The 109,212-nt window shown below is 68.4% G+C and carries 120 protein-coding genes and 3 pseudogenes (1 of these 123 only partly in view); 82 read left to right on the top strand and 41 right to left on the bottom strand.

What is annotated here, in order from left to right; genetic code table 11:
• From EHW97_RS03515 to EHW97_RS03420, 20 genes are all read left to right on the top strand, one after another.
• On the top strand, positions 1–458 hold the 3' end of the coding sequence (locus EHW97_RS03515; RefSeq protein WP_124235779.1) for a TRAP transporter substrate-binding protein. 589 nt of this gene lie to the left of the window's left edge; only the last 458 of its 1,047 coding nucleotides appear in the window; the start codon falls outside the window, past its left edge; the stop codon is at positions 456–458.
• Positions 451–1,014 (top strand): TRAP transporter small permease, encoded by a 564-nt coding sequence (locus tag EHW97_RS03510; protein WP_166367373.1) that lies wholly within the window; start codon positions 451–453, stop codon positions 1,012–1,014. Before EHW97_RS03515 ends, EHW97_RS03510 begins: the two co-directional genes overlap by 8 nt.
• Entirely contained in the window at positions 1,014–2,285 is a 1,272-nt protein-coding gene (locus EHW97_RS03505; protein WP_124235777.1) for a TRAP transporter large permease, read from the top strand. Before EHW97_RS03510 ends, EHW97_RS03505 begins: the two co-directional genes overlap by 1 nt.
• Before the next feature lie 6 nt (positions 2,286–2,291).
• Positions 2,292–3,107 (top strand): IclR family transcriptional regulator, encoded by an 816-nt coding sequence (locus tag EHW97_RS03500; protein ID WP_124235776.1) that lies wholly within the window; start codon positions 2,292–2,294, stop codon positions 3,105–3,107.
• Complete coding sequence (locus EHW97_RS03495) at positions 3,104–3,856, top strand: SDR family NAD(P)-dependent oxidoreductase (RefSeq protein ID WP_124235775.1); 753 nt, start codon at positions 3,104–3,106, stop codon at positions 3,854–3,856. The genes EHW97_RS03500 and EHW97_RS03495 overlap by 4 nt, the downstream gene beginning before the upstream one ends.
• 46 nt (positions 3,857–3,902) lie before the next feature.
• Positions 3,903–4,637, top strand: a complete 735-nt coding sequence (locus EHW97_RS03490; protein ID WP_208001855.1) for an SDR family NAD(P)-dependent oxidoreductase — start codon at positions 3,903–3,905, stop codon at positions 4,635–4,637.
• Positions 4,638–4,655: 18 nt separating this feature from the next.
• Positions 4,656–5,177: a type II 3-dehydroquinate dehydratase gene (locus EHW97_RS03485; RefSeq protein WP_124235773.1), complete on the top strand. Its 522-nt coding sequence runs from the start codon at positions 4,656–4,658 to the stop codon at positions 5,175–5,177.
• 18 nt (positions 5,178–5,195) lie between these two features.
• Positions 5,196–5,924 carry an alpha/beta fold hydrolase gene (locus EHW97_RS03480; protein WP_124235772.1) on the top strand — a complete coding sequence of 243 codons (729 nt, stop codon included), beginning with the start codon at positions 5,196–5,198 and terminating at the stop codon, positions 5,922–5,924.
• A 13-nt stretch (positions 5,925–5,937) separates the two neighbouring features.
• Entirely contained in the window at positions 5,938–6,342 is a 405-nt protein-coding gene (locus EHW97_RS03475; protein WP_124235771.1) for a Zn-ribbon domain-containing OB-fold protein, read from the top strand.
• A complete protein-coding gene (locus EHW97_RS03470) occupies positions 6,339–7,493 on the top strand; it encodes a thiolase family protein (RefSeq protein ID WP_208001854.1) in 1,155 nt (384 codons plus the stop codon). Before EHW97_RS03475 ends, EHW97_RS03470 begins: the two co-directional genes overlap by 4 nt.
• Complete coding sequence (locus EHW97_RS03465) at positions 7,490–8,749, top strand: CaiB/BaiF CoA transferase family protein (protein WP_124235770.1); 1,260 nt, start codon at positions 7,490–7,492, stop codon at positions 8,747–8,749. Before EHW97_RS03470 ends, EHW97_RS03465 begins: the two co-directional genes overlap by 4 nt.
• A gap of 2 nt (positions 8,750–8,751) precedes the next feature.
• The gene (locus EHW97_RS03460; RefSeq protein WP_124235769.1) at positions 8,752–9,513 is read left to right on the top strand and encodes an alpha/beta fold hydrolase; all 762 of its coding nucleotides are present in this window, start codon (positions 8,752–8,754) and stop codon (positions 9,511–9,513) included.
• Positions 9,514–9,554: 41 nt separating this feature from the next.
• Positions 9,555–10,271, top strand: a complete 717-nt coding sequence (locus tag EHW97_RS03455; RefSeq protein ID WP_124235768.1) for a haloacid dehalogenase-like hydrolase — start codon at positions 9,555–9,557, stop codon at positions 10,269–10,271.
• 108 nt (positions 10,272–10,379) lie between these two features.
• Positions 10,380–11,807 carry an FGGY family carbohydrate kinase gene (locus EHW97_RS03450; RefSeq protein WP_124235767.1) on the top strand — a complete coding sequence of 476 codons (1,428 nt, stop codon included), beginning with the start codon at positions 10,380–10,382 and terminating at the stop codon, positions 11,805–11,807.
• On the top strand, positions 11,804–13,186 hold the full coding sequence (locus EHW97_RS03445; RefSeq protein WP_124235766.1) for an NAD(P)/FAD-dependent oxidoreductase: 1,383 nt from the start codon (positions 11,804–11,806) through the stop codon (positions 13,184–13,186). The genes EHW97_RS03450 and EHW97_RS03445 overlap by 4 nt, the downstream gene beginning before the upstream one ends.
• Positions 13,183–14,424, top strand: coding sequence for an NAD(P)/FAD-dependent oxidoreductase (locus EHW97_RS03440; protein WP_124235765.1), 1,242 nt, complete (start codon positions 13,183–13,185; stop codon positions 14,422–14,424). The genes EHW97_RS03445 and EHW97_RS03440 overlap by 4 nt, the downstream gene beginning before the upstream one ends.
• Before the next feature lie 51 nt (positions 14,425–14,475).
• Positions 14,476–15,993: an amino acid permease gene (locus EHW97_RS03435; protein WP_124235764.1), complete on the top strand. Its 1,518-nt coding sequence runs from the start codon at positions 14,476–14,478 to the stop codon at positions 15,991–15,993.
• A gap of 170 nt (positions 15,994–16,163) precedes the next feature.
• Positions 16,164–16,910 (top strand): DeoR/GlpR family DNA-binding transcription regulator, encoded by a 747-nt coding sequence (locus tag EHW97_RS03430; RefSeq protein WP_166367372.1) that lies wholly within the window; start codon positions 16,164–16,166, stop codon positions 16,908–16,910.
• 139 nt (positions 16,911–17,049) lie between these two features.
• On the top strand, positions 17,050–18,045 hold the full coding sequence (locus EHW97_RS03425; protein WP_124235762.1) for an ATP-binding cassette domain-containing protein: 996 nt from the start codon (positions 17,050–17,052) through the stop codon (positions 18,043–18,045).
• Complete coding sequence (locus EHW97_RS03420; RefSeq protein ID WP_124235761.1) at positions 18,042–18,884, top strand: ABC transporter permease; 843 nt, start codon at positions 18,042–18,044, stop codon at positions 18,882–18,884. The genes EHW97_RS03425 and EHW97_RS03420 overlap by 4 nt, the downstream gene beginning before the upstream one ends.
• Positions 18,885–19,095: 211 nt before the next feature.
• On the opposite strand, the gene EHW97_RS03415 is transcribed toward EHW97_RS03420, so the two are convergent.
• Positions 19,096–22,197, bottom strand: coding sequence for an ATP-binding protein (locus EHW97_RS03415; protein WP_166367371.1), 3,102 nt, complete (start codon positions 22,195–22,197; stop codon positions 19,096–19,098).
• Positions 22,198–22,316: 119 nt separating this feature from the next.
• Here EHW97_RS03415 and EHW97_RS03410 point away from each other — a divergent pair, with 119 nt between their 5' ends.
• A complete protein-coding gene (locus tag EHW97_RS03410; protein WP_124235759.1) occupies positions 22,317–22,748 on the top strand; it encodes an organic hydroperoxide resistance protein in 432 nt (143 codons plus the stop codon).
• A gap of 14 nt (positions 22,749–22,762) precedes the next feature.
• On the opposite strand, the gene EHW97_RS03405 is transcribed toward EHW97_RS03410, so the two are convergent.
• Positions 22,763–23,437, bottom strand: coding sequence for a GntR family transcriptional regulator (locus EHW97_RS03405; RefSeq protein ID WP_208001853.1), 675 nt, complete (start codon positions 23,435–23,437; stop codon positions 22,763–22,765).
• A gap of 134 nt (positions 23,438–23,571) precedes the next feature.
• On the opposite strand from EHW97_RS03405, the gene EHW97_RS03400 reads away from it, so the two are divergent.
• From EHW97_RS03400 to EHW97_RS03380, 5 genes are read left to right on the top strand one after another with little or no spacing between them, the layout of a single operon-like run.
• Positions 23,572–24,324, top strand: coding sequence for an HpcH/HpaI aldolase family protein (locus EHW97_RS03400; protein WP_208001852.1), 753 nt, complete (start codon positions 23,572–23,574; stop codon positions 24,322–24,324).
• The gene (locus EHW97_RS03395; protein ID WP_124235757.1) at positions 24,324–25,124 is read left to right on the top strand and encodes a carbon-nitrogen hydrolase family protein; all 801 of its coding nucleotides are present in this window, start codon (positions 24,324–24,326) and stop codon (positions 25,122–25,124) included. Before EHW97_RS03400 ends, EHW97_RS03395 begins: the two co-directional genes overlap by 1 nt.
• 2 nt (positions 25,125–25,126) lie before the next feature.
• Positions 25,127–26,209, top strand: coding sequence for a C4-dicarboxylate TRAP transporter substrate-binding protein (locus EHW97_RS03390; protein WP_124235756.1), 1,083 nt, complete (start codon positions 25,127–25,129; stop codon positions 26,207–26,209).
• Entirely contained in the window at positions 26,209–26,784 is a 576-nt protein-coding gene (locus EHW97_RS03385) for a TRAP transporter small permease subunit (RefSeq protein WP_124235755.1), read from the top strand. The genes EHW97_RS03390 and EHW97_RS03385 overlap by 1 nt, the downstream gene beginning before the upstream one ends.
• Entirely contained in the window at positions 26,774–28,147 is a 1,374-nt protein-coding gene (locus tag EHW97_RS03380) for a TRAP transporter large permease (RefSeq protein WP_124235754.1), read from the top strand. Before EHW97_RS03385 ends, EHW97_RS03380 begins: the two co-directional genes overlap by 11 nt.
• A gap of 76 nt (positions 28,148–28,223) precedes the next feature.
• Here the strand turns inward: EHW97_RS03380 and EHW97_RS03375 are convergent, their stop codons facing one another.
• Together EHW97_RS03375 and EHW97_RS03370 are read right to left on the bottom strand one after the other, a co-directional pair.
• On the bottom strand, positions 28,224–28,907 hold the full coding sequence (locus EHW97_RS03375; protein WP_124235753.1) for an HAD family hydrolase: 684 nt from the start codon (positions 28,905–28,907) through the stop codon (positions 28,224–28,226).
• A complete protein-coding gene (locus EHW97_RS03370) occupies positions 28,904–29,743 on the bottom strand; it encodes a class II fructose-bisphosphate aldolase (protein ID WP_243696287.1) in 840 nt (279 codons plus the stop codon). Before EHW97_RS03370 ends, EHW97_RS03375 begins: the two co-directional genes overlap by 4 nt.
• 75 nt (positions 29,744–29,818) lie before the next feature.
• Between EHW97_RS03370 and EHW97_RS03365 the strand changes: the two genes are divergently transcribed.
• Genes EHW97_RS03365 through EHW97_RS03350 form a run of 4 tightly spaced genes read left to right on the top strand, consistent with a single transcriptional unit; the run spans position 29,819 to position 33,522 of the window.
• Positions 29,819–30,595, top strand: coding sequence for a DeoR/GlpR family DNA-binding transcription regulator (locus tag EHW97_RS03365; RefSeq protein ID WP_208001851.1), 777 nt, complete (start codon positions 29,819–29,821; stop codon positions 30,593–30,595).
• Positions 30,592–31,575 carry a 1-phosphofructokinase family hexose kinase gene (locus EHW97_RS03360; protein WP_124235752.1) on the top strand — a complete coding sequence of 328 codons (984 nt, stop codon included), beginning with the start codon at positions 30,592–30,594 and terminating at the stop codon, positions 31,573–31,575. Before EHW97_RS03365 ends, EHW97_RS03360 begins: the two co-directional genes overlap by 4 nt.
• A gap of 13 nt (positions 31,576–31,588) precedes the next feature.
• Positions 31,589–33,061, top strand: coding sequence for a PTS fructose transporter subunit IIC (locus EHW97_RS03355; protein WP_124235751.1), 1,473 nt, complete (start codon positions 31,589–31,591; stop codon positions 33,059–33,061).
• Positions 33,062–33,084: 23 nt separating this feature from the next.
• Entirely contained in the window at positions 33,085–33,522 is a 438-nt protein-coding gene (locus tag EHW97_RS03350; RefSeq protein WP_124235750.1) for a PTS sugar transporter subunit IIA, read from the top strand.
• Positions 33,523–33,560: 38 nt separating this feature from the next.
• Here the strand turns inward: EHW97_RS03350 and EHW97_RS03345 are convergent, their stop codons facing one another.
• Both EHW97_RS03345 and EHW97_RS03340 read right to left on the bottom strand, forming a co-directional pair.
• Complete coding sequence (locus EHW97_RS03345) at positions 33,561–35,177, bottom strand: SulP family inorganic anion transporter (RefSeq protein WP_124235749.1); 1,617 nt, start codon at positions 35,175–35,177, stop codon at positions 33,561–33,563.
• Positions 35,174–35,530 (bottom strand): ArsR/SmtB family transcription factor, encoded by a 357-nt coding sequence (locus tag EHW97_RS03340; protein ID WP_243696286.1) that lies wholly within the window; start codon positions 35,528–35,530, stop codon positions 35,174–35,176. The genes EHW97_RS03345 and EHW97_RS03340 overlap by 4 nt, the downstream gene beginning before the upstream one ends.
• 112 nt (positions 35,531–35,642) lie before the next feature.
• Between EHW97_RS03340 and EHW97_RS03335 the strand changes: the two genes are divergently transcribed.
• The gene (locus EHW97_RS03335; protein ID WP_208001850.1) at positions 35,643–36,581 is read left to right on the top strand and encodes an NADP-dependent oxidoreductase; all 939 of its coding nucleotides are present in this window, start codon (positions 35,643–35,645) and stop codon (positions 36,579–36,581) included.
• A 137-nt stretch (positions 36,582–36,718) separates the two neighbouring features.
• Here the strand turns inward: EHW97_RS03335 and EHW97_RS03330 are convergent, their stop codons facing one another.
• The gene (locus tag EHW97_RS03330; protein WP_124235747.1) at positions 36,719–37,717 is read right to left on the bottom strand and encodes a patatin-like phospholipase family protein; all 999 of its coding nucleotides are present in this window, start codon (positions 37,715–37,717) and stop codon (positions 36,719–36,721) included.
• 193 nt (positions 37,718–37,910) lie between these two features.
• Here EHW97_RS03330 and EHW97_RS03325 point away from each other — a divergent pair, with 193 nt between their 5' ends.
• Genes EHW97_RS03325 through EHW97_RS03310 form a run of 4 tightly spaced genes read left to right on the top strand, consistent with a single transcriptional unit; the run spans position 37,911 to position 41,719 of the window.
• Complete coding sequence (locus EHW97_RS03325) at positions 37,911–38,846, top strand: pseudouridine-5'-phosphate glycosidase (RefSeq protein ID WP_124235746.1); 936 nt, start codon at positions 37,911–37,913, stop codon at positions 38,844–38,846.
• Between the two features lie 30 nt (positions 38,847–38,876).
• Positions 38,877–40,283, top strand: a complete 1,407-nt coding sequence (locus EHW97_RS03320; protein ID WP_124235745.1) for a PTS transporter subunit EIIC — start codon at positions 38,877–38,879, stop codon at positions 40,281–40,283.
• Positions 40,284–40,313: 30 nt separating this feature from the next.
• On the top strand, positions 40,314–41,261 hold the full coding sequence (locus EHW97_RS03315) for an eIF2B alpha/beta/delta subunit family protein (RefSeq protein ID WP_124235744.1): 948 nt from the start codon (positions 40,314–40,316) through the stop codon (positions 41,259–41,261).
• On the top strand, positions 41,258–41,719 hold the full coding sequence (locus EHW97_RS03310; RefSeq protein WP_279432298.1) for a PTS sugar transporter subunit IIA: 462 nt from the start codon (positions 41,258–41,260) through the stop codon (positions 41,717–41,719). The genes EHW97_RS03315 and EHW97_RS03310 overlap by 4 nt, the downstream gene beginning before the upstream one ends.
• 11 nt (positions 41,720–41,730) lie before the next feature.
• Here EHW97_RS03310 and EHW97_RS03305 read toward each other — a convergent pair whose 3' ends face one another.
• The gene (locus EHW97_RS03305; protein WP_166367369.1) at positions 41,731–42,612 is read right to left on the bottom strand and encodes a LysR family transcriptional regulator; all 882 of its coding nucleotides are present in this window, start codon (positions 42,610–42,612) and stop codon (positions 41,731–41,733) included.
• A 76-nt stretch (positions 42,613–42,688) separates the two neighbouring features.
• Entirely contained in the window at positions 42,689–43,465 is a 777-nt protein-coding gene (locus EHW97_RS03300) for an IclR family transcriptional regulator (protein WP_124235741.1), read from the bottom strand.
• Positions 43,466–43,576: 111 nt separating this feature from the next.
• Here EHW97_RS03300 and EHW97_RS03295 point away from each other — a divergent pair, with 111 nt between their 5' ends.
• From EHW97_RS03295 to EHW97_RS03250, 10 genes are read left to right on the top strand one after another with little or no spacing between them, the layout of a single operon-like run.
• On the top strand, positions 43,577–44,386 hold the full coding sequence (locus tag EHW97_RS03295; protein ID WP_166367368.1) for an alpha/beta fold hydrolase: 810 nt from the start codon (positions 43,577–43,579) through the stop codon (positions 44,384–44,386).
• Positions 44,383–46,335, top strand: coding sequence for a flavin-containing monooxygenase (locus tag EHW97_RS03290; RefSeq protein ID WP_124235739.1), 1,953 nt, complete (start codon positions 44,383–44,385; stop codon positions 46,333–46,335). Before EHW97_RS03295 ends, EHW97_RS03290 begins: the two co-directional genes overlap by 4 nt.
• A 10-nt stretch (positions 46,336–46,345) precedes the next feature.
• The gene (locus EHW97_RS03285; protein ID WP_124235738.1) at positions 46,346–46,549 is read left to right on the top strand and encodes a tautomerase family protein; all 204 of its coding nucleotides are present in this window, start codon (positions 46,346–46,348) and stop codon (positions 46,547–46,549) included.
• A complete protein-coding gene (locus EHW97_RS03280) occupies positions 46,546–47,430 on the top strand; it encodes an ABC transporter ATP-binding protein (protein ID WP_243696285.1) in 885 nt (294 codons plus the stop codon). Before EHW97_RS03285 ends, EHW97_RS03280 begins: the two co-directional genes overlap by 4 nt.
• Positions 47,423–48,211, top strand: a complete 789-nt coding sequence (locus EHW97_RS03275; protein ID WP_124235737.1) for an SDR family NAD(P)-dependent oxidoreductase — start codon at positions 47,423–47,425, stop codon at positions 48,209–48,211. Before EHW97_RS03280 ends, EHW97_RS03275 begins: the two co-directional genes overlap by 8 nt.
• A complete protein-coding gene (locus EHW97_RS03270; RefSeq protein WP_124235736.1) occupies positions 48,168–49,265 on the top strand; it encodes an ABC transporter substrate-binding protein in 1,098 nt (365 codons plus the stop codon). Before EHW97_RS03275 ends, EHW97_RS03270 begins: the two co-directional genes overlap by 44 nt.
• The gene (locus tag EHW97_RS03265) at positions 49,250–50,080 is read left to right on the top strand and encodes an ABC transporter permease (RefSeq protein WP_124235735.1); all 831 of its coding nucleotides are present in this window, start codon (positions 49,250–49,252) and stop codon (positions 50,078–50,080) included. Before EHW97_RS03270 ends, EHW97_RS03265 begins: the two co-directional genes overlap by 16 nt.
• Complete coding sequence (locus EHW97_RS03260) at positions 50,077–50,856, top strand: ABC transporter permease (RefSeq protein ID WP_124235883.1); 780 nt, start codon at positions 50,077–50,079, stop codon at positions 50,854–50,856. Before EHW97_RS03265 ends, EHW97_RS03260 begins: the two co-directional genes overlap by 4 nt.
• A gap of 38 nt (positions 50,857–50,894) precedes the next feature.
• Positions 50,895–51,725: an alpha/beta fold hydrolase gene (locus EHW97_RS03255; RefSeq protein WP_124235734.1), complete on the top strand. Its 831-nt coding sequence runs from the start codon at positions 50,895–50,897 to the stop codon at positions 51,723–51,725.
• A gap of 3 nt (positions 51,726–51,728) precedes the next feature.
• Entirely contained in the window at positions 51,729–52,910 is a 1,182-nt protein-coding gene (locus EHW97_RS03250) for a glycerate kinase (RefSeq protein WP_124235733.1), read from the top strand.
• On the opposite strand, the gene EHW97_RS03245 is transcribed toward EHW97_RS03250, so the two are convergent.
• Together EHW97_RS03245 and EHW97_RS03235 are read right to left on the bottom strand one after the other, a co-directional pair.
• The gene (locus EHW97_RS03245) at positions 52,895–53,110 is read right to left on the bottom strand and encodes a hypothetical protein (protein WP_208001849.1); all 216 of its coding nucleotides are present in this window, start codon (positions 53,108–53,110) and stop codon (positions 52,895–52,897) included. The genes EHW97_RS03250 and EHW97_RS03245 overlap by 16 nt on opposite strands.
• 89 nt (positions 53,111–53,199) lie before the next feature.
• Positions 53,200–53,538 (bottom strand): annotated as a pseudogene (locus tag EHW97_RS03235) (transposase); the annotation flags it as partial.
• Positions 53,539–53,800: 262 nt separating this feature from the next.
• On the opposite strand from EHW97_RS03235, the gene EHW97_RS15930 reads away from it, so the two are divergent.
• The 6 genes and pseudogenes from EHW97_RS15930 (at position 53,801) to EHW97_RS03210 (ending at position 56,809) form a co-directional block, all read left to right on the top strand.
• Positions 53,801–54,217 (top strand): IS5 family transposase, encoded by a 417-nt coding sequence (locus EHW97_RS15930; protein ID WP_424922777.1) that lies wholly within the window; start codon positions 53,801–53,803, stop codon positions 54,215–54,217.
• Positions 54,132–54,701, top strand: coding sequence for an IS5 family transposase (locus EHW97_RS03230; protein WP_378079935.1), 570 nt, complete (start codon positions 54,132–54,134; stop codon positions 54,699–54,701). Before EHW97_RS15930 ends, EHW97_RS03230 begins: the two co-directional genes overlap by 86 nt.
• A 132-nt stretch (positions 54,702–54,833) precedes the next feature.
• A pseudogene (locus tag EHW97_RS03225) lies at positions 54,834–55,226 on the top strand (leucine zipper domain-containing protein); the annotation flags it as partial.
• A 71-nt stretch (positions 55,227–55,297) separates the two neighbouring features.
• Entirely contained in the window at positions 55,298–55,591 is a 294-nt protein-coding gene (locus tag EHW97_RS03220; protein WP_124235732.1) for a transposase, read from the top strand.
• Complete coding sequence (locus EHW97_RS03215; protein WP_124235731.1) at positions 55,588–55,815, top strand: hypothetical protein; 228 nt, start codon at positions 55,588–55,590, stop codon at positions 55,813–55,815. The genes EHW97_RS03220 and EHW97_RS03215 overlap by 4 nt, the downstream gene beginning before the upstream one ends.
• On the top strand, positions 55,799–56,809 hold the full coding sequence (locus tag EHW97_RS03210; protein WP_243696284.1) for an IS30 family transposase: 1,011 nt from the start codon (positions 55,799–55,801) through the stop codon (positions 56,807–56,809). Before EHW97_RS03215 ends, EHW97_RS03210 begins: the two co-directional genes overlap by 17 nt.
• Before the next feature lie 45 nt (positions 56,810–56,854).
• Here the strand turns inward: EHW97_RS03210 and EHW97_RS03205 are convergent, their stop codons facing one another.
• Together EHW97_RS03205 and EHW97_RS03200 are read right to left on the bottom strand one after the other, a co-directional pair.
• Complete coding sequence (locus tag EHW97_RS03205; RefSeq protein ID WP_243696283.1) at positions 56,855–57,202, bottom strand: histone-like nucleoid-structuring protein Lsr2; 348 nt, start codon at positions 57,200–57,202, stop codon at positions 56,855–56,857.
• 43 nt (positions 57,203–57,245) lie between these two features.
• Entirely contained in the window at positions 57,246–58,019 is a 774-nt protein-coding gene (locus EHW97_RS03200) for a DeoR/GlpR family DNA-binding transcription regulator (RefSeq protein ID WP_124235728.1), read from the bottom strand.
• Between the two features lie 143 nt (positions 58,020–58,162).
• Here EHW97_RS03200 and EHW97_RS03195 point away from each other — a divergent pair, with 143 nt between their 5' ends.
• From EHW97_RS03195 to EHW97_RS03170, 7 genes are read left to right on the top strand one after another with little or no spacing between them, the layout of a single operon-like run.
• Entirely contained in the window at positions 58,163–59,188 is a 1,026-nt protein-coding gene (locus tag EHW97_RS03195) for an alcohol dehydrogenase catalytic domain-containing protein (RefSeq protein ID WP_124235727.1), read from the top strand.
• Positions 59,185–59,652 (top strand): PTS sugar transporter subunit IIA, encoded by a 468-nt coding sequence (locus tag EHW97_RS03190; RefSeq protein WP_124235726.1) that lies wholly within the window; start codon positions 59,185–59,187, stop codon positions 59,650–59,652. Before EHW97_RS03195 ends, EHW97_RS03190 begins: the two co-directional genes overlap by 4 nt.
• A 27-nt stretch (positions 59,653–59,679) precedes the next feature.
• Positions 59,680–59,970 carry a PTS sugar transporter subunit IIB gene (locus EHW97_RS03185; protein ID WP_121795626.1) on the top strand — a complete coding sequence of 97 codons (291 nt, stop codon included), beginning with the start codon at positions 59,680–59,682 and terminating at the stop codon, positions 59,968–59,970.
• Between the two features lie 10 nt (positions 59,971–59,980).
• The gene (locus tag EHW97_RS03180; protein WP_124235725.1) at positions 59,981–61,354 is read left to right on the top strand and encodes a PTS galactitol transporter subunit IIC; all 1,374 of its coding nucleotides are present in this window, start codon (positions 59,981–59,983) and stop codon (positions 61,352–61,354) included.
• Positions 61,355–61,358: 4 nt separating this feature from the next.
• Positions 61,359–61,532, top strand: a complete 174-nt coding sequence (locus tag EHW97_RS15240) for a hypothetical protein (RefSeq protein WP_166367367.1) — start codon at positions 61,359–61,361, stop codon at positions 61,530–61,532.
• Positions 61,533–62,339, top strand: a complete 807-nt coding sequence (rhaD, locus tag EHW97_RS03175; RefSeq protein WP_124235724.1) for a rhamnulose-1-phosphate aldolase — start codon at positions 61,533–61,535, stop codon at positions 62,337–62,339. It abuts the gene before it with no gap.
• A gap of 21 nt (positions 62,340–62,360) precedes the next feature.
• Positions 62,361–64,010 carry a dihydroxyacetone kinase subunit DhaK gene (locus tag EHW97_RS03170; RefSeq protein WP_208001848.1) on the top strand — a complete coding sequence of 550 codons (1,650 nt, stop codon included), beginning with the start codon at positions 62,361–62,363 and terminating at the stop codon, positions 64,008–64,010.
• Positions 64,011–64,094: 84 nt separating this feature from the next.
• Here the strand turns inward: EHW97_RS03170 and EHW97_RS03165 are convergent, their stop codons facing one another.
• Positions 64,095–64,811, bottom strand: a complete 717-nt coding sequence (locus EHW97_RS03165; RefSeq protein WP_121795535.1) for a MerR family transcriptional regulator — start codon at positions 64,809–64,811, stop codon at positions 64,095–64,097.
• Between the two features lie 122 nt (positions 64,812–64,933).
• Here EHW97_RS03165 and EHW97_RS03160 point away from each other — a divergent pair, with 122 nt between their 5' ends.
• Both EHW97_RS03160 and EHW97_RS03155 read left to right on the top strand, forming a co-directional pair.
• Positions 64,934–66,148: an acetyl-CoA C-acetyltransferase gene (locus EHW97_RS03160; RefSeq protein WP_124235723.1), complete on the top strand. Its 1,215-nt coding sequence runs from the start codon at positions 64,934–64,936 to the stop codon at positions 66,146–66,148.
• Between the two features lie 30 nt (positions 66,149–66,178).
• Positions 66,179–68,359, top strand: coding sequence for a 3-hydroxyacyl-CoA dehydrogenase NAD-binding domain-containing protein (locus EHW97_RS03155; RefSeq protein WP_124235722.1), 2,181 nt, complete (start codon positions 66,179–66,181; stop codon positions 68,357–68,359).
• Between the two features lie 62 nt (positions 68,360–68,421).
• Here EHW97_RS03155 and EHW97_RS03150 read toward each other — a convergent pair whose 3' ends face one another.
• Genes EHW97_RS03150 through EHW97_RS03140 form a run of 3 tightly spaced genes read right to left on the bottom strand, consistent with a single transcriptional unit; the run spans position 68,422 to position 71,655 of the window.
• The gene (locus EHW97_RS03150) at positions 68,422–70,062 is read right to left on the bottom strand and encodes an AMP-binding protein (RefSeq protein ID WP_124235721.1); all 1,641 of its coding nucleotides are present in this window, start codon (positions 70,060–70,062) and stop codon (positions 68,422–68,424) included.
• A 4-nt stretch (positions 70,063–70,066) separates the two neighbouring features.
• A complete protein-coding gene (locus EHW97_RS03145) occupies positions 70,067–71,071 on the bottom strand; it encodes an aldo/keto reductase family protein (protein ID WP_124235720.1) in 1,005 nt (334 codons plus the stop codon).
• 59 nt (positions 71,072–71,130) lie between these two features.
• A complete protein-coding gene (locus tag EHW97_RS03140) occupies positions 71,131–71,655 on the bottom strand; it encodes a hypothetical protein (RefSeq protein WP_124235719.1) in 525 nt (174 codons plus the stop codon).
• Between the two features lie 163 nt (positions 71,656–71,818).
• On the opposite strand from EHW97_RS03140, the gene EHW97_RS03135 reads away from it, so the two are divergent.
• Positions 71,819–72,691, top strand: a complete 873-nt coding sequence (locus EHW97_RS03135) for an aldose 1-epimerase family protein (protein WP_166367366.1) — start codon at positions 71,819–71,821, stop codon at positions 72,689–72,691.
• On the opposite strand, the gene EHW97_RS03130 is transcribed toward EHW97_RS03135, so the two are convergent.
• Positions 72,678–74,156, bottom strand: coding sequence for an SDR family oxidoreductase (locus EHW97_RS03130; RefSeq protein ID WP_124235717.1), 1,479 nt, complete (start codon positions 74,154–74,156; stop codon positions 72,678–72,680). The two genes, EHW97_RS03135 and EHW97_RS03130, sit on opposite strands and share 14 nt — an antisense overlap.
• Before the next feature lie 14 nt (positions 74,157–74,170).
• Positions 74,171–75,097: a cation diffusion facilitator family transporter gene (locus EHW97_RS03125; protein WP_243696282.1), complete on the bottom strand. Its 927-nt coding sequence runs from the start codon at positions 75,095–75,097 to the stop codon at positions 74,171–74,173.
• Positions 75,098–75,122: 25 nt separating this feature from the next.
• On the opposite strand from EHW97_RS03125, the gene EHW97_RS03120 reads away from it, so the two are divergent.
• Positions 75,123–75,548, top strand: coding sequence for an OsmC family protein (locus EHW97_RS03120; RefSeq protein ID WP_124235715.1), 426 nt, complete (start codon positions 75,123–75,125; stop codon positions 75,546–75,548).
• Between the two features lie 184 nt (positions 75,549–75,732).
• On the opposite strand, the gene EHW97_RS03115 is transcribed toward EHW97_RS03120, so the two are convergent.
• Entirely contained in the window at positions 75,733–76,596 is an 864-nt protein-coding gene (locus EHW97_RS03115) for an SDR family oxidoreductase (protein WP_124235714.1), read from the bottom strand.
• Positions 76,597–76,694: 98 nt separating this feature from the next.
• Here EHW97_RS03115 and EHW97_RS03110 point away from each other — a divergent pair, with 98 nt between their 5' ends.
• The 3 genes from EHW97_RS03110 to EHW97_RS03100 are packed head-to-tail and all read left to right on the top strand — an operon-like array spanning position 76,695 to position 79,025.
• A complete protein-coding gene (locus EHW97_RS03110) occupies positions 76,695–77,360 on the top strand; it encodes a nitroreductase (RefSeq protein ID WP_124235713.1) in 666 nt (221 codons plus the stop codon).
• A 55-nt stretch (positions 77,361–77,415) separates the two neighbouring features.
• A complete protein-coding gene (locus EHW97_RS03105; RefSeq protein ID WP_208001847.1) occupies positions 77,416–78,279 on the top strand; it encodes an alpha/beta fold hydrolase in 864 nt (287 codons plus the stop codon).
• On the top strand, positions 78,276–79,025 hold the full coding sequence (locus EHW97_RS03100) for an enoyl-CoA hydratase-related protein (RefSeq protein WP_124235711.1): 750 nt from the start codon (positions 78,276–78,278) through the stop codon (positions 79,023–79,025). The genes EHW97_RS03105 and EHW97_RS03100 overlap by 4 nt, the downstream gene beginning before the upstream one ends.
• A gap of 242 nt (positions 79,026–79,267) precedes the next feature.
• Here the strand turns inward: EHW97_RS03100 and EHW97_RS03095 are convergent, their stop codons facing one another.
• Positions 79,268–80,686, bottom strand: a complete 1,419-nt coding sequence (locus EHW97_RS03095; protein WP_124235710.1) for a hypothetical protein — start codon at positions 80,684–80,686, stop codon at positions 79,268–79,270.
• 61 nt (positions 80,687–80,747) lie between these two features.
• Here EHW97_RS03095 and EHW97_RS03090 point away from each other — a divergent pair, with 61 nt between their 5' ends.
• The 3 genes from EHW97_RS03090 (at position 80,748) to EHW97_RS03080 (ending at position 82,780) form a co-directional block, all read left to right on the top strand.
• A complete protein-coding gene (locus EHW97_RS03090) occupies positions 80,748–81,389 on the top strand; it encodes a histidine phosphatase family protein (RefSeq protein WP_124235709.1) in 642 nt (213 codons plus the stop codon).
• A gap of 8 nt (positions 81,390–81,397) precedes the next feature.
• Positions 81,398–82,156, top strand: a complete 759-nt coding sequence (locus EHW97_RS03085; protein ID WP_124235708.1) for an SDR family oxidoreductase — start codon at positions 81,398–81,400, stop codon at positions 82,154–82,156.
• Positions 82,157–82,261: 105 nt separating this feature from the next.
• Entirely contained in the window at positions 82,262–82,780 is a 519-nt protein-coding gene (locus EHW97_RS03080; protein ID WP_124235707.1) for a Dps family protein, read from the top strand.
• A gap of 54 nt (positions 82,781–82,834) precedes the next feature.
• Here the strand turns inward: EHW97_RS03080 and EHW97_RS03075 are convergent, their stop codons facing one another.
• The 7 genes from EHW97_RS03075 to EHW97_RS03045 form a co-directional block, all read right to left on the bottom strand.
• A complete protein-coding gene (locus EHW97_RS03075; protein WP_124235706.1) occupies positions 82,835–83,110 on the bottom strand; it encodes a DUF7218 family protein in 276 nt (91 codons plus the stop codon).
• Complete coding sequence (locus tag EHW97_RS03070) at positions 83,110–83,997, bottom strand: SDR family oxidoreductase (RefSeq protein ID WP_208001846.1); 888 nt, start codon at positions 83,995–83,997, stop codon at positions 83,110–83,112. Before EHW97_RS03070 ends, EHW97_RS03075 begins: the two co-directional genes overlap by 1 nt.
• A gap of 79 nt (positions 83,998–84,076) precedes the next feature.
• On the bottom strand, positions 84,077–85,081 hold the full coding sequence (locus EHW97_RS03065; RefSeq protein ID WP_124235705.1) for an NADP-dependent oxidoreductase: 1,005 nt from the start codon (positions 85,079–85,081) through the stop codon (positions 84,077–84,079).
• Positions 85,082–85,097: 16 nt separating this feature from the next.
• The gene (gene ykgO / locus EHW97_RS03060) at positions 85,098–85,220 is read right to left on the bottom strand and encodes a type B 50S ribosomal protein L36 (protein ID WP_023645249.1); all 123 of its coding nucleotides are present in this window, start codon (positions 85,218–85,220) and stop codon (positions 85,098–85,100) included.
• Positions 85,217–85,393: a 50S ribosomal protein L32 gene (gene rpmF / locus EHW97_RS03055; protein ID WP_124235704.1), complete on the bottom strand. Its 177-nt coding sequence runs from the start codon at positions 85,391–85,393 to the stop codon at positions 85,217–85,219. Before rpmF ends, ykgO begins: the two co-directional genes overlap by 4 nt.
• Positions 85,394–85,410: 17 nt before the next feature.
• On the bottom strand, positions 85,411–86,475 hold the full coding sequence (locus tag EHW97_RS03050; RefSeq protein WP_124235703.1) for a GTP-binding protein: 1,065 nt from the start codon (positions 86,473–86,475) through the stop codon (positions 85,411–85,413).
• On the bottom strand, positions 86,472–86,717 hold the full coding sequence (locus EHW97_RS03045; RefSeq protein ID WP_124235702.1) for a type B 50S ribosomal protein L31: 246 nt from the start codon (positions 86,715–86,717) through the stop codon (positions 86,472–86,474). The genes EHW97_RS03050 and EHW97_RS03045 overlap by 4 nt, the downstream gene beginning before the upstream one ends.
• A gap of 67 nt (positions 86,718–86,784) precedes the next feature.
• On the opposite strand from EHW97_RS03045, the gene rpmB reads away from it, so the two are divergent.
• From rpmB to rpsN, 3 genes are read left to right on the top strand one after another with little or no spacing between them, the layout of a single operon-like run.
• The gene (rpmB, locus tag EHW97_RS03040; protein ID WP_124235701.1) at positions 86,785–87,021 is read left to right on the top strand and encodes a 50S ribosomal protein L28; all 237 of its coding nucleotides are present in this window, start codon (positions 86,785–86,787) and stop codon (positions 87,019–87,021) included.
• Complete coding sequence (gene rpmG / locus EHW97_RS03035; protein WP_124235700.1) at positions 87,018–87,188, top strand: 50S ribosomal protein L33; 171 nt, start codon at positions 87,018–87,020, stop codon at positions 87,186–87,188. Before rpmB ends, rpmG begins: the two co-directional genes overlap by 4 nt.
• Before the next feature lies 1 nt (position 87,189).
• Complete coding sequence (gene rpsN, locus EHW97_RS03030) at positions 87,190–87,495, top strand: 30S ribosomal protein S14 (RefSeq protein ID WP_124235699.1); 306 nt, start codon at positions 87,190–87,192, stop codon at positions 87,493–87,495.
• Positions 87,496–87,501: 6 nt separating this feature from the next.
• Here rpsN and EHW97_RS03025 read toward each other — a convergent pair whose 3' ends face one another.
• A complete protein-coding gene (locus EHW97_RS03025; protein ID WP_124235698.1) occupies positions 87,502–88,044 on the bottom strand; it encodes a TetR/AcrR family transcriptional regulator in 543 nt (180 codons plus the stop codon).
• 66 nt (positions 88,045–88,110) lie between these two features.
• On the opposite strand from EHW97_RS03025, the pseudogene EHW97_RS03020 reads away from it, so the two are divergent.
• A pseudogene (locus tag EHW97_RS03020) lies at positions 88,111–89,328 on the top strand (ABC transporter transmembrane domain-containing protein); the annotation flags it as partial.
• A 115-nt stretch (positions 89,329–89,443) separates the two neighbouring features.
• Complete coding sequence (locus EHW97_RS15855; protein ID WP_279432295.1) at positions 89,444–89,839, top strand: ATP-binding cassette domain-containing protein; 396 nt, start codon at positions 89,444–89,446, stop codon at positions 89,837–89,839.
• Between the two features lie 216 nt (positions 89,840–90,055).
• Here the strand turns inward: EHW97_RS15855 and metX are convergent, their stop codons facing one another.
• The 7 genes from metX to EHW97_RS02985 form a co-directional block, all read right to left on the bottom strand.
• The gene (gene metX / locus EHW97_RS03015) at positions 90,056–91,036 is read right to left on the bottom strand and encodes a homoserine O-acetyltransferase MetX (protein WP_243696281.1); all 981 of its coding nucleotides are present in this window, start codon (positions 91,034–91,036) and stop codon (positions 90,056–90,058) included.
• Positions 91,033–92,322 (bottom strand): bifunctional o-acetylhomoserine/o-acetylserine sulfhydrylase, encoded by a 1,290-nt coding sequence (locus EHW97_RS03010; protein WP_124235696.1) that lies wholly within the window; start codon positions 92,320–92,322, stop codon positions 91,033–91,035. Before EHW97_RS03010 ends, metX begins: the two co-directional genes overlap by 4 nt.
• An 85-nt stretch (positions 92,323–92,407) precedes the next feature.
• Positions 92,408–93,199: a putative hydro-lyase gene (locus EHW97_RS03005; RefSeq protein ID WP_124235695.1), complete on the bottom strand. Its 792-nt coding sequence runs from the start codon at positions 93,197–93,199 to the stop codon at positions 92,408–92,410.
• The gene (locus EHW97_RS03000; protein WP_124235694.1) at positions 93,196–94,092 is read right to left on the bottom strand and encodes a 5-oxoprolinase subunit C family protein; all 897 of its coding nucleotides are present in this window, start codon (positions 94,090–94,092) and stop codon (positions 93,196–93,198) included. The genes EHW97_RS03005 and EHW97_RS03000 overlap by 4 nt, the downstream gene beginning before the upstream one ends.
• Complete coding sequence (gene pxpB / locus EHW97_RS02995; protein WP_124235693.1) at positions 94,089–94,700, bottom strand: 5-oxoprolinase subunit PxpB; 612 nt, start codon at positions 94,698–94,700, stop codon at positions 94,089–94,091. Before pxpB ends, EHW97_RS03000 begins: the two co-directional genes overlap by 4 nt.
• On the bottom strand, positions 94,697–95,452 hold the full coding sequence (locus EHW97_RS02990; RefSeq protein WP_124235692.1) for a LamB/YcsF family protein: 756 nt from the start codon (positions 95,450–95,452) through the stop codon (positions 94,697–94,699). Before EHW97_RS02990 ends, pxpB begins: the two co-directional genes overlap by 4 nt.
• Before the next feature lie 4 nt (positions 95,453–95,456).
• Positions 95,457–96,674 carry an NRAMP family divalent metal transporter gene (locus EHW97_RS02985; RefSeq protein ID WP_124235691.1) on the bottom strand — a complete coding sequence of 406 codons (1,218 nt, stop codon included), beginning with the start codon at positions 96,672–96,674 and terminating at the stop codon, positions 95,457–95,459.
• Between the two features lie 461 nt (positions 96,675–97,135).
• Between EHW97_RS02985 and EHW97_RS02980 the strand changes: the two genes are divergently transcribed.
• Positions 97,136–97,837: a GntR family transcriptional regulator gene (locus tag EHW97_RS02980; RefSeq protein ID WP_124235690.1), complete on the top strand. Its 702-nt coding sequence runs from the start codon at positions 97,136–97,138 to the stop codon at positions 97,835–97,837.
• Here the strand turns inward: EHW97_RS02980 and EHW97_RS02975 are convergent.
• Entirely contained in the window at positions 97,827–99,164 is a 1,338-nt protein-coding gene (locus EHW97_RS02975; protein WP_243696280.1) for an ATP-dependent 6-phosphofructokinase, read from the bottom strand. The two genes, EHW97_RS02980 and EHW97_RS02975, sit on opposite strands and share 11 nt — an antisense overlap.
• 106 nt (positions 99,165–99,270) lie before the next feature.
• Here EHW97_RS02975 and EHW97_RS02970 point away from each other — a divergent pair, with 106 nt between their 5' ends.
• Positions 99,271–100,353 (top strand): alpha/beta hydrolase fold domain-containing protein, encoded by a 1,083-nt coding sequence (locus EHW97_RS02970; protein ID WP_124235688.1) that lies wholly within the window; start codon positions 99,271–99,273, stop codon positions 100,351–100,353.
• A gap of 13 nt (positions 100,354–100,366) precedes the next feature.
• Here the strand turns inward: EHW97_RS02970 and EHW97_RS02965 are convergent, their stop codons facing one another.
• Positions 100,367–101,338, bottom strand: coding sequence for an IS481 family transposase (locus tag EHW97_RS02965; protein WP_124235687.1), 972 nt, complete (start codon positions 101,336–101,338; stop codon positions 100,367–100,369).
• Between the two features lie 311 nt (positions 101,339–101,649).
• On the opposite strand from EHW97_RS02965, the gene EHW97_RS02960 reads away from it, so the two are divergent.
• The 6 genes from EHW97_RS02960 (at position 101,650) to EHW97_RS02935 (ending at position 106,508) form a co-directional block, all read left to right on the top strand.
• On the top strand, positions 101,650–102,261 hold the full coding sequence (locus EHW97_RS02960; RefSeq protein WP_243696279.1) for a TetR/AcrR family transcriptional regulator: 612 nt from the start codon (positions 101,650–101,652) through the stop codon (positions 102,259–102,261).
• A gap of 1 nt (position 102,262) precedes the next feature.
• Complete coding sequence (locus EHW97_RS02955) at positions 102,263–103,057, top strand: TIGR03084 family metal-binding protein (RefSeq protein ID WP_124235686.1); 795 nt, start codon at positions 102,263–102,265, stop codon at positions 103,055–103,057.
• 323 nt (positions 103,058–103,380) lie between these two features.
• Positions 103,381–104,277 carry a metal ABC transporter substrate-binding protein gene (locus EHW97_RS02950; protein ID WP_124235685.1) on the top strand — a complete coding sequence of 299 codons (897 nt, stop codon included), beginning with the start codon at positions 103,381–103,383 and terminating at the stop codon, positions 104,275–104,277.
• Complete coding sequence (locus tag EHW97_RS02945) at positions 104,274–104,999, top strand: metal ABC transporter ATP-binding protein (protein ID WP_124235684.1); 726 nt, start codon at positions 104,274–104,276, stop codon at positions 104,997–104,999. Before EHW97_RS02950 ends, EHW97_RS02945 begins: the two co-directional genes overlap by 4 nt.
• Positions 104,996–105,838: a metal ABC transporter permease gene (locus EHW97_RS02940; RefSeq protein WP_124235683.1), complete on the top strand. Its 843-nt coding sequence runs from the start codon at positions 104,996–104,998 to the stop codon at positions 105,836–105,838. The genes EHW97_RS02945 and EHW97_RS02940 overlap by 4 nt, the downstream gene beginning before the upstream one ends.
• Positions 105,839–105,842: 4 nt before the next feature.
• Entirely contained in the window at positions 105,843–106,508 is a 666-nt protein-coding gene (locus EHW97_RS02935; protein WP_243696278.1) for a metal-dependent transcriptional regulator, read from the top strand.
• Here EHW97_RS02935 and EHW97_RS02930 read toward each other — a convergent pair.
• The 3 genes from EHW97_RS02930 to EHW97_RS02920 are packed head-to-tail and all read right to left on the bottom strand — an operon-like array spanning position 106,505 to position 107,862.
• A complete protein-coding gene (locus EHW97_RS02930) occupies positions 106,505–107,008 on the bottom strand; it encodes a 3-keto-5-aminohexanoate cleavage protein (protein WP_208001845.1) in 504 nt (167 codons plus the stop codon). The two genes, EHW97_RS02935 and EHW97_RS02930, sit on opposite strands and share 4 nt — an antisense overlap.
• A gap of 10 nt (positions 107,009–107,018) precedes the next feature.
• Entirely contained in the window at positions 107,019–107,222 is a 204-nt protein-coding gene (locus tag EHW97_RS02925) for a 3-keto-5-aminohexanoate cleavage protein (protein ID WP_124235681.1), read from the bottom strand.
• Positions 107,223–107,277: 55 nt separating this feature from the next.
• On the bottom strand, positions 107,278–107,862 hold the full coding sequence (locus tag EHW97_RS02920) for a helix-turn-helix domain-containing protein (RefSeq protein WP_124235680.1): 585 nt from the start codon (positions 107,860–107,862) through the stop codon (positions 107,278–107,280).
• 82 nt (positions 107,863–107,944) lie between these two features.
• On the opposite strand from EHW97_RS02920, the gene EHW97_RS02915 reads away from it, so the two are divergent.
• Positions 107,945–108,904 carry an NAD(P)/FAD-dependent oxidoreductase gene (locus tag EHW97_RS02915; RefSeq protein ID WP_124235679.1) on the top strand — a complete coding sequence of 320 codons (960 nt, stop codon included), beginning with the start codon at positions 107,945–107,947 and terminating at the stop codon, positions 108,902–108,904.
• The last annotated feature ends 308 nt before the right edge of the window (positions 108,905–109,212 follow it).

Below are 109,212 nucleotides of genomic sequence, written 5' to 3'. Positions count from 1 at the left end.
CCAAGCCCGTCGCCATTCCCTTCCCCGAGCTCTACACCGCGCTTCAGCAGGGAACGGTCGATGGTCAGGACAACGGTGTCGTGCTGACGTACAACTCGCGCTTCCAGGAGGTGCAGAAGCACCTCACACTCACCCGGCACGCCTATGGCATGGGGAACATCTCCTGCAACACCGGCGTCTGGGAGTCCCTCTCCGAGGAGGATCGGGAGGCGCTCAGCGAGGTGATCGACGAGATCACCGCTGACGCTACGCAGGAAGTCCGGGACTCGGTCGCCGAACGGCTCAACGAGCTCAAGGAGGATGGCGTGCAGGTCGTCGAGCTGAGCGACACGCAGCGCGCCGCGTTCGCCGCGATCAAGGACGAGGTGTGGGCGAGCCAGGAGTCGGTCTTCGGTGCGGACACGCTCGACCAGCTGCGCAAGGAGTCGCAGGCCGCCACGGAGGCCACAGGTGAGTGACCAGGCAGGGGCACCCGTCCCCGTACTGGACAGCGGGCTGGCGGTGTTCGACCGCGCCTTGCGTGTGCTGCTGACAGTGGCTTTCGCCGCGATTCTGGTCGTCACGCTCGCACAGGTGGCTGGTCGCAACGGCCTTCTCGGCACGTTCACCGGTGCGGACGAGATCGCTCGCTACCTCATGATCGTGACCACGTTCCTGGCAATTCCGGTGTTGATCCGAGCGCGGCTCCATATCGCGGTCGACGCGCTGGCCCACTATCTGCCGACTGGGCGAGTGCAGGTCTGGCTCCACCGGCTGATCTATGCGATCGAGGCGGCGTTCTACCTCCTCTTCGCGAACTTCACGGTGCTGGTCATCGGTAACTACCAGCGGACGGGGCAGAAGTCGGCGGAGCTCGCGATCCCGCTCAGTTGGCCCATGCTCGCGATGGTCGTCGGAGCCATCCTCGGGGCCGTCGTGAGCCTGGCGTACCTGCTGCGGACGTTCCTTCGCAGCGCTGACTACACGACCAAGCACGGCGCGGGTTTCCCGGGCGCAGAGGGAGTTGAGCACTGATGCCGATTGCAGCACTCGCCGTCGTTGCACTCATCGTCGTCGGCGTGGCCGTCGCGGTGGCCTTCGGGATCGGTGCGCTGATCTTCTTCATCCTGCTCGGCAGCAACCCGGGTCAGGTGTCGTCGGTTGCGTTTCGCACGCTCGACTCGTTCACCTACCTCGCGATCCCGTTCTTCCTGTTGGCCGGCGCAATCATGCAGTCCGGAGGCGTCTCGAAGCGTCTCATCGAGTTCGTCGGATTGATCGCAGGACGCTTCAAGGGTGGGCTCGGCGCCACGATGGTCGGCGCGTGCGCGTTGTTCGGTTCCATTTCAGGATCGTCGGTAGCGACAGTTTCCGCGATCGGACGGATCATGTCCAAGGACATGGCCGATCGCGGCTACCCCAAGCAGTACGTCGGTTCGTTGATCGCGGTGTCCGGCATCATCGGCATCCTCATCCCGCCGAGCGTTCCGATCATCGTGTACGCGGTCGCGGCCGGAATTTCGATCTCGGACATGTTCCTCGCGGGAGCCGTGGTGGGCATCCTGCTGACCATCGTGCTCGTGACCTACAACCTGCTGTGGGCACGCGGACGCGAGCTCGACGATCTCGGCGCCCGGTTGAGCACCGAGCAGCGCCGCAGCACGTCGCGACGGATCAGCGGTGCGATTCCGGCTCTGGTGATGCCGATCATCATCCTCGGCGGCATTTACTCGGGAGCGTTCACGCCGACCGAGTCCGGAGCGATCGCCTGTGCCTACGGTCTCCTCGTTGGACTGCTGATCTATCGCGAACTGAAACCGTCAGCAGTCGGCGGAACCATCCTCAACGGTCTGCTCGCGACCGCACCCATCCTGCTGATCATCGCGATGGGCGGGGCGTTCGCTCGAGCCGTCGTGATCTCCGGTGTGCCGCAGACGCTCGCCGACACCATCGCCGGGTGGGCGATCCCCGCTTGGGGGCTTCTCATCGTGCTGAACCTGCTGCTGTTCTTCATCGGCATGTTCATCGAGGAGAACACGGCGATCGTGATCCTCGTGCCTTTGTTGCTGCCGCTCACGACGGCGTACGGAATCGATCCGGTGCAGTTCGGCATCATCATGGTTCTCAACCTGGGAATGGGTCTTGCCACACCTCCGTTCGCGCCGAACCTGTTCGTGGCTGCCAGCGCGACCGAGACCCCGTTCCACACGCTGGTCCTCCCGGCGTTGCGCCTGCTCATTGTCGGCGTTCTTCCCGTGCTCGTGGTCGTGAACGTCTTCCCTGTCCTCACAACCTTCATGAGGTGATCGCACATGACTGACGAACGAGGAGCTCGCTCCGCAGGGGACGGGACGGTGGCACGGGCAATGCGTCTGCTCGCGGCCGTGGTGGACGCCGAGGGACCGGTCAGCGTCAACGCGCTGGCCGACGTGTCCTCGCTGCCGGCGTCGACCACTCACCGTCTGCTCGGCCTTCTGGTCGATACCGGGATGGTGACCCACGATCCGCAGCTGCGGTCGTACAGCGTCGGCCCGGAGACCTACCGGCTCGCCGCGCGCACACTGCAGACCGTCGATCTCCCCGGCATCATTCAGCCGGTGCTCGACCGGCTGGCAGGGGAGTTCGGTGAGACCGTGATCTTCGGTCTGTATTCGCCGGCGACATCGACGCTGTCGTTCGCCGGCCGCGCTGACGGTGATCACGTGCTGCAGTACCGGATCGAGCTCAACACGCCGACCCCAGTGCTCTGGGGCGCCTCGGGGAAGGCGGTCGCCGCCTTCCTGCCGGACGACGAGCTCAAAGCGGCCTACGAGAGGGAGTCCGCAGGATCGGGCGGCGGTCGTTCAGTCGGCGGCGCTGAACTGCCGAGTCTGGAGCGGCTGAGCGACGACCTCACGATCATCCGCGAGCAGGGCTACGTCGAGTCGCAGGGCGAGAAGCTCCCCGGCGCCCGAGGGATCGCAGTGCCCGTGATCGGACCCCGCGGGGTGGTGGGTTCCCTCACGCTGACCCATCCGCAGAACCGCGCTCCCGCCGGTGACACCGAGAGCATCGTTGTCGCGATGCAGGCTGGCGCCGGCGACATCGCTCGGTATTTCGGTGCGCCCGACAGGCAGGAGAAGAAATGATCGGCCATGACGGCCGTGTCGTACTGGTGACCGGCGGTGCAGCTGGAATCGGGCACGCCTGTGCGGTGACCTTCGCCGCCGCCGGAGCCCGCGTGCACGTGCTCGATCGCGACGACCCGCGTGAGCCCGTGACCGACGTGACCTATCACCGGGCGGACTTACGGGACCAGGCCAGCGTCGATGCGGTGGTGGGACGTATCGAGGCGACCGACGGTCACCTCGACGTTCTCGTCAACAACGCGGGGGTGAGCTTCGTCGGCGACATCGAGGACGGCAGCGAGGAGCAGTGGCACGCGCTGTGGGACCTCAACGTGCTCGGCTACGTCAGGGCCACTCGCGCCGCGTTGCCCCTGCTGCGCCGATCCGCTGCCGCGTCCATCATCAACATGTCGTCGTGCACGGCCGCCTCCGGCTTCCGCCAACGCGCGTTGTATTCAGCGACCAAGGGCGCCATCGAGTCGATGACGCGGTCCATGGCCGCCGATCTGGTGGCCGAGGACATCTGCGTCAACGCCGTCAACCCGGGCACCGTGGATACACCCTTCATGGCCGAACTCGCCGCGCGGGCCGACGATCCCGAGCAGCGGCGGCGTGAGTTCGACGAGCGCCAGCCCACCGGCCGCATGGTCCGCCCGGACGAAGTCGCCCTGGCGGCCCTCTACCTGGCGCACCCCGCGATGCGATCGAGCATCGGGACGGTCGTCACCGTCGACGGCGGAATCGCCGCACTTCATCTGACTCGAGCTTGAGTCGACAACGAAAGGGAATTCGAGAGTGGAACCAACGAGCAGGGTCGTGCTGGTCACCGGCAGCGGTCAGGGCATCGGTCGCAAGTTCGCGCAGGCGTTCGCCGAGCAGGGCGACCGCGTCGTCGTCGCCGACATCAACGCCGAGGCCGCCGAACGAGTGGCTGAGGAGATCCGCGCGTCCGGCGGCCAGGCGATCGGCGTCGCCGCCGACGTCAGCGACAAGGCCGGCGTCGACGCGATGGTGCAGCGTGCCGTCGACGAGTTCGGCACCGTGCACGTCCTGGTGAACAACGCCGCGATGTTCTCGTCGCTGACGATGAAGCCGTTCGAGGAACTGACGGTGGAGGAATGGGACAGCATCTTCGCGGTCAATGCGCGGGGAGTGTTCCTCTGCTGCCAGGCGGTCGCCCCGCACATGAAGGCGCAGCGCTTCGGACGAATCGTCAACATCTCGTCGAGCGTCGTGGTGACCGGTCGCGCGAACTACGCGCACTACGTCGCCTCGAAGGGTGCCGTGCAGGCGTTCAACAAGTCGCTCGCCACCGAGCTGGGCTCCTTCGACGTGACAGCCAACGTGGTGAGCCCGCACGGCATCGTCACCGAGGTGCCGCGCGACACCATCACCGAGGACCAGTGGGACTCGATCATCGCGGGTCACGCCATCAAGCGGAAGGGCACGCCCGAGGACGTCGTCGCAGCCGTGCGCTTCTTCGCCTCGAACGAGGCCGGCTACATCACCGGGCAGTCGCTGCTCGTCGATGCCGGCCTTCGCTACACCTGAGAACGAAAGGACCATTCCATGACCTCACGAACGGTGGAACGCCGCGGAGATCGTCGGCACCGCATCGCACTCATCGACGGCCCGAACATGTCGAGCCTCGGGCGCCGCAGCAAGCAGGTCTACGGCGAGATCAACTCGCTGGCCGACCTGCAGCGCTACGTCGTCGAGTACGGCGAGGCGCTCGGCGTGGAGATCGAGACCTTCGATTCGAACCACGAGGGCTACATCCTCGAGTACATCCACGAGTCGGCGGACCGCGTCGATGCGTACATCATCAACCCGGCCGGTCTCACCACGAAGGGCGAAGGCGTCCGCCACGCGCTGGAGGACACCGGGCTTCCGACGGTCGAGGTGCATTTCTCCAACATTCAGGCGGCAGCCGGGTCCTCCCGTGGCCTCGGGGGCGGGAGCATCTCCTCGAGCTTCACGCACACGGCGACCGGGATGTGCATGGGCTTGCGCCAGTACAGCTACGTGGGCGCGTTGACGGCTCTCGTGCATGCCTTGGACGACCAGGGCTTCCTGGCACCCGACGCCTGAGCGGTCGGGAGTCTGATCGTGTCTCGTCACCCCGTGGTCGCGCTGCACTCGTTGTTCTTCGACGGGTCGATGTTCGATGACATCGCCGTGCTGACCGGGCGTGCGATCATCGCGCCCGATCATCGCGGACAGGGGGCGCGCAGCGCCGAAGCTCCAGGAGACGTGGACGCCCTCGCGGACGATGTGTGCGCGCTGGTGCAGGACCTGGAGGAGCCCGTTCACCTCGTGGGGTCCTCCATGGGGGCCTACGTCGCGATGGTCGCGGCCGCCCGGTTGGGCGACCGCGTCCGCACCTGCACCCTCTCGGCAGCGACGGCGGACGCCGAACGACGCCCGGAGGTGTTCGCGGCCCTGGTCGCTCAGCTGCGTGATCCGGGACCCGCCGCGCGCGTCGACCTGCTCGCGCAGACCATGTTCGGCTCCGCCTTCCTCGAGACCGATGGGGACCGGTGCCGGCACTGGCGAGAGCGGTTCGCCCGCCTCGAGCCGAGCGTCGCGGATGCGGCGGAGCTCGTGTTCGAACGGCGCGATCTCTGGGACGACGTCCGCATGATCAGCGCCCCGTTACGCCTTCTCGCCGGTGGGCTCGACCGGGCGAAGTCGCCCGCCGACATGCAGCGCATCAGCGACGAGGTCGGATGCCCGCCACCGCTGGTGCTCAGCCGCTCAGGACACACACCCTTCGTCGAACAACCACGCGAGGTGGCCGAGGCACTCGCGTCGTTCTGGGCGACTCACGAAGAATGAAAGGAACGTATTGATGACCGACCAGGAGTCCGTCCTGCAGCCGGTACCCGACACCGCTGCCGACGACCGACCTGTCGTGACGGAGAACGGCGGCCTGCGCGGTGGGCGCTGCCAGTCGTGCGGGGCGGGCAGCTTCCCGCGGGCGTATATCTGCCCCAGCTGCAACAGCACCGAGATCCACGACGCGGAGCTGCCAGGCGAGGGAAGCCTGTACACGTGGACGACCGTCCACATCTCGCCGACCTTCGCGACGCCCTACACCCTCGGCTACATCGACCTGAGCGACGGCTTGCGCCTCCTGGCTCAGGTGCTCGCACCCCAGGAGCAGCTTCGCTGCGACCTGCCGGTGCGCCTCGCGACCAGTGACCAGAGCCCGACCGGCTGGGGCTTCGTGCCCGTGGAAGGAGCCACCGCGTGATTCAGGACAACGCCGCCTCGGTGATCGGCGGAGCCATGATCAAGATGGGCAAGCACCGTGAGTCCTCGTACTCCGGTTTGGCGGCTCCCGCTGCGCTCGGAGCACTGCGCGACGCCGGCATCACGAAGGACGAGGTGGGTGCGGTGTTCTGCGGCCACGCGTTCGGCGGCATGCTCACCGGGCAGCGCATCGTCAAGGAGCTGGGCATCGGAGACGTGCCCGTCACGAACGTCGACAACGCGTGCTCTGGCGGCGCCACGGCAGTGCACCTGGCGGTCCGGGCCATCGAGGACGGTCACTGCGACATCGCCCTCGTGATCGGCGTCGACAAGCTCACCCAGTTCGGTGGCGGCACTCTCCCGCTGGTGCAGGAGGACCCCGAGGTCCAGAACGGCATCGTCATGCCGGCCGTGTACGCCATGCGCGCGCGGCGCTTCCTGCACGAGCGCGACGCGACGGTGGAGGATCTGGCGGCGGTGAGCGTGAAGGCTCGTCGGCACGGCGCCGCGAATCCTTACGCGCAGTTCCAGTCGGAGGTCACGGTCGAGCAGGTGCTCGACTCGCGGCCCATCGCCGACCCGTTGACGCTCATGCAGTGCTGCCCCACGGGCGATGGTGCGGCGGCGGTCGTGCTGATGTCCGAGCGTGAGCGCAAGCGGCGCGGTGCCCAGGGCATGCGCGCTGCGGCGTCGGTGCTGCACTCCGGTCAGTTCGAGGCTGGATTCCGGGACATGCTGCGGCCGGAGATCTCGTACCACTCGGCACGCGACGCCTACGAGGCTGCGGGCTTCGGACCCGAGGACCTCGACGTCGTCGAGTTGCACGACGCCTTCACCATCGCCGAGCTCGTCTACTACGAGGCCCTGGGCTTGTGCGAACCCGGGGAGTCGGTCGGGCTGCTGCGCGACGGGCGGACCGCTTACGGGGGCGACGTCGTGGTGAACCCCTCGGGCGGACTGCTGTCGAAGGGCCACCCGGTGGGGGCCAGCGGCGTGGCGCAGGTCGTCGAAGCACTGTGGCACCTCACCGATCGAGCGGGTGCGCGTCAGGTCGAGAACGCCCAGCGCGCGTTGACGCACGTCACCGGCGGTGGCATCGCCGGCCTGGATCACGGTGCCTGCACGATCCACCTGTTCGAGAGGACGGCATGACCGAGGACCTCCTGACCCCTCCGCTCGACGGCATCCGGGTCGTCGACCTGACGACCTTCCTGTCAGGGCCGTTCGGCACTCAGATGCTGGTCGACCTGGGTGCGGAGGTCATCAAGGTCGAGCCACTGGCGGGAGACTCCAGCCGGTCGATACCGCCGCATTTCGTCGGCGAGGACAGCGCCTACTTCCTCGCGAACAACCGGTCGAAGCGCTCGGTCGCGATCGATCTGAAGGACCCCGACGGGCTCGACGCCGTCCGCAAGCTCATCGCCGCAGCCGATGTCGTGGTGGAGAACTTCCGGCCCGGGGTGTGCGAGCGGCTCGGCCTGAGCCCGCGGGAGCTGCGTGCCCAGCGTCCCGACCTCATCTGGGTGTCGATCAGCGGCTTCGGTCAGGTCGGTCCGTGGAAGGACAAGCCGGCCTACGACATGATCGTCCAAGCCTTGTCCGGCGTCATGAGCCTCACCGGCGAGCCCGAGCCGGGCCGCCCCGCGGTTCGGCTCGGCATTCCTGCCGGTGACCTCGTCGCGGGGATGTTCGCCGCCTTCGGCACGCTGGCCGCCTACATCCGGCGTCTGCGGACCGGCAAGGGCGCGCAGCTGGACGTCTCCATGCTCGACAGCCAGCTGGTGATGACGAGTTACCAGGCGGTGTACGCGATGCTCAGCGGTGTCACGCCGGGCCCGCAGGGTGCGCGTCATGACTCGATCCCCACGTACCGGTCGTTCCGCGGCGGCGACGATCGCGAGTTCGTCGTCACCGCGAACACCGAGCGGATGTGGCAGGGGCTGTGTCGGGTCATCGGTCGACCCGAGCTCATCGACGACGAGCGCTTCGCCACCCCCGGCGGGCGCCTGGCGCATCGCGACGAACTCTGGCCCGTCCTGGAAGCAGCCTTCACCCAGAAGGACGCCGCCACCTGGGTGCAACTCTTGGAACAGGAGCGCGTCCCCTGTGCTCTGATCAAGACCGTCACCGAGGCGCTGGACGACGCTCGCGAGAGCGGTCACCAGATGGTGGTCGAACTCACCGACGACGAGGGACACGCGGTCGAGGTGGTGGGAAACCCGGTGCGGCTGATCGGGGAACAGGGCTACGAGCCGCAGGAGTACGCCTACCCTCCGAAGCTGGGCGAACACTCCCGGGACCTGCTGCGCGAGGTGGGCGTCACGGAGGCCGCGATCACCGCCATGGAGGAGCGCGGGGTGCTCGGCGTGCGTCCTCCGCACCCCGAACCGGTCGTCCGCGCGGAGTGACGATGGCCAAACGAATTCGGCTCGGGGGTATCGAGACCGACGCGCTCGTCTGGGGGCCGGAGAACGGCGTGCCGGTGATTCTCGCGCATTCGGCCGGACTCGACGCCCGATCCATGTCGACCTTCGCGGTCGCGGCGGCGGCGCGAGGTTATCGGGCATACGGAATCGACCTGCGCGGCCATGGGCGTTCTGGGGCCAGGCCGGCGCAAGTCACCCTGCGCGGGATGGCCGATGACCTTGTCGAGGCGGTCGAGTTCTTCGGGCTCGACCGCCCCCGTCTCCTGGGAATCTCGATGGGAGGAGTGGTCGCCGGCCTCGCCGCGGCAGTTGCGCCGTCGCGGTGGCGCGACCTTGCCGTCGTGTGCTCACCCGACCGGGGCTATCCGGTCTTCGAGCAGCGGGCGGTGGCAGGCAGTGAGGGCATGGCAATGCTGGCACGGGACACGATCGAGCGGTGGTTCACCGCGTCCGAGGTTGCGGAACGCCCGTCGTACGTCATCGAGGCGGAAGCGACCGTGCGAGCGATGCACCCTCTTCGCTGGGACGCCACCTGGCGTGATTTCAGCCGATTCGGGGGTTGGGTCCGACCGGAGGGGCTGCCGGTCCGGTGCTTCGCCGGCGCGCTCGACGTCTCGACGCCGCCTGACGTCATGCAACGTATCGTCGACGTGGTGGGGGGCCGCCTGACCGTGATCGCTGACGCCCCGCACCAGTTGCTGTACGCACATGCGCATACCGTCCTTGATGCCTGGGACGAACGCTGAGGCGCTCTCCGTACTCTCAACCTCGGGCTCACCGAGGGTCCATGACTGAGATGGAGGCCGGCCACGTGAACGACGCAGCTCAGCTCGACGGTTCGTCCTCACGGCGAGTGGTCTTCGACTTCGACGGAGTCTTCACCGCGGTGGATTCCACGGCCGCCTGGCTGACGCCGCGGTTGCGCGCTCGCCCGCTCCGCCTGCTGCGCTGCGCCCCGTGGCTCGTCGGTTTCGCGGTTTCCGGGAGGCATCCGCGCGTGCGGACGTGGTTCACTCGCCGGCTCATGGACGGTGTCTTCGCGGGGGAGCGGCCGGAACGGCTGGTCGCCGAACTGCGTCGGTTCGGGTCGGTCGTGGCGCTCGACGAGGCGTTCACGGTTCCCGACGCGGTGGATCGCGTCCGTGCTCACCTTCGCGACGGGGACGAGGTCGCCATCGTCTCGGCGGGGCTCGAACCTCTGCTCGCCGGCTGGTGTGAGGCGCTCGGCCTGGAGGTGACCGTCTGCTCCTCGGCGTTGCGTGTCAAGGGTCGGTCGCTGATCCTCGCCGACCATTGCTTCGCGCAGCGGAAGGTCGAACGGCTTGCCGAACTCGGGTGGTCACGCTGGGACCGCGTCTACACCGACTCCGCTCACGACGTTCCGCTCATCGCCCTCGCGGCGGAGACGGTGCTGGTGAACCCGTCCGCTCACACCCTGCGAGAAGCGCAGGCGGTCAGCGCGTCCGTCCGCTCCGTGACCTGGGGTGTGCGCGCGAGGGCTTGACAGTAACGGTCACCACATTCCACAATTTCGGGCATCAACGGCTAAGTTCAGGCAGAACCGGTCAATGTCGGTTCAGGGCGCCGCGGCCGTGCACGAAAAGGAGCGCAGGTGGCCATCCTCGCCATCGACCAGGGAACGTCGGGCACCAAGGCCGTCGTCGTCGACGATGACGGCATCGTCGCGGTGGCCGAACGCGAGCTGCGACCGCGGTATCTGTCCGGCGGTGGTGTGGAGCAGGACCCGCAGGAGCTGCTGCAGTCGGTCCTCGACAGCGGTCGCGAGGCCGCCACGAGCGCGGGCCGCCGGCTGACCGCGGTCGCCCTGGCGAACCAGGGTGAGACGGTGCTCGCGTGGGACCCCGCTACCGGGGAGCCGTTGACCACCGCACTGTCGTGGCAGGACCGCCGCGCCGAGAGCATCTGTGCGGAGCTCGCCGGTCACGCCGAGGAGATCCGCTCCCGCACCGCTTTGCAGCTCGACCCCTACTTCTCCGCGCCGAAGATGGCGTGGCTGCGACGGAACCTGACCCGAGACGGCGTCGTCACCACGACGGACACCTGGCTCGTGCACCAGCTCACCGGCGAGTTCGTGACCGACACGTCGACGGCGAGCCGGTCGCTGCTGCTCGACATCGACGAGGTCGCGTGGGACGAGCGGCTGCTCGAGCTGTTCGGGCTGCCCGGTGAACGGTTGCCGCGGCTCGTCACCAGCGACGAGGTCGTGGGCACCACGACGGCCTTCGGCGACGAGGTGCCGGTGGCCGGGCTCATCGTCGACCAGCAGGCTGCGTTGCTCGCCGAGGGATGCCTCGACCGGGGGACCGCCAAGTGCACCTACGGCACGGGCGCGTTCCTGCTCGTCAACCTGGGCGATCACGCGCCACGGTTCGACAACGGCCTCACCACCTCCATCGCCTGGACCTTGCGTGGGCGCACCAGCTACTGCGCGGACGGTCAGGTGTACACCGCCGCCTCCGCAGTGCGCTGGCTGTGCGACCTCGGGTTGATCGAATCGGCTGCAGAACTCGACTCCGTCGCGGCGGATTCCTCCGACGGTGTCGTGTGCGCTCCCTCGTTCGCCGGGCTCGCCGCGCCGTGGTGGCGCCCGGATGCACGAGCGTTCCTCAGCGGCATGAGCCTGTCGACCGGACGTCCGCAGATCGTGCGGGCCGTCCTCGAGGGAATCAGCGCGCAAGTCGCCGAGCTCGCGGCCCTGACCGACGAGGAACTGGGTGCCCCCCTCGTCCGCCTCCGGGTGGACGGCGGGCTGACGCGCAGCCGCGTGCTCATGCAGAGCCAGGCCGACCTGCTGCAGACCCCGATCGACATCTACGGCTCCGAGCATGCAACCGCGCTGGGTGCGGCGGCCGCGGCCCGGCTCGCTCTCGACCCCGCCCTCGACGTGGCCGACGCGCCGCTGCCGTGGACGCCCGCTCACACCTTCACGCCGACGTGGTCGGAGACCGAGAGCGCCCGATTCCGCCGTCGATGGCGCGCCGCCGTCGACGCCGACCTGACCCGAGGGGACCACGCATGACGACCTACGACATCACGATCATCGGTGCGGGAGTCGTCGGCACGGCGATCGCCCGCGCGCTCAGCCGCCGCGACCTCTCGGTCGCGCTCGTCGACAGTGCCGACGACGTCGGCGAGGGCACGAGCAAGGCCAACACGGCGATCCTGCACACCGGATTCGACGCCAAGCCCGGCACGCTCGAGTCGCGTCTGGTCAGCCGCGGTTACGCCCTGCTCAGCGACTACGCGGCGCAGACCGGCATCCCGCTCGAGCGCACCGGAGCGGTCCTCGTGGCCTGGACCGAGGAGGAACTGGGCAACCTGCCGGGTCTTCGCGATAGGGCGATCGAGAACGGTTACGACAGGTGCGAGCTGTTGACCGCCGAGGAGGTGTACACGGCAGTTCCGTCCCTCGGCCCGGGTGCCCTGGGTGGTCTCGCCGTCCCCGACGAGTCGATCATCTGCCCCTGGACACCCTCCATCGCCTACGCGACGGAAGCGGTCGAGAACGGGGCCGCGTTGCTGCTCGGCCGGGAAGTCTGCGGCATCGAGGTCGGGCCCGAGGAGACGGTCGTGCGTACGACCGCGGGTGACGTGCACACCCGCTGGCTGATCAACGCGGCCGGCCTCGGTGCCGACGTCCTCGATCGAGAGCTGGGCTACGACCGTTTCACGGTGACGCCACGCCGGGGCGAGCTGCTCGTCTTCGACAAGCTGGCCAGCAGCATGCTCGACAAGATCGTGCTGCCCGTGCCGTCGAAGCTCGGCAAGGGCGTCCTGGTGAGCCCCACCGTGTACGGCAACATCATGCTCGGTCCCACGGCCCAGGACCTCGACGACAAGACCGCGACCCAGACCTCGGAGAGCGGTTTCGAGTTCCTGCTCAGCAAGGGCGAACGGCTGATGCCGCAGCTCTTCGACGAAGAGGTCACGACGGCGTACGCAGGGCTCCGAGCGGCGGTCGACCACGGCGACTACCTCATCGATGCCGATGCGGCCCAGCGGTACGTGCTCGTCGGAGGTATCCGCTCCACGGGCCTCACCTCGTCCATGGCGATCGCGGAACATGTCGAGGACCTGCTGCGCGACGCCGGTGTCGCCCTCGAGCCGCGCGCGCAGGTGGCCGAGCCGCCGCGGATGCCGATGATCGGCGAGCGTTTCACCCGGCCTTATCAGCGCGAGGATCTCATCGCCGCCGACCCCGAGTACGGCCGCATCGTGTGTTTCTGCGAGCGCGTCACGGCCGGCGAGATCCGCGACGCCCTGACGTCGACGGTCCCGGCCGTGGACCGCGGCGGCGTGAGCCGCCGTACCCGCGCCACCAACGGCCGGTGCCAGGCCTTCTACTGCGGCGCCGCGGTCGACAGCTGCATCGCTGCGGCACGAGAGGAGTCCCGATGACCACCACGATCTCCGCGGACGTCGCCATCATCGGCGGGGGACCGGCCGGACTCACGGCGGCCGCCGACCTCGCGTCGCGAACCCGCGCCCGCGTCGTCGTGCTCGAGCGCGAGCAGGAGGCCGGCGGCATCCCTCGGCACTCCGACCACCTGGGCTACGGGATCCGCGACAAGCGCCGGTTCACCACCGGCCCGCGCTATGCGCGCCGACTCGTCGATGAAGCGCTGGCGGCGGGCGCCGACCTCCGCACCGAGACCATGGTGACCTCCTGGGACGGGACGGACATGCTCGTGACGAGCCCCGAAGGTCGGGCCCGCGTCGAGGCCACGGCGATCGTCCTCGCGACAGGGGCGCGTGAGCGTCCTCGTCCGGCGCGGATGATCCCGGGATCGCGGCCGGCCGGCGTTCTGACGACGGGGGAGCTGCAGAACACGGTCCACCTGCATCACCGCACCGTCGGGAGCCGGGCCGTCGTGGTCGGCGGCGAGCTCGTGTCGTGGTCGGCGGTGATGACTCTCAAGGAGGCGGGCTGCCGGACGGAGGCGCTGGTCACCAGTCATGCCGCCCCCGAGTCGTACGCGGTGTTCAACCTCGGCGGCCGGGTGATGTTCCGGCCGCGACTCGTCACCGGCCACCGCGTGGTCCAGGTTCTCGGCCGACGGCGTGTGGAAGGCGTCGAGGTGGAGGACATCGCGACCGGGCGCCGCGAGGTGCTCCCTTGCGACACCGTCGTGTTCACCGGCGACTGGATTCCCGATCACGAGCTTGCCCGCTCTGCTGGGATCGCACTGGATCGGGGAACGCGCGGACCGCTCGTCGACCCGCTCGGCCGGACTGGCCGCGAAGGGGTGTTCGCGGCGGGCAATCTCGTGCACCCGGTCGACACCGCCGACGTCGCGGCCCTCGGAGGGCAGCACGTCGCCCGTTCGGTCGCACGCTTCCTCGACGGGGAGCCGATGCCGCACGTCGCGCCCCTTCGCGTCGTCGGCGACGCGCCGTTCGCCTGGGTCACCCCTGGCCTGTTCCACCCGCGGCTGCCCGCTCCCGCGCGCAGCCGACTCGAGACCTGGGTCACCGAGTTCGTCCGCGTCCCGCGGGTGACGGTCCGCCAGGACGGTCGTGTTCTCACGCGCCGCGCCCTTCCATGGCCCGCCTCACCCGGGCGGGTGTTCCGCGTCCCGTGGAACGTCCTCGACGGTGCCGATCCGAACGGCGGCCCGATCCACCTCAGCTTGTGACCGGTCCCTGAGCGTCCGGCCTCCCTCCCCACCCTTCTGAAAGAGGATCTGATGAACCAGCACGACAGCCGGCGTGACGCCGGCGGCGGGTCGACCGCCCATTACCAGCAGTCGCTGGCGAAGGACCTGAGTCCCTTCACGCTGTTCGCGGTGGCCTTCGGCTTCGTGTCGATCGCGACCGGCATCTTCACCGCCTACGGGTCGGTGCTCAACTCCTCGGGCCCGCTCGGCATCTGGACCTGGCCGATCGTCGTGATCGGACAGCTCGCGGTCGCGCTCGTCTTCGGCGCTCTCGCCGCGCGGGTGCCCATCACGGGGTACGCCTACCAGTGGGTCTCGCGTCTCGCGAACCCGGTGCTCGGCTGGATTCTGGGGTGGATCTCCTTCACCTTCCTCGCGGTGGTGGTCGTCGCCGTCGACTACACGATCGCCTCGACCATCCTGCCGGTGCTGCTGGGCTACGAAGGAACCGCCGCGAACGCCTGGGTCATCACGGCGGTCGTGATGCTCCTGCAGGCGCTGCTCGTCGCCACGTCGACGCGCGCCACGCAGCGGGTGAACAACGGCGCGGTCACGATCCAGCTCGTCGGCATGATCGGTCTGGTCGTCCTGCTGTTCGGTGTCGGGTTCGCGACCGGCGACTTCGACGCCTCGAACCTCTTCAGCCGTGGCGACGTGCCCGCGGAGGGGTACTTCGCGTTCGGTGGCGCCAGCGAGGCCAGCCCGTGGGCGATGGGCTTCCTGCTCGGTGCCTTCACCATCGTCGGTTTCGAGTCGGCGGCCAACCTCGCCGAGGAGACGAAGAACCCCGCCTACGTCGTGCCCCGCGCGATGTACCGTGCGGTGATCACGCTCGGCATCCTCGGCATGCTCTTCCTCATCGCGGTCACCGGACTGAGCGGTGACCCGGCGGCCCTGGCCGGCTCGGCGACGCCGATCGCCGACGTCATCACGAACGTTCTCGGCTCGTTCCTGGGCAAGGCGATGCTCGTGCTCGTGGTGATCTCGATCTTCTCGTGCGGATTGGTCATCACGCTCAGCGGTTCGCGGCTCATCTGGGCCATGTCGCGCGACGAGCGGTTCCCGGGCTGGCAGGCGTTCCACAAGATCTCGCCGGCGCGCGGCACTCCGATGAATGCCACGTTCATGATGTTCGTCGTCAGCCAGGCCGTTCTCGGCGTCTTCGCCTTCTCCACCGACGCCCTGTTCGCGCTGTTCTCGGCGGCGACGCTCCTGCCGGCGATCATCTACGCCGCCACGGTCGCGCTCTACATCGTCAAGCGCCGCAACCTGCCGCCCACGCGCGGGTTCACCCTCGGGCGTTGGGAGATCCCGGTGCTCGTCGTCGCCGTCGTGTGGCTGGTGTGGGAGTTGCTGATCTTCCGCGATGCGTCCTTCCGGGCGTCGTGGAACTACGTCGCCGTCATGGTGGCGATCGGCGCGGTGTACTTCGTCTACCTGCTCGCCCGCAAGGGCGTCAGCGGTCTGACGATGCCCGACATGGAGTCGATCGACGCCACGCTCGACGCCGAACCCGAGACGGGCGAGCACGCGCGCCACAGTCGCTGACGCGTCGTCCTCGGCTGGCCCGGCGATCGCACCGGTCGCCGGGCCAGCCGGCTCTCGTCGTCGCGACGGGTGCCGGGAAACGGACGATACGATCGAGCCGCTGAGGGTGAGAGCGGCGAGTCTGGGAGGTGGGCGTGGCGCATTCGGCGATTCCGGCCGAGCGGTGGAGCGTGATCGAACAGGAGCTGGCGGCGCACGAATACGTGCGCACGATCGACCTGGTCGAACGTCTCGACGTCTCGGTGGAGACGGTGCGCCGCGACCTTGCCGTGATGGAGTCCCGCGGCGCGCTGGTCAGGGTCCGCGGCGGCGCGGTGGCCGCGGGGCACAAGACCCGCGTGGAGAGCTCGTACTCGGAGCGCTCCGAGTCGAGTCAGCAGGAGAAGGCGGCCATCGGTCGGGCCGCGGCTGCGCTGGTCCCCGACGACTCGACCATCGTCATCGACGTCGGGACGACCGCCCTGCACGTCGTCCGTTCGATGAGCCCGAGTTTCCAAGGTCTCCTCGTGACCAACTCGCTGCCCGCCGCCACCCTCGCCAGCGAGCGGCTCTCGTGCGGGGTCGTGGTGCTCGGAGGCCGCGTGCGCCGGGGTGACCTGGCCGTCGCGGGAATGCGATCGCACGAGTTCCTTCGGGACTTCCGCCCCGACCTCGCGTTTCTCGGTTCCGGGGGCATCTCCACGAGCGCAGGATTGACCGACTTCGACTACGACGAGGTGCAGTTGCGTCGCGTCATCATCGACGTCACGGCCCGCGCCTGGGTGCTCGCGGACTCCTCGAAGTTCGGGACCGTGGCGCCCTTCCGTGTCACCGGTTTCGACGACCTCGCCGGAGTGGTCACCGATCAACAGCCGCCCGGGGAACTGGCGGACACGATCGCGGACGCCGGGGCCGAGGTCGTGGTCGGAACGCGCTGACCCTCCCGCGCTCATCACGGCCCGGTCGCCTCGGCGGCCGGGCCGTGTCGCGGTCTCGCGGTCTCGCGGGCCGCGATCTAGCGGAACTCGCACTCTTCTAGCGCCTCACAGGTGACAGTGTGAACGAGAGGAGAGAACGGTGACCGAAGCGGCCATCGAAGTCCGCGGACTCGTCAAGAGGTTCGGCGAGAACGTGGCGGTCGACGGGATCGACCTGACGGTGCCGGCAGGAACGGTCTACGGCGTGCTGGGACCGAACGGCGCGGGCAAGACGACGACGGTCAAGATGCTGGCGACGCTCTTGAAACCCGACGGGGGAGAGGCGCGCGTCTTCGGCCGCGATGTCGTGCGTGAGGCCGACGACGTGCGCGGCCTCGTGAGCATGACCGGCCAGTACGCGTCCGTCGACGAGGACCTCACCGGCACGGAGAACCTCGTGCTGCTGGCGCGCCTGCTCGGCTACTCCAAGAAGGCTGCCGCGGCACGGTCCGAGCTCTTCCTGGAGACGCTGGGACTGACCGCCGCGGCGGATCGCCAGGTGAAGAACTACTCCGGCGGCATGCGACGTCGGCTCGACATCGCGGCAAGCCTGCTGTCGGTGCCGAAGCTGCTGTTCCTCGACGAGCCCACCACGGGTCTCGATCCCCGCAGCCGCAATCAGGTGTGGGAGATCGTCCGGGCGATCGTCGACCAGGGCACCACGGTCCTGCTCACGACGCAGTACCTTGACGAGGCCGACCAGCTGGCATCGCGCATCGCCGTGATCGACGAGGGGCGCGTGATCGCCGAGGGGACCAAGGGCGAACTGAAGGCCTCGATCGGCGGCGGCAGCGTGCACGTGCGGCTCCGCGACTCGAGCCGTCGCGAGGAAGCGGCAACGCTGCTGGCCGAGACACTCGGCGCCGACGTGCAGCGCGACGCCGACCCGGTCGCCCTCACCGCTCGCCTCCGGGAGACGCGGACCGCCGGCGACGACGCAGTGACCGAACTCGCCGCGCATCAGACCGGCGTCGCCCTCGGCGAACTCGCACGGGCCGGCATCATCGTGGACTCCTTCTCGATGGGACAGCCCAGTCTCGACGAGGTGTTCCTCGCCCTCACCAACCGTCCTGCCGTTTCCGAGGAGGTCGCATGACCACGCAGTCCACCACCAGTCCTGAGCTCAGCGCCCCGCGCACGGACGAGCTCGCGAAGGTCTTCATCACCGAGCGACCGCCGCGCCCGTCGGCGTGGTCCGCCTCGGCGACGTTCGGCTGGCGCGCGCTGCTGAAGATCAAGCACGTCCCGGAGCAGTTGTTCGACGTGACGCTCTTCCCGATCATGATGACCCTGATGTTCACGTACCTCTTCGGCGGTGCGCTGGCCGGTTCGCCGACTGATTACCTCCAGTTCTTCCTGCCGGGGATTCTGGTCGTGAGCATCGTGATGATCACGATGTACACCGGCTTGTCGGTCAACACCGACATCGAGAAGGGCGTCTTCGACCGGTTCAGGACGCTGCCGATCTGGCGGCCTGCGCCCATGGTCGGCTATCTGCTCGGCGACGGATTCCGGTACGCGATCGCGTCCACGGTCATCATCGTCATGGGGCTCATCCTCGGGTTCCGTCCCGCGGGAGGTGTCACGGGCGTGCTCGCCGGTGTCGCCGTGCTGCTGGCGTTCTGCTTCGCGTTGTCGTGGGTCTGGACGATGTTCGGGCTGCTGCTGCGCTCGGACAAGTCGGTCATGGGCGTCAGCATGATGGTCGTGATGCCGCTGTCGTTCCTGTCCAGCGCTTACGTCGATCCCGCGACCATGCCGAACTGGCTCGAGGCGCTCGTCGCGGTCAACCCGATCACCTTCGCCGTCGACAGCGTGCGAGGACTGATGTCTGGGGAGTGGCCGGGTACCGACCTGCTGTGGCTGTCGATCCTCAGCGTCGCGCTCGTCGCGATCTTCGGCACCGCCACTATGCGCCTCTACAACCGCAAGTAACCCAGGTTGTAGGTGGTCGAGTAGGCCCGAGGAACGAGGGCCGCATCGAGACCAGTCGAGGCGACGTGGTCTCGATGCGTCGGTCGCTGAGCGACCTCCTACTCGACCACCTATGCCCGGCTGTAGGCGGTCGAGTAGCTCCGAGGGACTCGATACGTCGGTCGCTGAGCGACCTCCTACTCGACCACCTATGCCGGTGGTCCAACTCGGGTCAGTGGAGGCGCCAGGTGACGGGGTCGGAGGGGCGGTAGGAGCAGAACGTGCCCGTGTTGACAGAGGCACGGAGGTGCTCGCCGAGGGCGGGATGGACCCCCTCGATCTTGCGCAGCGCGTCCCGGATGCGGGCGGTGACCGTCTTGCGGGCCCGCTCGGTCTCGTCACCGAGACGCCGCGATCGGCCGCCGAGACGCGTGGCCGCGCGGAGCTCGTCGATGAGCGCCTCCCGTTCCGCCAGGAGCGCGTCGCGCCGCTCCACGTCACCAGCGAGTCCGGCTGCATCGAGCAACTCATCCAGCTGCGTCAGCCGGGCGCGGTACTGCTGTCGGGCCGTGTCGTCGAGCACGGCGTCCCCACCGAAGCGCATCGCGGCGTCGGCCTGCGGATCGCGGTGGGGGTTGAGCAAGGTGGTGCTCGCGATCTCCGACCCGGGCGCCGCGATCAGCGTGTGCAGGTCGCCCAGTCCCTTGGCGTGCGGCAACGTCACCGAGTGCCCGTCCCAGGTGAGCTGCCACGTCGCACCCTGGCGGCAGAACGCGTTGCCGTCGAGCCGGCTCGCTGGAGCAGCGGAGGACGAGCCCTCGACGAGCGCCTTGGTCCGTCGTTCGAGGCCGGGGACGTCGAGCTCGGCGAGAAGGGGCATGAGCGTCTCGCGAACGGTCGCCCGTCGAGGATCGTCCGCCGGCAGCGCCTCGATGAGCGCGAGCTGCGCCGTCGCCGCCCAGTACGGCGACGACAGATGCTCCGCCTGGCGGGTCGCCCGCTCGAGGAACCCGACGGCTCGATCCTGCTCGCCTGCGGCGGCGTCGAGCAGACCGAGGTAGAGGTCGATCGGGCCACCCAGGTCCATGCCGTACAGGTCCACCGACCACGTGCCGCTCCACTGCGCCATCCGCTCTCGTGCCCGCGCGAGGAGTTCACCGTGGCCGGTTCCCGCCGCAACGAGCGCCAGCACGCGATCGTAGAGAATCCGCGGGACCCCTTCGTCGTTCTCGTCCACCCGCTCGAGCAGCACGGCGGCGTCGCGGTGACGCCCTTCCTCGGCCGCTTGGGCCGCGCTCAGGACGTCGTAGTCGAAGGCGCTGTCGGCGAGCAGGCTGAGCGCGTGGCGGGCTTGGTCGAAGTCCCCGCGTCGAAGGTGCAGCACCCAGTGCAGATAGCGGAGTGCCCAACCGAAGGCGTGCTCCTGCGGAAGCACCTCCTCGGCCCGCGCGGACCGTTCCCAGGCCTCGTCGAACCGGCCGCGGAACCCGGCGATGAGCGCACCGTCGATGTGCTCGCTCGCCGCGAAGATCGGTGTCTGATACCGAGCTGCCAGCGCGGCGAAGGCGCGGTACTGCTCGAGGTAGCCGGGGTCGTTCTGTTCCAGCATCGTGACCCAGAGGAGCGAGGCAGCGAACTGCTCCGTGGTGCGGTCGCCGTGGCGTCGCGCGACCGTCTGCAGTTCCGCGACGACGCGTTGGCGTTCGGCTGCCTTGCCGGCGCGCCACAGCACCGCGTGGTGCACCGACAGCATCGTGCTGAGCGACTCGTAGTCCGCGTCGGCACGAGCGATCTCAGCCAGGTGCTCGACGACCGCCCGGTACAACTCGTCGTCCGCATCGGGCAGGGGTGACGGCAGCAATGACGCGGCACTCGACCGAAGGAGAGCTCGGACGCGGTCGCGATCGACCTCGGAGTACGAGTGGAGTCCGAGGGCGACCCGCGCTGCAGTGACCGTGGAATGACGTGTCGCCTCGTCGAGCACCTCGGTCATGAGCGCGAGCGCGTCGGCGCGGGGCGACCGGTTGAGGGTCGCGGCGAAGTGCATCTCGCCGGCGAGGTCGAGCCGGATGAGGGTGCGTCGCTCCGGATCGGAGGTCAACGCGGCCGCTCGCCGGTAGAAGTCGATGGACGCGCGCAGATCCAGATGGGAGTTGGCGTCGCGTCCCGCGGCGATGAGCAGGTCGACGGTGCGCTCGGAGTCGATCAGGTCGCCCGCGCGCAGGGCATGGTCGGCCGCCTGCCCCGGAAGCACCGCCTGCGGATGGTCGTCGAGCGCGTTGACGACGGCTGCATGCAGCCGAGCTTCGGTGGCTGAGTCGAGATCGGTCAGCACGGTCTCGCGGACGAGGTCGTGCACGAACTCGTAGGTGCTCTCGTTCGTGGTCCGCAGGAGTCGTGCGGCGAGCGCTGCCGCGAGCGCGCTCGAGCAGTCGTCGACGGAAAGACCGGCGACGGCAGCGAGGACGCGGAGCGTCGTGGGGTTCTCGACGACCGCCGCAGTCTGCAGCACCGCCAGCGCCTGGGGCGGTAGCGGACGCAGCCGGCTGCGCACGGCGTCGGTCACTCCCGGTGTGAGCGCCTGCTCGCCGTGGCCGCTCGCCCACAGCCGCGCCGTCTGCTCGACGAAGAAGGGGTTGCCGCCGGACCGGTGATGCAGACGCTGGACGAACGAGGCGGGTGGCCGTTGCCCGGTAACGCGCTGCACGAGCGCGCCGACGGCCTCCAGCTCGAGCCCGGCGAGCTGGATGCTGCCGGCTTGGGGCATGAGAGCTGACAGTGCGCGGTGCGCCTCGCGACCCGGATCGATCTCGGTGTCGCGGTAGGTGCCGATGACGAGGATGCGCTCGAACCACGTGTGGCGGGACAGGAACTCGAGGAGCTGGACCGAGGTGACGTCGGCCCAGTGCAGATCCTCGATGACGACGACGAGTGGATGGCGATGGGAGATGGTGGCGAGCAAGGTGGCTACGGCGTCGAAGAACGTGAACTCGACGCCGCCGCGGTCGTCGAAAGCGGCCAGTTCGGTGGGATCGAGACCGACCTCCGCGGAGAGGGCGTCGAACTCGGTGGGGCCGAGTGCGCGCTGCAACGCGCGGAAGGCCTGGATCCAGGGCCACAGCATGGGCGTGCCCTGGGAACTGCTGCAGGTGCCGACTGCGGCCAGCGCTCCGAGCGAACGAGCATGTTCGATGGACGCGCCGATGAGAGTCGTCTTCCCGATTCCGGCCTCACCGCTGACCATCACCAGGCCGCCGTGGCTGGCGACCGTGCGCGACACATCGTCGCGCAGGCGTGCGATCCAGTCGTCACGACCGAAGATGGCGGTGGTCATCGAGTGCGAGTGTCTCACGGCACGTTGACAATCCGACCCGCCGTGAGCGGATCTGCGCGTGCCGAGGGCGCGTCCGCGTGCTTCGATCGGAGGGACAGTCCATCGACGAGAGGTTTCCCGTGCCCGAGAAGATCGTCTACACCGCATCCGTCACGTCCACCGGCGACGGCCGCAACGGCCACGTTCGCAGCACCGACGGCCTGATCGACACCGACGTCCGCACGCCGCAGGAGATGGGCGGCGAGGGCGGCGCCACCAACCCCGAGCAGCTGTTCGCCGCCGGCTACGCGGCCTGCTTCCACTCGGCGCTCAAGGCGACCAGCAAGCAGCACGGCGTGGAGATCGTGGACTCGGCAGTGACCGCCGATGTCGGCATCGGCCCCAAGGAGGGCGGCGGCTTCGAGCTCGCGGTCACACTGAACGTGGAGCTCGGCGGCGGCATCTCCGAGGAGGACGCCCAGCGCGCCGTCAAGGCGGCGCACGAGGTGTGCCCCTACTCCGACGCGACTCGCGGCAACATCGAGGTCACCCTCAACGTCGACGTGGCGTGATCGACCGCGCGCGCTCAGTGCGAGAAGGCGCGCATCAGTTCGGGGACGGCCGTGAGGTGCTGGTTGAGCACCTGCACGGCCGTTGCCGCGTCGTGCGCTTCCAGCGCTGCGACGATCTCGCGGTGCTCGCGCTCGATCGTCTCGCGGCGGTGGGGTCCCTCGGTGATCGTGCGGACCGCAAGCCGGATGTGGCGCGGCCGCAACGCTTGATACAGGTCCGCCAGGACGCGGTTGGCGCCGTGCTCGACGAGCGACTGGTGAAACCGCTGATCGAGGCGGGCGAACGTGAACCAGTCCTGGGCGGCGCCGGCTTCTTCCATGTCTGCGAGCGTCTGCTCCACCCCGGCGGGCGCGCCGCGCCGCTGGCGGCAGATCTTGGTCAACGCGGCCGACTCGATGACCAGACGCGTCTCGTAGATCTCCTGCATCTCGGTGGCGGTGATGACCCTGACCTGGGCTCCGCGGCGAGGCACGAGATCGACGTATCGCTCGGCGTGCAGGCGGCGGAGGGCTTCACGCACGGGCGTGCGGGAGGTGCCCACGCTGCGTGCCAGGCCCGACTCGTCGAGGAACTGCCCCTCGGCGTACGTGCCGACGAGGATCGCCTCGCTGATCGTGCGGTAGGCGATCGTGCTGGCCGACGGGGAGTCCTGAGCATCCCCGGCAGGCTCGTCGGCGGGCATTGACATGGCCCCACCGTACCCCTAGAGTCGCCCCAACCCGTGTCCTAGGTCACGGTGCACTGCGTGTGCAGTGTGTATACAACGTGCACACCACAAGTATTTCTGCTGCGTTACGAACGAGAAACAGGAGCATGATCCGCGTGTCCAACGCCCCCCGCCATGCCGTGTGGCTGTCCGAGCCGTCCAGCGCGGCCATCGAGATGGCCAGCCTCGCCGGTTACGACACCGTCGTCCTCGACGTCGAGCACGGCACCTTCGACCTCGGTGCCCTCGACTGGGTGCTGCCGCTGATCCGCGCCCGCAAGATGGACGCCATCGTCAAGGTCCTCGGCCCCGAGCGCGGCCCGATCCAGCAGGCTCTCGACCTCGGCGCCAGCGCCGTCGCGATCCCGCACGTGGAGTCCGCCGCGCACGCCGCCGAGGTCACCGCCTTCGCGAAGTTCCCGCCGCTCGGTCTGCGGTCCTTCGCCGGCGGCCGGACCTCGCACTACCGCGGCTTCACCGACGCCTGGGTCACCGAGCAGGACAGCACGACGCGCTGCTTCCCCATGATCGAGGACGCCTCCGCGTTCGACGAGATCGAGGAGATCGTCGCACTGCCCACGGTCGACGGCGTGTTCATCGGCCCTTCGGACCTGTCGCTGCTGCGGGGGCGCGGCGCCTACAGCATCTCCGACGCCGACCTCGACGACTTGCGGACGATCGCCCGCGCCGCTCGTGCGGCGGGCAAGCCGTGGATCCTGCCGGCGTGGAGCGACGCCGAGAAGCGGCTCGCGGTCCAGGAAGGGGCGGACACGATCATCGGCGTCATGCAGTACGGCGCGATGCTGAACGGCTTCACCGCGGCGCTCGAGACCATGCGCGCCATCGAGAACGAGGAAGGGAAGGCCTGATGAGCGTCAACGTCGCTGCCGCCCAGTTCGCCCCGACGGCGGACAAGGAGGCGAACCTCGCCGAGATCGAGCGTCTCGTGCGCGCGGCCCGTGAGCAGGGCGCGCGCCTCGTGGTACTGCCCGAGTACGCGATCTTCACCGTCGACGCGATGGACGACCGGTTCGTCGAGGCGGCCGAGCCCCTCGACGGTCCCTCCGTGCGTCGACTCGCCGCGCTCTCGGTGGAACTCGACATCACGATCGTCGCGGGCATCAACGAGGCGGCCGAGGACGGTCGCATCCACAACACCCTCGTCGGCATCCAGGCCGGCGAGGTCCGCGCGGTCTACCGCAAGGTGCACCTGTACGACGCGTTCGGCTACCGCGAATCCGACCGCGTCATCGCGAGCGACCCCGTGGCACCGCAGCTGCTCGAGGTCGACGGCTTCACCGTCGGCATGCAGACCTGCTACGACCTGCGCTTCCCCGAGACGTCCCGCACGCTGGTCGATGCCGGTGCCGATGTCATCGCGCTTCCGGCCGAGTGGGTGCCCGGGCCGCTCAAGGAGTTCCACTGGACGACGTTGCTGCGTGCTCGCGCGATCGAGAACACGGTGTATGTCGTCGCGGCCGACCAGTGCGCGCCGACCGGTGCCGGTAACAGCGTCGTGCTCGACCCCATGGGCAACACGCTCGCCGGGGTGGGCGAGGCTGAGGGCATCGCCGTCGCGGCGCTGGACCCCGAGCGTCTCGCCAAGGTCCGGACCATCAACCCCGCACTCACCCTGCGTCGCTATCGCGTGACGCCCCGAGAGGAGTGACGATGCAGCTCAAGCGCGCCGGCACGGCGTTCGGCGTCGTTGCCGTCATGGCCGCGTCCCTCGCCGCCTGCGGCGGTGGGAGCGGTGAGGGCGAGTACGTCCTGCACTACTCGACCTACTCCAACGCCACGTCCGACCAGTCCAAGACGGTCCAGCGCTGGGCCGAGGACGTGGAACGTCTCACCGACGGCGAGGTGACCGTGCGGTTCCACTACTCCGAGAGCCTGGTCAGCGCCGACGAGTCGGTGTCCGCGACGCTCGACGGCCGCGTCGATCTCGCCCAGGTCGGCTCGCTCTACGCGGCCTCCGACCTGTCGATGTACACGGCGTCGGAGTTGCCGTTCGAGTCCACCAACCCCGAGGCGCACCTGCGCACCCTCAGCCGGTTGTACGAGGAGAACGAGACCTACCGCGAGGACTTCGACCGACAGGGCGTCCGGCTGCTGTTCCCCCTGCCGATCGGGAACGCGGTGCTCGGCTCGACCAAGCCCGTGCACAGCGTCGACGACCTCAAGGGCACCAGCGTCCGCGCCGGTGGACTGCTCTCGCAGGTCATGGTCGCGGCCAGCGTGAACCCGGTCGCGATGACCGCGACGGACGTCTACGAGTCCATGGAACGCGGCATCGTCGACGGCTACACGTCGCTCGGCATGTCGAACCTGCCGACGTTCGGTCTGTCCCACTCCACGCCGTACGCCGTCGATCCCGGCGTGGGCGCCTACGCCTCGTCGATCGTGGTCATCAACGAGGAGCTGTTCCAGGAGATGCCGGAGGAGTACCAGGACGCCCTGACCGAGGCGTCGGTGAACGCCATCGACTACGGCCTGGAAGAGCTCGACGAGCTCGGCATGCTCGCGTGCGAGCAGCTGCGCGAGTCCGGGACCGAGTTCTCGGCACTCCCCGAGGACGAGGTCGAGGAGCTGCGCGACAAGGCCGGGATCGCCGAGGAGTGGGTGAAGCGGTACGAGGAGCGCGATTACGATGCGCAATCCGTCCTCGACGATTACCGCGCGATCCTCGCCGAGGAGCACGAGGCGTCCGACTACGTCGACGCGCTGCCGCGCTGCATGCAGGAGGGCCAGTGATGAGTCAGGTGCCATTCCCGCGTCCGATCAGGGCGCTGTCCTCCGCGCTGAGCATCATCGCCGGCCTGGTGCTGTTCGGGCTCTGCGCCTTGACTGTCGCCGACGTGGTGAGCCGTAACCTGCGCGATCAGTCGATCCTGGGTGCGGTCGAGATCTCGGCCCTGCTGCTGGTCGCCGTGGCGTTCTTCGGGCTCGCCGCGGCGGAGATCGACGGCCGTCACGTGTCGGTCAGCCTCGTCGAGGAACGTCTGGGCCGCCGCGCCCGGATGACGCTGAGCCTCGTCCGCACGGTGCTGCTGGCGGTGCTCGGCGTGCTGCTGGTGATCGGCATGATCGGCGTCTTCGACAGCGCGTTCGAGCGGGGCGAGACGACCAACGACATCCTCCGCCTGCCCACGTGGCCGGCGAAGCTGTCCGTCCTGCTGTCCTTCGGTCTGTTCTTCATCCTCGCGGTGTGGAAGCAGATCCTGACGTTCCTCGCGCTGCGTGCCGGTGAGGACGTCCCCGCGAACGACGTCGCGGTACTCGTCGACCAGGCCGAGCCTGCTGCTTCCGGAGGTTCCCGTGACCGCTGAATCCGTTCTGATCCTCACGCTGGTCCTGGCCCTGTTCCTGGGGCTGCTGGCGATCCGTCTGCACGTGGGTCTGTCCCTCATGCTCGCCGGATTCATCGGCGTCGTCCTCATGCGAGGGACCGGGGCTGCCATGGGGACCGCCGCCAACCAGCCGTACTCGTCGGCGGCCGACTACTCGCTCACGATCATCCCGCTGTTCATCGTGATGGGCGTCTTGGCGGTCAACGCCGGCCTCGCTCAGGCGGGCTTCGACTTCGCCTCGCGGGTCTTCCGCAAGCTGCCCGGAGGCAGCGCGCTGGCCTCGCTCGCCGGGTCGGGTCTGTTCGCGGCGGTCACCGGGTCGAGCGTCGCGACCGTGGCGACGATGGCGCGGGTGTCGACCGACGCCATCGTCAAGGCCGGTCTCGGCCTGCGCCTCGCCGCCGGCGTGGTGTGCGCGGGCGGCACGCTCGGCGTGCTGATCCCGCCGTCGATCGTGCTCGTGCTCTACGGCGTGGTGGCCGAGGAGAGCATCGGACAGCTCCTCCTCGGCGGTATCGGGCCGGGCCTGCTGACGATCCTCGCCTACGCGGCGACGGCGATGATCATCGTCTCGGTGCGCCGACGCCGGATCGCGCGCCGTGAGGCGGCCGCGGACGCGGCCGGAGTCGAAGCAGGCAGCGGCGGCACGGCCACCGCGGTCCGCACGGAGGAGGCCACGAAGCTGGACATCAGCGGAGTGCTGTTCCTCGCCGTGATCTTCGGGGTGTCGATCGGCACCATCTATCTCGGCGTGGCGACCCCGACCGAGGCCGCCTCGTTCGGCGCGATGGCCGCGCTGATCATCATGCTGCTGCGGGTCCGCCCGCCGCAGTGGGCGGCCCAGCTGAAGGACTCGATCACCGAGGCCGTGGGCCTGACCGCGATGACCTTCCTGCTCATGGTCGGCGCCGGCGTGTTCACGTACTTCCTGGCGCTGTCGGGAGCGAGTGCGGCGCTCGTCGACGCGGTCGTCGGTGCGGAGCTGCAGCCGTACGTCGTGCTCGTGCTGTGCCTGCTGCTGCTGTTGCCGCTCGGCATGTTCCTCGACGGCATCTCGATGATCCTCATCGCCGCTCCGCTGCTGCACCCGATCCTCACCGGGTACGGCTTCGACGGGATCTGGCTCGGCATCGTGATCGTCAAGGTGGCGGAGATGGCCCTCATCACCCCGCCCGTCGGGATGAACGCCTTCGTCTACTCCGGCGCGGTTCCCGAGGCCGGGCTCGGCAAGGTGTTCCGCGGTATCGGCCCGTTCATCCTCGCCGACATCGCGGTGGTGGCCATCCTCATCGCCGTCCCGGGCATCGTGACGTTCCTTCCGGAGCTGTCCGGCGCCGGGTGAATCGAGTGACGAGGAAGGGGCGGGGACACATCGTGTCCCCGCCCCTTCTACGTCTGTGGCCTGCCGCCGGTGTGCCTCAGGACCGCCAGAGATCGAGGTGTTCGCCCGCACGCAGTGCCTCGAGCGTGCCGACGGTGACGTCGGCGAGAGACCTCGCGAAGCTCACCCCGGGCCGACCGGCGACGGACCGGTAGATCTCGTCGTTCGGTGGCACCGCGAGAACGGGGACGCCGGCCGCGACTCCTGCGGCGACGCCGGTGGGCGAGTCCTCCACCACGACGACGTCGTCCGGGGTCAGTCCGAGACGCTCCGCTGCGGTGAGGAAGACCTCCGGATCGGGCTTGCCCTTGCGGAGCTCGTCGCCGCTGACGACGGCGCTGATGACTCCGGCGGGAGCGGCGTCGCGCACGAGGTGCGCGAGCCGGCCGTAGCTCTGGGTGCCGAGCGCGGCCGGGAGTTCCTCTTTGCCGAGCGACTGCAGCAGTTCGTAGGCCCCGGGCATCCACGGAACCGACTGCCGGTAGATCGCGGCGAGTTCGTCGATCATCCGGTCGATCGCCTCGTCCACCGTGAGGTCGAGCCCCCGGTCGACGATCGCTTGCGTGGTCTCGCGCAGGGGACGGCCGAAGAACGAGAAGGCGTCCTCCTGGGTCCACGGGACACCGCCGCTGGCCGCGACGGACGTCTCGACCTTGGCCCACAGGGGCTCGGAGTCGATGAGGGTGCCGTCGAGATCGAAGATCACGCCGCGCAGACTCATCGGCCGCTCACCACCTCGAGGTAGTGACGGCACGTCTGCGCCATCGCCTCGCGCCCCGGAGCGAGGTAGCGCCGTGGATCGACGCCGTCGTTCTCGTCCAGCCAGCTGCGCACCGCGCCGGTGAAGGCGATGTTGAGTGCAGTGCCGATGTTGATCTTGCGCATGCCGGCGCGGGCGGCCTCGGCGAGGGTGTCGTCGGGAACCCCGGACGACCCGTGCAGCACGAGCGGAACGTCGACGCGCTCGGCGATGGCGCGGATGAGCTCGATGTCGAGCGTGGCCGACCGGGTGGTCATCGCGTGTGAGGACCCCACCGCGACGGCGAGCGAGTCGACTCCGGTGCTCGCGACGAACTCCGCGGCCTCCTGGGGATCGGTGCGGACGCCGGGGGCGTGGGCGCCGTCCTTGCCGCCGATCTCGCCGAGCTCGGCCTCGACCCACACACCCTGCTCGGCGCCCCACGTGGCGACGCGGCGGGTGGCCGCGACGTTGGCGGCGTACTCCTGCGTCGCTCCGTCGAACATGACCGAGGAGAAGCCGAGCTCACGGGTGCGGAGGGCGAGGTCGACGTCGGTGATGTGGTCGAGGTGCAGCACGATCCGCGCGGTCGAGGAGTTCGCGACGGCGGCCATCGCCGCCGCGATGCCCTCAGGACGGCCATGGAAGCCGATCGCGTTCTGCGAGAGCTGCATGATGACCGGCTGATCGGCCTGCTCGGCGGCGGTGGCGATGGCTTCGGCGTGCTCGATCGTGATCGCGTTGAACGCGGCGACGGCACCGCCGGACTCGCGTAGCTCGTCGAACAGGTCTGAGGCGCTCATCAGCATGCCTCCCATCGTGGCAGGAAATCCAACATTGCACAAGCAAACCCACGTGTCTACAATCAAAGCCACACGAGATGAGGAGGCGGGATGAGCACGGAGAGCACGCCGATGCTGGCGGCCGAACGGCAGCAGCGATTGCTGGAAGAGCTGCGCACCTTCGGTCGGATCAGCGCCGCCGGCGCCGCCGAGATGCTCGGCACCTCGACCGAGACGATCCGCAAGGACCTCATCCTGTTGGAAAACCGTGGACTTCTTCGTCGCGTCCACGGGGGAGCGCTGCACGTCGCGCCGATGACCTTCGAGTCCGACGTCACCACCCGCAGTGAGAACGCCGAGGAGAAGGAGCGCATCGCCGTCGCCGCCCTCGAGCACCTCCCCGACGGCGGCGCGGTCGTCATCGATGCAGGCTCCACCACGCAGGCCTTCGTCGACCGCTTCCCCAACCGACCGCTGCGCGTCTACACGAACGCGCTGGCGATCGCGAGCACGCTCGCCTCGCGCTCGCAGGTGAAGGTCTCGACCTTCGGCGGCCAAGTGCGACCGGTGACCACGGCTCAAGTCGGCCCCATGGCGCTGCGGGCCATCGAGCGGATGGACTTCGACATCGCCTTCGTCGGCACGAACGCGATCTCGGTGGAACGTGGCCTCGCGACCCCGGACGAGGACGAGGCGGCGATGAAAGCCGCGCTCATCGAGCACGCCGAACGCACCGTCCTCCTCGCCGACCACACCAAGTTCGCCCAGCGCTCCTTGGTGACGTACGCGCAGGTCACCGACGTGGACCTCATCATCACCGGAACGGAACTCGACGCCACGCATCGTGCCGAACTGGCTGAACTGGACGTGGAAGTGGAGTTCGCATGATCGTCACCGTCACCCCCTCACCCGCGATCGACTGGACCGTCGCGGTCGACTCGTTCGACTTCGACGCGGTCAATCGGGCGACCAAGTCCACTCGTGAGGCATCGGGCAAGGGCGTCAACGTGTCCTGGGCTCTGCATCGTGCGGGAGTTCCGACGACCACGGTCTTCCCCGGCGGCGGGCAGACCGGCCGGTTCATGGACGAGGCGTTCGAGGCCGCCGGCCTGCCGTACGTGCGCGTCGAGACAGGCCGCGAGGTCCGCACGAACATCACTCTGATCACGCCGGGGCACTCGACGAAGATCAACGAGCCCGGGGTGGATCTCGACGACGAGCAGTTCGAAGAGTTCGCCGCGCGCGTGCTCGACGTCGGACGCGACGCGAAGGTCGTGCTGATCTGCGGAAGCCTGCCGCCCTCGATGGGGCCGGAGCGCCTGCGCGCTCTCGTCGAGCGGCTTCGCGAGCACGTGGACGTGATCGTCGACAGCTCCGGTGAGGCGCTCGCGACGGCACTCCAGGCGCGCCCGGCGCTCATCAAGCCGAACGTCCACGAATTGGCCGAACTGGTGCAGCGTGACATCCGCACGTTCGGTGACGTCATCGAGGGCGCGCACGCGGCGATCGACCGCGGGGCCGGTGCCGTGCTCGCGAGCCTCGGTGCCGACGGCGCGATGTACGTCAGCGCCGAACGCTCCGTGGTGGCCACGAGTTCGAACATCCCGTTCGTCAACTCCGTGGGCGCCGGGGACGCCTTGCTCTCGGGGTTCGTCGCCGTCGACGGCGACCCCGCCGAACGGCTGCGCAACGCCGTTCTGTGGGCCTCCAGCGCGGTGGCCCACGACTCCACGCTGTTCCCGATTCGTCCCGAGTTCGCTACTCGGATCACGGTGGCGGACGTCGTCGACCGTGACCTCCCGCTGGAGGAGTCGTCGGCTCCGCTGGCCTCCACCCGGCCGTCCATGTCCCTCGCGGACGGCACCTAAGAAAGGAATGACCATGGCTGGCGAGTTCATCGTCGCAGCGACGGGGTGCCCCACGGGAGTGGCGCACACGTACATGGCGGAAGCGGCCCTCAAGAAGGCCGCTGAGAAGCGCGGTATCGAGATCCGCGTCGAGACCCACGGACAGGTGGGTCTCGAGAACGGCCTCACGCCCGAGGAGATCGAGCGTGCCGACGGCGTCATCGTCGCGGCCGACAAGGAAGTGCAGATTCAGCGCTTCGCCGGCAAGCCGGTCGTCGAGGTGGGCGTCAAGGAAGGCATCCACCACGCCGACGACCTGATCGACCGCGTGCTGGCGAAGGCGCAGAGCCGTGAGCGGGCGGGGGCCGCCGCGGCGCAGGACGTCACCGAGGACGAGAACGACTTCCTCAACGTCCAGGCGATCGACGAGACGCAGGGCACCGGCTGGCGCAAGACCGGCCGCGCGATCTACAAGCACCTCATGAACGGCGTCTCGTACATGCTGCCGTTCGTGGTCGGTGGCGGCGTGCTCATCGCCGTCTCGTTCCTGTTCGGCATCTACTCGGCGGACCCGAGCTCGGAGGAGTACAACGAGTTCGCCCACATGCTGAACGAGGTCGGCGGCACCGGCCTCGGCCTGATGGTGCCCGTGCTGTCGGCGTTCATCGCCTACTCCATCTCGTCGCGTCCGGGTCTGACCGTCGGCCTGATCACCGGTCTGCTCGCCTCGAACATGGGCACCGGCTTCCTCGGCGGCATCGTCACCGGCTTCCTCGCCGGCTACGGCATGCTGCTGCTGGGCAAGCTCTTCGAGAAGATGCCGAAGTCGCTCGTCGGCCTCAAGGCGATCTTCCTGATGCCGGTGCTCGGCACGCTCATCTTCGGCGGCATCACGTACGTGATCTCCTCGCCGATGTCGAGCATCTCCAGCTCGCTGGAGGAGTTCCTCACCGGCTTCCAGAACGCCAACCCGATCGTGCTCGGACTCATCCTCGGCATCATGTGCGCCTTCGACATGGGCGGCCCGGTCAACAAGGCCGCCTACGTCACCGGCGTGGCGCTGCTCGGTGAGGGCAACCTCGAGTTCATGGCCGCCGTGTCGGCCGCGTGCATCGCGCCGCCGATGATCACCGCCATCGCCGTCACGCTGTTCCCGAAGGGCTTCGAGCCCGGTGAGCGTCGCGCCGGCTACGTGAACTACGCGCTCGGCGCCACCCACATCACCGAGGGCGCGATCCCGTTCGCGGCGCGCAACCCGCTCGTCGTCATCCCGATCCTCATGCTGGGCAGCTCGATCGCCGCGATCCTCACGCTGCTGTGGGGCGTCACCTCCCCGGCCCCGCACGGCGGCTTCCTCGTGCTGCCGATCGTGGGCAACCCGTTCGGCTGGATCGCCGCGATCGCCATCGGTTCGCTCGTGGCCGGTGTCGTGTACGGCGCGTACCGGGTATCCCGAGTGAAGAAGGCCGCGACCGCGACCGCGGCCGCTCCCGTCCCCGTGGCGTGATTGCGAGGACTGAAGGAGCAATCATGGAGATCTTCACCCAGGAGAACGTCCGTTTCGGCGGAGCGCCGGCGACGAAGGACGAGGCGCTGAGCTCGATCGCGGAGTTCGCCGTGGAGCTCGGGTACGCGGCCGACGTCGACGGCGTGGTGGCCGGGCTCAAGGCGCGCGAGGAGGAGATGTCGACCGCGCTGATGGACGGCATCGCCATCCCGCACACCAAGCACGCCGCGGTCGAGCAGGCCGCGCTGCTGGTGCGACGCTTCGACCAGCCCGTCGACTGGTCTGGCCAGGAGGTGACGGTCACGCTCGTGATGCTGGTGCCCGAGGCGGAGGCCGGGACGACGCATCTGACCCTGCTCGCTCAAGTCTCGCGCGCCTTGATCGACGAGGAACTGCGCCGCATCCTCGCGACCGGGAGCCGCGACGAGGTCCACTCAGCACTGAACGCCAAGCTGGGCTGAGTTCGCGTCGTCGGGTGCCCTGCCCCGTTCGCTCGTGGTCAGAGCACCCGACGACGCACGTGCGAGCGGGCGTGCTCGATCGCCGTCGCGAGATCGTCGACCGCGTGGGCCCGGTCGCGCAACGCATCAAGCACGCCGATCCCCGATGCCAGGCTGCGGTGGCGTTCCTGCAGGCCCTTGACGATAACCGTCACGCCACGGCGCTCGAGCGTGGTGATGAGCTCGGCGAGCCGCCGTGCGCCCGTGGTGTCGAGCATCGTCAGGTGCGACATGCGCAGGATCACCACGTCGATGTCGCGGGCGGCCGCGATCTGGTCGGCGAGCTTGTCGGCGGCACCGAAAAACGCTGAACCGTCGAGCCGGAACAGAGCGATGCGTTCGTCGCCGGGCTCGGGATCCCCGGGCAGGGGTTCGCGCTCGGCGCGCGTCGTCGAGGCCAGCGAACGCAGCACGAGCACGGCCGCGATCGCGATGCCGATCTGGATGGCCACGATGAGGTCGAAGACCACGGTGACGATCGCGGTGATGGCGAAGACGAGCAGGCCCGAGCGGCTCACCCGGGCGAGCATGATCGCGGCCTCGCGGTCCACCATCCGGGCGCAGACCACCAGCAGCACCCCGGCGAGCGCGGCGAGCGGGATCCTGCCCACCAGACCCGATGCAGTGGTGACGATCAGCAGCAGGACGAGGGCGTGCACGGCGGCGGCAAGGCGGCTGCGGGCTCCGGCGGTGACGTTGACGGCGGTACGCGCGATCGCGCCGGTCGCGGGCATCCCGCCGAACAGCCCCGAGCCGATCGACGCGATGCCCTGGCCGACGAGCTCTCGGTCGGGGTTGAGCTCGCCGGTGTCGGCGAGGCCGGCGGCGACCTTGGCCGAGAGCAGTGACTCGATCGCCGCGAGGAGCGCCACCGCGACGGCCGGCCCGAGGAGTTCGCGAAGAGTCGCAGCGTCGATCTCCGGTAGCGACGGCAGCGGCAGAGTGCCGGGCAGCGCCCCGATGCGGGGCGCTGCGAGGTCGGCGAACTCGGTCAGCAGCGTGACCGCCGCGATGGCGATCAGCGAAGCGGGCAGCCGGGGGGCGCGCCACTGGATCAGGACCATCACGGCGGCCACGAGTCCGGCGACGAGCAGGGTGATGGAGGCCTGATCCCACGTGGAGCGCTCCACGGCGTTCCAGGCGACGTTCAACGTCGTCGTGCCCTCCAGGTCGTGGACGCCGAGCAGGGCGGGTACCTGCTGGAGTGCGATGACGATGGCGATCCCGAAGGTGAAGCCCTCGATGACCGGCCAGGGGACCATGGCGATGAACCGGCCGAGGCGCAGGATCCCGCCGGCGACCACGAGGAGTCCGCCGAGGATGGCGACCACGGTCACCGCGCCCGTCCCATGGCTCGCGACCACCGGCGCGAGCACGACGACCATCGCCCCGGTCGGTCCCGACACCTGGACGTTCGATCCGCCGAAGACGGCCGCGAGGAAGCCGGCGACGATCGCGGTGACCAGGCCGGCCGCCGGGCCTAGACCGGCGGAGGCGCCGAAGGCCAGGGCAAGCGGCAGCGCGACGATGCCGACGGTGACGCCCGCGACGATGTCGGTCTTCCACGAGTGGCGGACCGGGCGCAGGTCGGTGAGTGAGGGCAGCAGGCTCCTCATGCGCGGAGCGCCGGCAGCTCGGTCAGCTCATCGCGCTGGCGCTGCGTCGCGTCGATGGTGTCGTGGAGGAACTCGCGGGCGACCAGCAGCAGGTCGACGATTCGCGGGTGCGCGGGACGGTAGAGCACGCTGCTGCCGGCTCGTCGGGAAGTGACGACGCGATGGCGCCGCAGGACCGAGAGATGCTGCGACAGGTGGGAGGCCTCCAGGTCGGTCGCGGTGAGCAGTTCGCTGACCGCGACCTCCCCCGCGGGCTCGGCGGTGAGCAGCTCGAGGACCCGGATGCGGACGGGGTGCGCGAGCGCTTTGAACAGGTTGGCCTTGATCTCGTACAGCGGGGCGTGTCTGTCCACGGAAGTCCTCGACGAAGATGATGGATTGAGCAATTCATCATATCGGGTCATGAGGTCGACGAGTTCTGCGGGAATCGGGAATGCGGTGGCGACCTCGCGCGCTGTGACGAATATGCGTGCTGCGTTCTATGACTCTTACGGTGATATCGATGACGTGCTGCGGGTCGGGGAGCTGCCCGATCCGAGGGTGGGACCTGGCGAGGCGTTGATCGAGGTCCGTGCCGCTGCGATCAATCCGGTCGACTGGAAGGTGATCGCCGGCGGATTGGACGCCCTGATGGAGGTCCGGTTCCCCGTCGTCCCCGGTTGGGATGTCGCGGGGGTGGTGCGGGCGGTGGGGCCGGACACCCCCGAGGTGGCGGTGGGCGACCACGTGCTGGCCTACGCGCGCAAGGACTGGGTGCAGGCGGGGACGTTTGCCGAGTTCGTCTCCGTCCCGGTCCGTGCCATCGCCCGCAAGCCCGCCGAGATGAGCTGGGAGGAGGCCGCGGCGCTGCCGCTCGCCGGTCAGACTGCGGCGCGGACGCTTCGCGAGCGGCTCGCCGTGGCCGACGGGGACATCGTGCTCGTGCACAATGCCGCGGGCGGTGTCGGCCGCATGGGTGTGCAGCTGGCGCGGATCCTGGGTGCGCGGACGGTGATCGGCACCGCCTCACAGCGTCACCACGATCGGCTGCGCGAATTCGGGGTGACTCCCGTCGTGTACGGCGATGGTCTCGCCGATCGGGTCCGCGAGATCGCTCCCGAGGGCGTGGACGTCGTCGCGGACTTCGTCGGCGGCGTGTACGACGCAAGTCAGGCGGTCCTCGCCGAGGAAGGACGCTATGCCTCGATCGCCGAGCACGACGTTCCCCGTATCGAGGACGCGATCGTCTGGGTGCGTCCCGACGGAGCCCAGCTGCAATGGCTCGCCGACCTCGCTGGTGAAGGCCGGCTTCAGATCGACATCGTCCGCGTCTTCGACGGACTCGAGGAAGCCGGTGCCGCGCTGCGCGCCAACCAGGAAGGCCACGGCGGCGGCAAGGTCGTCCTCCGCGTCAGCGAAGACTGACCGCATCAACCCGGCGCGGCCGCGTGGCGGCGACAGTTTCACACGAGACCGTCGAAAACCTGTCGTGATGACAGGAAGCTTCCTGTCATCACGACCAGATTCGAGCGGTCTCGTGGGAAACCGGCAGCGCCCCGAGGTTAGGCGGGCTCGGGCTCGTCCAGCTGCAGGGCGCGCTGCTGTGCCTCGAACTGATCGAGTGCTTCCGCCGCCAGGGAGCGGCCCAGATCGATCATGGCCTCGGCGCGATGGAAGTCGAGGGTCTTGCAGGCGTCGACCGGGACGTCGATGACGATGTCGGCAGGCAGACCTGCCATGCGGTATCGCGCGAGCGCGCTTTGAATGGTCTCGAATGACAGCGCGGTGACGTCGACCTTGCGCAACCCGGGTGGCAGCGCGTCGGTCGGCGACGACGGGTGGGGGTCGACGGCCACCTCGTCGCCGAGGTCGTGCTGTTCGTCATCGACCGGGTCGGAGTCTCGGCCGGTGAGCGCCGCGAGGGTGCGCACCAGTCGCTCACGCCACGCGACGCTTCGGTCAGGGGCGGAGGACGTGTGCACCGGCGAGGTGAGCTCGCGGCGGTGTCGGGGGGCCAGCAACGAGACCGCGAGCGTGAGGTCAGCCGGGACAGCGGTGGTGGGTTCCAGCGGGACGGGGTTGGTCAGCCCGCCGTCGACGAGGAGTCGGCCGTTGATCATCACCGGCGAGAACAGGCCCGGGATCGCGATCGATGCGCGGACCGCGGCCTGCAGCGGCCCCTGCTGGAACCAGACCTCCCGGCGAGACCCGAGGTCGGTGGCCACGGCGGTGAACGGGATGGGCAGGTCCTCGATGGCGGCCCCCTCGAAGAACTCCGCCATCCTCGCGAAGAGTCGCTCCGCGGCGATGGCACCGGGGCCGGAGATCCGCAGGTCGAACAGCCGCAGCACGTCGCGTTGTCGCAGTCCGCGCGCCCACTCGGCGAAGTCGTCGATGCGGCCCGCCGCGGTGAGGCCGCCGACGAGCGCACCCATCGAGGTGCCCGCGATGGTGACGATCTCATAGCCGCGCTCGCGCAACTCCTCGATGACGCCGATGTGGGCGTAACCGCGAGCCCCACCCGATCCCAGCGACAGCGCGACACGACGTCCTTCGCTCATACGTTTCAGGCTAACGCCGCGACGGAAGGAGTCAGGATGCGCGCCCGTCTCGCTCGTGGCTCAGGCGTGCTTTGCGCCGAGCGGTCCGCTTCGCCTCATAGCCGAAGGCTATGGACGATGCGAATTGACCATTATACGAGGCTGATTGGACTTCTTAGGATCAGGGGAACCGTACGTCAGAAGGGAATCCCACGTGGTCGTCACTCCGGTCTCCTCGCCGATTCGCATCGCTGACGAGGTGCGTTCTGCCGTCGCCGAGAATCGTCCTGTCCTCGCGCTGGAGTCGACGATCTTCACCCACGGCCTGCCCCGGCCGACGAATCTGGAGACGGCCCGCCAGGCCGAGGAGAACGTCCGCGCGCGGGGAGTGGTGCCCGCGACGATCGGGGTCGTCGACGGTGTGCCGACGGTCGGGCTCAGCGATGAGGAGATCGAGCGTCTCTCCTTGTCCGACGACGTCGTGAAGGCAAGTGTCCGAGAGCTGGTCACGACCGCGTGCGCGAAGCAGGACGCGGGCACGACGATCGCCGCCACGGCGCTGTTGGCGCAGCGGGCCGGCATCAAGGTCTTCTCCACCGGTGGGCTCGGCGGCGTGCACCACGGCGCCTCCACGACCTTCGACGAGTCGGCCGACATTCTGGCGCTGGCCACGACGCCGATCGTGCTGGTCAGCTCGGGCGCCAAGGCCATCTTGGACATCGGGGCCACCTTGGAACGCTTCGAGACCTACAGTGTGCCCATCGTCGGCTACCGGACGGACCGGTATCCGGGCTTCTACGTGCAGGATTCGGGATTCGCGGTGCCGGCGCGCGTCGAGACGGCCGACGAGGTGGCGCAGATGTTCGACTTCGCCTGCGCACTCGAACTGCCCTCGGCGATCTTGGTCGGCAATCCCATCCCGGAGCACCAGCAGATGGACACGGCGATCCTCGACGAGGTCATCCACCGGGCCTGGAAGGCCGCGGAGGAGGCCGGTGTCCGGGGGCAGGGCACGACACCCTTCCTCCTCGATTACATTCAGCGCCACACGGGGGGCGAGAGCCTGCGCGCCAATATCGCGCTCTATCACAACAATGTCGCGCTCGGCTGCGAGGTGGCCGGCGCAATCAGTTCACTCAACCGGGTCTGAAAGGACCCTCAGCCCCCGAGGTGATGTGACATGACGACGAGCCCGTCGAATCAGGCCGCGGCGATCATCGACGCTGCCGGCGGCCCGGAGAACATCCGCGCGGCCACCAACTGCATGACCCGCGTGCGGATCCGCTTCGTGGACGAGTCCAAGGTCGATGTCGATGCGCTCAAGCAGGTGCCGGGCGTGATGACCGTTGTCAAGGTTGGCGACCAGTACCAACTCGTGATGGGCGGCGTGGTGGACAAGGTGCGCGCCGATATCGCTGCGCTGACCGCGGGCTCAGCCGGCGACCGGCAGCCCGGCGACGACGGTTCATCCGATCGCCGAGCGCAAGGCAACCCCTTCTCGCGGCTGATCGGCGTCTTCGCCGAGATCGTCTCTCCGGTGATTCCCGCCCTACTGGCATCGGCCTTCGTCAAGATCATCGCGGTGGTCTGCACGGAGATCTTCGGGGTGTCCGAGAGCAACTCGACGGTCACGATCCTGCATCTCATCGCCGACTCCCTCTACTACTTCTTCCCCGCCATCGTCGGATGGTCGGCTGCCCGCAAGTTCGGCGCGGACATCGCGATCGGCCTCATGATCATCGGGCTGCTGATGAACCCGGGGCTGGCGGCATTGTTCATCGACGGTGGTGCACCGTCGTTCCTGGGGATCGAGCTGACGGAGGTCGACTACTGGGGCAGTGTGCTGCCGGCGATCCTGTCGATGTGGGTGCTGGCGCACCTGGAGCGGTTCCTCAGGAGCGTCGTCCCCGCTGTCGCGCGCAGCATCGTGGTGCCGTTCGTCTCGTTGCTGGTCGTGGCGCCCTTGGCGTTGCTGGTTCTCGGTCCGCTCGGCGCCTGGGGCGGCCGGGCGCTGGTGGACGTGTTCCAGGGGCTGTACGACTTCAGCCCGATCCTGGCCGGTGCCCTCATCGGCGGCACGTGGCAGGTGCTGATCATCTTCGGCATGCACATCGTCCTGCTGGCGATCGTGACGGTGCCGAACATCGCGACGTTCGGCCGCGATCAGGTCATCATGACCCATGCCGCGAGCCTTTTCTGCCAGATCGCCGCAGGGCTGGCGGTCGCGGCGCGGGCCAAGGATCCGGAGATCAAGCGCACAGCGTTCACGCTCAGCATCACCAGTCTGCTGGCGGGCAACGTCATCGAGCCCGTCATGTACGGCGTCAACATCAAGTACCGCAGGCCGTTCTACTTCGTTCTCGTCGGCGGTGCCATCGGCGGCGCGATCACCGGTGCCGCCGTCGCCGGAACGACCGCACCGGTCGCGTTCAGTCTCTACAGCATCCCCGCGTACATGGGCGCCGGGTTCGGCGGGCTGGTCGTCGGCACGATCGTCGGCTCGGCGGTCACCTTCGCGTTGACGTACTTCGTCGGATTCGACGAATCGCTCAAGGACAGCCCGTCCGGCGACCGCGCCGCAGCCTAGTCGTCTGATCTTCGAGGAAAGAGAGCATTGATGAGTCTGCCCGACATCGAGTTCACGTCGGCCGATCATGTCATCGCCGAGATTCGCGATATGAACGTGAAGGGGGGCAGCCCGTTCGGCCGGGCTGCGGCATGGGCGCATCGCTGGGTCGCCCGGGAGGCGGGACCGGCCTCGTTGGAGGCACTGCGCCGCCGCAGCGCCGACGTCGCCGCGCAGATGGCCGAGCTGAAGCCGACGATGGCGACCATCGCCAACGTCAACACCCTGGCGGCCGAGTGTCTGGACGACGCTGCCGATCTCGAACCGGCCCGGGCGGCGCTCGAGGCACTGACCGCGCGGATCCTCGATCACTCCTACGCCGCCGTCGACTCGGTCGCGCAGGTGGCGGCCGAGCTGATCCCCGAAGGTGGCACCGTGCTCATGCACAGCTACTCCAGCACCCTGGTCGACTCCTACCGGGTCGCGGTGCAGACCGGTCGACGGTTCGGCGTCGTGTGCACCGAGTCGCGGCCGCTGCGCGAGTCGCTGAACGCGGTTCGTCTGTTGCGGGAGATGGGCTGCGAGGACGTCCGGTTCGTGACCGACGCCGCGATGGCCGAGTCGGTCCGGCGCGCCGATGTCGTCTTCCTGGGGGCCGACAGTCTCAGCGTGGACGGCTCTGTCGCCAACAAGATCGGCTCGTTCACGGTGGCTCTCGTGGCCCGTCACTACGGCGTGCCGGTCTACGTGCTGAGCGAGTTGCTGAAGTACGACGCGCGCACGGCGGCGGGAGCGAGCATCGAGCTTGAGATGCGCGAGCCCGAGGAGGTGCTGCGCGCCGACGATCCGGTCTTCGTGCCCGGTATGACGGTCGTGAACCAGTTCTTCGATCTCACCCCGCCCGAACTCGTCCGGGGCATCGTGACCGAACGAGGAGTGATTCCGCCGTACCTGGTCTCCAGTCACTGGGATGCGCTGCGGCGGGAGCTCCTGCCGTGAGTGCGCTGGTCCTTCATGCGCCGTGTGAAGGGCGCTGCGTGCCGGTCTCGGAGGTGCCCGATCCGGTGTTCGCGGAGGGCACGCTCGGTCCGGGGTTCGCGGTGGTCCCGACGAACGGCTGTGTCGTCGCCCCGATGGACGGCACGATCACGCACATCATGCCGTCGCGGCACGGCCTCATCCTCTCCGGCCGCGACGGCGTCGGGGTGCTGATCCATTGCGGTATCGACACGGTCCAGCTCGACGGCCGGCACTTGGAGGCGTTCGTCGAGGCGGGGCAGCAGGTCGACGTGGGCACGCCGCTGGTGCTCATGGATCTCGACGCGATCGCGGCGGAAGGCTATCGCACCGACGTCATCGTGGTGGTGAGCGAGATGGGTGAGATGGGCGGTCTCGAACTGCTTGAGACCGGTGATGTCGAGGCCGGCGAGGTGGTGGCGCGGTTACGACGGCCGTGAATCGGGCGGGTTCACAGCGAGGCGATCAGTTCCATGAGCTCAGCGTAGGAGCGGAGGGCGAGGCCGGAGCGTGCCACGGCCTGCAGGGGAACCGTGGCCTCGGGCGTGAGCGGGTTCGCGGAGATCGAGTCCGGCAGGAACAGGCCGAAGTCCTCGGGCACAATCGCGAAGGCCGTGCCTTCCTCCAGCAGGTAGTAGTGGGTGCCGGCGATGCGCGTCGTGCTGAGGTGAGGGGCGTGCTGCATGCCCCGGTCTCGGCAGATGCTCATGATGGTGTCGAAGTACACCGGGTCGCTTCGGCGCTCCCAGATCAGCAGTGACATGTCGGTCAGCATGCTGAGGTCGACCGGGCCGTGCCCGTGGGGCAGGACGTCGGTGGACGTGACGACGACCATGCGGTCCTCGCGCAGGGTCGTGACGTGGGCACCGCCGACGGGCTGCAGGCAGTGACCGATCCCGATGTCGGCGTCGCCGTGGGCCACGGTGTCGACCACGGCGCCGGTGTTGACCTCGACGATCACGGGGTTCCATCGTGGTTCGTGGTCGACACGACGGAGGATCGCGGGGGCGAGCCGGTTCGCGACCGACGGGGACACGGCGATGCGAATCTGCGCGCCGGTCTCCGGTTCTGCTTCGGCGCGGGCCTGGCGTTCGAATTCGACGATCGCGCCAAGAGCCTCCTGGGCGTGGGGCAGCAGGCGCTCACCCTGGGGTGTCAGGCGGGTGCCGTTCGGTCCTCGCGTGAAGAGGCTGAACGTCAGCTGCTTCTCGAAGCGGCGCAGTTCCTTGCTGAGGGTCGGTTGAGCGATGTCCAGGCGGTTGGCAGCGCGCGAGAAGTGGAGGTCCTCACCGAGCCCGACCAGGATCTCCAACTGACGCCTGGTTGTCCGCATGAGCTGATGATAGGGCGTGCGCATGCGCCGAGGGCGGATTCTGGTTCACAGGGCCGAGGGATCGGCGCCACGGTGGTCACCCGTGAGGCGAGGCCGCTTTGTCGAGAAGCCGGCTCGCCTCACTCGCGGCGTCGCTCACCAGGACGCCCAGCGAGTCCAGGTCCATCGTCGCGAGCCGGTAGACGGGCGCGCAGACTGATATCCCGGCAACGAGCTGGCTGTTGTGGTCGACGACGGCCGCGCCGACTCCGCCCACGTCCGGCCTGTATCCCCCGAGGTTGACGGCGTAACCGCGTTCGCGAACCGTCTCGAGCTTCCGCCGCAGCTCCTCCGGGTTGGTCGTCGACGCCGGCGTATAGCGCTTCAACGGCGTGGACAGGAACCAGGCCAGTTGCTCGGCGGGGAGATGCGACAGTTGCGCAAGTCCCGGAGACACGCAGTGTGCGGGCGAGCGGGCGCCGATGACCGCCGCCGAGCGGACGGGCAGTTGCGACACGATCTGCTCCACGTAGACGACGTACCGGCCGTCGAGCCGGGTCAGGTGGATGGTCTCGCCGGTCGTGTCGTGCAGCGCGTCGAGGATGGGCCGAAGGTCGCCGATCAGGTGTTGCTGAGGTGCTTTCCACATCGCCAGCCCGAGGACGCCGGGGCCTAGCCGGTACGTGCGATCGGCGGAACGCACGACCCAATCGCGCGCGACCAGAGTCTGCAGCATCCGTGATGCGGTCGCTTTTCCAATCTCCATCCGGTCGGCGATCTGGGAGAGATTCAGGGGGCCTGACGTGCCCAGCATCTCCAGCATCGTGACCGCGCGATTGACCGTCGCAAGAGTCTCGCCAGATTCACGCGCCATGAGCTGACCGTAGTTCCTTGTCGCGATTCGTGGTACATACCGGAACTACTTTTTCCGATTTACGGAACATTTTCCCCATGCGATGACCTGATGTGTCTAACATCACTCGCCATGCGCTCCGATCCCAAACGTGGTCCGCGAAAAACCCATTCCTGGCCGCTTGTGCTGTTGCACAGTCTCGGCACCGACCACCGCATGTGGCAGGACCAGGTGAGGGAACTGTCTTCCCAGCGGGAGGTCATCACGCCGGACAGTCTCGGTCACGGAGGGCGGCCGGAAGTGGTTGAGGTCACCGTGCAGGACTGGGTCGCCGATCTGCACTCGGTGGTCGAGTCCCTTCCTGGCCCGGTGCATCTGGCTGGCGTCTCACTCGGCGGTATTCAGGCGTTGGCCTACGCTGCGAGCCATCCACAGAACGTTGCCTCTCTCGTCGTGGCTGACAGCTTCGCTCGCCTGCCTCCCAGCACGGCTGCCGAGAAGATCGCGAACATCGCGGCAGATATCGACGCTGTAGGGATGGCGGCCTACGCTGAGCGCTATCTCGACCAGACGCTGCTGACGTCCGAAGGAGGCGCACGGCGGGGTGTGTTAGCCGATGCCATCGCCGGCGTCACCCCGGCGACGTACAAGGCGAGCGCCCGCGCGTGTTTCGGCGTCGACATTCTCGAGCTCCTGCCGGGCATCGTTGCGCCGACCCTGGTACTCGTAGGCGAGTTGGATCAGAAGACGCCGATCGCCCTGTCTGAGCAGATCGCCGAACTTGTTCCCGATAGCCGTCTCGCCCAGGTGAGCGGCGCCGGCCACCTGGCCAACATCGACGCGCCGGAGCACTTCACCACCATGCTCACCGCTTTTCTCGCGGAGGCGGAGGCGCAGGCCTTCGCTTCACATCCGACTATCACCGTTACGGAGACACGATGACCTCAACAGGGGCCGGTACGGTCCAGCTGCATACCGTTGATGAGAAGGGCGAACAGATCGAGGCCGCCGTCGCGCAGGCAGAACTGGCACCGTTGCTGGCGGCGCTCGCCCACGCGCTGGGTGATGACAGTTTTCTAGCGGACGACCTTCGCCCGCCACTGCGGCCGGCCGAGGCCGAGATCTTCCCACAAGGCGGGATGTCCGCTGAACAGCAGGAGCGTGCACGCGCCAAGGCCGTCGAAGGCGTCCACCGGCTGATGTCGGGCGAACGTGCAACGCGAACTGTTCCGATGGAGCCTTTGGTCGAGTTCCTCACGGGGGGAGCGGCGCCGGAGTATCTGCCATTGCTGCGTCGTGAACTCGGCCTCGATGGTGACGTCGGCGCTCCCGGTTGGCGCAAGCCAGAGGTCGCCCCTGACGTCGACTTCGAGGTGGTCGTGATCGGCGCTGGAATGTCCGGACTTGCCGCGGCACACCGACTGGCGCAGGCCGAAGTTCCGTTCACCGTCTTGGAGAAGAACGCGGAAGTCGGCGGCACGTGGCTCGAGAACGTCTACCCGGGGTGTCGCCTCGACACCAACAACTTCGCCTACTCCTACTCGTTCGCCCAGAAGGCGGACTGGCCTCACCAGTTCTCCGCCCAGGCCGACATCGCGAGGTACTTCGAAGACGTCGCCACTCGGCTGGATCTGCGCCGGCATATCAAGTTCAGGACCACGGTGGTTTCGCTGCGCTACGACGAGTCGGCTGCCGTATGGAGGATCACTGCCGAAGACTCCGAAGGCAACCGCCTCGACTACGCGGCGAACGCGGTCGTGACCGCGGTGGGCCAGCTCAATCAACCTCAGCTCCCTGACATTCCCGGTATCGACTCTTTTGAGGGAACGGCGTTTCACTCAGCTCGGTGGGATCCGTCACTGGATCTGACGGGCAAAAGGGTGGCCGTCATCGGCACGGGCGCGAGCGCCTATCAGATCGTTCCTGCCATCGCACCAACCGTGGCTGAACTCGCCGTCTACCAGCGCAGCGCACCCTGGATGCTCCCCACCCCGAGCTATCACGAGCCGGTCCCGACAGGAATGAGATGGTTGTTCGACGTCGTGCCCGAGTATCCCCGGTGGTTCCGGTTCTGGCAGTTCTGGCTGGCAACGGAGGGCCGTCTCTCGCTGGTGACCGTCGATCCGGAGTGGGACGAGCCGGGCACGGTGTCCGCGGCCAACAAACTGCTCCGTGATCAACTGGTCGCCCGGCTCGAGGAACAGTATGCCGACCGACCGGATCTGCTCGCCAAGGTCGTCCCGGACTATCCGCCCGGCGGCAAACGCATGCTGCGCGACAACGGAGTCTGGGCCGAGGCGTTGCATCGAGACAATGTCGACCTTGTCACCGATCCGATCACCCGGATCACGCCAACCGGCATCGAGACCGCATCCGGTGAGCGGGAGTTCGACGTCATCGTGTACGCCACGGGCTTTCGGGCCTCAGACTTCCTCATGCCGATGGAGGTCACCGGCAAGGACGGCCGAGACCTGCACAGGGATTGGGACGGGAACGCGGGGGCGTACAAGGGGGTCTCCGTTCCGGGATTCCCGAACCTGTTTTTGGTGTTCGGTCCGAACACCAATCTTGTCGTGACCGGCAGCGCGATCTTCATGACCGAATGCTCCGTCGAGTACATCATGGAATGCCTGCGGTTCAGTCTCACCGAGGGCGGCCGGCCGATCGATGTCAAGCAGGGCGCGTACGAGGCCTATTGCCGCGACATGGACAGGGGCAACGCGCTCCGCGCCTGGGGTGTGCCCGGCGTGCGCAGCTGGTACAAGAACCGCTACGGCAAGGTGACCCAGAACTGGCCTTGGCCCCTGCTCCGCTTCTACGAGCTGTCTACGACGTTCGATCGCGACGCCTACGACGTCGTCGCACCCAGGCCCACCGCCCAGAAGAAATGAGTGTTCCATCATGCCGTTGATCGAAGTGCGTCACGCGAACAGTTACGACCCCACGCAACGTGAGCGCATCATTGCTGCCCTTACCGCCGCCTACAGCGAAGCCAGCGGTGCGCCGGCGGAGAAGGTGTGGGTCATCCTTGACGAGGTCCAGCGTGACAGCTGGGGTGCCGGCGGGGCCAGCCTGCAGGCGCGAGACGCCGGGGGCACGAAGTGAGCACGACCGCAAACCCGGAACTTGGCATCGCCGTGCCCGGCGGACTTCCTGAGCCGTCTGCCCGACTCCTGCTCGATGTCTGCGGACTCGCGAAGACTTACGGCACCGGGGCAGAAGCAACCCAGGCCATCGCCGACATCAGCTTCGGAGTACGCGAAGGTGAGCTGGTGTGTATCGTCGGTCCCTCGGGCTGCGGCAAGACCACGTTGCTGCGCAGCATGTCAGGTCTCCTCACCCCGACGTCCGGCACCGTTTCCCTGCTCGGCGATCCGGTCACAGCACCCCCGGCGACGATGGCGTTGGTGTTCCAGGACTACAGCCGCTCGCTTTACCCCTGGATGAAGGTCGCAAAGAACGTCGAATTCCCACTGCGTCGCATGAGACTCGGCTCCCAAGAGAGGCGTGAGCGTGTGATCGGCGCCCTCGAGTCGGTCGGGCTCGCCGGGTTCGCTGACAAGTATCCGTGGCAGCTCTCCGGCGGCATGCAGCAGCGGGTGGCCATAGCGCGGGCCTTGGCCTACCGGCCGGAGATCCTCCTGATGGATGAGCCGTTCGCCTCCGTCGACGCCCAGACCCGTGCTGAGCTGGAGGATCTCGTCCTCGATCTGAGGCACCAGTACGGAGTCACTGTCGTGTTCGTCACCCACGACATCGACGAGTCCGTCTATCTCGCTGACCGGGTCGTCATCTTGTCATCGCGCCCGACCGTGGTGAAGGAGGTGTTGGACATCGATCTGCCGCGCCCGCGGCATCAGGTTCACACCAAGGAGCTGCCCGAGTTCGCCCGGCTCCGCTCGTATGTGTTCGAGGAGATCATGAACAGCAAGGCGCCCGACGCCGACAACGCAGCCGCGGGTGAAGCGGAGGCCGAGCATGGTTGACCGAACTGCGGTGCCGGACTATCTGCGAATGCTCGATCTGTCCGGCAAGGTCCATCTGGTCGTCGGGGCAGGTCAAGGTATCGGCCGTCAGGCCGCCCACGCCCTCGCGCAAGCAGGTTCCTTCGTGGTGTGCCTCGACAACGACTCCGAACGTGCCCAGGCGGTAGCGACGGAACTCGACGGTCTGGCGCTGACCGCGGACGTCCTCGACGAGGAGGAACTCATCGGTGCCGTCGACGCGGCCGCGAGCGAACACGGTCGCCTCGACGGAGTCGTCGACATCGTCGGTATGGCCCGGTTCCGGCAGCTCACCGAGGCGAGCGAGGAAGACTGGCAGTTCCAGTTCGATATCGTTCTCAAACACGCGCGCTGGCTCGTCAAGCACAGTAGTGCGCAGCTGAGTCGTACCGCCGGAACTCTGACGTACGTGAGCTCCATCGCCGGCTTGAGCGGCGCACAGGGAAACGGCGTGTACGCCGCCGCCAAAGCGGCCCTCATCAGCCTGGTGCAGACCGCGGCGGTCGAGCTGGCGCCGAGCGGCGTCAGGGTCAACTCCGTGGCACCGAGTGTCGTTCTGACTCCGAGGATGCGTGAGATCCTCGACCCGCCGAGGCTTCAACGATTCGTCGACAACACGCCCATCGGACGATTGTCCGAACCGGCTGACATCGCGGCGGTGCTGCTCTTCCTCGCCTCGCCGATGGCCTCCTACATCACCGGCCAGACCCTCGTCGTCGATGGAGGCGTCCAGGCTCGCCTGCCCTACCCCGACTTCGTCTGAGATCGGCTGCTCTCGCGGCCGAAATCGTCCCCCTCACCTACTGGAAAAGAAGGCAATGATGCCCCATCTCTCAGCAACCCGCCGCCGGCTCGCCATCGGCGCCAGCTTCACCGCCGTCGTGCTCACCCTTGCCGCCTGTGGCGGGGGAGGCCAAGCTGACACTGACGCGGACGGAAACACCGTCATCAAGCTCGGCATGTTCCCTGTCGCCGACGTCGCCCCCATCTATCTGGGAATCGAGGAGGGTTTCTTCGACGACGAAGGGCTGTCGTTGGATGTGCAGCTGGCCGACAGCGGCGCAGCCGTGACGGCTTCGGTCGTCGCGGGCGACAGCGACATCGGATTCTCCAACCCCATGTCCCTGGTCCTGGCACAGTCTCAGGACCTCCCGATCCGTGTGGTTGCCCCGGGAACCACGGGTGGAGCTACCGCCGAAGAAGCCTGGTCCGGGGTGATCGTCGCTGCAGACAGCCCGATCCAGGGCGCCGCTGATCTGGCCGGTAAGACGGTCGCAGTCAACAGTCTCAAGAACATCCTTGAGGTCACCTTGCGCACCGCATTGGAGAACGAGGGGGTCGATCCCAGCTCGGTGCAGCTCATCGAGATGCCGTTTCCCGACATGCCCGCCGCGATCGAGAACGGCCAGGCGGACGCGGCGTTCGCGGTCGAGCCGTACATCACGCAAGCCGTCAGCGCGGGCGTGGCTCGCGTGGTGATGACCCCATACGAGTCCGTCGCTCCAGAATTCCCGACCTCGCTCTACTTCTCGACCAGTCAGTTCATCGACGGACATCAGCAGATCGTCGAGAAGTTCCAGCGAGCTCTCGAGGCTTCCGTGGCCTATGCCAAGGAACACCCCGAAGAGGCGCGCGACATCGTGACCGAGTTCACTGAGATCGACCCAGGGGTGGTCTCCGCCATGCGGATGCCGGTCTTCGCCGACACCATCGACGAGGAGAAGATCGAACTCTACATGCAGATGGGCGTCACCTGGGGGCTGATCGAGGAAGCCGGTGACGTCGAGGAGTTCCTCGCCGGATGGTCGGCATCGTGAGTACCGCCGCCCGGGCCTCGGCTCAGGGGGACTTCTCGATTCCCCCGTGGCTTCTCCCGCTCCTCCAGCGTCTCGCTGGCGTCGCCGGGATCCTCGCGCTCCTGGAGCTGATCACGCGAACGGGCATCGTCAACCCCCGGTACTTCCCGCCGATGTCGACGGTGTTCGCGCGTCTGGCGGAGGAGGCGGTATCGGCTCGGCTGTGGAGCGACGTGCTTCTCACCTTGCAGGGATGGGCGGCCGGACTCGGTATCGCCACCCTCGTCGGCGTGCTGCTCGGCATGGTGGCGGGGCTCTGGGACCCGGTGTTTCACGGGCTGCGTCCGATCGTTGAGTTCCTCAGACCCGTGCCCTCAGTGGCACTGATCCCCTTGGCGATCTTGATGTTCGGCGCCGGCATGGAAAGCAAGATCTTCATGGCCGCCTTCGCCGCCACGTGGCCGATCCTCATCCAGTCCATGTATGGCGTACGCGACCTGGATCCGGTGCAGATGGAGACCGCGCGTTCCTATCGGATCCCTGGTCCGATGCGGTTTCGCAGGGTACTCCTGCCGAGCGCATTGCCGTACATCGCTACCGGAATGCGGGTCTCCTCGGCGACGGCGCTGGCCCTGGCCGTCAGTACCGAGCTGATCATCGGTGCACCGGGGCTCGGCCAGACCATCAATATCGCCCGAGCATCGGGGGCGCCCGATCTGATGTATGCGCTGATCGTCGTCGCTGGTCTGCTCGGCTGGCTGCTCAACATCGTCTTCGTGCGGGTCGAGGGCAGCCTCCTGCGTTGGCATCCGACCTACCGCGAGGTGGCTCAATGAACACCACCAGAAGCCGGGCACTGTACCTGGCCATCGAGGTCACCGTTCCTGCTGTGGTGATCGCCGTGATCTGGTGGCGCAGCTTGACCACCAGCACGTTCTACTTTCCGCCGCTTCCACACATCCTGGAGACCTTCCAGAATGTGTGGCTCTTCGACCGGGTCGGGAGCGATCTGGTCCCCAGCCTGGTCCGTCTGGGTGCGGGGCTGGCCATCGGCATCAGCGCGGGCATCGTGGTCGGTTTCGTGCTCGGGCGCAGCCCTGTGCTGTCGCGAGCCACCGCGCCACTGATCGAGTTCTGCCGGGCGATCCCGGCGCCGGCGGTCGTCCCGCCGTTGATCCTGATGCTGGGGATCGGAGACACATCGAAGATTGCGCTGATCGCCTTCGGCTCGGTGTGGCCGGTCCTCCTCAATACGGTCGACGGGATCCGCGGGATCGACCCTCTGCTGATGGAAACGAGTCGAGCCTTTTCGGTTCGTCGCGCCGACACCCTCGCTCGCGTGGTGCTGCCGGCCGCCGCGCCTCAGATCTTCGCTGGTATCCGCACTTCGCTGTCGCTGGGCATCATCCTCATGGTCATCAGTGAGATGGTGGGCAGCACGAACGGTCTCGGGTATTTCGTGATCGAGTCTCAGCGTTCGTTCGCCATGACTGACATGTGGGCGGGAATCGTGCTGCTCGGGCTGCTCGGCTACGGGCTGAACGCCGCGTTCGGGCTGGTCGAACGCCGAGCCCTCGCCTGGCACCGAGGTGCCCGCCAGCGAGCATCCTGACCCACTCAACACCGCTTCATCACCAAGGAGAAACACCTATGCCCACCCTCGTTCCGCATGACCTGACTGTCGCCGGCCTGGCCACTCGCGTCTACGAAGCCGGCGACCCGGCGAACGACACCGTGATCTTCGTGCACGACGGGGCCTACGGCACCGACGCACTACTGGCGTTCGGCGAGGTGGCCGAGTCGCTGTCTGCGGACTTCCACGTGCTGTTGCCTGATCTGCTCGGCTGGGGCGGCTCGGCCAAGGTTCACCATTTCGACCAGTCGTTGTACGCGCCGCGATTGAACCACATCGCGGCGCTGTGCGACCAGCTCGGTGTCACCCGCGCCCACTTCGTCGGCAACTCCTTTGGCGGCTCGCTCATTCTGCGCGCCAGTATCGCCGGCGTGTGGCCGATTCGCAGTGCCGTGAGTATCGCGGGCACGGGCGGCCCCTGGCGCTCTCAGACGGGCATCACCGCGATGGCCGACTACCGGGCCACCGAAACGGAAGCTCGCCGTATCAGCGATCTTGTGGTCGGCAGCGACGCAGCCACCGAGGAGCATGTTGCTCGTCGTCTGGCCAATTCGCTGATACCCGGCCACTGGGAGTCGCTGCGCGCGTGGGGACTGCGCAACCCGGAGCTGCCCGCAACGCCTCCGCCGGCTGACGGCTACCCTGAGACGCTCGCCACCGTGTCGACGCCGATTCTCCTCGTGGCCGGGTCCCGGGACGTGATGGTCGAGCCCGGCTGGCAAGACCGCATCGTCGCCGCAGCACCTGCTGTCAAGGCGGTCGTGATGGACACCGGCCATTCTCCGAACATCGATCTGCCTGGCGAGGTGGAGAAGGTCCTGCGCAGCTTCTGGTCGCAGGTCGACTGAACGGTGGCGGTGATCGATTCCTCGCCTCCGCTTCACGTGCTTCTCGCGCCCGATTCGTTCAAGGGCAGCCTGTCTGCCCGTGGTGTCTGCGAGGCGATGTCGGCCGGCTTGGACCGACTGGGCCCCCGGTTCGAGCTGACGCGGATGCCGTTGGCTGACGGCGGAGAGGGCAGTGTCGACGTCATCGTGGCGGCGCGAGGTCACGACCTGCGGACGGTGTCGACCGCCGACGCCCTCGGACGCCCCGTCCGGGCATCGTATGCCCTGTCGAAGGACCACCGCTCTGCCGTGGTGGAAATCGCTGCCGCCAGCGGCCTTCCCGGCATTGCTGATCTGCCCGCTGCTGCCCTCTCTGCCAGCACTGAGGGCACCGGGGTGCTGATCCGGGACGCGCTCGACCACGGTGTCGAGGAAGTCGTCCTGTGCCTCGGCGGGTCGGCAACGACCGACGGGGGAACCGGCATCCTGCGCAGTCTCGGAGCTCGATTCCTTGATTCTCAAGGCCGCGACCTACAACCGGGCGGTGGAGCTTTGCAGAACTTGGCGACGGTGGACTTCTCCGGCCTTGCTCCAGGCCTGCGTCGCGTCCGCTGGCGTCTGGCGACCGACGTCACCTCCCCGGCATGGGGGCCGACTGGCGCGGCGCATGTGTTCGGACCGCAGAAAGGAGCATCGCCAGATGACGTGGAGGCCTTGGACCGCGGGCTGCAGCGCCTTGGGCACGTGCTCTCCGCCGCCGGGCTGCCGGTGACACCGCAGTTGCCCGGTATGGGCGCCGCGGGAGCGACACCGCTGGGACTCTTCGCCGTGTTCGAGGCGAGGATCGAATCTGGTGCCCGGATGGTCATGGAGCTTGCCGGGTTCTCTGATGCGGCGGCGAGAGCGGACCTTGTGGTGACGGGGGAGGGTCGGTTTGACGACCAGTCGCTCCAAGGAAAGGTGGTGGGCGAAGTGGCGCGCCAGGCAGCTGGGCGTCCGGTCCTGGTGATTGCAGGTTCGGTGGATGTGGAACCCGAGCAGGCCTACCGTGCCGGCGTCGCGGCCGCTTTCAGCATCGCACCCGGGCCCGCGTCCTTGAGGTCCCTTTGTGCGGAAGCCTCCGACCTGATCGCTCGTACCAGCTACGACGTCTTCGCCGCAGTGCTGGCGGGCCGGCCCTCGCCGCACCCTCAGTCTCTGCCGTAGATGTCGCGGGTGTAGACCTTCTCGGCGACGTCGGCGAGGTGCTGGGCGCGCCGGTTGGTGATGATGAGGTCGGAGCGCTTCTTGAACTCGTCGAGGTCGCGGACGATCTCGGAGTTGTAGAACAGGTCGCCGTGGCTGCCGGAGCTGATGGCCGGTTCCCTGACCTGGGACCAGGGAACAGAGATGGCCGACCACGCCAAGCTGACCGTCGCGACCGAGATGCCGGTCTACTTCGCGTACCCCCGGTCGCCCTAGGAACGCGGCACGAACGAGAATCTCAATCGTTCTGTCAAGCGGTAAGATCGACGACGCGGTAGGGCTGGTTGTCGCGGAGCATGGCCCAGATCACGTTGATTCGTCGGCGGGCAAGGGCGCGAACGGCCTGCTTGTGAGTCTTCCCTTCGGCCCGCTTCTTGTCGTAGTAGGCGCGAGATCGTGGGCAGTATCGTGCGGCCGATTGCGCGGACAAGTCGCAGGCTCGGAGCAGTCGTCTGTCGTAACGGTGCGGTCGATGATGGTTGCCGCTGATGCGTCCGGAATCGAGTGAGACGGGCGCGAGGCCGGCGACGCCTGCCAAACGGTCGGCGCTTTCGATGTTCTCGATTCCGCCGACGACGCCGATGAACTCGGGGGCGTGTCAGATGGTCTGTGTAAGCGGTTGGTCTTGAGAGAGGATCAAGATGACCGTTGTGACCACTGAGACTGATGAGGCGAACGTGACCAAGGAGTCGGGTAAGACCGCGGCGCGGCGTGCTGCTCGGGCCGAGGGCACGAGCTGATCTCGTCATGGATCGATCCCGTGCCTTCAACCGTCTGCGGGCAACGCTCCTGGAGTAGTTTCCTGCACTTGAGGCCGCATTCGACTAGGGCGTGTCTGATAAAGATTCGCGGTGGTGTCGGGGATCGTGGGTGTGGTGTCGAGATTTCAGGTGCTGAGTGATGCGCAGTGGTCGTTGATCGAGGGGTTGTTGCCTGCTCGGACGGGTCGTCAGGGTCGTCCGTTCTCCGATGCTCGGACGATGGTCGAGGCGATCATCTACCGGTATCGGACAGGGATCGCGTGGCGTGATCTGCCCGAGGTTTTCGGGCCGTGGCAGACGGTCTGGACGTGGCATCGGCGGATGGCCGATGACGGAACCTGGGACGCGGTGCTGGCCGAGCTCACCGCGGCTGCCGATGCCGCCGGGATGATCGACTGGGCAGTCTCGGTCGATTCCACGATTGCCCGCGCTCACCAGCACGCCACGAACGTCACCCGCCACACAGGGGGCTGGGTCGAATTACACGAATCTGCTCGAGCCGCCTGACCACGCAATCGACCGTTCTCGCGGTGGCTTGAGCACGAAAGTGCATTCGCTGGTCGACGGAAACGGGCTCCCTCTGGTCGTGCTGCTGACCGCTGGGCAGGCTGGCGACTCACCGATGTTCCTGCCCTTGATGGGCCAGCTGCGCATCGCTCAACCCGGCGGCCGGACGCGAACCCGACCCGATGCGGTCCGCGGCGACAAGGCCTACTCGTCGCGGGCGATCCGCCAACACCTGCGAGACCGCAGGATCACAGCGGTCATCCCGGTCCCAGACGATCAGAAGGGCCACCGCCTTCGACGAGGATCTGCTGGCGGCAGGCCACCGAACTTCGACGCCGAGACCTACCGCGGCCGTAACGTGATCGAGCGCCGCTACTGCGACATGAAGCAATGGCGCGGCCTCGCGACCCGCTACGACAAGCACGCCCGAACCTACCGTGCGGCCGTCGTCCTCAACGCCGTCATCGCCTGGACCAAACATTAGTCAGACACGCCCTAGGTGTGATGTCCAGGGACGTTGTTTCGGCGACACGGCTGTGAGGAGCTGAAAAGCGAGGGCCTCCGGTTGTGAAGTGGAGCTGTTGAGTTCAACCGCTTCACGAACCAGGAGGCCCTCGTGTCCCACGCTAACGCTGCCCTGACCCCACGCGCTCGTCTTCGGTTGGCGCGCCTGATTGTCGAGGATCACTGGCCGCCGTCGGTCGCGGCGAAGATGTTCATGGTCTCGCCCGTCACGGCCAGGAAGTGGGCTGCCCGGTTCCAAGCCGAGGGATCGACCGGGATGACGGATCGATCGAGCCGCCCACGGTCGATGCCGACGAAGACACCGCTGCCGCAGGTCAAGAAGATCGTGAAAGCGAGGTGGCGACGCCGTCTCGGACCGGTCCAGATCGCTGGCGAGCTCGGTCTGCCCGCCTCGACCATCCACGCCGTCTTGGTGCGTTGCCGCATCAACCGGCTCTCCGCGATCGACCGGGTCACCGGGGAACCGATCCGCCGTTACGAGCACGAGGGACTGCTGCACGAGTAGGTGACATCTGATCTGGCTTGCCCGTGGGGCGGGCCTGGAAGGATGTCATCATGCCGAAGCCGTTTCCCAGAGAATTCCGCGAGGATGTGGTGCGGGTTGCCCTGAACCGTGACCCCGATGTTCCGTTGGCGCAGATCGCGAAGGATTTCGGGATTCATGTCGGGACGCTCGACAAGTGGCTGCGACAGGCTCGTATCGCTGCTGGTGGGCAGACCGGCGTGACCGTGAGCGAGTCTGCTGAGTTGCGTGAACTTCGCAAACGGAACCGGCTCCTGGAGCAGGAGAACGAGGTTCTGCGGCGGGCGGCAGCGTATCTGTCGCAGGCGAATCTGCCGGGAAAATGATGTTCCCGCTCGTCCGTGAACTGGCCGCCAAGGACGCCTCGATCAGGGTGCCTGTGACGGTGACGTGCAGGGTGCTCAAACTCGCCCGCCAGCCCTACTACCGCTGGCTGAAGAGCCCGGTCACCGACTCCGAACTCGTCGAGGCGTATCGCGCCAACGCGTTGTTCGACGCGCACAGGCGGTGTCATAGCGTCGTTGCAGCGGCGAGTGTTGACGTTCCATGACCGTGCCGAGATCGGTGCCGGGGTCCAGGCGAAGTTGACGGTGCGGCAGATCGCCGAGCGGATCGGACGAGCCCCGTCGGTGGTCTCGCGGGAGATTCGCCGGAACTCGACGAAGACCCGCGGGTATCGGATCGTGACCGCGGACGAGAAAGCCAGGAAGCGGCGGGCGCGTCCGCAGGCCCGGAAGGTTGCCGCCGATCCGGTGCTTGCCGCGCGAGTGCGTGCGGATTTGCGCCGTTCGCGGACCCCGAACCAGATCGCGGGCAGGTTGCGCGCAGAGGCCGACGACCGCACCCGGGAGGTGTTGCCTGGTTCCCTCGACGCGGAAGGCCGTGCCGTCTCTCACGAAGCGATCTACCCATACATTTACGCCCTCCCCAAGGGAGAGCTCGCCAAGGCGGGGATCTTGTTGCGTTCCAAGCGCACGCGCCGCAAGCCCCGCACCGATACCTGCAACGGCGGAGCACGGATCGTGGGCATGGTCTCCATCGATGACCGCCCCGACGGGGTCGATGACCGGCGTGTGCCCGGGCACTGGGAAGGTGACCTGATCATCGGCGCGGCAGGCAAGAGTGCTGCGGTGACCCTGGTCGAGCGCAAGACCCGGTTCCTGATACTGCTCCCCCTGCCGGAGGGACGTTCCAGTGAAGCCGTCGTGGATACCGTGATCGACCATGTGCGTGGTCTTCCGCAGTTGATGAGCGGGTCCATCACCTGGGATCAGGGCCCGGAAATGGCCCAGCACGCCGCGTTGAGCGTGGCGACCGACATGCCCGTCTACTTCGCCCACCCACGCAGCCCCTGGGAACGCGGCACGAACGAGAACACGAACGGGCTGGTCCGCGAGTACCTCCCCAAAGGCACCCAGATAACAACCCACCAGCCCCACCTCACCGCCATCGCGGAAGAAATGAACGACCGCCCCCGCGCCACCCTCGGGTACCTCACCCCACGCGAAGCCTTCAACCGACTACTCGTTGCTTCCACGACTTGACACCGCCCCCAGCTCCACGAGCTGGGGCCTTCGTCCTGCATGTGTTCAGTTGGCGGCGTTGTACTTCTCGAGAACCTCCGCCGGAATTCGCCCACGAGCCGGCACCTCAATGCCCTGCTCCTTGGCCCAGGCGCGCACTTCCTTGGCCTGCGATCCCGAATTCGACGAACCGCTCGAACGACGAGTGCGTCGGCGGGTGTTTCCCGCACCGCTCGCCTTGCGACCTGCCCGGATGTACGGGGCGAAGGCCTTCTCGATCTCGCTCTTTTCCTTATCGGTGACGTCGATTTCGTACGTCGTCCCGTCAAAGGCGAAAGTGAGAGTCGGAGTTCCGCTTTCGATTTCTTCGCCGCTGATATCGGAGAAGAACTTCTCAATTGTTTTCTTGGCCACGATTCGACTATAGGTGTTCTGTGTTGGTGCAGCAATTCTTCGGCTACACCGGAACGATGGTGACGTTCGCTCCGCTTTCGCGGACGTCGTGAACATGGTCGAGGTCGACCCCTTCGTTCGTCAGAATCGTGTCGACTTCGCTCAAGGCCGCAATGCGTCCGAATTCCTCCCGGCCGAATTTGGTCGAATCGGCCAGGACCACCGTGGAGCGGGCCGCCTTCATGAGTTTGGCCTTGATCGAGGCTTCATCGATATTGTGCGTCGTGATGCCGTGGCGGACATTGACACCGTCGACGCTGAGGAACGCCGTGTCGAGTGTGACGCGATCGACGAGCTCCTCCGTCCACGGCCCGACGGCCGAACGGGAGTTGGCCACGACGCGTCCGCCCAGCAGGTGGACGGACACATGGGGATGTCCGGCCAGCACCGTAGCGACGACGAGCGAGTACGTGACGACCGTCAGCCGCCGTTCCGGTCCGATCAGTTCCGCCAGCTTGATCGTCGAGGTGCCGGCGTCGATGGCGATCGTCGAGTCGTCTTCGACGTGCGCAAGCGCCTCGCGCGCGATCGCGGTCTTCTCCGCCGCGTTGAGGTTCTGTCGTTCTGCGTCAGTGACCGGAGAGACGTAGGACGTACGCTCCACCCGGACCGCGCCGCCGTGCGTCCGCCGCAGCAGGCCGCGCTGTTCGAGCTCGCTGAGGTCGCGGCGGATCGTCTCCGGAGTCACCGACAGGCGACCCGCCAGCTCCTGGACGGTCACGCGGTCGTGCTGGCGCACCGCGGCGACGATCTCGCGGTGGCGTTCGGCGGCGTACATCGAGGCTATGTCTCCATTCAAAACGAAACGGGCATCCGTATTGACTTCATTCTGCCCGTTCATGTTTACTTGTCCAGTCAAGTTGTTAGGTGCGTCACAGCGGCGGACAGCAGTGCGCACCGCATCACACCAGGGTGAGGCGAATGAAGCAAGCGGTTTACTACGGCATCGAAGACGTGCGCATCCAGGACGTGGAGATCCCCACGCCGGGTCCGGGTGAGGTCGTAGTGCAGAACAAGGTGACCCTGACCTGCGGCACCGACATCAAGATGTTCATGCGCGGCTACCGCTACGACCCGCCTCACCTGATCGGGCACGAGGCCGCCGGTGTCGTGCACGCGGTGGGCGAGGGCGTGACGCGCTTCGCCGTGGGCGACCGCGTCGTTGCGCACAACACCGCCCCCTGCCACCAGTGCTACTACTGCAAGAAGGGCAACCACTCCATGTGCGTGGACCTGCCCTCGAACCTCGGCGCGTACGCGGAGTACCAGCTCATCCCCGAGCGCATCGTCAACGAGACGATGTTCCGCCTTCCCGACGACATGCCCTACGAGCAGGCGGCGCTGACGGAGCCGCTCGCCTGCGCCGTCTACGGAACCGCTCAGGTGCCGATCGAACTCGGCGACACGGTCGTCGTGATCGGCTGCGGCCCGATCGGTCTGATGTTCATCCGTCTCGCGCACCTGCGCGGCGCCCGCGTCATCGCGCAGGACGTCAACGAGAAGCGCCTCCAGCTCGCCACGAAGCTCGGCGCGCAGCACACCATCGCCATCCACGACGGCGTCGACCAGGTCGCCGCTGTCAAGGAGCTCACCGAGGACGGTCGCGGCGTCGACATCGCGATCGAAGCGACCGGCCTGCCGCAGGTGTGGGAGCTCGCCTTCGACATGGTCTGCCCCGGTGGCACGGTCCTGTTCTTCGGCGGCACCAAGAAGGGCACGTCGGTCACCCTCGACTGCACTCGCTTCCACTACGACCAGATCACCGCGAAGGGCATCTTCCACACGACGCCGATCCACGTGCGTGCGGCGTTCGAGCTGCTCAAGATGGGCGCGATCCATCACGAGGACTTCGTGCAGAACTCCTACGAACTCGACGATCTCGAGGCCGCGATCCGCGAGCACGCTCGCGGTGAGGTCATCAAGAACGTCATCCGGTACGACGTATGAGCACCGTCGCCTCGCTGCTGCATCCCGACTTCGTGCGGGTCGGGGTCCGAGCGGCCTCGCGTGACGACCTGCTCAGGGAGATGGCCGATCAGCTGCTCGCTCGCGGCACGGTCGAGCCCACCTTCGCCGACGCACTCCTGGCGCGTGAGGAGAAGTTCCCGACCGGACTTCCCACCGCCGTCATGCCCGTGGCGATCCCGCACACGGACCCCGAGCACGTCAATGAGTCCTTCCTCAGCGTCGCCCGGCTCGCCGAGCCGGTCACCTTCCACCAGATGGGCGCGAACGCTCAGACGGTCGAGGTCGAACTCGTCGTGATGATCGCCCTCGCGGACGCGACCTCGCAGCTCACGACGCTGCAGTCGCTCATCGGCATGTTCTCCGACACCGAGACCATGGAGGCCCTCAAGGCGGCCCCCGACGCCGATGCTCTGTTCGCGATCATCGCGCGCACCATCAGCTGACATCCCCCGAGAATCGAGAAACCCCCTATGAAAACCATCATCGTGGCGTGCGGGGGTGGCATCGCCACCTCCCAGACCGTCGCCGTCAAGCTCGAGAACCTGCTCGCCGACCGCGGACTCCGCGGCAGCGTCAGCGTCGAGGCCATCAACATCAACTCGATCCCGACCTACATCAAGAGCGCGGACGTGTACGTGTCCATCGCCCAGCACGGCGAGGCCCAGTACGACATCCCGACGTTCAGCGGGATCCCCTTCCTGACCGGCATGGGCGCCGAGGACGAGTTCGCCAAGATCCTCACCGCCCTCGGCGAAGGCTGAGGAGGCGGACATGGACGCACTGCGCACCGTCTTCCAAGGTCTCATCGACCTCGGCGCGCCGGTCTTCCTCGCGGTCATCCTGACCCTGATCGGCATCACGTTCCGGATGAAGATCACCCGGGCGATCTCGGCCGGCCTCACCCTGGGTGTGGCGCTGGCCGGCATCTCGCTCGTCGTGGACTTCATGCTCAACAACGTCGGCACCGCGTCGCAGGCCTTCGTGGAGAACACCGGCGTGAGTCTGAGCGCGCTCGACATGGGCTGGCCGCCCGCGCTCGGGCTGGCGTGGGGATGGCAATTCGCCTTCCTGATGTTCCCGATCCAGATCGTCGTCAACCTCGTGATGCTCGCGATGCGCTGGACCACCTGCCTCAACGTGGACATGTGGAACGTCGGCAACAAGGTCCTCACGGCGTTCCTCGTCACCTACGTCTCGGACCTGGTGTGGCTGGGCTTCGCGGTGGCGACGCTCCAGGCCGTCGCCGAGCTCAAGAACGCCGACGTCACCCGCTACCGGCTGCAGAAGCTCACCGGGATTCCGGGCGTCTCCATGCCGCACCCGATGTTCCTCACCGGAATCTGGCTCTACCCGTTCGTGAAGATCATGGACCGGGTGCTCCCGTCCACCTGGAACATCGACGCTCAGAAGCTGCGCGAGAAGATCGGCGTGTTCGGTGAGAACCACGTCATGGGCTTCCTCATCGGCTGCGCGATCGGCGCTCTGGGCGGGTACGACTTCAGCGCGACGCTGACCCTGGGCATCCAGGCCGCGGCTGCGCTGACGCTCTTCCCGCTCGTCGCCAAGCTGTTCACGACGGCGCTCACGCCAGTGAGCGAAGCGGCCACGAACTTCACGAAGAAGCGGTTCGCCGACCGCGAGTTCACGATCGGCCTGGACTGGCCGGTCATGGCCGGGCGTTCGGAGCACTGGCTCCTCATGATCATGACCATCCCGGTCCTGCTGCTGTACGCGCTCATCCTGCCGGGCAACATCGTGCTGCCGTTCGGCGGTCTGATGAACATCTGCCTCGTCGTCCCGCTCTTCTTCTTCACGATGGGCAATTTCGTGAAGATGGCGATCGGCACGATCATCGGCATCCCGATGCAGCTGTACGTGGCGACGTACTTCGCCCCGTACTTCACCTCGCTCGCCAGCAGCAGCGGCGGCGTCGAGACACCCGAGGGTCAGCAGCTCGCCTGGTTCGGCATGGACATCTCCGAACTGCGCTACATCGCCACCGAGGCGGTCCAGGGCAGTGTCGTGGGCATCATCCTCGCGCTCGTGACGATCGCGCTCGCCGTCTACTACTTCCGCGGCATCAAGCGCGACGACCTGGCGATCAAGGCCGAACTGGAGGGACAGCATGCAGCCCCGCGCAGTTGACCGGATGACCAAGGTCCTATTCCTCGCCGGCGTGGCGCTGAGCGCGGTGTTCCTCGTCATCAGCATCGTGAGCTGGAACCTCGCACTGGGACTGTGCGCCCTGGTGCTGGCGATGCTCCTCACTCGCAGGCTCGACCTCGTCGGGGTCGACGTCGACCGCAACCGAAAGGGCAACTGAATGGCGAACCGCGACGTCTCCGAGATCCTCGACCCGGTGATCGACGTCTGCTCCGATCTCTACCGGCTCGGGTGGGCGGAGAACCATGCGGGCAACCTCAGCTACCGGCTGACCGATGAGGAGCGGGACCGCTTCCACAGCGATCAGCCGGCGCGGACCGTGCAGCTCGAGCGGCCGGTCACCGGCCTGGGCGGCGCATCGTTTCTCGTCACTGCGGCGGGCAGCCCCTTCCGGCTGCTGGTCAAGGACCCCGAGCAGCACATCGGCGTCGTCACGCTCGCCGAGGACGGAGCGTCCTACGACATCGTCTGGGGGTACCGCGGGGAACGTCGTCCGACCAGTGAGCTGCCGGCGCACTTGCGCGGGCACGAGGAGCGGGTGACCGTCGACCCCGACAACCGGGTGGTCCTGCACTGTCACCCCACGCAACTGGTGGCGATGACGCACGTGCACCCGCTCGACGAGGTCGAGTTCACCCGCACTCTGTGGGCGACCAACTCCGAGTCGATCCTCGCGATCCCCGACGGGGTCGGTCTGCTCCCGTGGATGGTGTGCGGCACCGACCTCATCGGCGCCGAGTCGTCGAAGAAGCTGAGGGAGGCGAGCATTGTCGTGTGGGCGTATCACGGCGTGCTCGCATGCGGCCCCTCCATCCAGGCGGCGATGGGGGTCGTCGAGAGCGTGGACAAGGCAGCGGCGACATGGCTGCTGTCGCGCGGTCCGGAGCATCACGCCATCGACGACGCTCAACTGCGTCAGCTCGCCGATGCCTTCGGTATCGCGCCGCCCGCCCGCTTCCTTCCCTGATCCACGACAAGGAGACGTCTCGTGTCCAGCCCCTTCTCCAGCCCCGCTGCTCCGCACCTCGTGACGCTCGAGGCCCTCGCCATGTCCTCCGGCGGGGCGATCTCGGTCAATCGCGAGCCGGTCTACGCGTGGACCCGCCGACGGTCGCCGTACCGCCGCGTGGTCCTCGTCAGCGGTGGAGGGGCTGGACACGAGCCGATGCACGCGGGATTCCTCGGGCACGGCGGTCTCGACGTCGCGATCCCCGGGGAGGTCTTCACCTCGCCGCACAACGGGCAGATCGTCGCCGCGGTGGAGCGGGCGACGTCGCCGGGTGATCCGGTGCTGCTGCTGGTGAAGAACTACACCGGCGACGTCATCAACTTCGCCATCGCCGAGGAGCGGCTCAAGGCGAACGGCCGCGACGTCGCGACTCTGATCATCGACGACGACCTCGGCAGCGACGACGCCGAGGTCGGCCGACGGGGCACGGGCGCGACCGTCGTGGTGGAGAAGATCCTCGGCGCGGCCGCGGACGAGGGGCTGGCACTGCACGAACTGCTCGAGTTGGGCACGGAGGTCGTTGCGCGGTCGCGGTCTCTCTCGGTGGCCCGGGCAGCGCACACCGCCCCGTCGGGCGGTGACGCGTTCGAGGTGAAGGTGGGCGAGCTGGAGTACGGCGTGGGCATCCACGGCGAATCCGCTGCCGAGTCGATCGCCGATCCGGGGGTCGAGAAGCTCGTCGAGCGGATGATCGGCGAGCTCCTCGACGCCGTGGGTCCGGCCGACCACGGTTATCTCGTCTTCGTCAACGGTCTCGGCGGTGTCAGCAATCTGGAGCTGGCCCACGTCGCGGCGAGCGCGGCCGGATCGATGCGCGCGGCCTCCGCGCCGGTGGCGAGCATCCACTACGGGACATATGTCTCCGCGCTCGACATGCGCGGTTTCTCCATCACGCTCACGGCTGTGCACGAGGAGCGGTGGCTCGGCTTCTGGTTCGCCCATCACGCGACGCCGGGGCTTCCGACGCCGTCGGCGATGCGCGACATCGCGCCGGCCGAGCCCGCTTCGGAGGCGCCGACCGCCGGCCCGTCATCGGAGTGGCTCGACGAGGTCGCCCGGCGCTTCGCCGACTACCGGTCTCGTCTCAACGATCTCGACCAGCGCAGCGGTGACGGCGACATGGGGACGAACATGGCCGACGGCACGCGGCGTGCGGCGGCTCGTGGCGGCGACGGTCTCGCGCAGGAACTGCGGTCCCTCGCCGACGCGTATCTCGATGAGGTCGGAGGCTCGAGCGGGCCGCTGTTCGGGCTCGTCCTCGCCGAACTCGCGCGTGCCGCCGAGGACGAAGCATCGGCCGAACGGCTCGCCCACGGACTTCGCGCTGGGCTCGAAGCGCTCCAGCGCGTCGGTGGTGCCCAGCCGGGCGACCGGACGATGATCGACGCGCTGGCGCCCGCGGCCGCCCGCGACGCCCTCGACGCCGAGGCCGTGCGCTCTGCCGTCGAGGGGGCACGTGCGACCAGCCAGCTGCGGGCGCGCCGCGGCCGCGCGAGCTATCTGGCCGACCGCGTCCTCGGCTTCCCCGACCCCGGCGCCGTCGCCGCGGCGCTGCTACTGCAGGCCATCGCCGAGCGACTCGACCCGTCCGCGACGTCCGCCCTCGACCCGAGCGCGCTGTTCAACTGACCCCGCCATCCCCGAATTTTGTGACGCGATCGCCCGTTCGCGCGGCGAAAACGGGCGCAAGCGTCACAAAATTCGGGGAGGGGGTCAGCGGCGGCGGCGGATGGTCTCGCGCTTCATCTCGTCGACGGCCTGCTCGTACGCGGTCACGAGGGCGGCGATCGTCAGCGGTTTGAACCGTTCGATGATCGCCGTCGCGCCTTCGGTCTGTCCCGACTCCTTCATCTTCGGCCAGACCGACGTGCGGAAGAGCTCGGTGAGGTCGTGCGCGATCTGCTGGCCGTGGTCGGTGAAGATGCGCCGCGCCTCGTGCGCGGCCTCCAGCGGCATGCCGATCTCCAGCAGCCCTACGCCGACGCCGAGGTGCGCCGACGCGACGCTGAAGACGTCTTCGGTCGGCGTCGGTTCGACGATGCCCAGCGCCACGAGCAGGTCGAGGTCGTCGTCGCTGAGTTCGCGCCCGGCGCGCTTGACCAGCTGTGCTCGGGTGAGTGTCTCGGGAAGCTCAGGCATCCACGGCGCCAGCAACGTGCGGTGCAGCGCCACCTGAGCGGGCGACGCGTCCTCGGGGATCTTCTCCAGATAGCCCTCGATCGCAGCCAGCGTGAACCCGTGCGCCTGCAGCTCGCGCACCAGCTCGAGCCGGGCGATGTGGTCGGGGCCGTAGAAGACGTGCCGGCCCTCGCGTCGTGGGGCGGGGATGAGCCCGCGTCCGGCGTAGAAACGCACCGTCCGCACCGTCATGCCGACGCGCGACGCCAGCTGCTCCACGCTCAGATTCTCGGCGAGATCCCCGTTCGACATCCCTGCGTCCCTCTTCTTTCACCCCGGCGCTACCACTTTGACAGTAATGGTGTCACAATCGGGAGCAGCGGCGCACGCCCCCTCGGCGGCGCCAGTGTCTCTACCCACGAACGAGGACGGTCATGACCGAAGCTTTCGTCTACGACGCCATCCGCACCCCGCGCGGGCGCGGCAAGAAGAACGGGTCCCTCCACGAGATCAAGCCCATCGATCTCGTCACCGGGCTCCTCGATGAGATCAAGACCCGCCACCCCTCGCTCGACCCGACCGCTGTCGACGACGTCGTGCTCGGCGTGGTCTCGCCCGTCGGCGACCAGGGCGCCGACATCGCCCGCACGGCCGTCCTCAAGGCCGGTTTCGCGCAGGAGACGGCGGGCGTGCAGCTCAACCGCTTCTGCGCCTCGGGCCTCGAGGCCGTCAACCAGGCCGCCGCGCGAGTCAAGTCCGGCTGGGAGGACCTCATCCTCGCCGGCGGCGTCGAGTCGATGAGCCGCGTGCCGATGGCATCCGACGGCGGCGCCTGGGCCATGGACCCCGCCACCGCGCTCGCGACCGACTTCGTGCCCCAGGGCATCGGTGCTGACCTCATCGCCACGATCGAGGGGTACAGCCGCGAGGAGGTCGACACCTTCGCCGCCGAGTCGCAGGCCCGCGCCGCCAAGGCCATCGCCAACGGCTACTTCGGTGGCTCCATCATCCCGGTGAAGGACCAGAGCGGCCTCACCGTCCTCGACCACGACGAGTTCGTCCGCGAGGGCACCACCGTCGAGTCGCTGTCCAGCCTGAAGCCCTCGTTCGCCGACATCGGCGACCGCGGTGGTTTCGACGCCGTCGCGCTGCAGAAGTACACCGACGTCGAGCGGATCAACCACGTCCACCACGCGGGGAACAGCTCGGGCATCGTCGACGGCGCCGCGCTCGTCGCGATCGGCAACGAGGCCGCCGGCGAGCGCCACGGGCTCACGCCGCGCGCCCGGATCGTGTCGACCGCCGTCGTCGGTTCCGAGCCCACCATCATGCTCACCGGTCCTGGCCCCGCCTGCCACAAGGCGCTGAAGAAGGCCGGCCTCACGATCGAGGACATCGACCTCGTGGAGATCAACGAGGCGTTCGCCGCCGTCGCCATGAAGCTCATGCGCGACCTCGGCGACTACCCGCACGAGCAGACCAACGTCAACGGCGGCGCCATCGCCATGGGCCACCCGCTCGGCGCCACCGGCGCCATGATCCTCGGCACGCTCGTCGACGAGCTGCACCGCCGCCAGAAGCGCTACGGCATGGCCACGCTGTGCATCGGCGGGGGCATGGGCATCGCCACCATCGTCGAGCGCATCTGAGCCGGACCGAGATTCTTCAGGAGAGAACGTATGACCAACAACGACGCGGTCCGCTACGACGTGGCCGACGGGATCGTCACCCTCACGATCGACGACCCGAACCAGAACGCCAACACCATGAACGAGACCTACCGCGCCTCGATGGAGGCCGCGGTCGACCGTCTCGCCGGTGAGATCGAGAACGTCCGTGGCGTCATCGTCACGAGCGCGAAGCAGACCTTCTTCGCCGGCGGCGACCTCAAGCTCATGACGCAGGCGAAGCCCGACGACGCGCAGATGCTCTTCGAGAACGTCGAGTCCATCAAGGCGACGCTGCGCAAGCTCGAGACCCTCGGCAAGCCGGTGGTCGCAGCGATCAACGGCGCCGCGCTGGGCGGCGGGCTCGAGATCGCGCTGGCCACGCACCACCGCATCGCGGCGGAGGGCAACTACGAGATCGGCCTCCCCGAGTCGACCCTCGGTCTGCTGCCCGGCGGCGGCGGCGTGACCCGCACCGTGCGTCTGTTCGGCATCCAGGACGCGCTCATGAAGGTGCTGCTCCAGGGGCAGCGCATGAAGCCGGCCAAGGCGCTCAGCACCGGCCTCATCGACGAGATCGTCCCGGCCGACGAGCTGCTCGACGCGGCCAAGCGCTGGATCGAGGCGAACGCCGACAACCCCGAGGCGGCGACGCAGCCGTGGGACCGCCAGGGCTACAAGATCCCCGGTGGCACGCCGAGCAACCCCAAGTTCGCGGCCTTCCTCCCGAGCTTCCCGGCCAACCTGCGCAAGCAGCTCAAGGGCGCGGACTACAAGGCGCAGAAGGCGATCATGAGCGCCGCCGTCGAAGGGTCGCAGGTCGACTTCGAGACCGCGAGCCGGATCGAGTCGCGCTACCTCGTCAGCCTGCTCATCGGGCAGCAGTTCAAGAACATGACCCAGGCGTTCTTCTTCGATCTCGGCGCGATCAACGCCGGCAAGTCCCGTCCCGAGGGCATCGAGAATACGAGGGCCGCCAAGCTCGCCATCCTCGGCGCCGGCATGATGGGCGCGGGTATCGCCTACGTCTCGGCCAAGGTGGGCATCGAGGTCGTGCTCAAGGACGTCTCGCTCGAGGCGGCCGAGAAGGGCAAGGACTACAGCCGCAAGCTGCTCGACAAGCAGGTCCAGCGCGGTCGCATGGACGAGGCGAAGCGCGACGAGATCCTCGCCCGCATCACCCCCACCGCCGATTACGCCGACCTCGAGGGCTGCGACTTCGTCGTGGAGGCGGTCTTCGAGTCGGTCGAGCTCAAGCACTCGGTGTTCGGTGAACTGGAGTCGATCGTCAAGCCCGACGCGCTGCTCGGCTCGAACACCTCGACGCTGCCGATCACGCTGCTCGCCCAGGGCGTCAAGCGGCCCGAGGACTTCATCGGCATCCACTTCTTCAGCCCGGTGGACAAGATGCAGCTCGTGGAGATCATCGTCGGTGAGAAGACCTCCGACGAGGCCATCGCCCGCGCGATCGACTACACCAAGCAGATCAAGAAGACGCCGATCGTCGTCAACGACAGCCGCGGCTTCTTCACCTCGCGGGTGTTCGGGACCCTCGTGATGGAGGGCGCTCAGCTGTTGGGCGAGGGCGTCAACCCGGTCCGCATCGAGCGCGCCGCGTCGCTCGCCGGCTTCCCGGGTCAGCCGCTCGCGATGATCGACGAGGTGTCGCTGACGCTGCCGCAGAAGATCAACGCCGAGGCCAAGAAGGCGGCTGAGGACGAGGGCAAGGCGTTCCCCGACAGCCCCGCGATGGACGTCATCAACAAGCTCGTCGACCTCGGTCGCAAGGGCAAGGCCGCCGGTGCCGGCTTCTACGAGTACCCCGAGGACGGCAAGAAGTACCTCTGGCCCGGCCTGTGGGACCACTTCGTCAAGGAGGGGGTCGACGTTCCGCTCGAGGACATCCAGGAGCGTCTGACGTTCATCATGAGCATCGAGACGATCCGCTGCCTCGAGGAGGGCGTCCTGCGCACCGTCCCCGACGCCAACATCGGCTCGATCTTCGGCATCGGCTTCCCGCCCCTGCACGGCGGTGCGCTGCAGTACGTCAACGGCTACGAGGCCGCCGACGGACGCATCGGCATCCAGGCGTTCACGGAGCGCGCGCAGGAGCTGGCGCAGAAGTACGGCGAGCGTTTCGCTCCGCCGAAGATGCTGCTCGACAAGGCGGCCAAGGGCGAGAACTTCGCCTGACGCAGCAACGACGACGGCCCCGGTGCAGCAGCACCGGGGCCGTTCTCGTCAGGGGAGCGCCCTCAGCCGAGGAGCTCGTCGCGCACGAGGCGGCGCATGACCTTGCCGAGCTGCGAACGCGGCAACTCCTCCACGACCACGATGTGCCGCGGCAGGGCGTACCGGGGGAGCGTCTGCTCGGCATGGGCGCGCACCGCGTCGAGGTCCGGCGGCGTGTGTCCCTCGCGCACGACGACGGCCGCGGCGACGAGCTCGTCCGACCCGTTCGGCAGCCCGACGACCGCGACGTCCTCGATCGCGCTCATCCCGCGCAGCACGTCCTCGACCTGCGAGGGGTAGACGTTGAAACCGCCGACGAGGATGAGCTCCTTGATGCGGTCGGCGAGCGTGACCCAGTGGTCCTCGCCGAGGTCGACGATGTCGCCGGTGCGCAACCAGCCGTCCGGCTGCAACTGGGCGGCGGTCTCCTCGGGGAGCTGCCAGTACCCGGCGAACACCTGCGGGCCGCGGATCAGCAGTTCGCCGTGGCCGTCCTCGCCGTCGACCTTGATCTCGGTGTTGGGGAACGGCAGACCGAGCGTGCCGGGACGGCGAAGTGAGGACACGGGGTTGCCGAGCGCGATGGGTGAGCACTCGGTCATGCCGTACCCCTCGATGAGCAGGCCCCCGGTGGCCGCCTCCCACCGGTCGACGACCTCGGTGGAGATCGGCATGGCACCGGCGAAGCCGAGTCGGATCGAGCGCAGGCGGTCCGTCGCGCCGTCGGCGTCGGCCTGGTCCAGCAACCGGGAGAACATCGGCGCGACTCCGGGCAGGAACGTCGCCGGCCGCCGCTTCAACGCGTCCATCACCATCGCGGTGTCGAATTGCGGGAACGCGACGACCGTCGCGCCGATGTGCGCCGGGAGCGTGAGGCAGAACGTCAGCCCGAACGCGTGGAAGAACGGCAACGCTCCGTAGACCGTCTCGGTGCCCTCGGTGAAACTCGCCCACGCCGCCCCCTGCCGCACGTTGGCGACGAGGTTGCGATGCGTGAGGATCGCGGCCTTGGGCGTCCCCGTCGTGCCGCCGGTATAGAGGAACAGCGCCGGATCGGTCGCCGCGACCGCGGGACGCTCCGAGATGCGCCCCGCGGACTCGGCGAGGTCGTGCCAGTCCAGGGTTCCCGCGGGCCGGGGCGCGGTGAGCTTGGCGCGCATCCGCCGGGCGGGCGGGAGGGGGAGTTTGAGGGCGAGCCGTGACCGTAGCGGCAGATCCTTGGCGATGTCGACACACACGACCTCCCGCACGTCGGTGCCGCGAGCTGCGGCCACCACGCGTTCGGCGATGTGCTGCCAGGCCATGACGACGGTGGAACCGCTGACCGTCAACTGATGGTGCAGCTCGGCCTCGGTGTACGTCGGATTGTGCTCGACGGCGATCGCCCCGAGACTCACCACGGCGTAGAACGCGACCACGTGCGACGTCGAGTTGGGGACGGCGATCGACACCCGGTCACCTGGTCCGACGCCCAGCTCCCGCAGTGCGGCGGCGCCGCGGGCGATGCGCTCGCCGAGTTCCGCGTAGGTGGTGGCGGCACCCAGGAAATCGACGGCCACCCGCTCGGGCCAGCGCTCGACGGCGCGGTCCATCGCGGCGAACACGGGCTCGTCCGGGATCTCCACCTCCCCGGGAACGTCGTACAGATCGACCCAGGGCTTCATGCCCTCACACTACCCGCGACGGAGGCGACGTCGTCTTGGCGGGATCGGTCTCGGGAAGGTCGCCGAGGACGTCGTCGATGGCCTCCAGCACCTCCGGTTCCAGGGTGCGGCCGGCCGCCTCGACGTTGGAGACGACCTGCTCGGGACGGGAGGCGCCGATGATCGCGCCGGCGACGTTGTCGTTGCTGAGCACCCAGGCGATCGCGAGTTGCGCCATCGTCATGCCCTGCTGTTCGGCGATCGGCTTGAGCTCCTGCACGGCGCGCAGCGTCTCGTCGTTCATGAACCGCTGGATCATGTCGGCGCCGCCCTTCTCGTCGGTCGCGCGCGATCCCTGCGGGAGTTCGCCGCCGGGCGCGTACTTGCCGGTGAGCACGCCCTGCGCGATGGGCGACCACACGATCTGCGAGACGCCGAGATCGCGGGAGGTGGGCACGACCTGCTCTTCGATCACCCGCCACAGCATGGAGTACTGCGGCTGGTTCGAGATGAGCTGGATGCCGAGCTCCTGCGCGAGGGCGTGGCCCGCGCGGATCTGGTCGGCGGTCCACTCGCTCACGCCGATGTAGAGCGCCTTGCCCTGGCGGACGACGTCGGCGAAGGCCTGCATCGTCTCCTCCAGCGGCGTCTCGTAGTCGTAGCGGTGCGCCTGGTAGAGGTCGACGTAGTCGGTCCGCAGCCGGGTCAGGGATGCGTCGATCGACTCCATGATGTGCTTGCGCGAGAGCCCGGTGTCGTTGGGCCCACCCGGCCCGGTCGGCCAGTAGACCTTGGTGAAGATCTCGAGCGAGGAGCGCCGTTCCTGCGCCAGCGCCTCGCCGAGGACCGACTCCGCGGCCCCGTTGGCGTAGACGTCCGCGGTGTCGAAGCTGGTGATGCCGGCGTCGAGTGCCGCTCGGACGCACGCCTTGGCCACGTCGTTCTCGACCTGGGAGCCGTGGGTCAACCAGTTGCCGTAGATGATCGCGCTGATCTTCAGTCCGCTGTTGCCGAGGTATCGGAACTCCATACGCCCACGGTACGGGCACCGCGAGCCGCACGCGCTCGGGAGCCGTGCCCGAGCGGCCGTCAGCACTCCTTGTCGATCTCGGGTGAGGGGAGGGTGTCGATGACCATCCAGGGACCGCCTCGACGCATGACCTTGGCGCCGACCGGTCTCGGACTGGGCTGAGGGGGCTCGAAGAGCCGGTCGCCTGCGCGGAACATCCAGGCTCGCTCGTCCAAGCAGGCTGTGACGACTGCTTGGGTCTCGGAGACGAGGTCGACCTCGTACGCCGTCAGCTCGGGCTCTCCCTCGCGCACGATGGCCTGCGTTCGGTAGTCGCTGATGCGCTGCGCGAAGTACTCCACATGCGAACCGGCGGCGATGCCGTCGAACGCGTCCTCGGGCAGATCGCCACTGTTCTGAGCCTGGATCAGCACGCCCCAGTAACGCTTGTAGGCTCGCGTCGCTGCCTCGGCGGCGGCAGTCCGCTCCTCCTCAGGCGAGGGGCTCGGTTCGAAGGCGCCGCATCCCGCGGCGAGGAGCACGACGGTGAGGATCGCCGCGCCGCCGGCCGACCATCGCTGACGCGCACGACGAGTGGTGGTCATGTCCGCCCCTTCCAGACGAAAGAGCCGAACCGCGGGCTCCGTTTCATCACGATGCTGCCACGACCGCGGCGCGAGCCACCGCTCAACCGCCGGATACCGTGACGCTGGTCACCGACCGTCGCTCGGCGATGCCGAGAGCTCCGGGAAGGCCTACGGTCGAGGCATGGATGCGGAGCACATCGTCGTGCGCGGTGAGCATGTCTCGCTCGCCGTGTCGCCCCAAGGAGCTGAGCCTCAGTCGCTGCGCGACGGCGACGGTCATGAGTACCTGTGGCAGGCCGGGCCAGAGTGGCCGCGTCGCGCCACCGTGCTGTTCCCGATCATCTGTCGTGTCCCCGATGACACGATCACCGTGCGCGGACAGAAGTACCCGATGTCGCAGCACGGCTTCGCGCGCAACCGTGCGTTCGATGTCGTCGACGTGGAGGAGTCCCGTGCCAGCTTCGTCCTCGCGGCCGACGACGAGACCCGGGAGCGTTTTCCGTACGACTTCGCCCTCGCCGTCACGTACGAAGCCCACGACCTCTCCGTGTCGATCACCTACGACGTCGAGAACCGGGGCGACGTCCCGATGCCGTTCTCGCTGGGCTTCCACCCGGCGTTCGCGTGGCCGCTGGAGCCCGACGCCCGTCGCACCCTGCACGAGCTGCGGTTCGATGAGCCCGAGCACGGCCCGTACCGCCGTGTCGTCGAGAACCTGCTCACCGACGAGGAGTACCCCTCGCTCGTCGGAGAGGATCGCCGTATCGGACTGACCGACGCGATCTTCGAGGACGGCGCCGTCATCATGCCGAGCGTCGTCAGCAAGGGCCTGGCGTACCTGGCTTCGACCGGTCGCGGCGTGCGGATCGAATGGGAAGGCTTCACGGGGGTGACGCTGTGGACCAAGCCGGGCGCCGGCTTCGTCTGCATCGAGGCGTGGCGCGGACTTCCCGCGCCGCAGGACTTCGCCGGCGACTTCCTCGACAAGCCCGGCAACGCGATCGTGCCGGTCGGCGAGCGACTGCAGTTCTCCTACCGCATCACGCTGCTCTGACGTCGCGGCGGTCCTCGGCGGCCCGCGCGATGTTGCGCTGCATGCTGCCGAACACGATGCCGTGGAACGGCCACACCGACCACCAGTACAGCTGCCCCAGCAGACCCCGCGGGTGGAACAGCGCCCGCTGATGGAAGGTCGTCGATCCTCCTTCGTCCGAGCCGACGCGAAGTTCCAGCCAGGCCAGGCCCGGCAGTCGCATCTCGGCGCGCAGCCGCAGATACGTCCGGTCGTCGGTCTCCTCGACCCGCCAGAAGTCCAAAACGTCGCCGACGGCGAGGTTCTGCCGATCCCGGCGGCCCCGGCGCAATCCCGGGCCGCCGACGAGGCGGTCGAGCAGCCCGCGTACCCGCCAGGCGAAGGGCCAGGAGTACCAACCGTTCTCGCCGCCGATCCCTTCGATGACCTCCCAGAGACGTTCGGGTGAGGCGTCGACCTCGCGGCTGCGCTCGTCGGTGTACAGCGACCCACCGGCCCACTCAGGGTCGGACGGGAGCGGTTCACTGGGCGCGCCCGCGGTGGCCGCGGAGCTCCACCGGGTCGGGACGTCGAGCTCACGGATCTTCGTCAGCGCCAACTCGACCGCGCGGTCGAACCCCGTCAGCCCGTCGGGCGGGTCCGGGATGAACGCGGCGATGTCGTGCTCGCTCGCCACGACCGTGTTGCGCAGGCTCTCCACGAGCGGCCGGGCCAGGGACGCCGGCACCGGTGTCACGAGGCCGACCCAATGGCTCGACCACCACGGCGACAGCACGGGCACCGGAAGGACCCGGCGTCGGGGCAGCCCGGCGACCGCGGCATAGCGCTGCATCATCGCGAAGTAGGTCAGGACGTCCGGGCCCCCGATGTCGAAGCGCCGGTTGACGTCCGCGGGGAGATCGGCGGCCAGCTGCAGGTAGCGGAGCACGTCGCGGATGGCGATCGGCTGGATGCGGGTGTGCACCCACCGTGGCGTCACCATGACGGGGAGCCGTTCGGTCAGGTACCGCAGCATCTCGAAGCTCGCCGACCCCGACCCGATGACCACACCGGCCTGGAGGACGGCGGTCGGGACGCCGGAATCCAGCAACGTCTGCGCGACGGCCGATCGCGAGCGCAGATGCTCCGACAACTCCTCGTCGCGCGGCACCATCCCGCTCAGGTAGACGATCCGCCGCGCGCCCGCCGTTCGGGCCGCGTCCGCGAAGGACCGGGCGATCTCGAGTTCGGTGGCGCCGAAACCGCGTCCGCTGCCGATCGAGTGCAGGAGGTAATAGAGGACGTCGACGCCCTCCAGCGCTCGGGCGACATCGGCCGGAGCGGTGGCGTCGCCCTGCACGATCTCCACCCGGTCGGCCCAGGCGTGCCCACGAGCCTTGCGCGGGTCGCGGACCAGCACCCGGACGTCGTGGCCGGCGTCGAGGAGAGCGGGCACGAGGCGCCCGCCGACGTAACCGGTGGCACCGGTGACCAGGCTGCGGGTCATGCAGCCAGTCTGGTTCAGGGAACGAGGCTGCGCTCATCGGCGGTGGACAGCGTGAGCACCGCCTCGGTGACGTTCTCGTGCCGTTCGATCTCTGCCTCGAGCGCGCGAAGCTGCTGCGCCACCTGATGTTCGGGGCGGTCGCCGACGATGTCGACCGCGGCGACGAGGAACAGCTGGGACGGCCCGACGAACTCGATGTGCAGGTACGTCACCCGCTCGACCGCGGGCCGCTCCAGCAGCTTGCGCAGGACCTCGGCGCGGGTGCTGTCCGGGACCTGCCGCCCGCGCAGGTACTCGATGTTGCGGACGATGAGGAAGACCGCCACGCCGCCGAGCAGCATGCCGACGGCGATCGAACCGATCGCGTCCCACGCCGCGTTGCCGGTGATCTGGTGCAGCGCGAGCGCGGCCGCTGCGAGGATCAGCCCCAGCAGCGCGGTGGAATCCTCGGCGAACACGGCGCGGAGGGTGGGGTTGGACGTGCGGCTGACGTACGCGAGGGTCCGCAGCTTCAGGCGCTGTCCTCCGCGGGTCGCCTGGCGCAGCGACTGCAGGAACGAGAAGCCCTCGAGCACGAACGCCACCGCGAGCACGATGTAGGCGACCAGGTAGTCGGCATCCTGCGACGGTGTCTGCAGCTCCTGGATGCCGTGCATGATGGAGACGACGGAGCCGACGGTGAACAGTCCGAACGCGGCGAACATCGACCAGATGTAGGTCTCTCTGCCGTAGCCCAAGGGATGGCGCTTGTCCCGCTTGCGCGAGCCGCGGCGCTCGGCGATGAGGAGGAAGACCTCGTTGCCGGTGTCCGCCCAGGAGTGCGTCGCCTCGGCGACCATCGAGGCGGAGCCGGTCACGGCGGCGGCGATCGTCTTCGCCACAGCGACCGCAAGGTTGGTGGCGAATGCGATCACCACCGTCAGCAGGCTTCCAGCGGGCACCTGCTCATCGTGGCACGATCTGGGCATGAGTGACGAGAACGTGCGGACGATCGACCTGACCCGGATCGAGCGCGCCCGCTACCGCGTGACGAACCCCCGGGGCGGTTTTCTGGAGATCGGCGAAGGTGACGACACCAATTTCACCCCCGTCGAACTGTTGCTCGCCGCGATCGCGGGGTGCACCGCGATCGACGTCGACTACCTCACGACCAAGCGGTCCGAGCCGCAGCGGTTCGACATCGTCGTCTCGGGCGTCAAGAAGTCCGATGACGACGGCAACCGGCTCGAGGACATCGTCGTCGGGTTCGACGTGACGTTCCCGAACGACGAGGCGGGCCGTCAGGCCGAGGACCGGCTGGAGGTGGCGATCGACCGTTCGCATGATCGGCTCTGCACCGTCTCGCGGACGGTCGAGCTCGGCACCCCCGTCCAAGCCGGCCTCCGCTCCTGACCCGGGCGGTCGCCCCGTCGCCCGCGTCGCCCGGACGACGTTCCCGTCCCCGACCGCGAGTGGCGCAAAGTGGGGGCGATTCCCGGCGAATCGGCCCACCTTTGCGCCACTCGGTCACCACTTTGCGCCACTCGCGGGGAAGGGGAGCGCCACCCGGGCCTGCGCGGCCGGCCGGCCCGTGCCGCTAGATCCGCTTGCTCGGGTCGGCGCCGACGATCCCCTTCGGCTCGACCCAGAAATCGAGCACGAGGTCTTCCTCGCGCCCACCGTTGAGATAGCCGGAGAAGTCGGTCACCCCCTCGGCCTCGAGCACGTCGTCGTCGATGAAGAACTGTCCGGTCACCTCGCGTGCCGGCTTGGTGAGGATGGCGTGGGCGGCGTCAGCCATGATCTGCGGCGTGCGCGACGAGGTCTGCAGGCCCGGTCCGACCACATTGCGCACCGCTGCCGTGTCGATCGCCGTGCGCGGCCACAGCGAGTTGGCGGCGATCCCGTCGGCGCGCAGTTCCTCCGCCAACCCGAGGGTCACGAGGCTCATGCCGTACTTGGCGATCGTGTAGCCCGTGTACTGACCGAACCACTTCGGGTCGGTGAGGATCGGCGGTGAGAGCGTGAGGATGTGCGGGTTGGGCGAACGCCGCAGATGCGGAATCGCGAGCTTGGACAGGAGGAACGCGCCGCGGCTGTTGATCTGCGTCATGAGGTCGTACTTCTTCATCGGCAGATCCTCGGTGCGCGACAGATCGATCGCACTCGCGTTGTTGACCACGATGTCGATCCGGCCGAACTGCTCGGCGGTCCGCGCCACGGCCTCGGTCACGAAATCGTCGTCGCGGATATCGCCCACGAGGGGGAGGGCATGCCCGCCGGCCTCCTCGATCGCCTTGGCTGCCGTGTAGATGGTCCCCGGCAGCTTGGGGTGGGGCTCGGCGGACTTGGCGAGCAGTGCGACGTTCGCGCCGTCGCGACCCGCGCGCACCGCGATCGCCTCGCCGATGCCGCGGCTGCCGCCCGACATGATCATCGTGGCGCCGTCAACCAGCTTCATGTGGGATTCCTCAGCTCGATTCGGATGTTCATCCCATCATGGCGGTTCTCGGCGACAGGTAAAACGCGGTTGCAACGAGAGTGCCTTAACGTGACGCCATGACGACGGATATCGCCATCTTGGACCGGCTGCTCGCCGACCGCCGGAGTTGTCGAGGCTTCGAGGAAGCCGAGGTCCCTGAGGCCACGATCGTGCACATCCTGCAGATGGCTCAGCGAACCCCGTCGTGGTGCAATACGCAGCCCTGGGAGGTCGAGATCGTGTCCGGCTCGGCCCTCGACGATCTGCGCAAGGCGATCGAGGCGGACACCGAGTTCGGCAGCGATTTCGACTTCCCGCGGAGCTATGAGGGCGTCTACCGCGACCGGCGGCGTGAGGTCGGCTGGCAACTGTACGAGGCGGTCGGGGTGGAGCGCGGAGACCGCGAGGCCTCGGCCCGCGAGATGCTCCGGAACTTCGAGTTCTTCGGCGCTCCACACGCCGCGATCCTCACCGTGCCCGCGAGCCTCGGCGTCTACGCCCTGGTGGATGCCGGGCTCTACGTGCAGTCCTTCCTGCTCGCCGTCCACGCGTACGGGCTCGGCGCGATCGCTCAAGCGGCGTTGGCGCAGAAGTCCGCGTTGCTCCGCGAGTGGTTCGAGTGGGACGACGATCGCCGGGTGGTCTGCGCGATCTCGTTCGGTTATCCCGACCACGACCATCCGGCCAACAACTTCCGGGCCCCGAGAACGCCGTTCGAGGACAACGTGCGGTGGCACCGCTGACATCCGGAAACCGTCACGCTTGACGGTAAATAGGCCAGGTCCTACGGTGAGGGGCGTGAAGGTGGCGCCCGATTGGTTCAGTTCGGCTGTCACCCACAGTCCTCGGATCGAGCGGATCGGCGTGGAGGGAGCGTCGATCCACTATCGCGTCTGGGGGTCCCGTGACGGGGCGCCGGTCGTGCTGGTGCACGGCGGCGCCGCGCACGGTGGCTGGTGGGACCACATCGGACCGCACCTCGCCGCCGAGCATCCCGTCATCGCCCTCGACCTGTCCGGTCACGGCGACAGCGATCATCGCCCGTCGTACGACCTGACGACGTGGGCCGACGAGGTGATGGCCGTGGCCGCCGCCGAGTCCGCGCTCCCGCCGATCATCTACGGCCACAGCATGGGCGGCTTCGTCGCGTTGACCGCGGCGCGCGAGCACGGCGATCGGATTCGCGGCGTCGTGGCCATCGACTCGCCCGTGCGCAGAGTCTCCCCGGAAGCGGGCATGTGGCGTGCGCAGCGGGCCAATCCCGACGCCGTCAAGTACTACGCCGACCGCGCGGAGATCCTCGCCCGGTTCCGTACCGTGCCGGAGGACCCGGCCTGCCTCGACTACGTGCTGGCGCACGTCGCCGCGGAGTCGGTCACCAAGACCGAGGCCGGTTGGCGGTGGAAGTTCGACCCGCGGGTGTTCCTGTCGGCCATGATGCAGCCGGAGGACCTCGCCGGTGCCGCTTGCGACGTCGCGCTGCTGCGCGGCGAGCGGGGTATGGCGACGCACGACATCACCGAGGTCGTGCGTGAGCGACTCGGCGGTACGGTACCCGTGACCGTCATCCCGGACGCGGGACACCACATCATGCTCGACCAGCCGGTGGCGCTGATCGCCGCGCTGCAGACCTTGCTCGGACAATGGAGGGTTTCTCGATGACCGATGTGCTGATCGACCGGCAGGACGGCGTCCTGCGGATCACGCTCAACCGCCCCGACCGGCTCAACGCCCTCGACACCGACATGGTGAACGCCATCGCCGCCGCGCTCGAGGAGGCCGAGGGTGTCCGGGTCGCGGTCCTCACCGGCGAGGGGCGGGCGTTCTCCTCCGGTGCGGCGATGGCCAAGGACACCGTCAACCCGGGCATCCTCGCGGCGATCGATCGTCTCATCCATGCGATCACGCAGGCCCCGTACCCCGTGGTCGCGGCGGTCAACGGACTCGCGGCGGGCGTGGGATGCTCCATCGTCGTCGCGGCGGACGTGTCGATCGCCCGGTCGTCGGGCTACGTGCTTCAGGCCTTCGTCAACATCGGGCTCATGCCCGACGGCGCGGCCACCGAGCTGCTGGCCGCGTCGATCGGTCGCACCCGCGCCATGAACCTCATGCTGAGCGGCGAGAAGCTCCCGGCGGACACCGCAGTGGCGATGGGCCTGCTGACGCACAGCGTCCCCGATGAGGAGTTCGACGAGTTCGTCGAGGCGACGGTTGCTCGTTTCGCGGCCGGTCCCACGGTGGCGTACGCCCAGACGAAGGCGGCCGTCAACGCCGCCAGCCTGCCGACGCTGAGCGAGACGCTCGACCGGGAGGCCGAGGGTCAGACCATGCTCGCCGGGACCGCCGACCACGAGGAAGGCAAAGCCGCCTTCCTCGAAAAGCGCCAAGCCCACTTCCTCGGCAAGTAACCGCATAGGTGGTCTCGATACGCGGCTCGCAGAGCTCGCCGCTACTCGACCAGCTACTCCGGTTGTTGGTGGTCGAGTAGGCCCGAGGGACGAGGGCCGTATCGAGACCACGTGGACGTGAGTTGGTCTCGCTCCGTGGCGGCTATGCCCTCATTGCCACGGCTCCATGCGGCTCGTTCCTCGCCGCTACTCGACCACCTATGGCCGGGGCGTGGTGGTCGAGACCACGTTCCGCGATGGCGTCAGCTGCGGAGGGCGCCGACGCCGAGGACGGCGGCGAGGCCGAGCGCGCTGCGCGGGTGATACGCGGCCGTCCACAGACCACCGTGGGCCGCGCCTTCCGCCTCGTCCATCCACGGCTCGGGCTGCGGGGTGACCCCGGCCTTCAGGTCGTGCACGAGCATCGCGGCCATGAGCACGTTGCTCGTCGCGGGCTCGAAGACCTCCACGCCGAAGCGATGGGCGCCGGCGTAGGCCGCCGCGAGGGCCTTGTTCTTGACCACCGAGCGCGTCCGGGTGGACGGCGCGACGTTGAGCGAGACGAGCGTGCCCTCGTGCCGAGCGGCCGTCGCCCGCCAGCGCTGCAGGCGCTTGGCGAACGCGTAGTTGGGGCCTTGCTGGGGCACGAGCGCATCACAGATGCCCATGTCGGCGTGCGGCGGGTAGTTGCGTTGCAGGAGCCGCCCGCCGCTGACGACGCGCAGCGGAGTGCGGACGAGCGAGGAGGCCTTGCGGTAGCGCTCGTTGGCCGCCACCACCTCCGTCCCGTGGACCGCGAAGACGTCCGTCGGGGTGGCGAGGAACGCCAGAGCGGTGTCCGGGCGACGCCGGATGAGGTGGGTGGCGAGGGCGTCGGCCGCCATCGTGACCCGCACGTGGGTGCCGCCGTCGGCGTAGCAGTAGTTGCCGAGCACGAGGCGTCCTTCGATCCCCTCGAGCCACTGCGCGACCGCGGGCAGCTCGTGGATGACGTCGGCGCCCGCCTCACTCGCGTCGTCGATGACGATGCGCGCCGGCAGATGGGTGCGGCCGGCGCCGCCCTCGGCATGTTGGCGGATGCGCTGTTGGATGTCCGCACGCGGAAGGTCGACCGCGACGACTTCCGCACCCCAGCGCAGCAGCGACCGGTACGGCCCCATCTCGGCACCCGCGCCCAACACGACGACGGTGTCACCCTCGAGGCTCAGCCACTCGGGATGCTCCTGGACCTTCTGCACGGCCTGCGCGCAGGACGCCGTGATGATGCCGCGCGCCACCCAGTCGTCGAGCTGGTCGCGCAGTTGCCGGCCGACGAGCCGCTCACCGCGGTAGGGGATGGAGAGTTCGCGCTCGGGTTCGGCGGTTCCGTCGATCGTGCGGGTGTGGAACGCCTGGGTGACCGTGGCGTTGTCGATCGCCTCGCCGAGCGGCAGGTCGTCGAATCGCAGGTGCTCGGTGGCACTGCGCAGCCCTTCGGTCGCGATCGTGACGGCGGCCTGAGGATCGCCGATGCCGGCTTCCAGGAGCCGGGCGAAGTGCGTCAGGTAGCCGCGCCGCCAGTTCGTCTCGTGCTCGACGGCCAGCGCACCGGCCGGATCGGTCTTGCGCAGGGCGTCGGCGACGACCTCGCGGGCGGTGGCCGAGGTGCTGTCGCTCGGGAAGCGCACACCGGAAGTGCTCATGGAAGCTGAGACTAGCCTCACGTTGCAAGTGCGCGCGAGCCGACAACGGTAGGGTCACGGCGTGGGTGTCCTTCATCTCATTCGGCACGGTCAGGCTTCCTTCGGCAGCGACGACTACGACGTGCTCTCACCGCTCGGTCATACCCAGGCGTCGGCCATCGGTCAGGCATGGGAAGCGGCCGAGTTCCAACCGACCGACGCGATCGCCGGCTCGATGCGCCGTCACTCGGAGACGGCGATCAACGCGATCGACGCGTGCGGAGGTCCGGACGGGTACGACGTCGACGCCGGGTGGAACGAGTACGACCACATCGGCATCGCGACGGCGCACGACGAAGGGGCACTCGCGCTGGACACCAAGGCGTTCCAGGCGGTGCTCAACGAGGCGCTGGCACGGTGGCGCGAGGGCGTCGGCGAGTTCGACGAGCCCTACGCCGGGTTCCAGAAGCGGGTGCTCGCGGCCTTCGAGCGCGCGGTGGCGGTGGCCGGCCCGGGGCGGCAGGTCGCCGTCTTCAGCTCCGGCGGCCCCATCGCGATGGCGGTCTCTCACGTCCTGGTGGGCGACGACTCGCTCTTCCAGCGACTCAACGACGTGCTCGTCAACGCGAGCATCACCACGATCCTGTGCGGCACGTCCGGGCCGCGCCTGCTCAGTTTCAACGAGCACACCCACCTTCCCCGCGACCTCGTCACCTATCGCTGAGGAGCATCATGCGCAAGACCACGTTGATCACCGGGGCGTCCTCCGGGCTCGGGGACGGGATGGCCCGCGTGCTGGCCGAATCGGGCCATCACCTCGCGCTCGCGGCGCGGCGGACCGAGCGGCTGGAAGCACTGCGCGACGAGCTGCTGGCGGCGCACCCGGGTATCGAGGTGAGCGTTCACCCGCTCGACGTCAACGATCACCAGCGCGTGTTCGCGGTCGTCAAGGAGGCGGCCGAGGTGCACGGCGGCGTAGACCGGGTGATCGTCAACGCTGGCCTCGGCAAGGGCGGCCGGATCGGCACCGGCAAGTTCCACGCCAACCTGCAGACGGCGGAGACGAACTTCATCGCCGCGCTGGCTCAGTGCGAGGCGGCGATGGAGCACTTCTACGAGCGCAAGACCGGGCACCTCGTGGTCATCTCCTCGATGTCGGCGATGCGCGGCATGCCCTCGTCGATGACCACGTACGCGGCGACGAAGGCGGGCGTCGCGCATCTGGCCGAGGGCATCCGGATGGACCTCATCGGGCGCAAGGGCCTCGATATCAAGGTCACGACGCTGTACCCGGGCTATATCGCCTCGGAGATGAACGAGGGCGTCGAGCAGGAGGCCAAGCTCATGGTCGACACCGAGACCGGAAGTCGGGCGCTGGTGGCCAAGATCGAGGCCGAGGTGGCCGAAGCGCACGTCCCGACGTGGCCCTGGATGCCGCTCTCGCACGTCATGAAGCACGCTCCGCTGGGTGTGGTGAAGCGACTCGTGTGAGCCGTTCAGGGTAGGCAGACCTGACTTTTGTAAGGCTCTCCTGGCTGGAATGGCAAGGAAATTCGTGCTTTCATTGAGTCGTTCAAAGAAAGCAGAGGAGAGATCATGAGCACCGTCGCCGAGACCCACACGGCTCACCCCCCGTTCAAGGCCTCCGAGCGCCTGGCCGGCCACCTGCAGCAGTTGCATGTCGACCTCATCGACCTGCACATCCAGGGCAAGCAGGCCCATTGGAACGTCGTCGGCCGCAACTTCCGTGACCTGCACCTGCAGCTCGACGAGGTCGTCGACGCCGCCCGGGAGTTCTCCGACACCGTCGCCGAGCGCATGCGCGCCATCTACATCACGCCCGACGGCCGGGCCAAGACCGTCGCCGAGCAGTCGAGCCTCGCCGAGTTCCCCGCCCACGAGGTCGACACCGCAGAGACTGTGGACCTCATCACCGGTGCGCTCTACGGCGTCGCCGCGACCGCCCGTCGGATCCACGACGAGGTCGACGAGGAGGACCCGACGACCGCCGACATCCTGCACTCGATCCTCGAGCGCCTCGAGCAACTCGCGTGGATGATCGACTCGGAGAACCGCGTCGCGAACCGGTCGATGCCGCGTCCCATCCACCAGTGACGACACGCACGAGGCCCGCCGCATGCTCGCGGCGGGCCTCGTGTCGTGTCCGGGTCAGTGGTTGCGCAGAGCGTCGATGAGCTCCGCCTTCTTCATCTGCGAATGACCCTCGATGCCGAGTTCTTTCGCGCGGTCCTGCAGCTCGTCGACGGTCCAGTCCTCGTAGGAGCCGGCTTTGCCGCCGCGCTTGCCGACTTCCTTCTTGCCGTCGCGCGCGGCGGCGTTGGAGATGCGTGCGGCCTTCTCCTTGGACGCGCCCTCGTCGCGAAGTTCCTCGTACATGTCCGGGTTCTTCAGCTGCGAGTCGTTCTCGTCCTTCTTGCTGGGCATCAGAACACCCCCTTTCCGCCGGTCACGCCGAGCACCGTGCCCGACACGTAGCTGGCATCGGTCTCGTTGGCCAGGAACACGAACGCGGGAGCGCACTCCGCCGGCTGCCCGGCACGACCGAGGGGCGTCTCCTGGCCGAACTGCGCCAGCTTCTCCGTGCTCTGCGTGGCCGGTTGGAGCGGCGTCCAGATCGGTCCGGGCGCGACCGCGTTCACGCGGACGCCGTCGGCGCCGGCTTCCTGCGCGAGGTTGATCGTGAAGTTGTTGATCGCGGCCTTCGTGGACGCGTAGTCCAGCAACGACGTCGACGGCTCGTAGGCCTGGATCGACGAGACGTTGATGATGTTGCCGCGCGACTGCTTGAGGTGCGGCATCGCCTCGCGCGTGAGGACGAACATCGCCTTGAGGTTGGTGGCGAGGACGCGCTCAAGCTGGTCGTCGGTCATGTCGGCGATGCTCTCGCGCCGCGCGAACTGGTAGCCGGCGTTGTTGACCAGCACGTCGAGGCCGCCGAGTTGATCGGCGACCTGGGCGATGACGTTCTTGCAGGTCGCGTTGTCGCGCAGATCGGCCTCGATCGCGAGCGCGCGCCGACCCTCGGCCTCGACGAGCCGGGTCGTCTCGGCGGCGTCCTCGGACTCCTCGGGCTGGTAGGTGAACGCGACGTCGGCGCCTTCGCGGGCGAACGCCAGGGCGACGGCACGGCCGATGCCGGAGTCCCCGCCGGTGATCAGCGCACGCTTCCCCTCGAGCTTGCCGTGCCCCACATAGCTGTTCTCGCCGTGGTCGGGCAGCGGCTCCGTCGCTCCGGTGACGCCGGGAGGCTCCTGCTGCTGCGCGGGGAAGCCCTCGCTGAGCGCGGGTTCGGTCACATCGGGTTCTGGCACTGCTGACACCTTTCGTTCGTGGAACGCGCTCAACCACCTCCACCGAACCACAGGACGCGGCGTGCCGCAGCGCGAGCGATCAGCGCACCTTGAGCACCAGCTTGCCGGTGTTCTCGCCGCGGAAGAGCTTGAGCAGGGCCTCGCCGAACGCCGCGACGCCGCCGCTCGCGACGGTCTCGCGGGCCACGAGACGTCCGCTGCGGATCATCTCGCCGATGGCCTCGAGCCCCTCGGGGTAGCGGTCGAGGAAGTCGAAGACGAGGAAGCCCTGCATCCGGGCGCGGAACACCAGCAGCGACATGTACCGGCTCGGCCCGGGCGGGAGGGTCTCCTCGTTGTACTGCGAGATGGCGCCGCAGATCACGATGCGCGCACCGCGACGCAGATTGGCCAACGCAGCGTCGAGGATGTCGCCGCCGACGTTGTCGAAGTACACGTCGATGCCCTTCGGTGCGACCTCGCGCAGCCGCTTGAGCACGTTCTCGCTCTTGTAGTCGATGGCCTCGTCGAACCCGATCTGCCGCAGCCAATCGGTCTTCTCCGGCCCGCCGGCGATACCGATCACCCGGCACCCGCGGGCCTTGGCGATCTGCCCGGCGACGCTACCGACGGCGCCGGCGGCCGCGGAGATGACCACGGTGTCGCCGTCCTTCAGCTCGCCGATGTCCATCAGCCCGAAGTAGGCGGTGAGGCCGGGCATGCCGAGGGCGCCGAGCCAGGTGGGCGCCGGCGCGAGGTCGAGGTCGATGTGCGTGACCCCGGCGCCGTCGCTCACCGCGTACTCGGTGACGCCGAAGGTGCCGGTGACGTGGTCGCCCACCGCGAACTCGCGATGGCGCGACGCGACCACCGTGCCGGTCGCGCCCGCGCGCATGACCTCGCCGATCTGCACCGGCGGCACGTACGAGCGCACGTCGTTGAGCCACCCGCGCATCGCCGGGTCGAGCGAGATGTGATCGACCTCGACGAGGAACTGGCCGTCCGCGAGCTCGGGGAGCTCGACGGTCTCGAGCGACCAGGTGGAGTCGTCGGGAAGGCCTGCGGGCCGCGCGGCGAGGGTGATCTGCTGTGTGGTGGTGGTCACGCGGCCATCGTAGGCGTCAGCCCTGACGAGCCTTGAGCCGTGGGTTCTGCTTGTTGATGACGTAGGTGCGCCCGCGACGGCGGACGACCTGCGAGCCCGGCTGGTTCTTCAGCGAGCGCAGCGAGTTGCGGACCTTCATCGGTACTCCTTCGGATCGATCAGTCCCGACTGGACGGCCCGGACGAGCCGGCGCGGGACGCGGACGGTCTCGCCGCCCACTGTCACGGGGACGAGGGTGACGGGGTGGGCTTTCCACTGACTGCGGCGGTGGCGGGTGTTGCTGCGCGAGGTCTTGCGCTTCGGTACGGCCATGAGGTGTCTCCTCGGGGTCAGGCGGCGCGGCGCAGGGGGCCGAGCCACGGGGTGAATCCGTCGTCGCTGACGTCCCAGGCCCAGCCGCGGTGGTTGAGCTCCTCGTCGGTCAGCAGGCAGCGATGGAACAAGGTGACGAGCTCGTCGATGCCGTCGTCGATGCCGCTGACGAGGAGGCGTGTGTGCGGGCGGCCCTGGGGTTGGGCGAGTGCGGTGCCGACGCTCAGCTGCCCGCCCGCTCCCGACCACTCGCACGCCTGATCGGGGCGGGTCGGGAGCCAGAAGCAGCCCCGGGAGCGCCGCGGCCCGCCGCCGAGTTCGGCGATGTGCGCGTGCAGGCGGTCGGGGTGGAACGGGCGATCGGAGCGCAGTTCCAACGTCCATGCGACCCCGTCCTCGATCAGACCGACCGGCTGAGTGCTCATGGGGTCGACCCAGCGTTCGGCGCTCTCGTGGTCGCGGCGGCGCCCCGTGTCGAAGGCGTAGGCGAGGTGGTCGTCCACCAGGCGGGCGTCGCGGCGGGCGAGCACCGAGAGGAGGTCGCGCCCGTCGTCGCCGATGTCCCCGACGACCATGACGGTGTCGGCGTACTCGACGAGGGCCGACAACGTCTCCGCGACGCTGCGGCCGTCCTCGGCGGAGGTGTGGATGCCGCGTTCGCGCAGCAGATCGTCGCCGAGGAGGTCGTCCTCCCACGTCGTTCCGTCGACGACGGCGATGACCTCGCTGACGTGCAGATCGAACTCGGGGTCGTACTCGAGGACGCGGCAGATGCCGGTGGCGTCAGCGCTCGTCGGCAGGTGCGCCACGATCGAGCTCCATCGCCCGGCCTCGGCCAGTCGGGCGAGCGTCGGCAGGATGTCCTCCCGCAGCGCGCAGCTGGCGCACGCGTGGTCGAGGTCGATCTCCTCGCGTTCGAGGATGCCCGTGTGGTCCGCGACGATCCGAGTCAGTCGCTGGCGGGGGACGTCGATCGTGTGGTGGACGGCGACGGCGTCGGGCGCGTCCCACGCGAGCGTCAGCACCGTCCGTTCCACCGCGTCCGCGGCCGTGCCGGTGACGAGGGCGACCGGCACGCTCATGCGTCGCTCCCGTAGCGGCGACGGAATCGCTCCACGCGGCCCTCGGAATCGACGACGCGCCCGCGGCCCGTCCAGAACGGATGGCTGGCGCTCGAGACGTCCACATCGATGACCGGGTACGTGACGCCGTCCAGCTCGATCGTCGCGTCGCTCGTCGCGGTCGAACGCGTGAGCAGCGTGAGGTCGCCGGAGCGATCGCGGAAGACGACGGGGCGGTAGGTGGGGTGGATGTCGGGCTTCATGCAGGTCCTTTCAGCGGGTGCTGCACGAATGATATCGTCATGGGAATCGTTTTCAATAAGGAGTATCATGGCACGGCACTGTCAGGTCACCGGCGCGGAGCCCGGCTTCGGCCATCACGTCTCGCACTCGCACCGCCGCACCAAGCGACGGTTCGATCCGAACATCCAGCGCAAGACGTACTGGGTTCCCAGCCTGGGCCGGCGCGTGACGCTGACCGTCAGTGCGCGAGGCATCAAGACCATCGATCGACGCGGGATCGACGCCGTCGTGGCGCAGATCCTGGCGCGAGGGGAGAAGTTGTGAGTAAGAAGAGCTCGGACATCCGGCCCGTCGTGAAGATGCGGTCCACCGCGGGCACGGGCTACACCTACGTGACCCGCAAGAACCGCCGTAACGACCCGGACCGGCTGGTGCTGCGCAAGTTCGATCCGGTCGCGAGGCAGCACGTCGACTTCCGCGAGGAGCGCTGACATGGCCAAGCGCAGCAAGATCGTGCAGAACGAGCGGCGCAAGGAGAAGGTGGCGCGGTACGCCGAGAAGCGCGCTGCCCTGCGCCAGGCGAGCCGCGACACCTCACTGTCGATGGAGGAGCGGATGGCGGCCTCGCGTGCGCTCGCCAAGCTGCCGCGCGACTCCTCGCCGGTGCGGGTGCGCAACCGCGACCAGGTCGACGGCCGGCCCCGAGGCTACGTCCGCAAGGTCGGTCTCTCGCGCATCCGACTCCGTGAAGGCGCTCACCGCGGCGAGCTTCCCGGCATCACCACATCCTCGTGGTGAGCGGACTCAAGCGCTGACGGACTTGCGGAGGCTATGCAGAAACAGCTTGCGCACCTCGCCGCGGGTGAAGGAGCCCTCCTGGGTGTAGGCGTTCGCCGAATACAGCAGGGACCACACGAGCCCAGTGACCCAACCCACGGGAAGAGATGGGTCGATCGTGCCGTCGTCGTGTCCGCGCTGCACGACGCGCGAGACGATGTGGTCGTCTTCCTCGACAGCGACCTCTTCCTCGTCCTCGGGAAGTTGGAACCACCAGCCGAAGACCTCGAGGTGATCGAATAGCTCAGTCGCGAGCCGTTCGAGGGCGTCGATTCCCGTTCCCTCCTCGGGGCGGGCCGCCGTGCCGATCGCGATGTACTCCTCGTCGACGAATTCACTCATGGCGGCTTCGAGCGCCGGCCGGTCGGCGAAGTAGCGATGCACGGTGCTGCGCGCAACGTCGGCCTCCTCGGCGATCTCTCGCATGCTCGCGCTTCGGTTGGCGCTGAGAACACGAATCGCCGCAAGCAAGATGGTCCGCCTGGTGCGGTCCTGCGTGGACGTGCTCACGCATTCAGGATATCCCGTCGTCCCGTGACGAGACTAACTTGTCCTACATGAGACAGATGTGTCTTAATGGGGACCATGGTTGACTCGTCCTCGCGGTTCTATGTGCTGTGGTCGTTTGCGCGTCCCCATCGGCGCACGCTCGCCGTGACGCTGGCACTCGGGCTCATGGCATCGAGCATGGAACTGGCCACGCCACTGGTGACCAAATGGGTGCTCGACACGCTCGCCGTCGGCGGATCGATCTCCGGCCCGGTCGCCGTCTTGCTCGGTCTGCTCGTCGTCGGCGCCCTCATCAGCTGGTGGCAGTGGATCCTGCTGGGCACCCTCGCCGAGGACATCGTGCGTGGTGCGCGGCGGCACTTGATCGCTCGCTTCCTGTCGGCGAAGGTCCTGCCGTTGCTCCGCAAGCCGCCCGGCGATCTCGTCACGCGGGTCACGAGCGACTCGGTGCTGATGCGCGAGGCGGCGTCGTCGAGCCTGATCGGCCTCGTGAACGGCAGCGTCGTGCTCGTCGGCACGCTGATTCTCATGGCCGTACTAGACCTGGTGCTGTTCGCGGTCACCCTCGCTGCGGTCGTGGTGGTCGCTGTGCTCTTCGGCGTGCTGATGCCTGGTATCGCTGCGGCCCAGGAGAAGGCGCAGGCCGCGCTGGCCGATCTCGGTGGCGGAACTGAAGGCACCCTGCGCGCCATCAAAACGGTCAAGGCCGCCGGAGCCGAGGAACGTCAGCGGGCGCGGCTGTTCGCCGATGTCGATAGGGCGCGGGACCACGGGGTGCGAGCAGTGCGTCGCGAGGTTGTCGCGTGGACCGTGTCATGGACGGGCATTCAAGCCGCCATCATCGTCATCCTTGCACTGGGTGCAGCGCGGGTCGCGGCCGGCGACATGGCGGTGTCGACGCTCGTGGCCTTCCTCCTGTACGCGTTCGGCCTCATGGGGCCGATCACTGAGCTGAGTCAGAACATGACGGCGCTGCAGGCCGGGATCGCAGCGGCCGCCCGTATCCGGGAGGTCGATGCGCTCCCGCGCGAACCTGTCGGCGATGTTCATGCGGTCGAGGTGGGGGCAGGTCTCTCACTGGTCGCCGTGCAGGCTCGCTACGGGGCGGATGCGCGCCTCGCACTCGCCGAGGTGACGATTGATCTCCCAGAGCGCGGGCACGTCGCGCTCGTGGGTCCCTCGGGTGCGGGTAAGACGTCCGTCATGTCGGCGGTGCTTGGCTTCCTTGAACCGGAGGCGGGCGAGGTGCGACGTGGCGGTGTCCCCTACAGGCAGATGTCGCCGCGGCAGGCGCGCGCGAAACTCGCGTACGTCGAACAGGAAACCCCGGTCGTGCCCGGCACTCCGCGACAACCTCCTGATCATCAACCCGAACGCGTCGGACCAGGACGTAGCGCGGGTGCTGAGGGAACTCGGCCTGGACTCCCTCGTCGCCGAACTTCCCGACGGGCTCGACTCGGTCCTCACCGACACGAATGTCTCGGGAGGTCAGCGGCAGCGGATCGCCATCGCGCGCGCCTTGTTGGCCGAGCCGCAGATCCTGCTGATGGACGAAGCGACGGCGCAGGTCGACGGTGTGACAGAGTCAGCGATTCACGAGGCGATCCGGCGCCAGGCGGAGCGGGGAGCCGTTCTGACCATCGCGCATCGACTGTCCACCGTGATCGACGCCGACCGCATCGTGGTGATGGACGGCGGACGAGTGGTGGCGCAGGGAACCCACCATGAACTCCTGAGCGAATCTGATCTCTATCGCGAACTCGTCGCCGCCTTCCGCCTCGAGACTCCCAGCTGAGCGCGGATTACCAGGTTACGTAGGTTTTCCCTCACTCCTCCGGGTGAATTCCCCTGGAGGAGTGCCGGTTTCCTGTGAGGAGTGAAGATCTCCTACGTCACCTGGTAATCCGTCAGCGGCTCGGAGCGCCGCGCCCACCGACCCAGGAAAACTCCCACTTCTCCAGTGAAATTCACCCGGAGGAGTGAGGGAAAACCTACGTAACCTGGTAATCCGTCACGCCAGCAAGCGGCGGGCGAGGTCACCGACTTGGTCGGCCTCGATGAGGAAGCCGTCGTGGCCGTAGGGGGACTTGACGATGTCGAGCGCTTCGCAGCCGGGAATGCCGTCGGCGAGTTCGAGCTGCTGATACAGCGGGTAGAGCCGGTCGGAGTCGATCCCGGCCACCACCGTCTCGGCCTCGATGCGTCCCAGCGCCGCCTGCACGCCGCCGCGGCCGCGCCCGACGTCGTGACTGTTCATCGCGTCGCTGAGCACGATGTACGAGTCGGCGTCGAACCGCTTGACGAGCTTGTCGCCGTGGTGCTGCAGGTACGACTCGACCGCGAACCGGCCGTCGCCCTGCACCCGCCGCCCGAAGCGTTCGGCGAACTCCACCTCGCTGCGATACGAGATGTGCGCGATCCGGCGGGCGAGGTCGAGGCCGGCGACGGGCCCGGCCGCGCGGATGATGTCGTTCTGGGTCGCCGACAACGCGATCTGGTCGGCCGATGCCGCGGCGCACGTGGCGAGCAGGAACAGCCGCTCGACGCGCGCGGGATGCTCGATCGCCCACTCGAGCGCGCGCATCCCGCCGGCCGAGCCGCCGATGACCCCGTACCAGGTGTCGACGCCGAGGACGTCCGCGAACGCCACCTCCGCCGCGACCTGGTCGCGGACCGTGATCGAGGGGAATCGCGACCCCCAGGGCTCGCCGTCGGGCGCGAGGGTGGTCGGTCCGGTGCTGCCGCGGCAGCCGCCGAGGATGTTCGCCGCGACGACGAAGAACCGGTCGGTGTCGATGCCGAGGCCGGGACCGACGACGTGGTTCCACCACCCGCCCTCACCGGTGACGTGGGTGTCACCGGTGAGAGCGTGGAGGATGAGGACGGCGTTCGTTCCGTCGTACTCGCCCCACGTCTCGTAGGCGAGCGTGACGTCGGGAAGCACCTCACCCGACTCGAGGGTGAGGTCGCCGATCGCCGCCTGCTGGGTCACTTCGCCGCGCGGAATCCCGCGTCGAGGTCGGCCAGGATGTCGTCGATACCCTCGAGCCCGACGGCGAGTCGCACGAGGCCCGGCGTCACGCCGGCGCCCGCCTGTTCCTCGGCCGTCAGCTGGCTGTGCGTCGTCGAGGCCGGGTGGATCGCGAGGCTGCGGACGTCACCGATGTTGGCGACGTGGCTGTGCAGCTCGAGCGCGTCGATGAACCGGCGTCCGGCATCGACACCACCGGGCAGCTCGAACGTGACGATCGCACCGGCGCCCTTGGGCACGTACTTCTGCGCGAGCTCCTGGTAGGGGCTGCTGGCCAGGCTGGCCCAGTGCACCGAGGCGACGTCGTCACGCGCCTGCAGCCACTCGGCCACTCGGCGCGCGTTCTCGACGTGCCGCTCGACGCGCAGGCTCAATGTCTCGAGGCCCTGGGCGAGCAGCCACGCGTTGAAGGGCGCGATCGCGGGACCGACGTTGCGCAGGTACTGCACACGCAGCTTGGTGAGGTACGCCGCCGGGCCGAGCGCCTCGGCGAAGACGAGCCCGTGGTAGCTCTCGTCGGGCGTCGTGAATCCGGGGAACTTGTCGCCGTGCGCGCCGTAGTCGAACGTGCCGCCGTCCACGACGACACCGGCGATGGCGGTGCCGTGACCGCCCAGGTACTTGGTCGCCGAGTGCACGACGGTGTCCGCGCCGTGCTTGAGCGGGTTGAGCAGGTACGGCGTGGCCACCGTGTTGTCGACGATGAACGGCACGCCGACCTCGCGCGCCACGGCGCCGACGGCCTCGAGGTCGAGCACGTCGCCCTTCGGGTTGCCGATCGTCTCGCCGAAGAACGCCTTCGTGTTCTCGCGGACCGCGTCACGCCACTGCTGCGGGTCGTTGGGCTCGGCCACGAAGGTCACCTCGATGCCGAGCTTCGGGAAGCTGTGGCGCAGGAGGCTGTCGGTGCCGCCGTAGAGGCTGGCGGACGCGACGATGTGGTCGCCGGCTTCGGCGACGTTGGTGAGCGCTCCGGTGGTCGCGGCCTGCCCGGAGGCGACGAGCAGTGCGCCGACGCCGCCCTCGAGCGCGGCGATGCGCTGCTCGACGGTGTCCTGCGTCGGGTTCATGATCCGGGTGTAGATGTTGCCCGGCTCGGCGAGGCCGAACAGGTCCGCGGCGTGCTGCGTGTCCCGGAACTGGTACGACGTGGTCTGGTAGATCGGCAGGGCGCGGGCGCCCGTCGTCGGATCCGGCTCCTGGCCGGCGTGAATCTGCTTGGTCTCGAACGACCAGTTCTCGCTCATGGGTGCTCCTTCGCTCCTCGTTCGTGACACCGAGCGTGACACGAATACCGCAGCGTGGACACCTATCTCACCATGCGGCCCTCCGTCAGGGCACGAGGAGGGTGCTGTCGCGCAGGTCCGTGACGAGCATGTGACCGGGCGCGTGGCCGATCGCGAGCGGCGGCTTCGACTCCATCACCGCGGCCTGCGGGGTGACTCCGCAGGCCCAGAACACCGGGATCTCACCGGGTCGGATGGTGCCGGCGTCGCCGAAGTCGGGCTGGGAGAGATCGGTGATGCCCAAGGCCTCCGGATCGCCGACGTGCACCGGGGCGCCGTGCACACCCGGATACCGCGACGTGACGCGCACGGCGTCGGCGACTTGCTCGGCCGGGATGGGCCGCATCGACACGACGAGCGGCCCGCTCATCCGGCCGGCCGAGCGGCAGGGCCGGTTGGTGCGGAACATCGGCACGTTGCGGCCCTCCTCGATGTGCCGCACCGGCACTCCAGCCTCGAGCAGCGCGTCCTCGAAGCTGAAACTGCAGCCCACGAGGAACGCGACCAGGTCCTCACGCCAGTACTCGGTGGCGTCGGGGACCTCTTCGGTGAGGACGCCGTCGCGGTAGATCCGGTAGGCGGGCACGTCGGTACGGATATCGCCCTCGTCGCCGAGCAACGGTCCGGTGAACTGACCGGGCTCGAGCACGTCGAGGATCGGGCACGGCTTGGGGTTGCGCTGCGCGAACAGCAGCAGGTCGAAGGCGTAGTCGCGCGGCACTGCGACGAGATTGGCCTGCGCGTAGCCCGCCGACCATCCGGCGGTCGGGGTGACGAGTCCTTCGCGGAAGCGGCGGCGCGCCTCGGCGGGGGAGAGGGTGGCGACATCGGTGGTCATCGGCGGGTTCCTCCTTCTCGGTGCCACGCGAGCCGGACCCGTTGCCCGGGTCGCAGCTGCGCGGCGCGGTCGGCGTCGTCGTCGGTCAGCACCCCGGCGACGGGATAGCCACCGGTGACGGGGTGATCGGCGAGGAAGATGACCGGCTCGCCGCCCGGCGGTACCTGGATGGCGCCGCGGACGACGCCCTCGCTCGGCAGTTGTCGACCCTCGACGGCCATCGTGACTCCCGGCCCCTCCGCAGCGACGAGTCGTGCTCCGACCCGGTCGACCTTGTCCGAGACGGTCCAGCGCGTCGTCACGAGGTGCTCGGCGTCGGCGAGCCAGTCCTCGCGCGGGCCGCGGATAAACCGCAGGGTGATCTCGTCGTCGTCCAGCTGACGGACGGGGGCCAGGTCCGTGTTCGGCAACGGCAGGGTGCAGGCGTCGACAGGCAGCAGGTCTCCGGGCTGGAGTGGCGCCGGCCCGATGCCCGACAGGGTGTCGGTGCTGCGGGAGCCGAGGACGGGCGCGACATCGAGCCCGCCACGGGCGGCGACGTACGCGCGAAGGCCCGCCGTGGCCTGGCCGAGACACAGCAACCACCCGGGTCGCAGGGTGTGGCGGGCGTTGAGACCGGCTGGAACCGGTCCGTCGCCCCGGTCGATGCTCACCTCGACGGCCGCGCCGGTCACCGCCACGTCGACCTCCACATGTGCGCGCAGGACGAGCCCGCCGAGCAGCACCTCGATCGCGGCGGCGTTCTCGGCATTGCCGACGAGCCGGTTCGCCAGGGCGAAGGACCGACGGTCGGCGGCTCCCGACCGTCCGATGCCCATCGCGGCGAGCCCGGGACGACCTGCGTCCTGGACGGTCGCCTGAGCTCCGGTCTGCACGACTTCCAGAGCGGTCATCGGCCGGCCTCCACGAAGCGAACGCGCGTGCCGGGGGTGAGCAGCGCCGGAGGTTCACGGTCCAGGTCGAACAGCACCACGTCGGTCCGCCCGATCAGCTGCCACCCGCCGGGCGACTCCCGCGGATAGATGCCGCTGAATTCGCCGGCGAGCCCGACCGAGCCTGCCGGAACGCGGGTGCGCGGCTCGTGCCGACGCGGCACCTCCAGCCGGGTGTCCTCGCGGACGAGGTAGCCGAAGCCGGGCGCGAAGCCGCCGAACGCCACCGTCCACTCCTGCTCGCCGTGCGCGGCGATGACCTCGTCGACGGAGAGACCGGTGAGGCGGGCGACGTCCTCCAGGTCGGGGCCGTCGTAGACCGTGGGGATCTCGACGGTGGTGGCGTCGTCGCGGCGGGTGCCGGCCGCAGGCGTGAGACGGCTGACGGCGTCACGGACGGCCGGGAGAGAACCCGGCTCGTCCACGGTCAGCAGAACGGTGCAGGCGCCGGGGACGATGTCGACGACATCCAGGTCGGCGGCCTCGATCGCCGCGACCCAGTCCAGCACCTCGCCGATGTCGGCGAGTTCGAGCAGCACGCCGCGCTCGCCGCAGGGGAGGAGCTTCATGAGAACGCCTCGATCTGTGCGCCCGCAGCCTCGAGCTGTTCGCGAACGGCTCGGGCCATCGCCACGGCGTCCGGGCTGTCCCCGTGGACGCACACCGAGTCGACCTCGAGGCGCACCGTGGTGCCGTCGATCGCCTCGACCGTGCCGTCGGTGACCATCTGAGTCACACGTGCGGCCACTGTCTGCGGATCGTGCAGCACGGCACCGGGTTCGCGCCGGGACACCAGGGTTCCCTCAGGGGTGTACGCACGGTCCGCGAACGCCTCGCGCACCGGTCGCAGGCCCTTCGCCTCGGCGGCCGCGAGCAGCGCCGACCCCGGCAGGCCGAGCACGGGCAGCGTCGGATCGACCGCGGCGACGGCGTCGACGACGGCCTGCGCGTGTCCCTCGTGATGCACGGCCGTGTTGTACAGCGCACCGTGCGGTTTGACGTACGTGACGGATCCGCCGGCCGCACGCGCGAGGGCCTGCAGGGCACCGATCTGATAGATCACGTCGTCGGTCAGCTCGCGCACCGTCGCGTCGATGAAGCGGCGCCCGAATCCGGCGAGATCGCGGTAGCCCACCTGCGCTCCGATCCGCACCCCGTGCTCGACCGCCCACCGGCACGTACGGCCGATGGTGGTGGGGTCGCCGGCGTGGAAGCCGCACGCCACGTTGGCGCTGGAGACCAGCGCGAGCATGGCTTCGTCGTCGCCCAGCTCCCAGCGGCCGAACGATTCGCCGACGTCACTGTTCAGGTCGATGCGCATGTGATCAGCTCCAGAGGTCGGCCAGTCCGCCGAGTGAGTTCCAGCCGAGGTACAGGGTCAGCAGCCAGACGGCGAGTCCGGCGATCTTGAGCCACCAGGGGTACCGGTACCCGCCCAGCAGGTCCCTGCGCATCCACGCGACCCACAGCACGACCGTGAAACCGATCGGCAGGATCAGGCCGTTGAACGCACCGGCGAACACCAGCAGGGTGACCGGCGCCGCGCCGAGCACGACGAACAGCACCGCGCTGAGTGCGATGAAGGCGACTGTCAGCAGGTTCTGGCGGCGGCGGGCGGTCTTCGACGTGGTGAGGAACGAGACCGAGGTGTAGGCGGCGCCGATGACCGAGGTGATCGAGGCGGCCCACAGGATCGTGCCGAACACGACGAGGCCGATGTCGCCGAGCGCGGACTCGAAGGCCGAAGCGGTGGGGTTGTCGGCGGCCAGCTCGACGCCGCCGATCGTCACGCCGAGGATCGCGAGGAACAGCAGCACCCGCATGAGCCCGGTGACGAGGATGCCGTACACCGAGGTGCGGGTGATGCGACCGACGTTCTCCGGGCCGGTGATGCCGGTGTCGAGGAGGCGGTGCGCGCCGGCGTAGGTGATGTAGCCGCCGACGGTGCCACCGACGATCGTGGTGATGGCGAGGAAGTCGACGGTCTCGGGCAGCACGGCGTTGCGCATCGCCTCGCCGAGCGGAGGCTGCGACACGATCGCCGTGTAGGCCGTCATCGCGATCATGACGACACCGAGCAGGACCACGATGCGGTCGAGGGCGACGCCGGCGCGCTTGCTGAGGAAGATGCCGATGGCGATGAGCGCGGAGATCGCTCCGCCGATCTTCGGGTCGAGGCCGAACATCGCGTTGGTGCCGAGGCCGGCGCCGCTGGTGTTGCCGATGTTGAAGACGAGGCCGCCGGTGACGACGAGGAACGCCAGCGCCCAGCCGATGCCGGGAAGGACTTCGTTGCCGAGCTCGTGGGCGCGCTTGCCGGCGACGCCGACGACGCGCCACACGTTCATCTGCACGGCGATGTCGATGACGATCGACGCGAGGATCGCGAACGCGAACGCGGCGCCGAGCTTGACCGTGAAGTCGGTGGTCTGCGTGATGAAGCCCGGTCCGATGGCGCTGGTGGCCATGAGGAACATCGCGCCCATGAGGGCGGTGCGGGCCGAGCCGGGACGTTCCTGCTCTGTGGTCGAGGCGTCGGGCATAAAGCACTCCTGACGTTGCGGATGGGAGTTCCCACCCTCACTGCGACCTGTTTCACAGCGATGTCGGCGATGCTAAGGGATTGTTGAACAATCCCGCAACGCCGACCCCCAGAACCTAGGTGGTCGAGTAGCGGCGAGGGACGAGCCGCGTATCGAGACCAGTGACGCAACGTGGTCTCGATACGTCGGTCGCTGAGCGACCTCCTACTCGACCACCTATCTCCGGGCGGGGAGTCAGGCGAGGATGTAGCCGCCGCGTATCGAGACCACGTCACGCAACGTGGTTTCGATACGTCGGTCGCCGAGCTCCGCCCTACTCGACCACCTACGTGAGTTGTAGGTGGTTTCGATACGTCGGTCGCTGAGCGACCTCCTACTCGACCACCTGAGGCCGGGCTAGCCGTCGAGCCGCGACCGAACGGAACGGTCGCTTGCGGCGGAGTCCCTCGTACGATGGGGCCGTGACCGCGACCGACCTGACTGCCGCGCTGGAGGCGCTGACCGCCGCCCGCGCCCAGGTCGTGCTCACGTCGTCGTCCGATCGTGCCGCGGACGCGGTGCGCGAGCGTGTCGCGGACGGTGTGCTGCGTCCCGGCGACCGCCTGCCCGAGGCCGCGATCGCCGACGCCCTCGGCATCTCCCGCAACACGCTGCGCGAGGCGCTGAGCCAGCTGATCGCCGAGCGGGTGCTGGAACGGCAGCCGCATCGGGGCGTGTTCGTACGCGTCCCCACCGCTCAGGACGTGCGCGACATCTACCGTGCCCGCCGCGTCATCGAGCCCGGATGCCTGCGCGCCGCCCGCACCGCGAACGACGGGGGCTCGGTGCTGCTCGCCGCGGTCGCCGACGGCGAGAAGGGCCTCGCGAACGGCGACGGCGACATGGTCGCCTCAGCCAACCAGCGGTTCCATCGCGGCATCGTCGGTCTCGCCGGCAGCGCCCGTCTCGATGCCGAGATGAGCCGGCTGCTGGCCGAGATGCGGCTCGTGTTCTTCCGAGCCGGTTCCGCGGAGGACTTCCACGGCCCGTACGTCGGGCTCAACCGCGAGATCGCCGAGACCGTCGCAGCAGCCCGGCTCGAGGAAGCCGCGACCCTGCTCGAGGACTACCTCACGCGCGCCGAGCGGCATCTGCTGTCGGCCTTCGAGCCCTTCAGCGCATAGTCAGCGGCTGGGCGGTCGACTCCATCACGCTCAGCCACAGGTCGCCGTCGGGATTCACCTGCTGCGTGCGCTTGGTGACCTCCTCGATCGGCAGGTGCGCGAAGCGGTGGCGCGGTCGGCCGACGACCATGTCGGTGCGTCCGGCCATGGCCGCGTGCACGGCCGCCTGCGCGAGCCGCGTGCAGTAGACGGAGTCCGCCGGGTCGGCCGGCACCGACCGGATGATGTAGCCGGGGTCGAAGTGCCGCAGCGTCAGCGGCTCGTCACGGTTCTTGAAGTCGCGGGCGATCTGCGCGCGCAGGAAGCCGGAGAAGTCGCCGAGGATCTGATTGCCGCTGGCGTCGGTGCGTCGACTGGCCGGGATGAGGTCCTGCCCGGCGCCCTCGGCGAGCACGATGACGGCGCTGCCGCGTTCCCGGACGCGTTTGCGCAGTTGAGCGAGCAGTCCGTTCTCGCCCTCGAGCGTGAACGGCACCTCGGGGATGAGGACGAAGTCGGCGTCGTGGTTGGCCAGCGCGGAGTAGCAGGCGACGAAGCCGGCGTGACGGCCCATCACCTTGACGACGCCGACGCCGTTGATCGCCGCCTCGACCTCGACGCGCGCCGCCTTGATCGACTCGGCGGCCTTGGCGTACGCGGTCTGGAAGCCGAAGCTGGTGCCGATGAGCGGGATGTCGTTGTCGATCGTCTTCGGCACGCCGACCACGCCGATCGGCAGGCCGCGCCGCGTCACTTCCTCGGCGATCGCGTGCGCGCCGCGCATGGAGCCGTCGCCGCCGATGACGAAGAGGATGTCGACCCCCTTGTCGACGAGGTTGTCGACCATGACGCCGACGTCCTGGCTTCCGCGCGAGGACCCGAGCACGGTGCCTCCGCGCTCGGCGATGGTCTTGACGAACGACGGGGTGAGTTCGATCGGGTCCGGTGCGGCGCCGGGGACGAGGCCCGCGTAGCCGTTGCGGAAGCCGATGACGTCGGTGACGCCGTAGTGCTCGAACAGTTCGAGGACGAGGGCACGGATGACGTCGTTGAGTCCGGGGCACAGACCGCCGCAGGTGACGATGCCGGCCTTGGTGGTCGCGGGGTCGAAGAAGATCTTGCGGCGAGGACCACCGGGTTCGTAGGACGGCACCTCGGAGAGGGTGATGTCCCCACGTCGCTGCAGCAGGGTGATCGTGTCGTCGACGAGGACTCGATCATCCTCGGCGACGTAGTACGCGTTGGTCGTCCGGTCGGCGACGTACTCGGCCAGCGGTGAGTCGAAGGTGGGCTCGCCGAGGGTGCGGACCTGCAGGTCCTCGAGCGTCAGGTCGTCGTAGGTGACCACGTCTCCACCGTATCGGACGACGCCGCTGGTGAGGGGCGCTGTCGGGGGCCGCGTGGGCCTCGTCACGCGCCCTGAATTCGTGGCATTTCGACCGTATCCTGAAGCGATGACGCTCCCTGTGGATCTGCGACGGCTTCCGGGTCGTTGGTGGCCGCGGCGACGTCCTCTGCGCGCTGTCCACGCGAACGCGATCATCCATGACGACCCGAGTCCGCGCGCCCGGTTGCTGGGCCGCGGCACGCGCCTGACGATCAAACCGCTGCTGCGAGTCGTCCCGATCCACGACCGGATGTTCGCGCGGCTGAGGTCGATGGAGCGTTACAAGCCGCGCGTGCCGAACGAGGGCATCACGTCCGAGTCGATCGATCTCGGTGGCGTCCGCGGCGAGCGAATGGAGCCCGCCGACGGCCGGACCAGCGACGTCACGATCCTCTACTTCCATGGCGGAGGTTTCTTCACCGGCAGCGTGGAGTCGCACCGCAGCATGTGCGAGCGGCTCGTGCTGGAGACGGGCGGCGTGCTCCTCTCCGTCGACTACGTGCTGCTGCCCGAGGGCACGGTCGCCGATGCGGTCGACGACGCGATCACCGCGTACGAGGCGCTGCTCCAGGTCGTCGACCACCCGGACAAGATCGTCGTCGGCGGCGATTCGGCCGGCGGCTATCTGACGATGAAAGTGGGGGAGCTGGCGACGCGCCGCCGCCTCCAGCCGCCCGCCGGACTGATCGGGTTCTCTCCGCTGCTGAGCCTCGACCCGGAGCGAACCGACAAGAACGTCGTCCGCGTGTCGCCGATGCGCGACGCCTACCTGCCGATCAGCCGCGTCGCGACGATGCGCGAACTGTGGTTGCCCGAGGGAGCCGTGATCGAGGGGTTCGCCTCGCCGCTGCATGCCTCCGCGTACATCCAGTCGCCCGTGCACCTCGTCGCGGTCGAGGACGAGATGTTGCGGCCCGAGGTCGAGGCCTTCGCCCTGCTGCTGACGGACAAGGGCGTGGACGTCGAGACGCATTTGTGGCGCGGGCAGCTTCACGCATTCGTCTCGTTCGTCGACATCGTCCCCGACGCCGCATTGGCGCTCACGCTCGCCGCCGAGTTCGCTCGCCGCTGCGTGGGCGAGCAGCCCGAGCAGACTGTCGTCGACGCGTCCGCCGACGAAGAGGACCTCTCCGGTCACCTCGCGGGCTAGCTGTACTCGGCAGTCACGTTGGTGACAGTCGGCTGATCGGTGGGCCTCCGATAGCGGAGTGGTGTCGTTGAGTGTTGTAGTGCTGGAGCCAGGGCGCAAGGGCGGCGGTTCGCTCGTCGTTTGAGCGGAACACCTGGCGGTAGGCCCATTCGGTCTGCAGGGTGCGGTTGAGGCGTTCGACCTTGCCGTTCTGCCAAGGGCAGTGCGGTCGGATGAGGACGTGCTTTGCGCCCAGGATGGCGATCGCGGCGCGGACGTCGCCCGAGAGCCGGTAGCTGAAGTGGTTGTCGGTCATCACTCGTTCGATGCGGGTGATGCCGTGCCCGGCGAAGTAGGTCGCGGCGCGCAGCAGGAATGCTCCGCAGGTGGGGCCCTTCTCGTCGGGGAGGATCTCCGAGTAGGCCAACCGGGAGTGGTCATCGACGAGGGAATGGACGTAGTCGAAGCCGATTCGGGCTCGCTTCTGCGCTGAGGTCTGGCCGTGCTCGCGGCCGTTTGCTTTCCAGCCGCCGCCGTCGGGGATGCGGCCGAGCTTCTTCACATCCATGTGGACCAGCTCGCCCGGCTCGGACCGCTCGTAGCGCGTCGCGGTCTGCTTCGACGCGCGGATCACCACGCCGGTCAACGGGTCGCATTCGTCCAGGCGCGGTACTCGGTTCCGTGCCAGGATCGCCCCGACCGTGCGAGCGGGAACGCCGGCGACCGGTCCGATCCGGTCTTGTCCCTGGCGCAGCTCGCGCCGCAGCGCAAGCACCCGCTCTTCGACATCGGCCGGTGTCCGTCGCGGTGACGAGTGCGGTCGAGATGAGCGGTCCTGCAGCCCCTCGATGCCCTCGACTCGGAACCTGTTCACCCAGCGATGCGCGCACTGGCGCGAGACACCGAGCTCTTTTGCGACATGCGCGACGGGGCGGTGCTCACCGATCACCCGTTCGACCAGCAACAACCTGCCGCGGACATTCAGCCGCGCGTTAGCGTGTGACACGAGACCTCCTGGTCAACGTGGGGAACTAGACAGCTCCACTACGCCAGGAGGTCTCCTCCTTTCGCAACGCCCGTGTCACCAACGTCTCTGCCGAGTACAGCTAGCCGCCTCGCGCAGCCCGGCGCGCGGCCCTGGTGTTCTCCCCGACTTTTGGCCACTTGTGGCCCCTGGGACGCGCCGAAACGGGCGCGAACTGGCCAAAAGTTGGGCAGGTGCTGTCGACTCGCTCGCATCGTGAGACTCGCTCTCCGCGCCCGCCCTCACTTACCGGCAGGCTTGACTGTTTTTGTTCCGCCGAGCATGCTGGGCCGGTGACCGCAGGAGAGGCGACGAGCGCCCGCACGCCCCAGGGTGAGCGCACCAGGGCGATGCGTCAGCGGCTCATGGAGGCCACCGTCGACTCCCTCGTCGAGTTCGGGTGGGCCGGCACGACCACGACCGTCGTCAGCCGTCGCGCCGGGGTGAGCCGCGGTGCTCAACTGCATCACTTCCCGAGCAAGCAGGACCTCGTCCTCGCCGCCGTCGACTACATCACCGAGCGCCGCCGCACCGAACTCGAAGCCGGCATCGCCGACCTTCCGGAGGAGGGCCGGACGCGGGCCGTCCTCGAGGTGTTGTCGAGCCAGTTCACCTCGCCGGTGTTCTTCGCCGCGCTCGAGCTGTGGGTGGCGGCGCGCACCGACGCCGCGCTCCGCGAGCAGGTGGGCGACCTCGAACGGCGGATCGGCCGCGAAACCCACGCCCAGGCCGTCGAACTGCTCGACATCGACGAGAGCCGCGGACGCAATCGCCAGCTTGTCCAAGCCACGCTCGACCTCGTGCGCGGTCTCGGCTTGGCGGCCACACTGAGTGACGACTCCACGCGCCGCGCCGCGATCCTCGACGCGTGGGCCACGACCCTCGATCACGAACTGGAGCGCTGACATGGCATCCGTCCTCGCCGCGATCCTCGACGACCTCGCCGCCGAGAGCCTGCAGCTGGATGGCTGGGTCGGCGGCCTCGACCACGCAGGCTGGCAGACCGTCACGACGCCGGAGGGGTGGACGGTCGCGCATCAGATCGCGCACCTGCACTGGACCGACGTCACCTCCGAGCAGGCCATCCGCGATCGCCCGGCCTTCGACGAGGTCATGCGCCAAGCGGCGGACGACCCGGAGCAATTTGTCGACAAAGCGGCGGACGAGCTGGCCCTCGAACCGCCGGACCAGCTGCTCCGCGCCTGGCGTGAGGGGCGCGGCGCGTTGACGGAGGCGTTGCTGTCGGTGCCCGAGGGGGAGAAGGTGCCGTGGTTCGGGCCGCCGATGAGCCCGGCGTCGATGGCGACGGCGCGGATCATGGAGACCTGGGCGCATGGGCACGACGTCGCGGAGGCGGTGGGCATCGAGGTGCCGCGCACCGATCGCGTGCGTCATGTCTGCCACCTCGGCGTCCGCACGCGCGGGTTCGCCTACATGATGCGCGGCGAGCAGGCCCCCGACGTGCCGGTTCGCGTCGAACTCACGGCGCCGAGCGGCGAGCTGTGGACGTGGGGTCCGGAGGATGCGCCTGAGCGCGTGACCGGCGATGCCTGGGACTTCGCACTGCTGGCGACGCGGCGACGGCATCGCTCCGACGTCGATGTGCAAGCGCAGGGCGAGCACGCGGACCACTGGCTCGACATCGTGCAGGCCTTCGCCGGCCTCCCTGGCAACGACCCCAAACCCCTCGCCGACCGCTGACCCCGGTGTAGGTGGTCTCGAGACGCGGCTCGTCCCTCGCGCTACTCGACCAGCTGACCGGGTGTAGGTGGTCGAGTAGGAGGTCGCTCAGCGACCGACGTATCGAGACCTCGCGGCTACTCGACCACCTCACCCGGGCTTGCTGGCTCGGTCGCTCAGGCGAGGGCGGCGGCGAGGGTGAGGAAGACGACGAACGCCGCGACGAAGAGCGCGGTGCGCACGGTTCCCACCCGCAGCAAGTGACGATCGATTTCGGTCATGGTCTGATCGTAGTTCGTCTCCTCGTCGAGCGCTATACGGAGACCGTGGCCAAAGTGTTCGCCATGCCGAACTTTCGGTCCATCGGGGCGCTCGCGGTCGTCGCGGGCTTACTCACGGCGTGCGCGCCCGCCCCCGCCGAGACCGATGATCGACCGCATGTCGTAGCGACGTTCACCGTCGTCGCCGACATGGCGCGGGCCATCGGTGGTGACGCGGTCCGCGTCGAGTCGCTCATGCGTCCGGGGGCCGAGGTCCACGGCTACGAGCCGACACCGGGAGATCTGCGCCGCGCCGACGCAGCGGATCTGCTGATCGACAACGGCCTCGGGCTGGAAGCCTGGTTCGAGCAGTTCACGCAGCGGCTCGACGTTCCCCGAGTCGTCGTCAGCCGTGACACCGATCCGCTCCCGATCGCCGGCAGTGATCACGCCAACCCGCACGCGTGGATGTCGCCGCGCGAGGCGAAGCGCTATGTGAACGTCCTCGAGGAGGCGCTCACTGAGCTCGCTCCGGACGCGACAGCTGAGATCGGCGAGCAGGCCGACGCCTACCGCGCCGAACTCGACGCGATCGAGACCGAACTGGTCGAAGCCGTCGCCGCGCTGCCTCCGGATCGCCGCGTCCTGGTGACCTGCGAGGGCGCCTTCTCCTATCTCGCGCGCGATGCCGGTCTGGAGGAGGTGTTCCTGTGGCCCGTCAACGCCGAGCAGCAGACCACGCCGCAGGGAGTGCTCTCGGTCGCCCGGGCGGTCGAGGAGCGCGACGTGCCGGCGGTGTTCTGCGAGTCAACGGTCTCCGATCGCACGATGCGCGAGGTCGCCGAGGAAGCAGGAACGCGGTTCGGCGGCACGCTCTATGTCGATTCCGTCTCGGCGGCGGACGGGCCCGTGCCGACGTACCTCGACCTGCTGCGCCACGACGTCCGCACGATCGTCGACGGTCTCGGAGGGGGCGCATGACGGCGATCGACGTGCGCGGCGTCAGCGTCCGGCGCGGCGACGCGACCGTGCTCCACGACGTCACTGTGCAGGTCGAGTCCGGTGTCGTGTGCGCGCTCATCGGGATGAACGGCTCGGGCAAGACGACATTGTTCGACACGCTCGCCGACCGCACGCGCCCCATCGGCGGTGAGGTGCGCATCCTCGACGACACCCCGGCGCGCGCTCGGCGTCGTGCCGCTCTCGGTTACGTGCCGCAGAGCGAGCGGATCGACTGGGACTTCCCGGTGAGCGTGCGCGAGGTCGTCGCGATGGGTCGCCAACGCGGTGGCCGCTGGACCAACCGGCTCAGTGCCGCGGACCACGCCGCCGTCGATGAGGCGATCGCGCGGGTCGGTCTGCTCGGCCTCGAGGACCGCCAGATCGGCATGCTCTCCGGCGGCCAACGCAAGCGCGCCTTCGTCGCTCGCGGTCTCGCGCAGGAGGCCGAGGTGCTCCTGCTGGACGAGCCCTTCGCGGGCGTCGACCTGCCGAGCGAGATGGCCCTGCGCCAGGTCATCGGCGACGCGGCCGCCAGCGGCGTGACCGTACTGGTGTCGACGCACGACGTACATGGGCTCGCCGACTGGTGCGATGCCGCGGTCATTCTGCGCGCAGGCCGCATCGTGACCTCTGGTCCGGTGGCGAGCGCGATCACGCCCGAGCATCTGGCGCGGGCGTTCGGCTGGGAGGGGGACGCATGATCGAGGCGTTCGGCTACTCCTTCATGCAGGTGGCGTTGCTCGTGACCGTCGCCTCCGCCGTGGTGTGCGCGCTGTTGAGCTGCTGGATCGTGCTGGTCGGGTGGTCGCTGATGGGCGACGCGGTCTCGCACGCGGTGCTGCCGGGGGTCGTCCTCGCGTACGTCGTCGGCTGGCCCTTCGCGATCGGCGCGCTGGTCTTCGCCGTGCTCGCCGTGTCGCTGATCGGGGCGGTGCGCTCGGGGCCGACGAAGGAGGACACCGCGATCGGCATCGTCTTCACGAGCCTCTTCGCGCTGGGCCTCGTGCTCATCTCGGTGGTGCCGAGCCAGATCGATCTCGGCCACATCCTCTTCGGCAACGTGCTGGGGGTGAGCGACGCCGAGGTGACCCAGGTGGTCGCGCTGGCGGTGCTGGTCTCGGTCGTGCTGATCCTCAAGCGCCGCGACCTCGTGCTGTGGGCTTTCGACCCCGCGCACGCGCACGTCGTCGGCATGTCACCGCGCCGGTTGACGATGCTGTTGCTCGGGTTGCTTGCCGTCACGACGGTGGTCGGTCTGCAGGCGGTCGGCGTGATCCTCGTGGTCGCGATGTTGATCATCCCCGGCGCCACCGCGCGGCTGCTCACCGAACGCTTCACCCGCATGCTGGTGCTCGCACCTGTGGTGGCGGTGGTCGCATCCATCGCCGGCCTCACCGCGAGCTTCCACCTCGACGTCGCGCCCGGCGGGATGATCGTCCTGGGGCAGGCCGCGGCGTTCGCCCTGGCCTATCTCGCCGCTCCGCGCACCGGGCTGCTGACCCGATGGCGGCGGGCGCGCGAGACCGATCGACTAGCCTGAGACCGTGCACCCCGACGAGCTGACCGCGTCGAACCAGGACTATCTCAAGGTCATCTGGACGAGTCGCGAGTGGCGCGATGAGCCGATCTCCTCTCGCGCTCTGGCCCAGCGGCTCGGTCAGTCGCCGTCCACCGTCTCCGAGACGGTCAAGAAGCTCACGCAGCAGGGACTGCTCACCCACGAGCGGTACGGCGACGTGGAGCTGACCGACGCCGGACGTCGTGCCGCGCTCGCGATGGTGCGGCGGCACCGGCTTATCGAGACCTTCCTCGTCGACTACCTCGGCTACGGCTGGGATGAGGTGCACGACGAGGCCGAGGTGCTCGAGCACGCGGTGTCCGACTTGTTTATGGAGCGTCTGGCCACCGCCCTCGGCGATCCCACCCGCGACCCGCACGGCGACCCGATCCCGACGGCGAGCGGCGAACTCCCGGACCTCGAGGCGCGACAGTTGTCCGAGGTCGACGGCGGGCGGGTGCGGGTGGCGCGGGTGTCGGACGCCGACCCGGCACTCCTGCGGTTCCTCACCGACCAGGGCATCGGCCTCGACGTCGTCCTCGACGTGCACGAGCGCCACGAGTACGCGGGCACGATGAAGGTCAGCGTGGCCGGGGTCGAGCGCGATCTCGGCCTCCCCGCTGCCGAGGCGATCTGGGTCAGCGAGCTCTAGCTGCGCCAGACGTCGCGGCATAACGCGACGAGTTCGGCGTTCGAGGCGGTCACCGTACCGTCGGGTCGGGTGAGGGTGTCTTCGAGCCCGATGCGCGTGTCGAGACCCAGCTCGCGCGCGAGCCGCACGGCGGGCCAGGCGGACCGCTCCTCACCATGCAGCAGGATCGGGAGATCGTGCCCCGACTCCGCGATCACCGCGAGGATGTTCTCGGGGGTGGCGCGGACGCGATCGTCGGGCAGGTCCGGCACCTCGACGAGAATCCGACGGCACTCGGCGGCGTGCGGAGAGCTGGCCCAGCCTTCGGCCGCGTCCACCGTCCACAGGCCCGCCTCGATTCCGACGTTGCGCTCATTGAGGTGCGCGGCGAGCTCCTCGGTGCCGTCCTCGTGCCAGTTCACGGAGGCGAGGTCCGGCAGCTCCTGCCACCCGCGGATCTGCGCGAGGCGCTCGTCGGCACCGTCAACCGCCCAGGCTCCCGTGGTCGCCCCGAGCGTCACCCCCGGTAGTTCAGTGCGGAACGCCCGCAGCCAACGCCCGACATGTCGAGCTCAGCGAGTCCCGGCCCACCTCGTCCTTGGAATGCAGGTGAACTTCTGCAGCGCCGGCCGCGATCGCCCGGGCTGCGTCCCGTGCGAGCACGACTGGATCGGCGGAGAGGGCGCGATGATCGTCGGGGGTGCGTGTACCGTTGACGCAGACGGTACGAAGCATGCGTCGAGAGTAGAGCGGGGAGCTGACAGGCCGCCTCGTTCGACCGGAGCGCGAGCTAGGCCCCGAGTTCCGATCCCGGGGTCACGTGCACGCGCTGCCCCTCCGGTCCGAACAGGCTGAGAAACTCCACCGGCTCGTCGCCCGCCGCCCCGAACCAGTGCGGGGTGCGGGTGTCGAACTCGGCCGCCTGGCCGTCCTCGAGCACGAGGTCCTGCTCGCCGAGGACGAGGCGCAGTCTCCCGTGGATGACGTAGAGCCATTCGTGACCGGGATGCGCCTTCGGGGACGGCGTCGCGGGTTTGCGCGAGGGCGGCAGGACGTGCTTGAACGCGTGGACCCCCGTGGTCCCGCGGCTGAGCGGCAGGATGATCTGGCCGTAGCGCCGAACGGGCCGGATGTGGATGCGCGGATCACCGTTGGCCGGGGCGCCGACGAGCTCGTCGAGCGGAATTCCGTAGACGCGCGAGAGCGGCAACAGCAGCTCGAGGGTGGGGCGGCGTTGCCCCGATTCCAGGCGCGACAGGGTGCTCACCGAGATGCCGGCGTCCTGCGCGACGTCGTTCAAGGTGAGCCTGCGGCCGTTGCGGACGGCGCGCAGGCGGCTTCCCACTCCGGCGAGGGTCTGCTCGGTAGCGTCCATGCCCGCAGTTTGCCACACCGGCAAAGTGGTTTGCACTTCTCGTTCCGGGGTACGCATGCTGGGTGCCGAACGAGGAGGCTCCATGAATCAGAACCAGCAGTACGACGTCGTCGTGATCGGTGGCGGACCCGCCGGGCTCGCCGCAGCGGTGGCGCTCGCCCGGTCGCTCCGTTCGGTCGTCGTGATCGACGCAGGAGAACCACGCAACGCCCCCGCGCACGGAGTGCACAACTTCTTGAGCCGCGAGGGCATGCCCCCGACCGAGGTGCTGGCGCACGGGCGCCGCGAGGCCGAGGAGTACGGGGTCACGTTCCTCGACGGACGTGCCGTCGAGGCCGCCCGCGAGGGCAGCGAGTTCGGTGTGCGGCTCGAGGACGGTACCGAGGTGCGCGGACGGCGTCTGCTGTTGACCTCCGGGCTCGTCGACGAGCTGCCTGACGTTCCCGGAGTACAGCGATTCTGGGGGAGCAGCGTCCTGCACTGCCCGTACTGCCACGGGTGGGAGGCCCGCGGTCAGCACATCGGGATCCTGGGGCGCGCGGCGGCGAGCTTGCACCAGGTGCTGTTGTTCCGGCAGCTCAGCGAGTACATCACGTTGTTTCTCCATGAGATGGAGCCGTTGACCGACGAGCAGGCTGAGCAGCTGAGCGCGTTGGGTGTGCGTGTGGTCGAAGGACGGGTCGAGCGGCTCAGCGACGACGGCGAGCGGCTGCGCGGGGTGGTCCTCGCCGACGGCACCGAGGTCGAGGTCGACGCGGTCACGGTCGCTCCGCGGTTCGTCGCCCGAGGTGAGCTGCATGAGCAGTTGGGCGGTTCGTTGGAAGCGCACCCGGGCGGATTCGGCGACCTCATCCCGATCGACCCGACAGGCCGTACGCAGGTCGACGGCGTGTGGGCGGCCGGTAACGCCTCGGATCTCGGTTCGATGGTGGTGGCCGCCGCCGGCTCGGGTCTGACCACGGCCGCGCAGATCAACGCCGACCTCGCCCACGAAGACACCGACCTAGCCGTCCAACGCCACCGCCAACTCCTCGTGAAGTAACCGTAGGTGGTCGAGTAGCGACCGAGGAACGAGGGAGCGTATCGAGACCACGCAACGTGGTCGATACGTCGGTCGCTGAGCGACCTCCTACTCGACCACCGGGGTTAGGTGGTCGAGTAGTGGCGAGCTCTGCGAGCCGCGTATCGAGACCAGTTGACGTGGCGTGGTCTCGATGCGTCGGTCGCTGAGCGACCTCCTACTCGACCACCTATGGCCTCGGTGGGCGACGTATCGAGACGGTGAAGATGGGTGTGGGCTGTTGCTGGCGTTCTGACTTGTATCGAGACTGACGCCCTGCGGGTTGTCTT

Origin of the sequence: Aeromicrobium camelliae (assembly GCF_003850045.1) — a bacterium.
In the GTDB taxonomy this organism is placed as follows: Bacteria; Actinomycetota; Actinomycetes; order Propionibacteriales; family Nocardioidaceae; genus Aeromicrobium; species Aeromicrobium camelliae.
This window is presented reverse-complemented; position numbering and strand designations above follow the sequence as displayed.

Bases quoted from the DNA above. Each gene is read 5' to 3' on its own strand.
- ykgO (WP_023645249.1), bottom strand. From the start codon at position 85,220: ATGAAGGTCCGCAACTCGCTGCGCTCGCTGAAGAACCAGCCGGGCTCG.
- EHW97_RS03270 (WP_124235736.1), top strand. From the start codon at position 48,168: ATGGAGGCGTCCAGGCTCGCCTGCCCTACCCCGACTTCGTCTGAGATC.
- EHW97_RS03075 (WP_124235706.1), bottom strand. From the start codon at position 83,110: ATGCCCAGCAAGAAGGACGAGAACGACTCGCAGCTGAAGAACCCGGAC.
- EHW97_RS03300 (WP_124235741.1), bottom strand. From the start codon at position 43,465: ATGGCGCGTGAATCTGGCGAGACTCTTGCGACGGTCAATCGCGCGGTC.
- EHW97_RS03045 (WP_124235702.1), bottom strand. From the start codon at position 86,717: ATGAAGCCCGACATCCACCCCACCTACCGCCCCGTCGTCTTCCGCGAT.
- EHW97_RS03385 (WP_124235755.1), top strand. From the start codon at position 26,209: ATGAGTCAGGTGCCATTCCCGCGTCCGATCAGGGCGCTGTCCTCCGCG.
- EHW97_RS03160 (WP_124235723.1), top strand. From the start codon at position 64,934: ATGACCGAAGCTTTCGTCTACGACGCCATCCGCACCCCGCGCGGGCGC.
- EHW97_RS02955 (WP_124235686.1), top strand. From the start codon at position 102,263: ATGGCATCCGTCCTCGCCGCGATCCTCGACGACCTCGCCGCCGAGAGC.
- EHW97_RS03185 (WP_121795626.1), top strand. From the start codon at position 59,680: ATGAAAACCATCATCGTGGCGTGCGGGGGTGGCATCGCCACCTCCCAG.
- EHW97_RS03155 (WP_124235722.1), top strand. From the start codon at position 66,179: ATGACCAACAACGACGCGGTCCGCTACGACGTGGCCGACGGGATCGTC.
- EHW97_RS03375 (WP_124235753.1), bottom strand. From the start codon at position 28,907: ATGAGTCTGCGCGGCGTGATCTTCGATCTCGACGGCACCCTCATCGAC.
- EHW97_RS03130 (WP_124235717.1), bottom strand. From the start codon at position 74,156: ATGACCCGCAGCCTGGTCACCGGTGCCACCGGTTACGTCGGCGGGCGC.
- EHW97_RS03465 (WP_124235770.1), top strand. From the start codon at position 7,490: ATGACCGAGGACCTCCTGACCCCTCCGCTCGACGGCATCCGGGTCGTC.
- EHW97_RS03195 (WP_124235727.1), top strand. From the start codon at position 58,163: ATGAAGCAAGCGGTTTACTACGGCATCGAAGACGTGCGCATCCAGGAC.
- EHW97_RS03500 (WP_124235776.1), top strand. From the start codon at position 2,292: ATGACTGACGAACGAGGAGCTCGCTCCGCAGGGGACGGGACGGTGGCA.
- EHW97_RS03370 (WP_243696287.1), bottom strand. From the start codon at position 29,743: ATGGGAGGCATGCTGATGAGCGCCTCAGACCTGTTCGACGAGCTACGC.
- EHW97_RS03320 (WP_124235745.1), top strand. From the start codon at position 38,877: ATGACGACGAGCCCGTCGAATCAGGCCGCGGCGATCATCGACGCTGCC.
- EHW97_RS03100 (WP_124235711.1), top strand. From the start codon at position 78,276: ATGACCGATGTGCTGATCGACCGGCAGGACGGCGTCCTGCGGATCACG.
- EHW97_RS03190 (WP_124235726.1), top strand. From the start codon at position 59,185: ATGAGCACCGTCGCCTCGCTGCTGCATCCCGACTTCGTGCGGGTCGGG.
- EHW97_RS03200 (WP_124235728.1), bottom strand. From the start codon at position 58,019: ATGTACGCCGCCGAACGCCACCGCGAGATCGTCGCCGCGGTGCGCCAG.
- EHW97_RS03290 (WP_124235739.1), top strand. From the start codon at position 44,383: ATGACCTCAACAGGGGCCGGTACGGTCCAGCTGCATACCGTTGATGAG.
- EHW97_RS02970 (WP_124235688.1), top strand. From the start codon at position 99,271: ATGACGCTCCCTGTGGATCTGCGACGGCTTCCGGGTCGTTGGTGGCCG.
- rpsN (WP_124235699.1), top strand. From the start codon at position 87,190: ATGGCCAAGCGCAGCAAGATCGTGCAGAACGAGCGGCGCAAGGAGAAG.
- EHW97_RS03085 (WP_124235708.1), top strand. From the start codon at position 81,398: ATGCGCAAGACCACGTTGATCACCGGGGCGTCCTCCGGGCTCGGGGAC.
- EHW97_RS03440 (WP_124235765.1), top strand. From the start codon at position 13,183: ATGACCACCACGATCTCCGCGGACGTCGCCATCATCGGCGGGGGACCG.
- EHW97_RS03080 (WP_124235707.1), top strand. From the start codon at position 82,262: ATGAGCACCGTCGCCGAGACCCACACGGCTCACCCCCCGTTCAAGGCC.
- EHW97_RS02945 (WP_124235684.1), top strand. From the start codon at position 104,274: ATGACGGCGATCGACGTGCGCGGCGTCAGCGTCCGGCGCGGCGACGCG.
- EHW97_RS02920 (WP_124235680.1), bottom strand. From the start codon at position 107,862: ATGGACGCTACCGAGCAGACCCTCGCCGGAGTGGGAAGCCGCCTGCGC.
- EHW97_RS03150 (WP_124235721.1), bottom strand. From the start codon at position 70,062: ATGAAGCCCTGGGTCGATCTGTACGACGTTCCCGGGGAGGTGGAGATC.
- EHW97_RS02985 (WP_124235691.1), bottom strand. From the start codon at position 96,674: ATGCCCGACGCCTCGACCACAGAGCAGGAACGTCCCGGCTCGGCCCGC.
- EHW97_RS03505 (WP_124235777.1), top strand. From the start codon at position 1,014: ATGCCGATTGCAGCACTCGCCGTCGTTGCACTCATCGTCGTCGGCGTG.
- pxpB (WP_124235693.1), bottom strand. From the start codon at position 94,700: ATGAAGCTCCTCCCCTGCGGCGAGCGCGGCGTGCTGCTCGAACTCGCC.
- EHW97_RS03355 (WP_124235751.1), top strand. From the start codon at position 31,589: ATGGCTGGCGAGTTCATCGTCGCAGCGACGGGGTGCCCCACGGGAGTG.
- EHW97_RS03350 (WP_124235750.1), top strand. From the start codon at position 33,085: ATGGAGATCTTCACCCAGGAGAACGTCCGTTTCGGCGGAGCGCCGGCG.
- EHW97_RS02925 (WP_124235681.1), bottom strand. From the start codon at position 107,222: ATGCTTCGTACCGTCTGCGTCAACGGTACACGCACCCCCGACGATCAT.
- rpmF (WP_124235704.1), bottom strand. From the start codon at position 85,393: ATGGCCGTACCGAAGCGCAAGACCTCGCGCAGCAACACCCGCCACCGC.
- EHW97_RS03110 (WP_124235713.1), top strand. From the start codon at position 76,695: ATGACGACGGATATCGCCATCTTGGACCGGCTGCTCGCCGACCGCCGG.
- EHW97_RS03095 (WP_124235710.1), bottom strand. From the start codon at position 80,686: ATGAGCACTTCCGGTGTGCGCTTCCCGAGCGACAGCACCTCGGCCACC.
- EHW97_RS03460 (WP_124235769.1), top strand. From the start codon at position 8,752: ATGGCCAAACGAATTCGGCTCGGGGGTATCGAGACCGACGCGCTCGTC.
- EHW97_RS03165 (WP_121795535.1), bottom strand. From the start codon at position 64,811: ATGTCGAACGGGGATCTCGCCGAGAATCTGAGCGTGGAGCAGCTGGCG.
- EHW97_RS02915 (WP_124235679.1), top strand. From the start codon at position 107,945: ATGAATCAGAACCAGCAGTACGACGTCGTCGTGATCGGTGGCGGACCC.
- EHW97_RS03365 (WP_208001851.1), top strand. From the start codon at position 29,819: ATGAGCACGGAGAGCACGCCGATGCTGGCGGCCGAACGGCAGCAGCGA.
- EHW97_RS03010 (WP_124235696.1), bottom strand. From the start codon at position 92,322: ATGAGCGAGAACTGGTCGTTCGAGACCAAGCAGATTCACGCCGGCCAG.
- EHW97_RS03140 (WP_124235719.1), bottom strand. From the start codon at position 71,655: ATGACCACCACTCGTCGTGCGCGTCAGCGATGGTCGGCCGGCGGCGCG.
- EHW97_RS03295 (WP_166367368.1), top strand. From the start codon at position 43,577: ATGCGCTCCGATCCCAAACGTGGTCCGCGAAAAACCCATTCCTGGCCG.
- rpmB (WP_124235701.1), top strand. From the start codon at position 86,785: ATGGCACGGCACTGTCAGGTCACCGGCGCGGAGCCCGGCTTCGGCCAT.
- EHW97_RS03455 (WP_124235768.1), top strand. From the start codon at position 9,555: ATGACTGAGATGGAGGCCGGCCACGTGAACGACGCAGCTCAGCTCGAC.
- EHW97_RS03120 (WP_124235715.1), top strand. From the start codon at position 75,123: ATGAGTGACGAGAACGTGCGGACGATCGACCTGACCCGGATCGAGCGC.
- EHW97_RS03415 (WP_166367371.1), bottom strand. From the start codon at position 22,197: ATGACCACCGCCATCTTCGGTCGTGACGACTGGATCGCACGCCTGCGC.
- rhaD (WP_124235724.1), top strand. From the start codon at position 61,533: ATGGCGAACCGCGACGTCTCCGAGATCCTCGACCCGGTGATCGACGTC.
- EHW97_RS02990 (WP_124235692.1), bottom strand. From the start codon at position 95,452: ATGCGCATCGACCTGAACAGTGACGTCGGCGAATCGTTCGGCCGCTGG.
- EHW97_RS03005 (WP_124235695.1), bottom strand. From the start codon at position 93,199: ATGACCACCGATGTCGCCACCCTCTCCCCCGCCGAGGCGCGCCGCCGC.
- EHW97_RS03395 (WP_124235757.1), top strand. From the start codon at position 24,324: ATGAGCGTCAACGTCGCTGCCGCCCAGTTCGCCCCGACGGCGGACAAG.
- EHW97_RS03000 (WP_124235694.1), bottom strand. From the start codon at position 94,092: ATGACCGCTCTGGAAGTCGTGCAGACCGGAGCTCAGGCGACCGTCCAG.
- EHW97_RS03445 (WP_124235766.1), top strand. From the start codon at position 11,804: ATGACGACCTACGACATCACGATCATCGGTGCGGGAGTCGTCGGCACG.
- EHW97_RS03220 (WP_124235732.1), top strand. From the start codon at position 55,298: ATGCCGAAGCCGTTTCCCAGAGAATTCCGCGAGGATGTGGTGCGGGTT.
- EHW97_RS03050 (WP_124235703.1), bottom strand. From the start codon at position 86,475: ATGAGCGTGCCGGTCGCCCTCGTCACCGGCACGGCCGCGGACGCGGTG.
- EHW97_RS03145 (WP_124235720.1), bottom strand. From the start codon at position 71,071: ATGGAGTTCCGATACCTCGGCAACAGCGGACTGAAGATCAGCGCGATC.
- EHW97_RS03495 (WP_124235775.1), top strand. From the start codon at position 3,104: ATGATCGGCCATGACGGCCGTGTCGTACTGGTGACCGGCGGTGCAGCT.
- EHW97_RS03390 (WP_124235756.1), top strand. From the start codon at position 25,127: ATGCAGCTCAAGCGCGCCGGCACGGCGTTCGGCGTCGTTGCCGTCATG.
- EHW97_RS03255 (WP_124235734.1), top strand. From the start codon at position 50,895: ATGCCCACCCTCGTTCCGCATGACCTGACTGTCGCCGGCCTGGCCACT.
- EHW97_RS03305 (WP_166367369.1), bottom strand. From the start codon at position 42,612: ATGCGGACAACCAGGCGTCAGTTGGAGATCCTGGTCGGGCTCGGTGAG.
- EHW97_RS03285 (WP_124235738.1), top strand. From the start codon at position 46,346: ATGCCGTTGATCGAAGTGCGTCACGCGAACAGTTACGACCCCACGCAA.
- EHW97_RS03275 (WP_124235737.1), top strand. From the start codon at position 47,423: ATGGTTGACCGAACTGCGGTGCCGGACTATCTGCGAATGCTCGATCTG.
- EHW97_RS15240 (WP_166367367.1), top strand. From the start codon at position 61,359: ATGACCAAGGTCCTATTCCTCGCCGGCGTGGCGCTGAGCGCGGTGTTC.
- EHW97_RS03330 (WP_124235747.1), bottom strand. From the start codon at position 37,717: ATGAGCGAAGGACGTCGTGTCGCGCTGTCGCTGGGATCGGGTGGGGCT.
- EHW97_RS03420 (WP_124235761.1), top strand. From the start codon at position 18,042: ATGACCACGCAGTCCACCACCAGTCCTGAGCTCAGCGCCCCGCGCACG.
- EHW97_RS03265 (WP_124235735.1), top strand. From the start codon at position 49,250: ATGGTCGGCATCGTGAGTACCGCCGCCCGGGCCTCGGCTCAGGGGGAC.
- EHW97_RS03475 (WP_124235771.1), top strand. From the start codon at position 5,938: ATGACCGACCAGGAGTCCGTCCTGCAGCCGGTACCCGACACCGCTGCC.
- EHW97_RS03115 (WP_124235714.1), bottom strand. From the start codon at position 76,596: ATGAAGCTGGTTGACGGCGCCACGATGATCATGTCGGGCGGCAGCCGC.
- EHW97_RS03335 (WP_208001850.1), top strand. From the start codon at position 35,643: ATGCGTGCTGCGTTCTATGACTCTTACGGTGATATCGATGACGTGCTG.
- EHW97_RS03180 (WP_124235725.1), top strand. From the start codon at position 59,981: ATGGACGCACTGCGCACCGTCTTCCAAGGTCTCATCGACCTCGGCGCG.
- EHW97_RS03435 (WP_124235764.1), top strand. From the start codon at position 14,476: ATGAACCAGCACGACAGCCGGCGTGACGCCGGCGGCGGGTCGACCGCC.
- EHW97_RS03215 (WP_124235731.1), top strand. From the start codon at position 55,588: ATGATGTTCCCGCTCGTCCGTGAACTGGCCGCCAAGGACGCCTCGATC.
- EHW97_RS03315 (WP_124235744.1), top strand. From the start codon at position 40,314: ATGAGTCTGCCCGACATCGAGTTCACGTCGGCCGATCATGTCATCGCC.
- EHW97_RS02950 (WP_124235685.1), top strand. From the start codon at position 103,381: ATGCCGAACTTTCGGTCCATCGGGGCGCTCGCGGTCGTCGCGGGCTTA.
- EHW97_RS03345 (WP_124235749.1), bottom strand. From the start codon at position 35,177: ATGAGGAGCCTGCTGCCCTCACTCACCGACCTGCGCCCGGTCCGCCAC.
- EHW97_RS02940 (WP_124235683.1), top strand. From the start codon at position 104,996: ATGATCGAGGCGTTCGGCTACTCCTTCATGCAGGTGGCGTTGCTCGTG.
- EHW97_RS03360 (WP_124235752.1), top strand. From the start codon at position 30,592: ATGATCGTCACCGTCACCCCCTCACCCGCGATCGACTGGACCGTCGCG.
- EHW97_RS03485 (WP_124235773.1), top strand. From the start codon at position 4,656: ATGACCTCACGAACGGTGGAACGCCGCGGAGATCGTCGGCACCGCATC.
- EHW97_RS03405 (WP_208001853.1), bottom strand. From the start codon at position 23,437: ATGTCAATGCCCGCCGACGAGCCTGCCGGGGATGCTCAGGACTCCCCG.
- EHW97_RS03135 (WP_166367366.1), top strand. From the start codon at position 71,819: ATGGATGCGGAGCACATCGTCGTGCGCGGTGAGCATGTCTCGCTCGCC.
- EHW97_RS03260 (WP_124235883.1), top strand. From the start codon at position 50,077: ATGAACACCACCAGAAGCCGGGCACTGTACCTGGCCATCGAGGTCACC.